The sequence below is a fragment of the Delftia sp. NA_296.1 genome (assembly GCF_052692095.1).
This window is the reverse complement of record NZ_JBQZGF010000014.1, coordinates 1-113,017: the sequence shown is the minus strand read 5'-3', so window position 1 is coordinate 113,017 and position 113,017 is coordinate 1. Positions and strand designations below refer to the sequence as shown.

The 113,017-nt window shown below is 66.2% G+C and carries 96 protein-coding genes (1 of these 96 cut by a window edge); 46 read left to right on the top strand and 50 right to left on the bottom strand.

Going from position 1 to position 113,017, the window contains the following annotated elements; all coding sequences use genetic code 11:
- The 3 genes from ACUTR7_RS27030 to ACUTR7_RS27020 all read right to left on the bottom strand — a co-directional run.
- Positions 1-1,139, bottom strand: partial view of a TrkH family potassium uptake protein gene (locus ACUTR7_RS27030; RefSeq protein WP_013804766.1) — the 5' portion only. 328 nt of this gene lie to the left of the window's left edge; the window shows 1,139 of its 1,467 coding nt (coding positions 1-1,139); it begins with the start codon at positions 1,137-1,139; its stop codon lies off the left edge, out of view.
- A gap of 10 nt (positions 1,140-1,149) precedes the next feature.
- Positions 1,150-2,607: a Trk system potassium transporter TrkA gene (trkA, locus tag ACUTR7_RS27025; RefSeq protein ID WP_012207796.1), complete on the bottom strand. Its 1,458-nt coding sequence runs from the start codon at positions 2,605-2,607 to the stop codon at positions 1,150-1,152.
- A gap of 89 nt (positions 2,608-2,696) precedes the next feature.
- Entirely contained in the window at positions 2,697-3,977 is a 1,281-nt protein-coding gene (locus ACUTR7_RS27020; protein WP_012207797.1) for a glutamate-5-semialdehyde dehydrogenase, read from the bottom strand.
- Positions 3,978-4,165: 188 nt separating this feature from the next.
- On the opposite strand from ACUTR7_RS27020, the gene ACUTR7_RS27015 reads away from it, so the two are divergent.
- Positions 4,166-4,468, top strand: coding sequence for a hypothetical protein (locus ACUTR7_RS27015; RefSeq protein WP_013804767.1), 303 nt, complete (start codon positions 4,166-4,168; stop codon positions 4,466-4,468).
- A 9-nt stretch (positions 4,469-4,477) separates the two neighbouring features.
- Here the strand turns inward: ACUTR7_RS27015 and holA are convergent, their stop codons facing one another.
- The 3 genes from holA to leuS form a co-directional block, all read right to left on the bottom strand.
- Positions 4,478-5,530: a DNA polymerase III subunit delta gene (holA, locus tag ACUTR7_RS27010; protein WP_445610234.1), complete on the bottom strand. Its 1,053-nt coding sequence runs from the start codon at positions 5,528-5,530 to the stop codon at positions 4,478-4,480.
- A gap of 5 nt (positions 5,531-5,535) precedes the next feature.
- Entirely contained in the window at positions 5,536-6,042 is a 507-nt protein-coding gene (locus ACUTR7_RS27005) for an LPS-assembly lipoprotein LptE (protein ID WP_198819880.1), read from the bottom strand.
- Positions 6,043-6,199: 157 nt separating this feature from the next.
- Positions 6,200-8,935, bottom strand: coding sequence for a leucine--tRNA ligase (gene leuS, locus ACUTR7_RS27000; RefSeq protein WP_445610233.1), 2,736 nt, complete (start codon positions 8,933-8,935; stop codon positions 6,200-6,202).
- 362 nt (positions 8,936-9,297) lie between these two features.
- On the opposite strand from leuS, the gene ACUTR7_RS26995 reads away from it, so the two are divergent.
- Positions 9,298-10,512 (top strand): mechanosensitive ion channel family protein, encoded by a 1,215-nt coding sequence (locus ACUTR7_RS26995; RefSeq protein ID WP_043783749.1) that lies wholly within the window; start codon positions 9,298-9,300, stop codon positions 10,510-10,512.
- 27 nt (positions 10,513-10,539) lie between these two features.
- Here the strand turns inward: ACUTR7_RS26995 and ACUTR7_RS26990 are convergent, their stop codons facing one another.
- From ACUTR7_RS26990 to ACUTR7_RS26975, 4 genes are all read right to left on the bottom strand, one after another.
- Positions 10,540-11,019, bottom strand: a complete 480-nt coding sequence (locus tag ACUTR7_RS26990) for an ExbD/TolR family protein (protein ID WP_071953996.1) — start codon at positions 11,017-11,019, stop codon at positions 10,540-10,542.
- A gap of 24 nt (positions 11,020-11,043) precedes the next feature.
- Complete coding sequence (locus ACUTR7_RS26985) at positions 11,044-11,778, bottom strand: MotA/TolQ/ExbB proton channel family protein (protein ID WP_445610232.1); 735 nt, start codon at positions 11,776-11,778, stop codon at positions 11,044-11,046.
- Positions 11,779-11,842: 64 nt separating this feature from the next.
- The gene (gene dapB, locus ACUTR7_RS26980) at positions 11,843-12,679 is read right to left on the bottom strand and encodes a 4-hydroxy-tetrahydrodipicolinate reductase (RefSeq protein WP_445610231.1); all 837 of its coding nucleotides are present in this window, start codon (positions 12,677-12,679) and stop codon (positions 11,843-11,845) included.
- 124 nt (positions 12,680-12,803) lie between these two features.
- Positions 12,804-13,352, bottom strand: coding sequence for an outer membrane protein assembly factor BamE (locus ACUTR7_RS26975; protein WP_216295415.1), 549 nt, complete (start codon positions 13,350-13,352; stop codon positions 12,804-12,806).
- Positions 13,353-13,508: 156 nt separating this feature from the next.
- Between ACUTR7_RS26975 and fur the strand changes: the two genes are divergently transcribed.
- The 3 genes from fur to ACUTR7_RS26960 all read left to right on the top strand — a co-directional run bounded on the left by fur (position 13,509) and on the right by ACUTR7_RS26960 (position 16,891).
- On the top strand, positions 13,509-13,934 hold the full coding sequence (fur, locus tag ACUTR7_RS26970) for a ferric iron uptake transcriptional regulator (RefSeq protein WP_034397437.1): 426 nt from the start codon (positions 13,509-13,511) through the stop codon (positions 13,932-13,934).
- A 143-nt stretch (positions 13,935-14,077) separates the two neighbouring features.
- Positions 14,078-15,658 (top strand): DUF1800 domain-containing protein, encoded by a 1,581-nt coding sequence (locus ACUTR7_RS26965; protein WP_445610230.1) that lies wholly within the window; start codon positions 14,078-14,080, stop codon positions 15,656-15,658.
- Positions 15,659-15,676: 18 nt separating this feature from the next.
- Positions 15,677-16,891 (top strand): DUF1501 domain-containing protein, encoded by a 1,215-nt coding sequence (locus tag ACUTR7_RS26960; protein WP_445610229.1) that lies wholly within the window; start codon positions 15,677-15,679, stop codon positions 16,889-16,891.
- An 8-nt stretch (positions 16,892-16,899) separates the two neighbouring features.
- Here ACUTR7_RS26960 and sigJ read toward each other — a convergent pair whose 3' ends face one another.
- From sigJ to ACUTR7_RS26935, 5 genes are all read right to left on the bottom strand, one after another.
- Positions 16,900-17,841: an RNA polymerase sigma factor SigJ gene (sigJ, locus tag ACUTR7_RS26955; RefSeq protein WP_445610228.1), complete on the bottom strand. Its 942-nt coding sequence runs from the start codon at positions 17,839-17,841 to the stop codon at positions 16,900-16,902.
- 70 nt (positions 17,842-17,911) lie between these two features.
- Positions 17,912-18,412: an NUDIX hydrolase gene (locus tag ACUTR7_RS26950; RefSeq protein WP_012207810.1), complete on the bottom strand. Its 501-nt coding sequence runs from the start codon at positions 18,410-18,412 to the stop codon at positions 17,912-17,914.
- 79 nt (positions 18,413-18,491) lie between these two features.
- Entirely contained in the window at positions 18,492-19,016 is a 525-nt protein-coding gene (locus ACUTR7_RS26945) for a GNAT family N-acetyltransferase (RefSeq protein ID WP_202757612.1), read from the bottom strand.
- Positions 19,017-19,110: 94 nt separating this feature from the next.
- Entirely contained in the window at positions 19,111-20,112 is a 1,002-nt protein-coding gene (locus ACUTR7_RS26940) for a response regulator (RefSeq protein ID WP_445610227.1), read from the bottom strand.
- Entirely contained in the window at positions 20,109-23,879 is a 3,771-nt protein-coding gene (locus tag ACUTR7_RS26935; protein ID WP_445610226.1) for a PAS domain S-box protein, read from the bottom strand. Before ACUTR7_RS26935 ends, ACUTR7_RS26940 begins: the two co-directional genes overlap by 4 nt.
- A gap of 150 nt (positions 23,880-24,029) precedes the next feature.
- Here ACUTR7_RS26935 and ACUTR7_RS26930 point away from each other — a divergent pair, with 150 nt between their 5' ends.
- Positions 24,030-24,290 (top strand): DUF2061 domain-containing protein, encoded by a 261-nt coding sequence (locus ACUTR7_RS26930; protein ID WP_445610225.1) that lies wholly within the window; start codon positions 24,030-24,032, stop codon positions 24,288-24,290.
- 433 nt (positions 24,291-24,723) lie between these two features.
- Here ACUTR7_RS26930 and ACUTR7_RS26925 read toward each other — a convergent pair whose 3' ends face one another.
- Entirely contained in the window at positions 24,724-25,692 is a 969-nt protein-coding gene (locus ACUTR7_RS26925; RefSeq protein ID WP_445610224.1) for a LysR family transcriptional regulator, read from the bottom strand.
- Between the two features lie 245 nt (positions 25,693-25,937).
- Between ACUTR7_RS26925 and ACUTR7_RS26920 the strand changes: the two genes are divergently transcribed.
- Positions 25,938-27,296 (top strand): aspartate aminotransferase family protein, encoded by a 1,359-nt coding sequence (locus ACUTR7_RS26920; protein ID WP_088166383.1) that lies wholly within the window; start codon positions 25,938-25,940, stop codon positions 27,294-27,296.
- A gap of 79 nt (positions 27,297-27,375) precedes the next feature.
- On the opposite strand, the gene ACUTR7_RS26915 is transcribed toward ACUTR7_RS26920, so the two are convergent.
- Together ACUTR7_RS26915 and ACUTR7_RS26910 are read right to left on the bottom strand one after the other, a co-directional pair.
- The gene (locus ACUTR7_RS26915) at positions 27,376-28,392 is read right to left on the bottom strand and encodes a Bug family tripartite tricarboxylate transporter substrate binding protein (RefSeq protein ID WP_013804784.1); all 1,017 of its coding nucleotides are present in this window, start codon (positions 28,390-28,392) and stop codon (positions 27,376-27,378) included.
- Between the two features lie 113 nt (positions 28,393-28,505).
- Entirely contained in the window at positions 28,506-29,522 is a 1,017-nt protein-coding gene (locus ACUTR7_RS26910) for a FadR/GntR family transcriptional regulator (protein ID WP_013804785.1), read from the bottom strand.
- Positions 29,523-29,766: 244 nt separating this feature from the next.
- On the opposite strand from ACUTR7_RS26910, the gene ACUTR7_RS26905 reads away from it, so the two are divergent.
- The 10 genes from ACUTR7_RS26905 (at position 29,767) to ACUTR7_RS26860 (ending at position 41,133) form a co-directional block, all read left to right on the top strand.
- Positions 29,767-30,972, top strand: a complete 1,206-nt coding sequence (locus tag ACUTR7_RS26905) for an ABC transporter substrate-binding protein (protein ID WP_445610223.1) — start codon at positions 29,767-29,769, stop codon at positions 30,970-30,972.
- A gap of 205 nt (positions 30,973-31,177) precedes the next feature.
- A complete protein-coding gene (locus ACUTR7_RS26900; protein ID WP_012207821.1) occupies positions 31,178-32,038 on the top strand; it encodes a branched-chain amino acid ABC transporter permease in 861 nt (286 codons plus the stop codon).
- Positions 32,039-32,043: 5 nt separating this feature from the next.
- On the top strand, positions 32,044-33,036 hold the full coding sequence (locus ACUTR7_RS26895) for a branched-chain amino acid ABC transporter permease (protein ID WP_013804787.1): 993 nt from the start codon (positions 32,044-32,046) through the stop codon (positions 33,034-33,036).
- Positions 33,033-33,812 (top strand): ABC transporter ATP-binding protein, encoded by a 780-nt coding sequence (locus tag ACUTR7_RS26890; RefSeq protein WP_012207823.1) that lies wholly within the window; start codon positions 33,033-33,035, stop codon positions 33,810-33,812. The genes ACUTR7_RS26895 and ACUTR7_RS26890 overlap by 4 nt, the downstream gene beginning before the upstream one ends.
- Positions 33,809-34,519, top strand: a complete 711-nt coding sequence (locus tag ACUTR7_RS26885; protein ID WP_013804788.1) for an ABC transporter ATP-binding protein — start codon at positions 33,809-33,811, stop codon at positions 34,517-34,519. The genes ACUTR7_RS26890 and ACUTR7_RS26885 overlap by 4 nt, the downstream gene beginning before the upstream one ends.
- Positions 34,520-34,551: 32 nt before the next feature.
- On the top strand, positions 34,552-35,847 hold the full coding sequence (locus ACUTR7_RS26880) for a Zn-dependent hydrolase (protein ID WP_445610222.1): 1,296 nt from the start codon (positions 34,552-34,554) through the stop codon (positions 35,845-35,847).
- Positions 35,844-37,310: a M81 family metallopeptidase gene (locus ACUTR7_RS26875; RefSeq protein ID WP_445610221.1), complete on the top strand. Its 1,467-nt coding sequence runs from the start codon at positions 35,844-35,846 to the stop codon at positions 37,308-37,310. Before ACUTR7_RS26880 ends, ACUTR7_RS26875 begins: the two co-directional genes overlap by 4 nt.
- A 208-nt stretch (positions 37,311-37,518) precedes the next feature.
- A complete protein-coding gene (locus tag ACUTR7_RS26870; RefSeq protein ID WP_096914532.1) occupies positions 37,519-39,828 on the top strand; it encodes an NADP-dependent malic enzyme in 2,310 nt (769 codons plus the stop codon).
- Between the two features lie 310 nt (positions 39,829-40,138).
- A complete protein-coding gene (locus ACUTR7_RS26865) occupies positions 40,139-40,558 on the top strand; it encodes a ribonuclease domain-containing protein (RefSeq protein WP_013804791.1) in 420 nt (139 codons plus the stop codon).
- 149 nt (positions 40,559-40,707) lie between these two features.
- Complete coding sequence (locus tag ACUTR7_RS26860; protein ID WP_013804792.1) at positions 40,708-41,133, top strand: barstar family protein; 426 nt, start codon at positions 40,708-40,710, stop codon at positions 41,131-41,133.
- Positions 41,134-41,213: 80 nt separating this feature from the next.
- On the opposite strand, the gene rsmA is transcribed toward ACUTR7_RS26860, so the two are convergent.
- From rsmA to ACUTR7_RS26845, 3 genes are all read right to left on the bottom strand, one after another.
- A complete protein-coding gene (rsmA, locus tag ACUTR7_RS26855; protein WP_445610220.1) occupies positions 41,214-41,981 on the bottom strand; it encodes a 16S rRNA (adenine(1518)-N(6)/adenine(1519)-N(6))-dimethyltransferase RsmA in 768 nt (255 codons plus the stop codon).
- Between the two features lie 76 nt (positions 41,982-42,057).
- Complete coding sequence (locus ACUTR7_RS26850; RefSeq protein WP_013804794.1) at positions 42,058-43,485, bottom strand: peptidylprolyl isomerase; 1,428 nt, start codon at positions 43,483-43,485, stop codon at positions 42,058-42,060.
- A 41-nt stretch (positions 43,486-43,526) separates the two neighbouring features.
- On the bottom strand, positions 43,527-45,962 hold the full coding sequence (locus ACUTR7_RS26845) for an LPS-assembly protein LptD (protein WP_445610219.1): 2,436 nt from the start codon (positions 45,960-45,962) through the stop codon (positions 43,527-43,529).
- Between the two features lie 93 nt (positions 45,963-46,055).
- Between ACUTR7_RS26845 and ACUTR7_RS26840 the strand changes: the two genes are divergently transcribed.
- Entirely contained in the window at positions 46,056-47,153 is a 1,098-nt protein-coding gene (locus ACUTR7_RS26840; protein ID WP_198819867.1) for an aminoglycoside phosphotransferase family protein, read from the top strand.
- A gap of 13 nt (positions 47,154-47,166) precedes the next feature.
- Positions 47,167-47,919: a 16S rRNA (uracil(1498)-N(3))-methyltransferase gene (locus ACUTR7_RS26835; RefSeq protein WP_198819866.1), complete on the top strand. Its 753-nt coding sequence runs from the start codon at positions 47,167-47,169 to the stop codon at positions 47,917-47,919.
- On the opposite strand, the gene ACUTR7_RS26830 is transcribed toward ACUTR7_RS26835, so the two are convergent.
- Both ACUTR7_RS26830 and ACUTR7_RS26825 read right to left on the bottom strand, forming a co-directional pair.
- A complete protein-coding gene (locus ACUTR7_RS26830; protein WP_445610218.1) occupies positions 47,906-48,790 on the bottom strand; it encodes an alpha/beta hydrolase in 885 nt (294 codons plus the stop codon). The genes ACUTR7_RS26835 and ACUTR7_RS26830 overlap by 14 nt on opposite strands.
- On the bottom strand, positions 48,790-50,298 hold the full coding sequence (locus ACUTR7_RS26825; protein ID WP_013804799.1) for a M20 family metallopeptidase: 1,509 nt from the start codon (positions 50,296-50,298) through the stop codon (positions 48,790-48,792). The genes ACUTR7_RS26830 and ACUTR7_RS26825 overlap by 1 nt, the downstream gene beginning before the upstream one ends.
- 11 nt (positions 50,299-50,309) lie before the next feature.
- Here ACUTR7_RS26825 and ACUTR7_RS26820 point away from each other — a divergent pair, with 11 nt between their 5' ends.
- The gene (locus tag ACUTR7_RS26820; protein ID WP_445610217.1) at positions 50,310-50,807 is read left to right on the top strand and encodes a MerR family transcriptional regulator; all 498 of its coding nucleotides are present in this window, start codon (positions 50,310-50,312) and stop codon (positions 50,805-50,807) included.
- 51 nt (positions 50,808-50,858) lie between these two features.
- Positions 50,859-51,509 (top strand): NAD(P)H-dependent oxidoreductase, encoded by a 651-nt coding sequence (locus tag ACUTR7_RS26815; RefSeq protein ID WP_063328580.1) that lies wholly within the window; start codon positions 50,859-50,861, stop codon positions 51,507-51,509.
- On the opposite strand, the gene ACUTR7_RS26810 is transcribed toward ACUTR7_RS26815, so the two are convergent.
- The 4 genes from ACUTR7_RS26810 to ACUTR7_RS26795 form a co-directional block, all read right to left on the bottom strand.
- Complete coding sequence (locus tag ACUTR7_RS26810) at positions 51,493-52,656, bottom strand: glycerophosphodiester phosphodiesterase (RefSeq protein WP_445610216.1); 1,164 nt, start codon at positions 52,654-52,656, stop codon at positions 51,493-51,495. The genes ACUTR7_RS26815 and ACUTR7_RS26810 overlap by 17 nt on opposite strands.
- 72 nt (positions 52,657-52,728) lie before the next feature.
- Positions 52,729-53,313 carry a methionine biosynthesis protein MetW gene (gene metW / locus ACUTR7_RS26805; protein ID WP_216295436.1) on the bottom strand — a complete coding sequence of 195 codons (585 nt, stop codon included), beginning with the start codon at positions 53,311-53,313 and terminating at the stop codon, positions 52,729-52,731.
- Positions 53,310-54,458 carry a homoserine O-succinyltransferase MetX gene (gene metX, locus ACUTR7_RS26800; RefSeq protein ID WP_445610215.1) on the bottom strand — a complete coding sequence of 383 codons (1,149 nt, stop codon included), beginning with the start codon at positions 54,456-54,458 and terminating at the stop codon, positions 53,310-53,312. Before metX ends, metW begins: the two co-directional genes overlap by 4 nt.
- A 106-nt stretch (positions 54,459-54,564) precedes the next feature.
- A complete protein-coding gene (locus ACUTR7_RS26795) occupies positions 54,565-55,143 on the bottom strand; it encodes a TMEM165/GDT1 family protein (RefSeq protein ID WP_034397481.1) in 579 nt (192 codons plus the stop codon).
- Positions 55,144-55,636: 493 nt separating this feature from the next.
- On the opposite strand from ACUTR7_RS26795, the gene ACUTR7_RS26790 reads away from it, so the two are divergent.
- Both ACUTR7_RS26790 and ACUTR7_RS26785 read left to right on the top strand, forming a co-directional pair.
- Entirely contained in the window at positions 55,637-56,011 is a 375-nt protein-coding gene (locus tag ACUTR7_RS26790; RefSeq protein WP_012207843.1) for an RNA recognition motif domain-containing protein, read from the top strand.
- Between the two features lie 255 nt (positions 56,012-56,266).
- Positions 56,267-56,800 carry an RNA recognition motif domain-containing protein gene (locus tag ACUTR7_RS26785; RefSeq protein WP_071953977.1) on the top strand — a complete coding sequence of 178 codons (534 nt, stop codon included), beginning with the start codon at positions 56,267-56,269 and terminating at the stop codon, positions 56,798-56,800.
- Positions 56,801-56,904: 104 nt separating this feature from the next.
- Here the strand turns inward: ACUTR7_RS26785 and ACUTR7_RS26780 are convergent, their stop codons facing one another.
- Genes ACUTR7_RS26780 through ACUTR7_RS26765 form a run of 4 tightly spaced genes read right to left on the bottom strand, consistent with a single transcriptional unit; the run spans position 56,905 to position 59,922 of the window.
- Positions 56,905-57,705, bottom strand: coding sequence for an SDR family oxidoreductase (locus ACUTR7_RS26780; RefSeq protein ID WP_099751012.1), 801 nt, complete (start codon positions 57,703-57,705; stop codon positions 56,905-56,907).
- Between the two features lie 41 nt (positions 57,706-57,746).
- Complete coding sequence (lptC, locus tag ACUTR7_RS26775) at positions 57,747-58,364, bottom strand: LPS export ABC transporter periplasmic protein LptC (protein ID WP_013804806.1); 618 nt, start codon at positions 58,362-58,364, stop codon at positions 57,747-57,749.
- On the bottom strand, positions 58,361-58,921 hold the full coding sequence (locus ACUTR7_RS26770) for a KdsC family phosphatase (RefSeq protein ID WP_012207847.1): 561 nt from the start codon (positions 58,919-58,921) through the stop codon (positions 58,361-58,363). The genes lptC and ACUTR7_RS26770 overlap by 4 nt, the downstream gene beginning before the upstream one ends.
- Entirely contained in the window at positions 58,921-59,922 is a 1,002-nt protein-coding gene (locus ACUTR7_RS26765; RefSeq protein WP_216295439.1) for a KpsF/GutQ family sugar-phosphate isomerase, read from the bottom strand. The genes ACUTR7_RS26770 and ACUTR7_RS26765 overlap by 1 nt, the downstream gene beginning before the upstream one ends.
- Before the next feature lie 97 nt (positions 59,923-60,019).
- On the opposite strand from ACUTR7_RS26765, the gene ACUTR7_RS26760 reads away from it, so the two are divergent.
- A complete protein-coding gene (locus tag ACUTR7_RS26760; protein ID WP_012207849.1) occupies positions 60,020-60,577 on the top strand; it encodes an adenine phosphoribosyltransferase in 558 nt (185 codons plus the stop codon).
- A 17-nt stretch (positions 60,578-60,594) separates the two neighbouring features.
- On the opposite strand, the gene ACUTR7_RS26755 is transcribed toward ACUTR7_RS26760, so the two are convergent.
- The 7 genes from ACUTR7_RS26755 to rpmH all read right to left on the bottom strand — a co-directional run bounded on the left by ACUTR7_RS26755 (position 60,595) and on the right by rpmH (position 66,441).
- Positions 60,595-61,347: a hypothetical protein gene (locus ACUTR7_RS26755; protein WP_065344995.1), complete on the bottom strand. Its 753-nt coding sequence runs from the start codon at positions 61,345-61,347 to the stop codon at positions 60,595-60,597.
- Between the two features lie 176 nt (positions 61,348-61,523).
- Complete coding sequence (locus tag ACUTR7_RS26750; protein ID WP_013804809.1) at positions 61,524-62,003, bottom strand: Crp/Fnr family transcriptional regulator; 480 nt, start codon at positions 62,001-62,003, stop codon at positions 61,524-61,526.
- A gap of 219 nt (positions 62,004-62,222) precedes the next feature.
- Positions 62,223-63,644, bottom strand: coding sequence for a tRNA uridine-5-carboxymethylaminomethyl(34) synthesis GTPase MnmE (mnmE, locus tag ACUTR7_RS26745; protein ID WP_445610214.1), 1,422 nt, complete (start codon positions 63,642-63,644; stop codon positions 62,223-62,225).
- Between the two features lie 98 nt (positions 63,645-63,742).
- Positions 63,743-65,455 carry a membrane protein insertase YidC gene (gene yidC / locus ACUTR7_RS26740; protein ID WP_013804811.1) on the bottom strand — a complete coding sequence of 571 codons (1,713 nt, stop codon included), beginning with the start codon at positions 65,453-65,455 and terminating at the stop codon, positions 63,743-63,745.
- On the bottom strand, positions 65,452-65,742 hold the full coding sequence (yidD, locus tag ACUTR7_RS26735; RefSeq protein ID WP_012207854.1) for a membrane protein insertion efficiency factor YidD: 291 nt from the start codon (positions 65,740-65,742) through the stop codon (positions 65,452-65,454). The genes yidC and yidD overlap by 4 nt, the downstream gene beginning before the upstream one ends.
- Positions 65,739-66,248: a ribonuclease P protein component gene (locus ACUTR7_RS26730; RefSeq protein WP_012207855.1), complete on the bottom strand. Its 510-nt coding sequence runs from the start codon at positions 66,246-66,248 to the stop codon at positions 65,739-65,741. The genes yidD and ACUTR7_RS26730 overlap by 4 nt, the downstream gene beginning before the upstream one ends.
- 58 nt (positions 66,249-66,306) lie before the next feature.
- The gene (gene rpmH / locus ACUTR7_RS26725) at positions 66,307-66,441 is read right to left on the bottom strand and encodes a 50S ribosomal protein L34 (RefSeq protein ID WP_012207856.1); all 135 of its coding nucleotides are present in this window, start codon (positions 66,439-66,441) and stop codon (positions 66,307-66,309) included.
- Between the two features lie 414 nt (positions 66,442-66,855).
- On the opposite strand from rpmH, the gene dnaA reads away from it, so the two are divergent.
- The 8 genes from dnaA (at position 66,856) to ACUTR7_RS26685 (ending at position 80,336) form a co-directional block, all read left to right on the top strand.
- Positions 66,856-68,262: a chromosomal replication initiator protein DnaA gene (gene dnaA, locus ACUTR7_RS26720; protein ID WP_012201941.1), complete on the top strand. Its 1,407-nt coding sequence runs from the start codon at positions 66,856-66,858 to the stop codon at positions 68,260-68,262.
- A 121-nt stretch (positions 68,263-68,383) separates the two neighbouring features.
- A complete protein-coding gene (gene dnaN, locus ACUTR7_RS26715; RefSeq protein WP_012201942.1) occupies positions 68,384-69,502 on the top strand; it encodes a DNA polymerase III subunit beta in 1,119 nt (372 codons plus the stop codon).
- Between the two features lie 202 nt (positions 69,503-69,704).
- Positions 69,705-72,284: a DNA topoisomerase (ATP-hydrolyzing) subunit B gene (gene gyrB / locus ACUTR7_RS26710; protein ID WP_445610213.1), complete on the top strand. Its 2,580-nt coding sequence runs from the start codon at positions 69,705-69,707 to the stop codon at positions 72,282-72,284.
- 153 nt (positions 72,285-72,437) lie between these two features.
- A complete protein-coding gene (locus tag ACUTR7_RS26705; protein ID WP_445610212.1) occupies positions 72,438-74,066 on the top strand; it encodes an N-6 DNA methylase in 1,629 nt (542 codons plus the stop codon).
- Positions 74,063-75,361 carry a restriction endonuclease subunit S gene (locus tag ACUTR7_RS26700; RefSeq protein WP_445610211.1) on the top strand — a complete coding sequence of 433 codons (1,299 nt, stop codon included), beginning with the start codon at positions 74,063-74,065 and terminating at the stop codon, positions 75,359-75,361. The genes ACUTR7_RS26705 and ACUTR7_RS26700 overlap by 4 nt, the downstream gene beginning before the upstream one ends.
- Before the next feature lie 5 nt (positions 75,362-75,366).
- Positions 75,367-76,275: an OST-HTH/LOTUS domain-containing protein gene (locus tag ACUTR7_RS26695; protein ID WP_445610210.1), complete on the top strand. Its 909-nt coding sequence runs from the start codon at positions 75,367-75,369 to the stop codon at positions 76,273-76,275.
- 45 nt (positions 76,276-76,320) lie between these two features.
- Positions 76,321-79,620: a type I restriction endonuclease subunit R gene (locus tag ACUTR7_RS26690; RefSeq protein ID WP_445610209.1), complete on the top strand. Its 3,300-nt coding sequence runs from the start codon at positions 76,321-76,323 to the stop codon at positions 79,618-79,620.
- Between the two features lie 5 nt (positions 79,621-79,625).
- Positions 79,626-80,336, top strand: coding sequence for a M48 family metallopeptidase (locus ACUTR7_RS26685; protein WP_047217515.1), 711 nt, complete (start codon positions 79,626-79,628; stop codon positions 80,334-80,336).
- Positions 80,337-80,370: 34 nt separating this feature from the next.
- Here ACUTR7_RS26685 and ACUTR7_RS26680 read toward each other — a convergent pair whose 3' ends face one another.
- The 3 genes from ACUTR7_RS26680 to ACUTR7_RS26670 form a co-directional block, all read right to left on the bottom strand.
- Complete coding sequence (locus ACUTR7_RS26680) at positions 80,371-81,303, bottom strand: DUF5655 domain-containing protein (protein ID WP_445610208.1); 933 nt, start codon at positions 81,301-81,303, stop codon at positions 80,371-80,373.
- Between the two features lie 155 nt (positions 81,304-81,458).
- Positions 81,459-81,773 (bottom strand): hypothetical protein, encoded by a 315-nt coding sequence (locus ACUTR7_RS26675; protein ID WP_445610207.1) that lies wholly within the window; start codon positions 81,771-81,773, stop codon positions 81,459-81,461.
- 9 nt (positions 81,774-81,782) lie between these two features.
- On the bottom strand, positions 81,783-82,712 hold the full coding sequence (locus ACUTR7_RS26670; protein WP_012201944.1) for a LysR family transcriptional regulator: 930 nt from the start codon (positions 82,710-82,712) through the stop codon (positions 81,783-81,785).
- A gap of 238 nt (positions 82,713-82,950) precedes the next feature.
- On the opposite strand from ACUTR7_RS26670, the gene ACUTR7_RS26665 reads away from it, so the two are divergent.
- The 5 genes from ACUTR7_RS26665 to ACUTR7_RS26645 are packed head-to-tail and all read left to right on the top strand — an operon-like array spanning position 82,951 to position 87,324.
- The gene (locus ACUTR7_RS26665; protein WP_445610206.1) at positions 82,951-83,739 is read left to right on the top strand and encodes a 5-oxoprolinase subunit PxpA; all 789 of its coding nucleotides are present in this window, start codon (positions 82,951-82,953) and stop codon (positions 83,737-83,739) included.
- 53 nt (positions 83,740-83,792) lie between these two features.
- Entirely contained in the window at positions 83,793-84,041 is a 249-nt protein-coding gene (locus ACUTR7_RS26660) for an acetyl-CoA carboxylase (protein WP_012201946.1), read from the top strand.
- A gap of 10 nt (positions 84,042-84,051) precedes the next feature.
- A complete protein-coding gene (locus tag ACUTR7_RS26655) occupies positions 84,052-85,449 on the top strand; it encodes an acetyl-CoA carboxylase biotin carboxylase subunit (protein WP_445610205.1) in 1,398 nt (465 codons plus the stop codon).
- A complete protein-coding gene (locus tag ACUTR7_RS26650; protein ID WP_445610204.1) occupies positions 85,446-86,357 on the top strand; it encodes a 5-oxoprolinase subunit B family protein in 912 nt (303 codons plus the stop codon). The genes ACUTR7_RS26655 and ACUTR7_RS26650 overlap by 4 nt, the downstream gene beginning before the upstream one ends.
- Complete coding sequence (locus ACUTR7_RS26645; protein WP_099751009.1) at positions 86,347-87,324, top strand: 5-oxoprolinase subunit C family protein; 978 nt, start codon at positions 86,347-86,349, stop codon at positions 87,322-87,324. The genes ACUTR7_RS26650 and ACUTR7_RS26645 overlap by 11 nt, the downstream gene beginning before the upstream one ends.
- Positions 87,325-87,443: 119 nt before the next feature.
- On the opposite strand, the gene ACUTR7_RS26640 is transcribed toward ACUTR7_RS26645, so the two are convergent.
- On the bottom strand, positions 87,444-88,607 hold the full coding sequence (locus tag ACUTR7_RS26640) for a CaiB/BaiF CoA transferase family protein (RefSeq protein WP_445610203.1): 1,164 nt from the start codon (positions 88,605-88,607) through the stop codon (positions 87,444-87,446).
- A 94-nt stretch (positions 88,608-88,701) separates the two neighbouring features.
- Positions 88,702-89,622 carry a LysR family transcriptional regulator gene (locus ACUTR7_RS26635; protein ID WP_445610236.1) on the bottom strand — a complete coding sequence of 307 codons (921 nt, stop codon included), beginning with the start codon at positions 89,620-89,622 and terminating at the stop codon, positions 88,702-88,704.
- A 126-nt stretch (positions 89,623-89,748) separates the two neighbouring features.
- Here ACUTR7_RS26635 and ACUTR7_RS26630 point away from each other — a divergent pair, with 126 nt between their 5' ends.
- From ACUTR7_RS26630 to ACUTR7_RS26600, 7 genes are all read left to right on the top strand, one after another.
- Positions 89,749-90,720, top strand: a complete 972-nt coding sequence (locus ACUTR7_RS26630) for a tripartite tricarboxylate transporter substrate binding protein (RefSeq protein WP_099751006.1) — start codon at positions 89,749-89,751, stop codon at positions 90,718-90,720.
- Positions 90,721-90,731: 11 nt separating this feature from the next.
- On the top strand, positions 90,732-91,238 hold the full coding sequence (locus ACUTR7_RS26625) for a MaoC family dehydratase (protein WP_063327877.1): 507 nt from the start codon (positions 90,732-90,734) through the stop codon (positions 91,236-91,238).
- Between the two features lie 136 nt (positions 91,239-91,374).
- A complete protein-coding gene (locus ACUTR7_RS26620; RefSeq protein ID WP_063327876.1) occupies positions 91,375-92,871 on the top strand; it encodes a DUF3375 family protein in 1,497 nt (498 codons plus the stop codon).
- Positions 92,871-93,605 carry a DUF4194 domain-containing protein gene (locus ACUTR7_RS26615; protein ID WP_082848253.1) on the top strand — a complete coding sequence of 245 codons (735 nt, stop codon included), beginning with the start codon at positions 92,871-92,873 and terminating at the stop codon, positions 93,603-93,605. The genes ACUTR7_RS26620 and ACUTR7_RS26615 overlap by 1 nt, the downstream gene beginning before the upstream one ends.
- 2 nt (positions 93,606-93,607) lie before the next feature.
- Positions 93,608-96,916: an ATP-binding protein gene (locus ACUTR7_RS26610; protein ID WP_445610202.1), complete on the top strand. Its 3,309-nt coding sequence runs from the start codon at positions 93,608-93,610 to the stop codon at positions 96,914-96,916.
- The gene (locus ACUTR7_RS26605; protein WP_445610201.1) at positions 96,913-98,115 is read left to right on the top strand and encodes a Wadjet anti-phage system protein JetD domain-containing protein; all 1,203 of its coding nucleotides are present in this window, start codon (positions 96,913-96,915) and stop codon (positions 98,113-98,115) included. Before ACUTR7_RS26610 ends, ACUTR7_RS26605 begins: the two co-directional genes overlap by 4 nt.
- A 48-nt stretch (positions 98,116-98,163) precedes the next feature.
- Positions 98,164-98,562 carry a YkgJ family cysteine cluster protein gene (locus tag ACUTR7_RS26600; protein WP_013799932.1) on the top strand — a complete coding sequence of 133 codons (399 nt, stop codon included), beginning with the start codon at positions 98,164-98,166 and terminating at the stop codon, positions 98,560-98,562.
- 7 nt (positions 98,563-98,569) lie between these two features.
- On the opposite strand, the gene ACUTR7_RS26595 is transcribed toward ACUTR7_RS26600, so the two are convergent.
- The 5 genes from ACUTR7_RS26595 to ACUTR7_RS26575 all read right to left on the bottom strand — a co-directional run bounded on the left by ACUTR7_RS26595 (position 98,570) and on the right by ACUTR7_RS26575 (position 106,614).
- On the bottom strand, positions 98,570-99,970 hold the full coding sequence (locus ACUTR7_RS26595; protein ID WP_013799933.1) for a sensor histidine kinase: 1,401 nt from the start codon (positions 99,968-99,970) through the stop codon (positions 98,570-98,572).
- A 4-nt stretch (positions 99,971-99,974) separates the two neighbouring features.
- Positions 99,975-100,679 carry a response regulator transcription factor gene (locus tag ACUTR7_RS26590; RefSeq protein ID WP_017407046.1) on the bottom strand — a complete coding sequence of 235 codons (705 nt, stop codon included), beginning with the start codon at positions 100,677-100,679 and terminating at the stop codon, positions 99,975-99,977.
- Between the two features lie 231 nt (positions 100,680-100,910).
- A complete protein-coding gene (locus tag ACUTR7_RS26585) occupies positions 100,911-102,047 on the bottom strand; it encodes a TolC family protein (RefSeq protein ID WP_231890602.1) in 1,137 nt (378 codons plus the stop codon).
- A gap of 292 nt (positions 102,048-102,339) precedes the next feature.
- Complete coding sequence (locus ACUTR7_RS26580) at positions 102,340-105,444, bottom strand: efflux RND transporter permease subunit (protein ID WP_034397505.1); 3,105 nt, start codon at positions 105,442-105,444, stop codon at positions 102,340-102,342.
- A gap of 21 nt (positions 105,445-105,465) precedes the next feature.
- A complete protein-coding gene (locus ACUTR7_RS26575) occupies positions 105,466-106,614 on the bottom strand; it encodes an efflux RND transporter periplasmic adaptor subunit (RefSeq protein ID WP_445610200.1) in 1,149 nt (382 codons plus the stop codon).
- Between the two features lie 794 nt (positions 106,615-107,408).
- Between ACUTR7_RS26575 and dinG the strand changes: the two genes are divergently transcribed.
- On the top strand, positions 107,409-109,583 hold the full coding sequence (gene dinG / locus ACUTR7_RS26570) for an ATP-dependent DNA helicase DinG (RefSeq protein WP_278537847.1): 2,175 nt from the start codon (positions 107,409-107,411) through the stop codon (positions 109,581-109,583).
- A gap of 1,546 nt (positions 109,584-111,129) precedes the next feature.
- On the opposite strand, the gene ACUTR7_RS26565 is transcribed toward dinG, so the two are convergent.
- Together ACUTR7_RS26565 and ACUTR7_RS26560 are read right to left on the bottom strand one after the other, a co-directional pair.
- Positions 111,130-111,762, bottom strand: coding sequence for an acyloxyacyl hydrolase (locus ACUTR7_RS26565; protein ID WP_445610199.1), 633 nt, complete (start codon positions 111,760-111,762; stop codon positions 111,130-111,132).
- Positions 111,763-111,938: 176 nt separating this feature from the next.
- Positions 111,939-112,484 (bottom strand): Spy/CpxP family protein refolding chaperone, encoded by a 546-nt coding sequence (locus ACUTR7_RS26560; RefSeq protein WP_445610198.1) that lies wholly within the window; start codon positions 112,482-112,484, stop codon positions 111,939-111,941.
- Between the two features lie 311 nt (positions 112,485-112,795).
- On the opposite strand from ACUTR7_RS26560, the gene rdgC reads away from it, so the two are divergent.
- The coding region (gene rdgC / locus ACUTR7_RS26555) for a recombination-associated protein RdgC (RefSeq protein ID WP_445610197.1) at positions 112,796-113,017 on the top strand (222 nt) is incomplete at its 3' end.

Sequence of the window (113,017 nt, the reverse complement as noted above, 5' to 3'; positions counted from 1 at the left end):
CGCGGGTGCACGAGCCGCGTGAGCTCGCGCCGCGCCTGCTTGAGCAGGATGAGCATGCGCACCATCTTGATGCCGCCACCCGTGGAGCCCGCGCTGGTGGCCACGCCCGACAGCAGCAGCATGAGCACGGGCGCGAAGACGGGCCAGCTCAGGTAGTCGACGGTGGTGAAGCCCGTGGTCGTGGCCACCGAGACCACGTGGAAGATGCCATAGCGCAGCGCCTCGACAGGCCCGTACACGCCCTTGGCCCACAGCAGCAGCGCGACGATGAGCCCGCCGCCCAGCAGCACGGCCAGGGTGGCGCGCATTTCGGGGTCGCGCCAGAAGCCGTCCCAGCGGCCCTTGCGCATGGCCACGAAGTACAGCGCGAAGTTGCAGCTGGCCAGCAGCATGAAGACCAGGGCGATCAGCTCGATCAGCGGCGAGTCGAAGTAGGCGAAGCTGGCGTCATGCGAGGACAGGCCGCCCAGGCTCACCGTGGCGAACATGTGCATCAGCGCATCCAGCGGCTCCATGCCCGCGGCCCAGAAGGCCAGTGCACAGGCCAGCGAGAACACGCCGTAGACGCCCCACAGGCCCTTGGCGGTCTCGGTCATGCGCGGCGTCAGCTTGGTGTCCTTGATGGGGCCGGCGGCCTCGGCGCGGAACAGCTGGGCACCGCCCACGCCCAGCAGCGGCAGGATGGCTACGGCCAGGATCAGGATGCCCATGCCGCCCAGCCATTGCAGGAAGGTGCGCCAGACGTTGATGGACACGGGCAATGCATCCAGCCCCGTGAGCACGGTGGCGCCCGTCGTCGTCAGGCCCGAGACGGCCTCGAAATAGGCATGGGTGAAGCTGATGCTCAGGCCCACATGGCCCAGGCCCAGCACCAGGGGCAGCATGGCGCACAGCGGCAGCACCACCCAGACCAGGGTAACGAGGATGACGCCGTGGCGCGGCTGCAGCTCGCGCCGGAAATGGTCCAGGCCTACCCACAGCGACAGCCCCGCCGCCGCCGTGATGCCGATGGCCCAGGGGTAGATGCGCCAGATGCCGTCGTCGGCAAACCAGGACACGGCAAAGGGCAGCAGCATGGACAGCGCGAACATGACCATGAGCATGCCAAGCACGCGCAGGACGGGGAACAGGTCGCGCATGGGTATGGGCTCAGAAGAAGGTGGCGCTGACGCGGAACAGGTTTTCCACGTCCCGCACCAGCCGCTTGTGGGGCAGGAAGAAGACCACGTGGTCGCCGCTCTCGATCACGGTGTTGCCGCGCGGGATGATGACCTCGGGCTCGGCACCGGCCGCGATCTCGTCGGCCGGCACGCCTTCGGGAATGCCGCGCACGATGAGGCCGATGTGCGCATCCTCGGGCACGCGCAGGTCCTCGACCTTGCGGCCGACCACGCGCGAGCTCTTGCGGTCGCCGCGCGCCACGATCTCCAGCGCCTCGGCCACGCCCCGGCGCAGGCTGTGCACGGCCTGCACGTCGCCGCGGCGCACATAGGCCAGCAGCTCGCCGAGCATGGCCTGGGCCGGCGACAGCGCAATGTCGATCTGCGTGCCGTGCATCAGGTCGGCATAGGCGCGCCGCGTGATCAGCGAGAGCACGCGCCGCGCGCCCATGCGCTTGCCCAGCAGGCTGGCCATGATGTTGTTCTCGTCGTCGTCGGTGAGGGCCAGGAACAGGTCCACGTCCTCCACGCTTTCATCGGCCAGCAGGTCCTCGTCGGTGGCATCGCCGTGCAGCACCAGCACCTCGGCCGGCAGCAGCGAGGCCAGGTCCTGGCAGCGCTGCTCGTCGGGCTCGATGATCTTGATGTGAAAGCGGCCCGGCACGCGCGACAGCTGCAGCGCCAGGCGCAGGCTGACCTGGTCGCCACCGGCGATCATGATGCGGTAGACAGGGCGCGATGGCCGGCCCGCGGGCTGGTGGATGGCGCGCAGCACCTCGGCCACATGCTCGCGCGCGGCCAGGATGAAGACTTCGTCGCCGGGCTCGATGCGGGTGTTGCCGTCGCAGCGCACGAAACGGTCGGGCTCCTCCAGGAAACGCCGGTAGATGGCCACGATGCGCATGGCCAGCTCGGGCATGCAGTCGCGCAGCTCGCCGATGTGCTTGCCGACGGCGGGGGCGCCGTCGCGCGCACGCACCGAGGCCAGCGCGGCGCGTCCGCCCGCGAAGGCGCGCACCTGCATGGCTTCGGGGAACTCGATGAGCTTGCTGATGTAGTTGGTCAGCGACTCCTCGGGGCAGATGATGCGGTCCACGCCGAAGCCTTCCTTGCCCAGCAGCGTCTCGTCATCGCCAAAGCCCGAGGAGCGCACGCGCGCGATGCGGGTGGGAATCTCGAACAGCACCTGGGCCAGCTTGCAGCACACCAGGTTGGTTTCGTCGAGCGCGGCGCAGGCGATCAGCAGGTCCGTGTCCTTGGCTCCGGCCTCGGCCAGCACCTGGGGATCGATACCGTTGCCCACGACGCCGCGCAGGTCGAACCGCGACTCCAGCTCGCGCAGGCGACGCGCATCGGTGTCGATCACCGTGATGTCGTTGCGTTCGGACACCAGGCTTTCGGCCACGCTGTAGCCCACACGGCCAGCGCCAAGAATGATGATTTTCATGGGTTCATTGCGGTGCTGCGGTGCCGGCGCGGGGCATCCCGGCGCGGGGCGTCCCGGCCGGGTGCCTGCCGGCGCGCAGCACGGTCCGGTCAGGTGCGGACTTCGCCTTCACCCAGCACCACGTATTTGAGCGAGGTGAGACCTTCGATGCCCACAGGACCACGCGCATGGAACTTGTCGGTGCTGATGCCGATTTCCGCGCCCAGGCCGTACTCGAAGCCATCGGCAAAGCGCGTGCTGGCATTGACCATGACGCTGGCCGAGTCCACCTCGCGCAGAAAGCGCTGGGCATGCATGTGGTCGCGAGTGAGGATGGCATCCGTGTGGTGGCTGGAGTAGCGGTTGATGTGGGCGATGGCTTCGTCCACACCCGCGACGATCTTGACGCTGATGATGGGCGCCAGGTATTCCTCGCTCCAGTCCTGCTCGGTGGCCTCGGCCAGCTGGGCACCGGCCACGGACTTCAGGATGGCCAGCGATTCGGGGCAGCCGCGCATCTCGACCCCCTTGGCGGCGTAGATGGCGCCGATCTGCGGCAGGAACTCGGCGGCCACGCCGCGCGCCACCAGCAGGCTCTCGCTGGCGTTGCAGGGGCTGTACTTGTTGGTCTTGGCGTTGTCGGCCACCTTGACGGCCATGGCGATGTCGCAGGGATCATCGACATAGGTGTGGCAATTGCCGTCCAGGTGCTTGATGACGGGCACCTTGGCCTCGCGGCTGATGCGCTCGATCAGGCCCTTGCCGCCGCGCGGGATGATGACGTCCACGTAGTCGGGCATTGCGATGAGCTGGCCCACGGCCTCGCGGTCCGTGGTCTGCACCAGCTGCACGCCGTGCTCGGGCAGGCCGGCCTCGGCCAGTGCCCTGGCCACGAGGGCGGCCAGTGCCTTGTTGGAGTCGATGGCTTCCGAGCCGCCGCGCAGAATGCAGGCGTTGCCGCTCTTGATGCTGAGGCTGGCCGCCTCGATGGTCACGTTGGGGCGGCTCTCGTAGATCATGCCGAACACGCCGATCGGCACGCGCATCTGGCCCACGCGGATGCCGCTGGGCATTTGCTTCATGCCGATGATCTCGCCGATCACGTCGGCCATGGATGCCAGCTGCTCGCAGCCCTGGGCACAGGTTTCAAGCACCTTGGGCGTCAGGCGCAGGCGGTCCACCATGGGAGCGGACAGGCCGTTGGCCACGGCGCGGTCGAGGTCACGGGCGTTGTCGGTCTGCAACGGCTCCACGTTCTCCCGCAGCAGGCGCGCCAGCGCCAGCAGGGCGCGGCTTTTGACGGCAGCCGAGGCTCGGGCCATCTGGGCGGAGGCCACTTTGGCCTGAACGCCCAGGTTGTGGGTGTATTCGACGATATTGAGCGCGTTCATTCCGAGATTCTCGCCGAGTTGCGCCCATTTGCGCACCGGGACCGGGCATGCCCCGCGCCGACATGCGGCTGCGATGCGGCGGGGATGCGTCTGCGCACGGCCGCCAGAGGGCAAACCCCGCGTTGCGGCGGCCGGCAGGATGTCGCGGCCACCCTACACTGCTGCCCAGTACGCAGAGGTTTCCCGCCATGTCCACCAGCCACGACACTCTTCTCGCCGCCCAGCAGCTCGCCCAGCTGCATGCCGGCTTCGCCCAACTGGCACAGCAGCAGCTGTCGGCCGCCGTGCTCGGACAGCAGGCCAGGGCCTCGTCGGAGTTGCTGCAGGCCCTGCCGCCGCGCTACGGCGAAGTGCTGCTCAATCTGCTGGACCGACTGGAGTCCAGCGCGCTGTTCAGCGAGGAAAGCTGCTCCTTCAGCCAGAAGGACCTGCTGGACAACCTTGAGACCTGGGCCACCAAGGCCCAGGCGCAGCTGGAAAAGACGCGCTAGAACGGTACGTCAGCCCTTGGCGCCGGCCTGGGCCAAGTCCACGGCCAGGCGGCGCAGGGCCTGCCAGCCGTCGCGCGGCCAGCCTTCGAAGGCCAGGCCCTTGACGATGCCGTCCACCGCGTGGGCCGATTGCAGCAGGCGCGCGGCCTGGGCGTCGGTGATGCGCGGCAGCAGGCGCTCGAACAAGCGTTCCTTGACGCCCCAGATGCGCTGGGCGCGCAGCGCCATCGGCAGGGGCTGGCCTGCGGCCATGGCGTCCCTCACGCGGCAGATGGCGCGGATGTCCTCGGCCAGGGTCCAGTGCACCAGCACCTCGGCCGTGCCTTCGGCCTGCAGGCCATCGAGCATGCGCGAGACGCGCGACAGCTGCCCGCCCAGCACGGCCTCCGACAGCTTGAAAACGTCGTAGCGCGCCACATTGAGCACGGCCTGCTCGATCTGGGCCTGGCTCAGTTCACCTTCGGGATGCAACAGCGCCAGCTTCTGGATTTCCTGGTGCGCGGCCAGCAGGTTGCCTTCGACGCGGTCGGCAAAGAACTGCAGCGTGCGCTGCCCTTCCTCGCCGGGTGCGACGCGCTGGCCCTGGGCCGCCAGCCGCTGGGCAATCCAGGCCGGCAACTGGGCGCGCTCAATGGGATCGATCTGCAGCGTCATGCCCTGGGCCTCCAGCGCGCTGAACCAGGCCCCCGTCTTGGTGGCCTTGTCCAGGCGCGGCAGCAGGACCAGGGTGAGCGTGCTGTCGTTGCCCCGCGCGGACTCGGCGATCTGCTGCAGCGCGGCGCCGCCGTCCTTGCCGGGCTTGCCCGAGGGAATGCGGATCTCGACGATCTGCCGGTCGGCGAACAGCGACAGCGAGCCACCGGCCGCCAGCACGGCGCTCCAGTCGAAATGCGCGCCGGCCACGGTATAGCTGCTGCGCTCGGTATAGCCGGCCGCGCGCGCCGCGGCGCGGATGGCGTCGGCCGCCTCCTGCTGCTGCAGCGGCTCGTCGCCGTGCAGCACATAGAGCGGGCGCAGGCCCTTGGCCAGATGGCCGCCAAGCTGGTTCAGGGCAAGCTGCATGGAACTCAGGTCAGGCTCTTGACGGCGGCCAGGCGGCGCAGCAACTGCTGCACGATGTCGGTGCGCATGTCCTTGTAGAGCATGGCCTCCTCGGCTTCCTTGGACAGCGCGTTGGTTTCGTTGTACGTCACATCGCGCTGCTGCAGGATTTCGGTCTCGGGAATCGGCTCGTCGCCATTGGGCGTGCGCAGCTTGAAGCGCACGCGCAGGCGCAGCTGCAACTCGCGCACCTGGCCCAGCGCGTTCATGCCGACGATGACCCGCTCCTGCCGCTCGCTGACGATCTGGAAGATCGCTTCGGCATCGTCGGGCGATGCCGGATCGCGCAGCACGGTCAGCTTGTCGCTGGCACTGGCCAGATTGCGCGACAGCTCCCGCGCTATCGGAGAGCCCCGGCCCGCCTGGATGTAGAGCGAGCGGAACACGAAGGTCGGCACCCCCCGCAGGCGAAAGCCGCAGGCCCCCAGCAGCGGAGCCAGGGCCAGGGCGGTGAGCAGGGTACGTTTTTGCATATCAGTTCTCCAAGGCGCTTGCGCCACTCACAGCCCTTGCAACGGTCGCGCCCAAAGCGAGGGACACCGAGCAAGGGCCGCCCCGCAGCGAGGGTGTCGTCCCCCCCGCGAAGCGAGAGGGGGAAGGCGCGCAGCGCCTCAGGGGGCATGCCATGGCCTAGACCACGACGTTGACTAGGCGGCCAGGCACCACGATCACCTTCTTGGGCACGGCACCGTTGGTGAACTTCTGGCATTCCTCGTTGGCCAGGGCAATGCGCTCGATCTCGGCCTTGTCGGCCGTCGAGGACACCAGGATGGCCCCGCGCAGCTTGCCGTTGACCTGCAGCACCAGAGAGATCTCGTCCTGCACCAGAGCCTGGGGATCGACCTGGGGCCAGGGCGCATCCAGCACGTCGCCCAGGTGGGCGGCGTAGCCCAGCTCGCTCCACAGCGCATGGGCCAGGTGGGGCGTGGCCGGGTAGAGCACGCGCAGCAGGATGCCGAAGCCTTCGATCAGCGCCACCTGGGCGCCCGCGTCGTCGAAGGACTTGAAGTCCTCCAGCGCGTTGATCATCTTCATGGCGCCCGAGACCACGGTGTTGTACTGCATGCGCTGGTAGTCGTATTCCACCTGCTTGAGCACGGTGTGGATCTCCAGGCGCAGGGACTTGGCGGCCTTGCCGAACTCCACGTCGTCCAGCGACTTGGCGCCGGCCACGCTTTGCACGGCACCGGCCATGTCCATCTGCGACAGCTTGGCGCCGAAGTTGTAGACGCGGCGCAGGAAGCGGTAGCTGCCTTCGACAGCGGCATCGTTCCACTCCAGCGTCAGCTCGGGCGGCGCGGTGAACATGGTGTACAGGCGCGCGGTGTCGGCGCCGTACTTCTCGATCAGCTCCTGCGGATCGATGCCGTTGTTCTTGGACTTGGACATGGTGCCCACGCCCTCGTAGTCGATGTCCGTGCCCACGGGCAGCAGGCCATCGGCGCTGTCCACCTCGGCCTTGAGCTTGGCGCCCACGATCTTGCCGGTCTCGTCGAACACATGCTCGACATCCTTGGGCCAGAAGTACTCCTTGGCACCCTTGGCCGTGCGGCGGCTGTAGATGTGGTTGAGCACCATGCCCTGGGTCAGCAGCTTGGTGAAGGGCTCATCGACCTTGACCAGGCCCAGGTCACGCATGACCTTGGTCCAGAAGCGCGCGTACAGCAGGTGCAGGATGGCGTGCTCGATGCCGCCGATGTACTGGTCCATGCCGCTGCCGCCGGTGGCGGCATTCTGGTCCCGCATCCAGTACTCGGCACCTTCCGCCACCATCTGCTCGCTGTTCCTGGCGTCGCAATAGCGCATGAAGTACCAGGACGAGTCCACGAAGGTGTCCATGGTGTCGGTCTCGCGACGCGCGCTCTTGCCGCAGCAAGGGCAGACCACGCCGGCGTGGAAGGCTTCGCTCTTGATCAGGGGGTTGCCCGAGCCATCGGGCACCAGGTCCTGGGGCAGGACCACGGGCAGGTCCTTGGCGGGCACGGGCTGGGCGCCGCAGTCCTCGCAGTGGATGATGGGAATCGGCGTGCCCCAGTAGCGCTGGCGGCTCACACCCCAGTCGCGCAGGCGCCAGGTGGTTTTCTTCTCGCCAAGGCCCTTGGCGGCCAGCAGTTCGGCCACCTTGTCCACGGCCGCCACATGGGGCAGGCCGTCGAGTTCGCCGGAATCGATGCAGACAGCGCGCTGCTTGTCGCCGTACGAGTCGGCCCATGTCTCGGTGCTGAAGGTCTCGCCTTCGACCGCGATGACCTGGCGGATGGCGATGCCGTACTTCTTCGCAAAGGCGAAGTCGCGCTCGTCATGCGCGGGCACGCCCATGACGGCGCCGTCGCCGTAGCTCATGAGCACGTAGTTGCCGACCCAGACCTCGACCTGGGCGCCCGTCAGCGGATGCGTGACGAACAGGCCCGTGGGCAGGCCTTCCTTTTCCTTGACCGCGAGTTCGGCCTCGGTGGTGCCGCCCTTCTTGCACTCTTCGATGAAGGCGGCCAGCTTGGGGCTCGTGGCGGCGGCGTGCAGGGCCAGCGGATGCTCGGGCGCCACGGCGCAGAACGTCACGCCCATGATGGTGTCGGCACGCGTGGTGAACACGTACAGGCGGCCGTCCTGGATGGGCTGGCCGTCGGCGCCACGGATGTCGTGGGTGAACGCAAAGCGTACGCCGGAGCTCTTGCCGATCCAGTTTTCCTGCATCAGGCGGACTTTTTCAGGCCAGCCGGTCAGCGTGGCCTTGTCGCCGCCCACCTGGACATGGTCCAGCAGTTCCTGGGCGTAGTCGGTGATCTTCAGGTAGTAGCCGGGGATTTCGCGCTTTTCGACCGGCGCGCCCGTGCGCCAGCCGCGGCCGTCGATGACCTGCTCGTTCGCCAGCACGGTCTGGTCCACCGGGTCCCAGTTCACGACCTGGGTCTTGCGGTAGGCAATGCCCTTTTCCAGCATCTTCAGGAACAGCCACTGGTTCCACTTGTAGTAGTCGGGGTCGCAGGTGGCGATCTCGCGGCTCCAGTCGATGGCCAGCCCCATCGCCTGCATCTGCTTTTTCATGTAGGCGATGTTGTCGTAGGTCCACTGCGCGGGCGGCACCTTGTTCTTGAGCGCAGCGTTCTCGGCCGGCAGGCCGAAGGCGTCCCAGCCCATGGGCATGAGGACGTTGTAGCCCTTCATGCGCAGCTGGCGCGTCAGCATGTCGTTGATGGTGTAGTTGCGCACATGGCCCATGTGCAGCTTGCCGCTGGGGTAGGGCAGCATGGAGCAGGCGTAGAACTTGGGCTTGGCCTGGTCTTCGGTCACGCGGTAAGCGTCGCGGGCGGACCAGTGGTCTTGCGCTGCGCGCTCAACGTCGATGTGGTTGTATTTCTCTTGCATGGTGCTGCGGCCCAGGGGCCTGACAAGGTGGATTGCCGGAATCAACCGGCGATTTTAGGCCCCCGGCCCGGCCGTGCCCGAAGCCGCCCACAAGCCCGCAGGCGGTACTGCGTCATCGGCGGCCGCTTGCCCGCCTGTGGCACGGGGAAAAGCCGCACTGCGTATGCTTGCCAGCTCTGCGGCGCCATGCCGCAGGCGTTCCTCCATCGCCAGCCCGGGCTTGCGCAGGAACCGATGCGCATCTCCCGGGCATGCCGCCACTGCGCGCGGCCTCATGGTGCCGGCCGCAGGCAGGCCGGCACTGCAACGCCCTGGAGTTTTTCTTGCTGAACTGGTCTTTGATTTCCGGCTGGGATCCCGTCATGCAGGCCCTGGCCGCGCTGTGTGCGCTGGTGCTGCTGGCCCGCTCGGCGGGGTTTGTCGTGCAATGGCTGCTGCTGCGCGTGCTTCCGCGCATGCGCAGCACGCTGGTGGAGATGGAATGGGCGCAGGTGCTGCTGCACGACAGCGTGCTGCAGCGGCTGGCCAAGGCCGTGCCTTCGCTGGTCATGCAGTCGGGCGTGCAGGCCATACCGCAGCTGCAGCCGCAGTGGGCCACGCTGATCCTGAACCTGGCCATCGCCTGCACCATCTACCACGTGGCCCGCGTGATCAGCGCCCTGCTCAACGCCATGAACGAGGCGCACGAGCTCAAGGAAGAGCGCAAGGCCACGCAGGCCCACTCGATCAAGAGCTATGTGCAGCTGGGCAAGCTGCTGGTGTTCCTGATCGCCATCGTGCTCATCGTCGCCACCCTGGTGGACCGCTCGCCGCTGTTGCTGCTGTCGGGCCTGGGCGCGGCCTCGGCCGTGCTGATGCTGATCTTCAAGGACACCATCATGTCCTTCGTGGCCGGCGTGCAGCTGGGCTCCAACGACATGCTGCGCGTGGGCGACTGGATAGAGATGCCCCAGGTCGGCGCCGATGGCTTCGTGATCGACATCGCGCTGCACACGGTGAAGGTGCAAAACTGGGACAAGACCATCACCACCATTCCCACCTGGCGGCTGATGAGCGACAGCTACAAGAACTGGCGCGGCATGTTCGAGTCGGGCGGGCGCCGCATCCGCCGCTCGCTGCACATAGACGCCCACACCATCCGCCTGCTGACGCCCGAGCAGCGGCAGAAACTGGCGCTGCTGGAGCCCCTGAAGGACCATTGGACCCGCAGCGGCGACCTGCGCATGGCCGACGCGCCTGCAGGCAGCGAGATGGCCGCGCAGCAACTCAGCAATCTGGCCGTTTTCAAGGCCTATGCATACGCCTACCTGCTGCGCCATCCGCACATCCACAAGACGCCGAACATGTTTTTGCTGGTGCGCACCATGGAGCCTTCGCCCATGGGGGTGCCGCTGGAGCTGTTTTGCTACACCAGCACCACGGTCTGGGTGGAGTACGAGGCCATACAGGGCGCGATCTTCGACCACCTGATCGGCATGCTGCCGCTGTTCGGGCTCAGCCTGTACCAGCGTTCCTCGGACCATGGCCAGCATCTGCGGCTGGCGGGCAGCGAGCGCTGGCCCGAAGGGCAGGAATAGGTTCGCGGGCGCAGGCCCGGAGGCGTTTCAGCGCCCGGCGCCGGAGGGGCCCAGGACGGCGGCGGACCGGCCCTGCTGGCTTCGCGCAGGCTCTGCCACGAAGCCCATGCGCGTCAGGCCCGCCGCGTGGGCCCAGCCCATGAGCTCGGCCACGCGGCCATAGGGCACGGCCTGGTCGGCACGCAATTGCAACTCGGCCTGGGGATTGCGGGCGCCAAGCCGGGCCAGGCGCTCGCGCAGCGCCTCGGGCGTGGTGGGCTGGCCCTGCACCCAGAGCGCGCCCTGCGCATCGACCTCCAGCAGCAGCGCATCGTCCTCGCCCGCCGCCGCCATGGGCTGGGTGCCCTGGGCCTGGGGCAATTGCACGCGCAGGGAGGCGGCCAGCATGGGCGCCGCAAGAATGAAGATGACCACCAGCACCAGCATCACGTCCACCAGCGGGGTGACGTTGATGGCGTGCATGGGCTGGGGGGCGCTCTCCTTGCCGCTCAGTCGTCCGAAGGCCATGTGCGCTCCTGCCTGGCCGCCCGGTCAGGGCGCTTCCATGGGGCCGGCCGGCAGGCCGGCGACGGGCATGCCGTCATCCTGCTGCGCCTGCCCCGGCTGCTCCAGGCCGAACATGGCCTGCAGGTCATGGGCAAAGCCTTCGAGCAGGGCTTCCATCTGGGCGGCGGCGCGGCCCAGCAGGTTATAGGCCAGCACGGCCGGCAGGGCCACGGCCAGGCCGGCTGCCGTCATCACCAGGGCCTCGCCCACAGGGCCGGCCAGTTGCTCGATGCCGATCTGTCCGCTGCCGGCCAGCGTGGCCAGCGCGTGGTGAATGCCCCAGACGGTGCCCAGCAGGCCGACGAAGGGCGCCGTGGCGCCCACGGTGGCCAGCAGGGTCTGGCCCCATTGAAGCTGGTGGCTGGCCGACTGCAGCGCCTGGCGCAGGCCGCGCGTGAGGCGCACGGAGCGCGCTGCGCGCCCCGAGAGCGCCATGCCGCTGCTGCCCGTGGGCGCGAGGGCCTGGGACACGGCCCCGGCCATGGACGCCACCAGTTGCTGGCGATCGCCCTCGGCCATGCGGGCCTGGCCCGTGGCCAGGTCCGGCGCACTCCAGAAGGCCGCAATGGCCTGTGGAACGCGGCGGCGGCTGGCGGCCATGAACCAGATCTTCCAGACGATGACCACCCAGCTGGCCACCGACAGCGCCAGCAGCAGCAGCGCCGTGCCGCGCGCCACGGTGTCGCCTTGCTGCCACCAGAGCCAGAGTGGGCCGGTCATGGTCTTTATCTCGCCCGTATGGCCAAAGAGAGGTACGCGGCGCTACGGCCCAGGGTCTGTGCCATCACAGACCCAGGACATCGTTCATGTCGTACTGGCCCGTTGCCTTGCCTGCCAGGAAGCGCGCCGCCCGCAGGCTGCCCTGGGCATAGCCGGCACGGCTGCTGGACTTGTGCGAGATCTCGATGCGCTCGCCCGTGCCCGCGAACAGCACCGTGTGGTCGCCGATGATGTCGCCGCCGCGCACGGTGACAAAGCCGATGGTGTTGTCCTCGCGCGCGCCGGTGTGGCCGAAGCGCTCGTAGACGGCGCGGTCGGCCAGCTTCGTGCCCTGGGCTTCGGCGATGACCTCGCCCATCTTGAGGGCCGTGCCCGAGGGGGCATCGACCTTGTGGCGGTGGTGGGCCTCGACGATTTCGATGTCATAGCCGCTGGACAGCGCCTTGGCCGCCATCTCCAGCAGCTTGAAGGTGACGTTCACGCCCACGCTCATGTTGGGCGACAGCACCACGGCCGTGCGCTGGGCGTACTCGGCGATGCGGGTCTTTTGCTCGTCGCTGAAGCCCGTGGTGCCGATGACCAGCTTGACGCCCAGCTCGGCGCAGATGGCCAGGTGGTCCATCGTGCCTTCGGGGCGCGTGAAGTCGATCAGGCAATCGGCCTTGGAAAGCGCGGCACGCACATCGCTTTCGATGGCGATGCCGCTGGGCTGGCCCAGGAAGGCCGAGGGGTCGGTGCCCAGCGAAGGGCTGTCGGCGCGGTCCAGCGCGGCGGCCAGCGCAAGGTCATCGCTTTGCGCGATGGCCTCGATCAGCATGCGGCCCATGCGGCCGGAGGCGCCGGCCACGGCCACACGCAGGCGCTGGTTGTTGCTGGAGGAAGTGGCGGTCGTGGCGTTCATGTCGGGAAAGGGATGCACAAGCTCAATGCATGGACAGCAGGCAAAAGCGGCGCCAGACAGGCGCTGCAGCGGCCGCCATCCACGGAAAAACGCCCGCATGCCTTGCGGCGCGCGGGCGGCGATATCAACGGGCGCCGGATTCCAGTGGCGGGTAGCTGGCCGCTGTGGGCGGCGGATCGGCGGCCACGGGCTCTTCCACAGGCTTGGCGGCCGGGAACTTGGACAGCTGCTCCTCGCTGGCTTCCAGCTGAGGAATCTTGCCCAGCTTCTTCTTGGAGCCCAGGCTGGCGACGAATTCGGCCTCGGTGGGCATCTCGTCGCCTTCGGAGCGGGCAAACAGGTCGCCGTTGAAGAAGACGGTCAGCTTGCGCACCTGAGAATCGACGCCGGGGCGCTTGATGGTGAACACATATTCCCAGCGGTCGGCGTGGAATACGCTGGTGACCAGCGGCGTGCCGAGAATGTCGCGCACCTGCTGGCGGCTCATTCCGGGCTGCAGGGCCTCGACCTGTTCACGGGAGACGAAGTTGCCTTGGACGACCTCGACCTTGTAGGGAGTGACGACATTGGCGACTCGGTGCGCGGCGCCATCGAGGCTGCTGCAGCCTGCCAGCGCCACCCCGATCGACAGCATCAGGGCCGCACTCGTGCGGCAACGGGCTTGAACATGCATTGGTATCAGCATAGGGATATGATCGTGGATCATTGTAGCGGCTGGTCCCTAGGGCTTGCGATCATGCGACGCCCCTGGCACCAGGGCCATTTTGTTCGCCGCCCCGCGCCTGCCATGGTGGCAGTCCAGCGGGCAGTCTCTGCCAAAGACCCAGACATGAAGAACATCGACGAACTCAAGAGTACCGGCCTGAAGGCCACGCTTCCCCGCCTGAAGATCCTGGAGATCTTCCAGACGGGTGCGCAACGCCACATGACGGCCGAAGACGTGTTCCGCGTGCTGCTGGACGAACGCTCGGACATCGGCCTGGCCACGGTCTACCGCGTGCTCACGCAGTTCGAGCAGGCCGGCATCCTCATCCGCAGCAATTTCGAGAGCGGCAAGGCCGTCTACGAACTCAATGAAGGCCAGCACCACGACCACTTCGTGTGCACCAGCTGCGGCAAGGTCGAGGAGTTCTACGATCCCGATATCGAAAAGCGCCAGAACCTGATCGCCAAGGCCAAGGGCTGGGTGATCCAGGACCACTCGATGGCCCTGTACGGACACTGCGCGGAGTGCGCAAGCCGGGCAAGCAAGTAAGGCCGGGTCCCTCAGAAAAAGCGGAGTGCTTCACACTCCGCTTTTTTTTGCCTTTTACTTTTTGCTACCGGCGCTTTACAGGGCGAAGCACATGGGTGGAGGATGCTGGCGTCCAATGGATGCCCCCTACCCACCGAGACACCATGCGCCGCACTTCGCCGTTCGCCATCGCTCTCACTTTCTCCGCCATCGTCCTAGCCACAGGCTGTGCGTCCTTGCAGGCCCCGCCGCCGTCCGCAGCGGCCGCGCTGCAGGGAGTGGCCGAGGCACCGCTCACCGCAGCGCAGCGCCAGCAATGGCTGGACCGCGTGACCTGGGGCGCCACCGACAGCGAGGATGGACAGCTGCAGCGCCTGGGCCTGAAGGCCTGGCTGGCCCGGCAGTTGCAGCCCGGCCCCCGGCCGCTGCCGCCGCAGGCGCAGCAGCGGATTGACCAGCTGGGCATCAGCCAGCGCCCCATGAACGAGGTGCTGCTGGAACTGGAGACCCAGCGCAAGGCCGTGCAGGAGGCGGCATCGGCCGATGAAAAGGCCACGCTGCAGCAGACCTACCAGCGCACGCTGAACCAGTTGGGCAACGATGCCCAGAAGCGCTTCGTGATCCGCGCGCTGTACTCGCCGGCGCAGTTGCAGGAGCAGATGACCTGGTTCTGGATGAACCATTTCAGCGTCAGCCTGCGCAAGGCCGATATCCGCGCCTGGGTGGGCGACTACGAGGAGCAGGCCATACGCCCGCATGCGCTGGGCAGCTTTCGCAGCCTGCTGGAAGCCTCGCTGCGCCACCCGGCCATGCTGCGCTACCTGGACAACGCCAGCAATGCGGCAGGCCGCATCAACGAGAACTACGCGCGCGAACTGCTGGAGCTGCACACCATGGGCGTGGGCAGCGGCTACACCCAGGCCGATGTGCAGGAGATGGCGCGCATCCTGACCGGCGTGGGCATCAGCCTGCAGCCGGCCGGCACGCCGCCGCCGCCGCGCATGCGCCCCGAGCGCCAGGGCGACTACCTGCGCTCGGGCTTTTTCGAGTTCAACCCCAACCGGCACGACTACGGCCCCAAGACCTTCCTGGGCCAGCCCATGCACGCACGCGGCATGGCCGAGGTCCAGGAGGCGCTGGACCGCATCGTCGCCTCGCCGACCACGGCGCAGTTCATCGCGCGCAAGCTGGCGGTGTTCTTCATTGCCGACGATCCGCCGCCCGCCCTGGTGCAGCGCACGGCCCAGGCCTTCACGCGCAGCCGGGGCGATATCGCGGCCACCGTGGCGGCGCTGCTGGCCGATCCCGAGGCTGCCCGCTTCGGCCGCAAGTTCCGCGATCCGCTGCACTACGTGCTGGCCGCCACGCGGCTGTCGGTGGACCAGCGCGTGGCGGCCGACGTGGCGCCGGTGCTGGGCTGGGTCAACCGGCTGGGGCAGAACCTCTATGCGCATGAGACGCCGGACGGCTATCCGCAGATGCAGTCCGACTGGGCCAGCTCGGGCCAGATGGCGGCGCGCTTCGAGGTGGCGCGCCAGATCGCCACGCGCAGCGCCGTGCTGTTCCGCACCGACCCCGCAGACGCGCTGGAGAAGCCGCCCTACCCCACGCTGTCGGAATTGGCCAGCGTGCGCCAGCGCCTGCCGCAGTGGAGCCAGGCCACTCAGGCGGCACTGGCCCAGGCCCGCAATCCGGCGGACTGGAATACCTACTTCCTGTCCGCCCCCGAAATGATGTTCCGCTGACCCCCGGGGAGACTGTCCATGCAGCGACGCCACTTTCTGTCCCTGGCCTCCACCCTGCCCTTTGCCGCCCACCTGGGCCGGCTGCAGGCCGCCACGCCCCAGCCAGCCACGCCGCGCCTGCTGCTGGTGTTTCTGCGCGGCGCCTATGACAGCAGCAATCTGCTCGTGCCCACGCACAGCGACTTCTACTACGAGGCCCGCCCCAGCATCGCCATTGCCCGGCCCGGCGAGGCCCGGGGCGCCCTGGCGCTGGACGACCGCTGGGGCCTGCACCCGGTGCTGCAGGACAGCATCCACCCGCTGTTCCAGGCAGGCCAGGCCTGCTTTGTGCCCTTTGCGGGCACGCACGACCTGTCGCGCAGCCATTTCGAGACGCAGGACTCCATCGAGCTGGGCCAGGGCCTGGACGGGCGCCGCAGCTACCAGTCGGGCTTTCTGAACCGGCTGGCCCAGGTGCTGGGACAGGATGGCCGCACGGCGGTATCGCCCATGGCCTTCACGCCCCAGCTTCCGCTGCTGCTGCGCGGCAGCCTGCCGGCCGCCAACATGGCGCTGGCATCCGTGGGCAAGGGCGGCCTGGACGATAGACGCAGCCAGGCCATTGCCGCCATGTATGCGGGCACTGCCCTGGGCCCGGCCGTGCAGGAGGGCTTTGCGGTGCGTGATGCCGTGCAGCGCAGCGTGCAGGAGGAAATGGACCAGGCCGGGCGCAATGCCATCAGCGCACGCGGCTTTGCCCTAGTGGCGCAGCGCATGGCGGCCCTGATGCGCGAGCGCTTCGACCTGGGCTTCGTCGATGTGGGCGGCTGGGACACGCACGTGGCCCAGGGCGGCGCCACGGGCGCGCTGGCCGGGCGGCTGGACGAGCTGGGCCGGGGCCTGGCCGGCTTTGCCCAGGAGATCGGCCCCGAGGCCTGGCGGCATACGGTGGTGGTGGTGATCAGCGAGTTCGGCCGCACCTTCCGCGAGAACGGCAACAAGGGCACGGACCACGGCCACGGCACGACCTACTGGCTGCTGGGCGGCGGGCTGTCCTCGCGCGCGGGCGGGCGCATCGTGGGCGAGCAGGTCGAGGTCAACCAGAAAAACCTGTTCCAGAACCGCGACCATCCCGTGCTCAACGAGTACCGCGCCGTGCTGGGCGGCCTGTTCCAGCGCATGTATGGATTGAGCCCGGCCCAGCTGCAGCGCGTGTTCGAGGGCGTCACGCCCCGCGATCTTCAGTTCATCTGACCCTCTGACTACGCTGCAGGGCCTGCCGGGAACGGCAGTGGCGCCGGCACGGCCACGCCGGCCAGCTTGTCGGGGTTGCGCAGCGTGTAGATGCAGCGGATCAGGCCGTCCTCGACCAGCAGCGTCTGCACGGACTCCAGTTCGCCGTCGATGCAGCGCAGCAGGCCCGGCAGGCCGTTGACGCGCGCCAGGTGCAGGGTCTGGCGCTGGCCGTTGCGCCGCATGCGGCGCGTGGTGGCGAAGTACAGCAGGGCCAGGCGCCGGCCCGTCTCCAGCACGCGGCCGAACGAGGGCACCTTGCCGCCGCCGTCGCTGATGAGCTCGGCATCGGGCGCGAACAGCGCCTGGATCTGCGCGAAGTTCCCGCCCTGCACGGCCTGCGCAAAGCGCTGCAGCAGCGCGGCATGGGCCTCGGGCGGCGCCGCAAAGCGCGGGCGGCCGGCCTGCACATGGCTGCGGGCGCGGTGCACGAGCTGGCGGCAGGCAGCCTCGCTGCGGCCCAGGGCCTGGGCCACCTCGGCATAGTCGGCATCGAAGATCTCGCGCAGCAGGAAGGCCGCACGTTCGTCGGGGGTGAGCTGCTCCAGCACGAACATCAGGGCCGTGGACACGTCGTGGGCACGCTCCAGCAGGTCTTCGGCCGAGGGCGCGGCCTCCTCGGCCCAGGGCTGGACCAGGGGCTCGGGCAGCCAGAAGCCCTGGTAGTGCTCGCGCTCGGCGCGCAGGCGGCGCAGCCGGTCTATGGCCAGGCGCGTGGTCACGGAGACCAGCCAGGCCTCGGGCTGCTCTATGCCGGCGCGCTCGGCGCCATGCCAGCGCAGCCAGGCTTCCTGGACCAGGTCTTCGGCATCGGCGCGCTGGCCCAGCATCCGGTAGGCCAGGCCGAACAGGCGCGGGCGGTGGCGCTCGAACAGCGCCAGGGGATCGTCAGGGGCGGAGGAGGTCTGCATGCCATCAAGACGCGGGAGCGTGGCGTTTTGTGACAGACAGGGCCGGCATGGTGCTCGGTGCCTTGGTGACTCAGTGGGGCTGCGGAGCCTGCATCACGCTGGGATCGGTATGGATCAGCTCCAGCGGATAGCGGCGGCCGGCCAGGTAGTCCTCGATGCTTTGCATCACCAGCGGGCTGCGGTGCTGGGCTGCGCAGGCCTTGAGTTCGTCCAGCGTCATCCAGACCGTGCGCAGAATGCCGTCGTCCAGCGGCTGGCCGGGCCGGAAGTCGCCCAGCTCGCCCGTGAATGCAAAGCGCAGATAAGTGATGTCCGAACCCGTGCGCGTGCGCACGAAGCGGTTCAGGTAAATGCCGACCAGGGCCGTGGGCACGAAGTCGTGCGCGGTTTCCTCATCGACCTCGCGCACGCAGGCGGCGATGGGCGACTCGGCCGGGTCGAGATGGCCTGCGGGCGTGTTGTAGCGCACGCCATCGGCCGTGTCTTCTTCCACCAGCAGAAAACGGCCATCGCGCTCAATGATGGCCGCCACAGTGACATTGGGTTTCCAGCGATCGGGCATGGCGCGCATTATGACCAGAGGCGGCCGCCACGTCCCCGGCCAAAACCCCCTCAACACGCCCTGCCGGCCACCCGCGCGACACCGCGCCCTACAGCGGCCGGACCATGTACAGCGCACCGTCGCCATAGCTGTCCAGGCGCTGCTGCTGCAGCGGGTTCGCCAGCGCCTGCACGGCATAGCCATGGCGCTCCCAGTAGCCGCGTGAGCCCTGCACCGAGACCAGGGCCGTGTGGCGCAGGCCTTCGGCGCGCGCCCGCTCCCACAGCGGCGCCAGCAGCGCACGGGCCAGGCCCTGGCCTGCAGCCTCGGGGTGCACGGCCATGTCGTGCAGGTAGAGGGTGTCGGCCTGCTCCACGGCTTCGAAGTCACCGTGCAGCGGCGTGATCTTGGCCATGAGGCTGCGGTAGGCCGCGAGATAGGCGCGCACCCGGCCGCCCTGCTCCAGCGCCAGCGAGCAGTTCGCCGCGCTGGCCAGGCGCCGCGCAAAGACCTCGCCGCTCTCGGCATAGTCCGCGCCATAGCAGGCCAGCTGGATGTGCAGCAGATCGGACAGGTCGGCAGCGGTCAGTGCACGGACATGGAAGCGGCCAGCGAGGGGCGGGGGAGAAGACATGGACAGGTCATTTGAGCGGCGATGGCAGGCCCGCCAGGGTAAGCGATGGCCCATGCCCCAGCATGCCCTGCCGGAATCGGTGCTGCCGGTGCAGTCAATCCTTCCAGCGCTCGCGTATGTCTTCCAGCTGCGGGCGCAGGCCGATGAACAGCGGCACCAGGCGCGGGTCGAAATGGGCGCCGGCCTGCTGCTCTATGTGCTCCATGGCGTCGTCCACGGTCCAGGCGTGCTTGTAGGGGCGCTCCGTGGTGAGCGCGTCGAACACGTCGGCCACGGCCACGATGCGCGAGGCCAGCGGAATGTACTCGCCCGCCAGGCCCTGCGGGTAGCCCGTGCCGTCCCATTTCTCGTGATGGGTCAGCGCAATGCTGTAGGCCATCTGCAGCACCTGGGAGTCGTGCTCGCCAATGATCTCGGCGCCGATCTGCGGATGACGGCGCATGACCGTCCATTCCTCGGCCGTCAGCGGGCCGTTCTTGAGCAGGATGGCGTCGGGGATGCCGATCTTGCCCACGTCGTGCATGGGCGCGGCGTTGAGCAGGTCGTCCGCCCACTCGTCCGTGCAGCCCGCCGCCAGCGCCAACGTCTTTGCGTAGTGGCTCATGCGGATCACGTGCATGCCGGTTTCGTTGTCGCGGTACTCGGCCGCGCGGCCCAGGCGCTGCACGATCTGCAGGCGGGTGCTGCGCAACTCGTCGAGCTTGACCAGCGACAGGTGGTTGCGCACCCGCGCGCGCACCACAGGCGCACGCACGGGCTTGACGATGTAGTCCACCGCGCCGGAGGCAAAGCCCAGCGCCTCGTCCTGCCCGTCCGACAGGGCCGTGATGAAGATCACCGGGATGCGGGCGGTGTCGGCATGTGCCTTGAGCTGGCGGCACACGGCGTAGCCATCGAGCTCGGGCATCATGATGTCCAGCAGGATCAGGTCCGGCTGGTGCTGTGCCAGCTGCAGTGCCTTGCGCCCGTCCGTGGCGAACGAGAGCCGGTAGTCCTCGCCCAGGATCTGGCGCAGCACATGCAGGTTGGTCGGGTCGTCATCGACCAGCAGCAGGCGCGGGCGCTTGTCCGTTGCCAGTAGATTGGGCGCATTCATGCTCTGTCTCCATCGATCGAGGGCAGTTGCTGCTGCAGCTGCTGGGCGCATTCCTGCGCACGCTCGAAGTCGAAATTATCCAGTGCCTGCTGCAGTGGTTGCAGCTGTTCGGCCGTCAGCATGCGCACCAGGGCCTGCATGGCCTGCCCGTCCAGCTCCCCGCTTTGCAATGCGGCAACGATGCGCTCCAGCCAGGGCCGGGCATCGGCCGGCAGGCAGGACGCGCCGCCCTGCGGCCCGGCATCGGCCACGGGCGGCGCCGGTGCCGTGCCGCCGGGCAGCGCCTGGCCCGCGACCTCGGCCACCGGCATGGCGGCCGGATGGCGCTGGCGCAGCTCCTGCGTCACGGCATCCAGCGCCTGCTGCAACTGGTCGATGAGGGCAAGCAGCTGGGGCTGCGGGGCGCCATCCTGCGCATGGCCTTCCAGGCGCGATGCCAGGCGGTACACGGCCTGCAGCCCCAGGTTGCCTGCCGCGCCGCGCACGCGGTGCGCCAGGCCCACCAGGGCTTCGGTCCCCGGGCGCTGCAGGGCACGGCGCAGGCGATCGGCCAGGTCAAGCTGCTCATTCAGAAAGCGCCGAATGGCGGCCACCAGCGGATCGACCCGGCCCCACAGCGCAATGCCCGAGGCCCAGTCCACCGTGACATCGGGCAGCCCCGCCTGGGCACTGGCGGGCGCAGGCGGCCTGGCCTCCTTGAGTGCCACCTGCAGCGACAGCAGCCGCGCGATCTCGGCCTGCAGCCGCGCCATGTCCAGCGGTTTGGAGGCAAAGCCGTCCATGCCGGCGGCGCTGGCGTCGCTACGGTCCTTCTCCAGCACGCTGGCCGACAGCGCGACGATGGGCACGGGCCGGCGCTGCAGTTGCCGCTCCCAGACGCGGATGGCGCGCGCCGCCGCCAGGCCGTCCATGCCCGGCATCTGCAGGTCCATCAGCACCACGTCGAAGGGCGGCTCCTGTGCCTGCACGCAGCGCAGCGCCTCGGCGCCGTCATGCGCCAGCGCCATCTGGTGGTTCTGGCTGGAGAAGTTGATCTGCAGCAGCTCCAGGTTCTCGGGCACATCGTCCACGGCCAGGATGTGCAGCGGCGGCAGGCCGCGGCTGGCCGCGCCGCGCTCGGACAGCGGGCTCTCGCCGACCGGCAGGGGCAGGCGCACCTCGAACACCGTGCCCACGCCCACCGTGCTGTGCAGCTGGATGCTGCCGCCCATGAGCTCGGCCAGCTGGCGCGAGATGGTCGTGCCCAGGCCCGTGCCGCCAAAGCGCCGCGTGGTCGAGGCATCGGCCTGGGCGAAGGGGTCGAAGATGCGGTGGATCTTCTCGGGCGCGATGCCGATGCCCGTGTCATGCACATCGAGCTGCAGCACGCCCTGCTCGTAGCGCACGCGCAGCAGCACATGGCCACGCTCGGTGAACTTCACGGCATTGCCCAGCAGGTTCACCAGGATCTGCTGCACGCGCATGCCGTCGCCGCGCAGGGCCGCCGGTGTGTGCGGGTCGTAGTCCAGGCGCAGGTCCAGGCCCTTGCGGTCGGCCGTGATGCGCAGCGACGCCAGGATCTGCTGGCACAGCTCGCGCACCGAGAAATCCTCGATCTCCAGCTCCACCGCGCCCTTGTCGAGCTTGGCCGTGTCCAGGATGTCATTGAGCAGGCGCAGCATGGAGCGCGCCGCGTAGTGCACCGTGTCCAGGTAGCGCGCCTGCGTGGGCTGCAGGGCGGTTTCGCGCAGCGCCTCGGTGAAGCCGATGATGGCGTTCATGGGCGTGCGGATTTCGTGGCTCATGTTGGCCAGGAAGGTGCTGCGCGCGGCGGCGGCCGCCTCGGCATGCTCCTTGGCCAGCACCAGCTCCTGGGCCAGCTTGCGCTGGGCACTGATGTCGGTGAGCAGCTTGACGATCTTGTAGGGCCGGCCGTCGGCGTCGCGTATGGGGTTGTAGGTGGCCTGCACCCAGATGCGCCGCCCCTCGCGCCCGCAGCGCAGGAATTCGCCGGCCTGGAATTCGCCCTCGGCCAGGCGGCGCCAGAACTGCACATGCTCGGGCGTGTGGGCATAGCCGGGCTCGCAGAACATGCCGTGGTGGCGGCCCGCGACCTCGTCGAGCCGGTAGCCGAACAGGTCCAGGAAATTGCGGTTGGCGCGCAGCACTTGGCCCAGCAGGTCGTACTCGATGGTGGCCAGCGACAGGTCGATGGCGCGCACCGTGCCCTCGAACTCGGCATTGCGCGCGCGCGCCGCCGTCTGGTCCATGATCACGCCGTCGATCCAGGTCAGCTCGTCGTGCTCGTTGAAGACGCCGCGCCCGGTCTCGGACACCCAGCGGGTGCTGCCGTCGCGGTGCAGCAGGCGGTAGTCGGCGTTGTAGGTCTGGCGCCGTGACAGCGAATGCGAGACCGCAGCCTCCAGCCGGTCGCGGTCCTCGGCATGGATGAGCCGGTCCCAGCCCGTGAGTCCGTCCGTGAAGTCCTGCTCCGTCCAGCCGGTCAGCTCCTTGATGGAGCGGCTGAGCAGCAGCGGCGTCCACTTGCCGTCGTACAGGCAGCGGAAGGTGGTGCCGGGCACGTTGTTGATCAGGGTGCGGTACTGCTCCTCGCTGCGGCGCAGCGACTGCAGCATCTGGCGGCGCTCGCGGATGTCGGTCACAAAGCCCACGAACAGCGGATCGCCCGCAATCGCCACCCGGCCCACGGCCAGGCGCACGGCGATCTGCGTGCCGTCCTTGTGCAGGGCATGGACATCGCGGCTGGAGCCGAGCAGGCCTGCAAAGCCCGCGGCCAGCTGCTTTTCCAGCGAGCCGCCCTCACCATCGCAGCCCGACGCAGGCATGAGCAGGCTGGCGCTGCGGCCCAGCACCTCCTGCGCCGTCCAGCCCAGCAGCCGCTCGGCCGCGCCGTTGAACGAGACGATGCTGCCGCGCCCGTCGATCATCACGATGCCGTCCACCGCCGTATCCACCACGGCGCGCAGGCGCGACTCGCTGCGCTGGACCTGCCGGTAGATCTGGCGGTAGCGCAGCGTCATGTTGACCGCGAGCACCAGGCCGAAGATCAGCACCACCACGCCCACGATGGAGAACACCAGCAGCGCATGCGTGGGCGCCTCCTGCTGCGCCAGCGCATCGATACCGGGCTTGAGGCGCAGTGCGTACAGGCCCGCATAGTGCATGCAGGAAATGGCCATGCCCATGACTATGCCGGCCACCAGCGTGGGCCACAGGCGGCCCGTGTTGCCCAGCCGAAAGCGCACCCACAGCGACAGCATGGCCATGGTGGCGGCCACGATCACCGACAGCAGCACGCCCCAGGGGTCGTAGAGCATCAGGCTCCAGGTCTGGGCCGCCGCCATGCCGATGTAGTGCATGGAGCCAATGCCCAGCCCCATGAGCACGCCGCCGCCGACCAGCGCCTGGGCGGACAGCCGGGGCCGCACCATCAGCGTCAGCGCCAGCCAGGACGCCAGCATGCTGGGCAGCATGGACAGCGCGGTGATCCAGGGGTCGTAGTCGCCGAAGGTGCAGGGCACAAAGGCGAGCATGCCGATGAAGTGCATGGCCCAGATGCCGGCGCCCAGGCAGAAGGCGCCGGTCAGCACGCCGGTGCGGCGTATCCGGGGCGAGGCGGCATTGCGCGCCAGCCCCGCGATCTGCATGGCCATCATCGACGTGGCCACGGCCACCCCCACCGACAGCGCCACCAGGCCCGGATGCAGCCACTGGAACCACTGCGGATGGGGTGCCCATCCGAGCACGAAGATCTCGTCCCAATTCATGGCGCCCCCCCTGAATGGCACAGGGCCACGGCACCTGCCTGCCCGCCATCGATAGTCTTCATGTCTTTGATAATCATTTTCGATTGGCCGCAGCTATTGACCACACCTAGCATGGAGTCTCATCACGAGAAAAGCCCCGAGGAAAGCCCCATGACCTGCATCCGCCAGACCTTGCACCACCACCGCCACACGCTGATGAAAACCGCCAGCTACTACGTCATCCACGTCACGGTGGCGGCGGCCGTGGCCTATGCCGTGACCCGCAACCTCTGGGCCGCGCTGACGCTCAGCCTGCTGGAGCCCACTGTCCAGGCCGTGGCCTTCTTCTTCCATGAAAAGCTCTGGGAACGGGGCCTGCGCCGCCGTGCCGATGCCGCCGCCGCGATGGCGCCGCCCACGGCTGCAGCCTGAGCCTGCCGGGAGCGCGGAGATGAACATGCCTATGCCCATGCCCATGCCGACACCCATGCAGCCCCTTGGCGCAGACTCATTCGGGAAATGGCTGGCCGAGACCCTGGCCAGGATGGTCGATGGCGGCACGGGCTGAAACCCGGCCCTGCCGTGGCGGCAAGAGAGGTGGACATGGCGGCGCATGGTGGCAAGAACCCGGGAAATGCGAAATCGTTGGTATCAAGGCGCTGCTCGTACGGCCCAGGGCCGACACGGAATCCATGCATGCATGTCGGCGCAATCGGGGCGGACTGAAGCCCTGGCCCCGGCCACAATGCCAAACATTGTCAAGCGCATACGCTGCAAAAACCTGAGCACAAGCTGTGTAAAAACCTGTGCACATCCTGATATCAAACCTGTGAATTTCCTCTTTCCAAGGCTGTGATGAACCCGTTCATCCATGGTGCACGGCCAGTAGCGCGTCAATGAAGACCCGGGCTGCACGCCCAGGGGCCACGGCATTGCGCCAGACCGCGAAGAAATCGCACAGATAGAAAAAGCGGTGCGGTGCCACGGCCTGCAGCAGGCCCTGGTCCTGCATGGCCTGTGCATAGTGATCGGGCAGAAAGCCCAGGTAGCGGCCCGATCGCACCAGCATGGCAATGGCCTCCTGGTCAAAACCCGTGGCCTGGCGCTGCAGGCCGGCCTGGTGGCTGAGCGCCATGTTGGGCGACTGGTAGCCCAGGCCTGCGAAGGCATGCGCACCCAGGCTGTCCCAGTCCAGAGCGCCATGGTCGGCGCCATGCAGCGGATGGCCGGGGGCGCAGTACAGCTGCATGCGCTCGCCAAACAGCCGGGCGCTGTCCAGCGCGCCCGAACTGGGTGCCGATGGCAGCACGCCCACCTGCCAGCGCCCCTCCATCAGCCCCCGCTCGATGGCCTGGATGGAGGCCACATGCAGACGCAGATGCAGCTGCGGCGCCTGGTCGTGCAAAACGCCGATCGCCTCGGGAATGCGCGACTGCGGATTGCCCACGGTCTTGTCGAACAGCGCCACGTCCAGCGTGCCAGCCAGCCGGCCATGGATGTCGTCCACCTGGCCCAGGAAGCCTTCCACGCCACCGAGCAGTTGCAAGGTGGCCTCATAGATGCGGTGGCCTTCGGGCGTGAGCGCGAAGCCCGCGCGCCCGCGCCGGCACAGCGTCAGGCCCAGGCGCTCCTCCAGGTCCTTCATATGGCGGCTCAGCGTGGAGCTGCCGATGTTCAGCTCCAGCTCGGCAGCCGACATGCCGCCGCACTCGACCACGGCCTTGAACACGCGCAGCAGGCGCAGGTCCATGTCGCCCAGCTGGCCCAGCGCGGCGCGCGCGCGCCCGTCCCGCGCCGGGCGGCCTGGGGTGCTGTCCATCGAAAAATCCGCCATCGCCCTTCGCCTCCCGGTGCCCGCCTGAACCGGCCACCACTACAGGGGAGCCACTATAGGCGAGCACCAGGGCGGAGACGGCCATGGATTCCCACAATGCGCGCTCTCCGGGCCCGGACCGGCAAGCCCCTGCTCACTTGCAGGAATCCGCAAGTGAACCTCGATATCACGCACTTCGAGAAATCAAAAGGCACGATCACAATGGGCCGGTTCCTTTTTTTCTTTCCCGGCCCGAGGAGATCACCATGACCCTGGTTCCCACCGAACAAGGCACTGCAGCCGCCACGCGCACCGATGCCGCCTGGCTTGACGCCCACTGGATGCCCTTCACCGGCAACCGCGAGTTCAAGGCGCGCCCGCGCATGATCACCAGCGCCCAGGGCGCCTACTACACCGATGCCGACGGCCGCAAGATCTTCGACGGCCTGTCGGGCCTGTGGTGCTCGGGCCTGGGCCATGGCCGCCGCGAGATCGCCGAAGCCATCGGCCGCGCGGCCCAGCAGCTGGACTATGCGCCGGCCTTCCAGTTCGGCCACCCGGCCTCGTTCGCGCTGGCCAACAAGATCAAGGAGCTGACGCCTGCAGGCCTGGACCATGTGTTCTTCACGGGCTCGGGCTCGGAGGCGGCCGACACGGCGCTGAAGATGGCGCGCGCCTACTGGCGCGCCAAGGGCCAGGGTGGCAAGACCCGGCTGATCGGGCGCGAGAAGGGCTACCACGGCGTGAACTTCGGCGGCATCTCCGTCGGCGGCATGGTGGGCAACCGCAAGACCTTCGGCCAGGGCGTGGAGGCCGACCACCTGCCGCACACGCAGCCAGCGCTGGGGTCCTTCCACAAAGGCATGCCCACCACCGATGGCCGCGCGCTGGCCGACAGGCTGCTGGACCTGATCGCCCTGCATGACGCCAGCAACATCGCGGCCGTCATCGTCGAGCCCTTCTCGGGCTCGGCCGGCGTGGTGATTCCGCCGGCCGGCTACCTGCAGCGCCTGCGCGAGATCTGCACGCAGAACAACATCCTGCTGATCTTCGACGAGGTCATCACGGGCTTTGGCCGCTGCGGCGCCATGACGGGGGCCGAGGCCTTCGGCGTCACGCCCGACATCATGAACATCGCCAAGCAGGTGACCAATGGCGCCCAGCCCCTGGGCGCCGTGGTGGCCAGCAAGGAGATCTACGACACCTTCATGGCGGCCGGCGGCCCCGAGTACATGCTGGAGTTCCCGCACGGCTATACCTACTCGGCCCACCCCATTGCCTGCGCAGCAGGCGTGGCCGCGCTGGACCTGCTGCAGCGCGAGGACGGCCCGGGCCGCGTGCGCGCGCTGGCCCCGTTCTTCGAGCAGGCCGTGCACAGCCTCAAGGGAGCAAAGCATGTGGCCGACATCCGCAACTTCGGCTTGGCTGCGGGCTTCACCATCGAGTCGCTGCCCGGCGAGCCGGCCCGCCGTCCCTACGAGATCGCCATGAAGTGCTGGGACAAGGGCTTTTACGTGCGCTACGGCGGCGACACCATCCAGATCGCGCCGCCCTTCATCAGCGAGAAGGCCGAGATCGAGCGGCTGGTCAGCGCCCTGGGCGATGCCCTGACGGAAACGAACTGAGCATCTCCGGCACATGAGAAAAGCCCCTGGGCCGTGAGGCCGCAGGGGCTTTTTACATGGCAATGGCAAGGCTGCGAAATCAGTCCAGCGTGATGCCCGCGTTCTTGATCACATCGCGCCACTTGTCCACTTCCACGCGCAGGAACTGGGCCGAGGCATCGGGCTTGAGGCCCGAGGGCAGCACGCCCATGGCGTCCAGCTTTTCCTTGACCTCGGGCGCGGGCAGGGCCTTGGCGATCTCGGCGTAGAGCCTGTCCACGATGGGCTTGGGCGTGCCTGCGGGCACGGCCGCGAGGAACCAGGCATCGGCCGTGAAGTCCTTGAGGCCGGCCTCGGACATGGTGGGCACGTCGGGCATGGACTGCAGACGCTCGTTGTGGGCCACGGCCAGGGCGCGCACCTTGCCGGCCTTGAGCTGCGCGGCAATCGTCACGGCCGTGAGAAAGCCGAAGTCGGTCTCGCCGGCGGCCAGCGAGACCACCGAAGGCGCACTGCCCTTGTAGGGCACGTGGCCGATCTTGACCTTGGCCTGCATGGCATACAGCTCGGCGCCCAGATGGTTGGGGCCGCCCGTGCCCGACGAGGGGTAGTTGAGCTTGCCGGGCTGGGCCTGGGCCGCCGCCGTCAGCTCCTTGAGCGAGTGGAACGGGCTTTGCGCGCCCACGGTGAGCACCAGCGGGCTGCGTGCCACCAGGCTGATGGGCGCGAAGTCGCGCAGCGGGTCATAGGGCAGCTTGGTGTACAGGCCCTTGGCCATGGCCATGCAGCCCACATCGCCCAGCACCACGGTGTAGCCGTCGGCCGGCGCCTTGGCCACCAGGTCGCAGCCGATGGTGCCGTTGGCGCCGGGCTTGTTGTCCACCACCACCGTGGTGTGCATGCTCTCGCCCATCTTTTGCGCCAGCAGGCGGCCCAGGATGTCGGTGGAGCCGCCAGGCGCAAAGGGCACGACCAGGCGAATGGTCTTGGACGGATAGCTGCCTGCGCCCTGGGCATGGGCGAGGGGCGCCGCCAGCGTGGCCGCCAGCGCCAGGCCGCCGGCCAGGGCGCGCCACAGGGCAGGGGTACGGGAAGATGCGAAAGGGGTTTGTCTCATGCTGTTGTCTCGTGAGGGGGTGGAATGCGTGAAGGCCGAGCGCGCGGCAGCATACCAGCAGCGGGCGGCGCGAAACGCGTGGCCTGGGCCGGCAATGACCGGCGCGGGACAGTTCAAGAGGCCGCGCGCTTGCGTGCGGCGGCGGGACGCGCCGACAGTGGCTTGGCGGGCGCCTTCGGAGCCGCCTTTGCGGTGGTCTTCGCGACGGCTTTTGCGGCGGTCTTTGCGGCCGGCCTTGCCGTTGTTGTTGGCGCTGCTTTTGCTGCCGGTTTCGGTGCCTTTTTTGGTGCAGTCCTCGGCACTGCCATCGCAGGCTTTTCCACCGGCTGCACGGCGCGTTGCGGACGCGGGCTGCGCAGGCTGTCGGCATCCAGGATGAGCCGCCCCTGGATGCGGCCCTTCATGCGCTTGACGCTGCTGGCTGCATCCCGCATGTGCTGCTGCATCAGCGCATGCACCTTCACGGCATCGCGTTCGCGTGCGGCCTGCACGATGTCGCGGTGGATCCGGGCATTGGCCTCGCCAAAGCGCCGGTGCTCGGACTGGGGCGTGCGGTTGGCGAAGACGATGAGCTGGCGAATCATCTCGTTGATGAGCTCGCAGGTGAAGCGCAGGAAGGGGTTGGGATTGGCCGCTGCAAGGATGTCGTGGAAGTTCACGTCCTCGCGCCGCTGGCTCACCAGGTCCTCGCTGCTTTGCGTGGGGTCGCAGCAGGCGATGCTGTGCTCCAGCGCGTCGAAATCCGCCTCGGTCAGATGGGGCACGGCGCCTGCCGCCAGCTCGGGCTCCAGCATCTGGCGCACCGTGTAGATGTCGTCGATGGTCACCTCCTGGAAGAACAGGTAGTTCTGCATGAACTGCAGCGTGCGGTCCAGCGGCACCTCGACGACCGTGCCACCGCCCGAAGGGCCGGTGGAGATGGTGATCAGCCCCTGCACTTCCAGCGATTTGAGGGCCTCGCGGATCGTGCCCTTGCTGACCTGGAACTGTGCCTGCAGCTCGCTTTCGCGCGGCAGGCGGTCGCCGGGGCTAAGGTTCTTTTCGGTGATCAGGCGCTTGATCTCCTGGGCCACGAGATCCGGGCGCTTGAGCTGCCGGATGGCCAGGGAGGGCGACTTGGGTGTATCCATTGTTGTGTTCTCCGGAAGGGCACCGGATCGTGTCCGCGCCCAGTCTGCATGCGGGTTTGGTGCAGTATGCACCGCCATGGCGCGTGGCCGTGCCCGCCTAGGGTTAGCACGCGCCCTATTTCTTCTATTTATCACTATAAATATGAATCAAGGAGCCTGCACGCACCCATTTCGACTGGCATGCAACTTGCTCTGAAAAGCGTACCCGGGCCGCAGCGCCTTCAGTCCCCATCACGGAGATCCCATGCAACGTCGTCACCTCCTGCAACTCTCGGCACTGGGCGCATTGCCCGCATCGCTGGGCCTGGGCCGCAGCGTCTGGGCGCAGTCCAAGGACAGCATCCAGTTCGCCTGCCCCGTGCCCATGTCGGGCGCCTTCGCGGCCAACGGAAAGTATGCGGACCTGGGCATGAAGCTGGCCATCGAGCAGTACGGCAAGGCGCTGGGCCGCCCGCTGGCCTACACCGTGCTGGACACCGAGGGCAAGCCCGCCACGGCCGTGCGCAAGCTGCAGGAGTCTTCGCAGCAGCAGGGCACGCGCTTCTTCGCAGGCGGCATCCTGTCGTCGGAGGCGCTGGCCATGGGCAAGGAGGCCGAGAAGACCGGCGGCATCTTCATCACCACCGCAGGCGCCGACGAGATCACGGGCAAGGACTGCAACAGCGCCACCTTCCGCTGGTCGGCACCCACCTTCGGCGCCATCGAGCAGACCGTGCGCCCGCTGGTCGAATCCCTGCCCAAGGCCAAGCGCTGGTACACCATCACGCCGCAGTACGTGTTCGGCGACGGCCTGCTGACGGCGGCCAAGAACATCTTCAAGGAAAAGGGCATCGAGCATGTGGGCAACAGCTACCACTCGCTGACCGAAAAGGAGTTCAGCGGCTACCTGACCAATGCCGTGGCCGCCAAGCCCGACGTGCTGCTGCTGCTGAACTTCGGCGCCCAGTCCTCGGACACGCTGCGCCAGGCCATCAGCTTCGGCATGAACAAGAACATGACCATCCTGATCGCCTGGGCCTCGGGGCTGGAGCAGTTCGAATCGCTGGGCGCCGACCTGTGCGACGGCGTGTACTTCGGCGCCCAGTACTGGCACACGGTGGACACGCCGCTCAACCGCGATCTGGTGCAGCGCTGCAACGACAAGTTCAAGGCCAATCCCAACTACAGCCTGGCCGGCCACTACATCTGCACCAAGCTGATGATCGACGCCATCATCAAGGCCGGCACGGCCGACCCCAAGGCCGTGGTCGCCGCGCTGGAAGGCATGAAGTACCAGGGCCTGACGGGCGAGGAAGAAGTGCGCAAGGCCGACCACCAGGTGCTCAAGAGCTACTACCTGCTCAAGGGCAAGGCCAAGTCCAAGATGAAGAACAAGGACGACTACGTGGATGTGGTCAGCTCCGGCAAGTCCTTCCTGCCCGTAGACCAGACCGGCTGCAAGCTGATTTGAGATGAAAGGCTCCCCCTGAGCGGCTGCGCCGCTTCCCCCTCTCTACCCGCTTCGCGGCGGAGGGGGACGACACCTTCGCTGCGGGGCGGCCCTTGCTTGGTGTCCCTGGGTTGGGCCATGCCAGTTCAAAGGCACAGCACCATGACCGGCGTGCTTCAGAGCCACCGGGCACTTCGCTTTCTTCGTCCATCGTTTCGGACCCTGTATGAGCATCTATCTGCTTCAGACCATCAACGGGATCGGCATAGGCATGCTGTATTTCCTGTTGGCCGTGGGCCTGTCCATCGTTTTCGGCCTGCTGCGTTTCGTGAATTTCGCGCACGGTGCCTTCTACCTGCTGGGCGCCTATTTCTGCTACCAGATGACGCGCTGGGGCATGAGTTTCTGGCTGTCCCTGGTCGTGGTGCCGCTGGCCGTGGGCGCGCTGGGCTGGCTGGTGGAAAAGCTCATGCTGCGCCATGTGTATGCCAAGGCGCATGAGTTCCACATCATCGTCACCGTGGGCCTGGCCCTGGTGGTGCAGGAGCTGGTGATCGTGCAATGGGGCCCGCTGGGCGACAGCGTGGCCGTGCCCGATCTGCTGCAGGGCGTGGTGATGTGGGGCAGCTTCGTCTATCCCAAGTACCGGCTGTTCGTGATCGGCTTCACCGCCGTGCTGGCCGTGCTGCTGTGGTGGCTGCTGGAGGGCACGCGGCTGGGCAGCGCGGTGCGCGCGGGCAGCGAATCGACCGAGATGGTGTCCCTGCTGGGCGTGAACGTGCTGCGCATCTTCAGCCTGGTGTTCGCGCTGGGCGCGGCCACGGCGGCGCTGGCCGGCGTGCTGGCCGCGCCCATACGCGGCGCCGAGCCCTTCATGGGCGTGGAGGCGCTGGGCGTGGCCTTCGTGATCGTGGTCGTGGGCGGGCTGGGCAGCTTCGGCGGCGCCCTGGTCGGCGGCCTGCTGATCGGCATCGTGCAAAGCGTGATGAGCACGCTGTGGCCCGAGGGCGCGCGCCTGATGATCTACGTGGCCATGGCCGCGGTGCTGCTGCTGCGACCCCATGGCCTGCTGGGCCGCAAAGGATGAAGACCATGACCAGGCATTCCCATCTCCTTCTCGCGCTGGCCATCGTGGTCGCCATGCCGCTGTGCATGCAGTCGGGCTCGCTGGCCAGCGAGGTGCTGATCTTCGGCCTCGCGGCCATGGGCTGCAATCTGCTGCTGGGCTACACGGGGCTGCTGTCCTTCGGCCAGGGCATCTTCTTCGGGCTGGGCAGCTACACCATCGCCCTGCTGCTGACGCGCTGGCCGCTGCCCATGCCGCTGGCCCTGCTGGCCGCCACGGCCATGGGCGCCGTGGGCGCGGCCATCGTCGGCTGGGTGGCCATACGCCAGCGCGGCACCTATTTCGTGATGCTGACCCTGGCGTTTGCGCAGATGTTCTATTTTCTGGCCTACTCGGCCACGGACATCACCGGCGGCGACAACGGCCTGCTCGATGTGCCCCGCCCCGCCCTCGCGGTGGCCGGCCAGACGCTGTGGCCGCTGGCCACGCCCTGGCAGTACTACGGCTTTGTGGCCGTGCTCTTTCTGGTGGTGTTCTGGCTGCTGCGCCGCGTCTGCGACTCCATGTTCGGCCGCACCCTGCTGGCCGTGCGCGACAACGAGGAGCGCGCCGCCGCCGTGGGCTACGACCTGAGGCTGCTGAAGCTGCAGGCCTTCGTGATCTCGGGCGCCGTGACGGGCCTGGCCGGCGCGCTGCACGCCATGATGACGGGCATCGCCCCGCTGTCCAACGCCGAGTACCACACCAGCGAAATGATCCTGGTGATGACCGTGATCGGCGGCACGGGCAACCTGCTGGCCTCGGTGCTGGGCGCGGCCTTCTATGTGCTGCTGGGCGACTGGCTGTCCACCCTGTGGCCGCGCTGGCTGCTGCTGCTGGGCGTGGTGCTGATGATCGTGAGCCTGGGCCTGCAGCGCGGCCTGTGGGGCCTGGGCGAGAGCCTGTGGGCCCTGGTGCGCCGCAAAGGGCCGGCAGATGCCGAGACGGCCGCTGCAGAAACCAAAGGAGGCCAGGCATGAGCGCCGCAGCATCTCCCATCCTGCTCGAAGCCGTGGGCGTCGAGAAACGCTATGACAAGTTCGTCGCCCTGGGCGGCGTGGACCTCAAGGTCCGCGCCCACACCGTGCACTCGGTGATCGGCCCCAACGGCGCGGGCAAGACCACGCTGTTCCACATGCTCACGGGCACCAAGAGCGTGAGCGGCGGGCGCATCGTCTTCGACGGCCACGACGTGACGCGCGAGCCCGACCACCGACGCGTGCGCCGTGGCATGGCACGGTCCTTTCAGGTCACCAGCCTGTTCCTGACCCTGCCCGTGCGCGAGAACCTGCGCCTGGCCGCACAGGGCGTGGCCCCCGCCAGGGCGTTGGACTGCTGGAACGCGCCCGTGGGTGCTCGCGCCCTGGCCGATACCGTGGCCAGCGTGCTGTCGCGCCTGGGCCTGGAGCGCCATGCGGACACGCCGGCCGGCAACCTCTCGCACGGCCAGCAGCGGCGGCTGGAGGTGGGCATGGCCCTGGCCGCACGGCCCAAGGCCATCTTCCTGGACGAGCCGACCTCGGGCATGGGCATCGACGACCTGGACGAGATGAAGCGCCTGATCCAGGGCCTCAGGGACGAGCACACCGTGGTCCTCATCGAGCACAACATGAACATCGTCATGGACATCTCCGACACCATCACCGTCATGCAGCAAGGCCGCGTGCTGGCCGAAGGACTGCCCCACGAGATCCGCGCCGACGAGCGCGTGCGCAGCGCCTATCTGGGCAACATGATCACGGGAGGAAAGGCATGAGCGGTCCCCTGCTTTCGGTCGAGGGCATACACGCCCACTACGGCAAGAGCCATGTGCTGCAGGGCGTGTCGCTGCAGGTGCAGGACGGCGAGCTGGTCACGCTGCTGGGCCGCAACGGCGCGGGCAAGACCACCACGCTCAAGTCCATCGCGGGGGTGATGCAGCCCTCGCAGGGGCAGATCCGCTTCGGCGGCGAGCCCGTGCACCGGCTGGCCACGCACCAGGTGGCCCAGCGCGGCATCTGCCTGGTGCCAGAGCACCGCGGCATCTTCAAGCTGCTCACGGTGGAGGAGAACCTGCTGCTGGGCCAGCGCAAACGCTCCCCCTGGCAGCTGGCCGACATCTACCGCATCTTCCCGCGCCTCAAGGAGCGGCGCGGCAACGGCGGCGGGCAGCTGTCGGGCGGCGAGCAGCAGATGCTGGCCATAGGCCGCGCCCTGATGAACGCGCCGCGCCTGCTCATGCTGGACGAGCCCGTCGAGGGCCTGGCGCCCGTGATCGTGGAGGAGATCGTGGCCCAGCTCAAGACCATCAAGGCCGCTGGCGTGGCGATCTTGCTGGTGGAGCAGAACCTGGAGGTCTGCACCCAGCTGGCCGACCGCCACTACATCATCGAACAGGGTGCGATTGCGCACGAGGCAGGCAATGCCGCTTTCCTGGCCGATGACGCCATCAAGGACCGGTATCTCGGTGTAGGGATCGCCTGATCCACCGCCTTTCGCATTCCCAGGAGTCATTCATGGATCTCAGTACCCCTCTTGCAGCCACCGCCGTTGCGGCCGGGCTGCGCACCGACGGCGCCCGCCTGTGGCAATCGCTGATGGACCTGGCGCGCATAGGCGCCACACCCAAGGGCGGCGTGTGCCGCCTGGCGCTGACGGACCTGGACCGCCAGGGGCGCGATCTCTTCGTGCAGTGGGCGCGCGAGGCCGGCTGCAGCATCCGCGTCGATGCCATCGGCAACATCTTCGCGCGGCGCGCGGGCCTGGACGATGCGCTGCCGCCCGTGATGACGGGCAGCCACATCGACACCCAGCCCACAGGCGGCAAGTTCGACGGCAACTACGGCGTGCTGGCCGGGCTGGAGGTGCTGCGCACGCTCAACGACGGCGGCGTGCGCACGCGCGCCCCGGTGGAGGTGGCCGTGTGGACCAATGAGGAAGGCTCGCGCTTCGTGCCCGTGATGATGGGCTCGGGCGTGTTCGTCAATGCCTTCACGCTGGAGCATGCGCTGGCCCAGCGCGATGCCCAGGGCGTGAGCGTGGACGAGGCGCTGCGCGCCATCGGCTATGCCGGGCCGGCCGGCCCGGCGCCTGCGGTGGGCGCGTATTTCGAAGCCCATATCGAGCAGGGCCCGGTGCTGGAAAACCATGAACGCGTGATCGGCGTGGTCAGCGCCGCGCTGGGCCAGCGCTGGTACGACGTCAGCGTGCAAGGCATGGAGGCCCATGCCGGCCCCACGCCCATGGAGCTGCGCCACGACGCGCTGCTGGCCGCCAGCTGCATCGTGGCCGAGGTCAACCGCATCGCCGTGGACCGCCTGCCGCATGCGCGCGGCACCGTGGGATCGCTGGAGGTGTTTCCCAACTCGCGCAACGTGATCCCGGGCGGGGTCAAGCTCAGCGTGGACCTGCGCGCGCCGGACGACGGCCAGTTGCTGGACATGGACGCCGCACTGCGCGCGGCCTGCGAGCGCATTGCCGCCGCGCGTGGCGTGACCATTGGCGTGGAGCAGGTCGTCTACTTCCCGCCCCAGCCCTTCACGCCGCACCTGGTGGAGGCCGTGCGCGCCAATGCCGCCGACCTGGGCTACAGCGCCATGGACGTGGTCAGCGGCGCGGGCCACGATGCCGTCTACCTGGCGCGCGTGGCGCCTGCCGCCATGATCTTCGTGCCCTGCGCCGACGGCATCAGCCACAACGAGATCGAGGACGCCGAGCCCGCCCACCTGGAGGCCGGCTGCAACGTGCTGCTGCGCGCCATGCTGGCGGCCGCGGGCGTGGTGCAGGCAGCGGACGGCGGGGTGCCGGCATGAAGATCCTGATCGCCCGGCTCAACCACGAGACCAATACCTTCTCGCCCGTGCCCACGCCCATCGAGGCGTTTGCGCCCACCTATGGCGAGGCCGCCTATTCGGCCAACAAGGGCATGCGCACGGCCATGGCCGCCTTCATCGACCTGGCCGAGGCGGCGGGCGCCACCCTGGTCACGCCGGTCTCTGCCACCTCCAATCCCAGCGGCCCCGTGCATGCGGCCGCCTACGACGAACTCACGCGCCGCATCGTGGCGGCCGCGCCGGGCTGCGATGCCATCTTGCTGGACCTGCACGGTGCCATGGTGGCCGAGAACAGCGCCGACGGCGAAGGCGACCTGCTCGAACGCGTGCGCGCCGCCGCACCCGGCGTGCCCGTTGGCGTGGCGCTGGACCTGCACGGCAACATCACCGAAAAAATGGTGGGCAATGCCGACGTGATGGTGGGCTTCAAGACCTATCCGCACATCGACATGTACGAGACCGGCGAGCACGCGGGCCGCCTGCTGCTGGACATGCTGGCAGGCCGCGCGCGCTATGCCGTGTGCTGGCACCGGCTGCCGCTGATGAGCCACACGCTGCGCAGCACCACGCTGGACGGCCCCATGCTGGACGCCGTGAACGCCGCGCGCACCCTGGAAGCGGAGGGCCTGCCGGCGGTCTCGGTGTTCGGCGGCTTCTCGCTGGCCGACATCGCCGCGCCCTGCGTGAGCGTGGTCGCCACCTGCAGGACCGACGAGCGCGCGGCCACCCAGGCGAGCGTGGACGCGCTGGCCGCCCGGATCTGGCAGCGCCGGGCCGATTTCATCTACCGCAGCGAGCCGCTGGCCGATTCGCTGCGCCGCGCCCAGGCCCTGGCCGAAGGCGCCGACCGCCCCGTGCTGCTGCTCGACCATGGCGACAACTGCATGTCCGGCGGCACCTGCGACACCATGGACGTGCTGCAGACCGCGCTGGAGCTGGGCCTGTCAGGCATTGCCGTAGGCCCGCTGTGCGACCCCGAAGCGGTTGCCTCGCTCACGGCGGCCGGCGAAGGCGCCGAGGTGGAGATCGCGCTGGGCAACAAGGTATCGCTGGAGCGCATCGGCCTGCACAAGCAGCCGCTGCGGCTGCGCGGCACGGTGCGTGCCGTCAGCGACGGCGCCTACACGGTCAGCGGCCCCATCTACACGGGCCAGCGCTGCCACATGGGCCGCACGGTCTGCCTGGACACGGGCGCAGCGCAGATCGTGATCACCGAGCAGACGCACGAGCCCTGGGACCTGGGCGTGTTCCACTGCGTGGGCATGGACCCGACGCGCTTTCGCTTCGTGCTGCTCAAGTCGCGCATGTACTGCCGGCCCGTCTTCGTGCCGCTGTCCGCCGGCCTGGTCGAGTGCGACAGCCCCGGCGTGACCACCTCGGACTATTCGCGCTTTCCGTTCGCCCGGGTCAGCCGCCCGGTGTTTCCGCTGGACGCCATCTGATGGATGCCAGGTGATTGCCCGGCTTTGCGGCGGCGCGCAAGCAAAGACCGCCGCCGCCGCAGGGCATTGGGCAACCAGGCATCACAACAGTTTCACAGCAGGGCCCGGCTATTGCCTGTCGGCCTACAATCGGTTCCCCCCTACCTCGGCCGACGGCACGCGGGCTGATCCGCGCGTGCGTTGGCCATGCCTTCGCTGGAGACGCTTGATGTCCGACAACACGGCCCCGACCCCTTCCGATAAACGTGCCCAGCTGCGCCGTGCCGCACTCGAATACCACGAGTTTCCCAAGCCCGGCAAGTTGACCATCGTGCCGACCAAGCCCATGGCCAACCAGCATGACCTGGCCCTGGCCTACTCGCCCGGCGTGGCAGCGCCCTGCGAAGAGATCGTCAAGGACCCGGCCGCCGCCTTCAAGTACACGGCGCGCGGCAACCTGGTGGCCGTGATCTCCAACGGCACCGCCGTGCTGGGCCTGGGCGACATCGGCGCGCTGGCCTCCAAGCCGGTGATGGAAGGCAAGGCCGTCCTGTTCAAGAAGTTCGCGGGCGTGGACGTCTTCGACATCGAGATCAACGAGAAGGACCCGCAAAAGCTGGTCGATGTGATCGCCGCGCTGGAGCCCACCTTCGGCGCCATCAACCTGGAAGACATCAAGGCGCCCGAGTGCTTCTTCGTGGAGCGCGAGCTGCGCCGCCGCCTGAAGATCCCCGTCTTCCACGATGACCAGCACGGCACGGCCATCACCGTGGCAGCGGCCATGGTCAACGCGCTCAAGGTGGCCGGCAAGAAGATCGAGGAGGTCCGTCTCGTGGCCTCGGGCGCGGGCGCCGCTGCCCTGGCCTGCCTGAACCTGCTGCTCAAGGTCGGCCTGCGCCGCGAGAACGTGTTCGTCACCGACCTGGCCGGCGTGGTCTACGAGGGCCGCACCGAGCTGATGGACGAGGACAAGGCCCAGTTCGCTCGCCCCACCGAGCTGCGCACGCTGGGCCAGGTCATCGAAGGCGCCGACGTCTTCCTGGGCCTGTCGGCCGGCGGCGTGCTCAAGCAGGACATGGTGGTCAAGATGGCCGCGCGTCCGGTGATCTTCGCGCTGGCCAACCCCAACCCCGAAATCATTCCCGAAGACGTGAAGGCCGTGCGCAGCGACGCCATCATCGCCACGGGCCGCTCGGACTATCCCAACCAGGTCAACAACGTCCTGTGCTTCCCGTACATCTTCCGCGGTGCCCTGGACTGCGGCGCGACCACCATCACCACCGAGATGGAAATCGCCACCGTCCACGCCATCGCCGAGCTGGCCCAGGCCGAGCAGAGCGAGGAAGTGGCGGCCGCCTACGTGGGCGAGCAACTGACTTTCGGCCCTGAGTACCTGATCCCCAAGCCCTTCGATCCGCGCCTGATGATGAAGATCGCATCGGCCGTGGCCCAGGCTGCCGCCGAGTGCGGCGTGGCCCAGCGCCCGATCCAGGACATGGATGCCTACCGCGCCCACCTGCAGACCTTCGTCTACGCCTCGGGCACCATGATGAAGCCGCTGTTCGCCGCGGCCAAGAAGGCCGCCAAGAAGCGCGTGGCCTACGCCGAGGGCGAGGAAGAGCGCATCCTGCGCGCCACGCAGATCGTGGTGGACGAGCGCATTGCGCGCCCCACGCTGATCGGCCGCCCGGCCATCATTGCCCAGCGCATCGAGAAATTCGGCCTGCGCCTGAAGGAAGGCACGGACTACGACGTGGTCAACGTCGAGCACGACGAGCGCTACCGCGACTTCTGGCAGACCTACCACCGCATGACCGAGCGCAAGGGCATCACCGTGCCCATCGCCCGGATCGAGATGCGCCGCCGCCTGACCCTGATCGGCTCCATGCTGCTGCACAAGGGCGAAGTCGATGGCCTGATCACCGGCACCTGGGGCCAGACATCGCACCACCTGCAGTATGTGGACCAGGTGATCGGCCGCCGCGCCGGCGTGCAGACCTATGCCTGCATGAACGGCCTGCTGCTGCCCGACCGCCAGGTCTTCCTGGTGGACACCCACGTCAACTACGACCCCACGGCCGAGCAGCTGGCCGAGATCACCATCATGGCCGCCGAGGAAATGATGCGTTTCGGCGTCAAGCCCAAGGCCGCCCTGCTGTCGCACTCCAACTACGGCTCCAGCAACCAGCCCAGCGCAGTCAAGATGCGCCAGACCCTGGAGCTGCTGCGCGAGCAGGCCCCGTGGCTGGAAGTGGACGGCGAGATGCACGGCGACGTGGCCCTGGACGGCAAGGCCCGCGCCCAGCTCATGCCCAACAGCACGCTGCTGGGCAACGCCAACCTGCTGGTCATGCCCAACATCGACGCGGCCAACATCAGCTACAACCTGCTCAAGCAGGCCGCTGGCGGCGGCATTGCCATCGGTCCCGTGCTGCTGGGCGCCGCCCGTCCCGTGCACATCCTCACGCCGAGCACGACGGTGCGCCGCATCGTCAACATGACGGCGCTGACGGTGGCGGACGCTAACGCTAATCGGTAAGCACCCCCTGAGCGGCTTCGCCGCTTCCCCCTCTCTCGCTTCGCGGGAGGGGGACGACACCCTCGCTGCGGGGCGGCCCTTGCTCGGTGTCCCTCGTTTTGGCCGCGCGCGCTTTTTTTGACAACGGGCGGCATTTGCATCGAATAGAAGGCAACTCAGGCGCAGAGTTGCCTTCTCACTGTTCAATCCCCAGACATTTCCTTGGTCAAGCTGCCTGTTTTTTGGGCAGAACTTGCATTTTGAGGGGTGTTCCGTCACACTAGCGGGTCGAGATTTCAGGGCTTCCCTGGATTTCTGAAAGGTGTAGTTGATGCTGAAGGCAGCCGCCGCCAAGGCGTACCAGTCCGGTCTAGCGCTCATCGTCGGGGCCGCCTTTGTGCTGTCGCCCTCGCTCGCTGATGCGCGCCGCTCGGCGCCCGAGAGCGTGGAGACGACAGCGGCCGTGGCCACCGTCGCCCTGTCCGAGTTGCCGCGCGAAGGCCGTTCCACGTATACGCTGATCCTGCGCGGCGGGCCTTTTGCCCACGACAAGGACGGCACGGTGTTCGGCAACCGCGAGCGCATCCTGCCGCGCCAGTCGCGCGGCTATTACCGTGAGTACACGGTGCGCACGCCCGGTTCGCGTGACCGTGGAGCCCGCCGCATCGTCTGCGGCGGAGAGCCCCAGCAGCCCGATGCCTGCTACTACACCAGCGACCACTACAGCAGCTTTCGCAAGATCATCGAATGACCTCGACCCAGTCTCTACAGCCAGTTCGACCCTCCGTGTCCGACGCAGTGCGCTGGCAGGGGTCTGCATTTCATCCACAGCCCAGGGATGCCGAAGGCCATGAGCCCGTCCCCGCAGGCCACATCCACGTTAGAGAAAGAGCCACGGAGATGGATGCACCACTTCGTAAGATCCCCGACACCCCTTTGCGGAACGTGCGCGCCAACATCGTGCAGTCCATCCGCGCCTACAGGGTGGAGGATCTGCAACAGGCGGCCGAGACGCTGGGGTGCCATTTTCTGTATGCCAACCTGGCCCATGCGCAGACCAAGGCCGATATCCTGGAACTGCTGGCCACGCAGTTCTTCTTCCCTGCGCATTTCGGCAAGAACTTCGACGCGCTCTACGACTGCCTGACCGACCCCATCCACAAGGCCGGCCCGCAGCCGGGCTTTGTGCTCGTGCTCGACCAGATCCCGACCACGCCCAAGTTCGACAAGGAAGTGCGCGAGCAGCTGCTGGACAGCTTCCGCGACGCGGCCGAGTACTGGGCCGAGCGCAAGATTCCGTTCCGCTGCTTCTACTCGTTCCTGTAAGCGCAGGACATTGAGGGCCCAGAGCCCCCAGCGCCCAATCGGGTGCTGTGGGCTCTGCAGTCGCTGGGCGCCGCCTGTGCCTAGGCGCGCGTGAACCGGGCGGCGAGTGCCTCGTATTCGGACACCGGCACTTCCTCGGCGCGGCGCTGCAGGTCGAATTCCCCGTCAAAGCCCTTGGCCTCCAGCCAGCGCCCCAGCGTGTTGCGCAGGATCTTGCGCCGCTGGCTGAAGGCCACCTGCACCATCTCCTCCAGCAGCTTCGCGTCCAGGGCCGCCGGCGCCTCGCGCGGGACCATGCGCACGACGGCGCTGTCCACCTTGGGCGGCGGATTGAAGCTCTCGGGCGGCACGTACAGCACGCTCTCCATCGCATAGCGCCACTGCAGCATGACCGTCAGCCGCCCATAGGCGGCCGTGGAGGGCGCCGCCACCATGCGGTCGATGACCTCCTTTTGCAGCATGAAATGCTGGTCCTCGACCACGTCCACCTGCTCGAGCAGGTGAAAGAGGATGGGGCTGGAGATGTTGTAGGGCAGGTTGCCCGCAATGCGCAGCTTGGGCACGCCCAGACGCGCGGCAATGGCACGGAAGTCCACCTTGAGCACGTCGGACTCGACCACGTCGAGCTGCTCGTGCAGGCGCAGGCGCACGGCCAGGTCGCGGTCCAGCTCGATCACGGTGAGCCGGCCCAGGCGTTCGACCAGGGGCTGGGTCAGGGCCATCAGGCCCGGCCCGATCTCGACCATGGACTGGCCCGGCCGGGGGTCGATGGCGCTCACGATGCCGTCGATGATGCCGTCATCGGTCAGGAAGTTCTGGCCGAAGCGTTTGCGAGGAATGTGTTTCATAGAAAAAGCAAGGCGGTGCGCCATGGCACCGCCTTCCATTGTGGACTGCTGCAGCCGCAGCTGCTCGGGGGGTGTCTTATTGCGGAGGCTCGCGGTACTCGACGTAGGCGCGGCCACGCAGTTCCTGGAGCCAGGTCTGGTAGTCGGTTTCGAGCTTGCGCTCGCGCACCACGTTGCGCACCATGTCGCGCTGCTCGCGGGGCGTCAGCGCAGCCTGGCGGCGCTCGATGAGCTGGATCAGGTGCACACCGAAGCGCGAGACCAGCGGGTCGCTGACTTGGCCGGGCTGCAGCGCATTGAGCACCTGCTCGAACTCGGGCACGAACTGGCCGGGCGAGGCCCAGCCCAGGTCGCCGCCGTTGCGCGCGCTGCCGTCCTGCGAGAACTCGCGGGCCAGCGATTCGAAGCTGGCCTGGCCGCTGTCCACGCGGCGCTTGTAGTCGGCCAGGCGCTTGGCGGCATCGGCCTCGGTCATCTGGTCGCCAATGCGCAGCAGGATGTGGCGCGCATGGTTTTGCGTGACCACGGACGGCATGCCGGCCTGCGACTTCTCAAGCACCTTGAGCACGTGAAAGCCCGCGCCCGAACGGAAGGGGCCGACGATGCCGCCCTGCGCCGTCTGGCCCACGGCCTTGGTGAACAGCTCGGGATAGCGGTCCAGCGGGCGCATGCCCATGGCGCCGCCGCCCTGGCCGTCGGGCACATCGGAGAACTCCTTGACCACGGCCAGGAAGTCGCCTTGCGTGCGGGCGGCCTCGGCGGCCTGCTTGGCGCGGGCCTCGCGCTCGGCCACTTCGGCGGGGCTGGCGTTCTCGGGCACGGAAATCAGGATGTGGCCCAGGTTCACGGCGGCCGGTGCCTTGTCGGCACCGCCGCTGCGCTGCTCAGCCAGGTAGCGATCGATGTCGGCATCGGTGACGCGCACGCGGCCGTCCACATCGCGCTCGCGCAGACGTTGCAGCGTGATCTGGCGGCGCAGCTCTTCGCGGAACTGCTTTTCGTTCACGCCTTCGGCCCGCAGGCGGGACTGCAGGCCAGCCTTGTCCAGGCCGTTTTGCCGCGCCACATTGGTCAGCGCCTGGTCCACGGCGTAGTCATCCACGCGCAGGCCCGTGTCCTTGGCTTCCTGCAGCTGGGCCTTTTCGACGATCAGGCGCTCGAGCACCTCGCGGGCCAGCAGCGCCTCGGGCGGCATCTGGCCGCCCTGCTCGGCAATGTTCTGCGCCACGCGCGCCATGCGGGCACGCACTTCGTTGTTGGTCACCGGCTCGGAGTTGACCACGGCGACGATGTAGTCGGCCGAGCGCACGCCTGCCTTGGCGCCGCGATCGCGCGACGAGGGCAGGTTGGTGGCGTCCAGCGCACGCGAGACGGAGGCATCGCCGGCCTGGGGCGCCCTGGACTGGCCCGGAACACGCAGGCCTTGCGCCTGGGCTGTGGTGGCCAGCAAGGCCAGCGCCACAGCGGCAGCTGCGCAGCAATGGGTCTGGGAAAGAAAACGCATGGGAGAGATGCCTTGCAAAAAGCGTGTTTGGAGCGTTGGCTCTAATCGTAGTTGGTGAAGCGGCTGGGAGGCGTCACGGACTCGCGCAGGTACTGGTAGCGCGGCACATTCTGCTTGAGGCTGCGCTGCGGGTCTGCACCCAGGCTCAGCCGCGAGAAGCCGACGAACTCGATCTGGAACAGCAGCCGGGTGTTGGACTGGGTGATGGAGCTTTGCAGACGCTCCAGCACCACGCGGCCAATCCAGCAGCAGCCGTCGTACTCCAGCCCGACCACGGTATCGACGAGCTTGCGGTCCTTCAGGCTGTAGTTCAGCCGGCCCACCGTGTACCAGCGCCCGCCGCCCTGGCCACGGCCGGCACCCAGGTCGCGCCCCTTGTCGCCCCACAGGTCGTTGATGGGCCATTGCCAGCCCACATCGATCAGCTTGCTGGCGTCGGTACGCGCCACGGTGTCGTACTGGGTACGGTAGGCCACGTTCACCGTGCGGTAGGAGCTGGGGCTGTAGCGCGCACCAAAGGTGGTACGCACCGAGCGGTTGAGGTCGCGGTTGTACTGGGTCGTGCCTTCGGTGGACCAGGCATCGGTCCAGTTGATGGCCGCGCCCAGCAGCACGTCGGACAGGCGGCTGGTGGCCGGCACCTCGCCGGGCAAGATGACCTTCTGGTCGGAGAAACGCACGCGCTGCGCAATGCCGAAGCGCGCCTTTTCCGCACCCGTGGCCCCGTCGATCAGGCGCGTGGTCGCGCCCAGGGTCAGCAGGTGGTTATCGGCAATGCGGTCCTGGCCGTTGTAGTCGTTCTCGGAGTAGATGCTCGCGAAGTTGAAGTCGTTGCGCGCCGTGTCATACAGCGGCAGAAAGCTCTGGTCGCGGTAGGGCGTGTAGGTGTAGAAGGCGCGCGGCTCGAAGGTCTGCAGCAGCTGGCGGCCGAACAGCGTGGTGTCGCGCTCGAACACCAGGCCGCTGTCCACGCTGACCGTGGGCAGCGTGCGCGAGGCATTGCGGCTGCCGTTGCTCATCAGGCTGTCCACCTGGTAGTTGCTGGTGTGCAACTGGATCCTGGGCGTGATGAAGGCGCCCGGCGACAGGAAGGGGCGGCTCACCTGGGCCAGCATGTAGCTGCGCTGGCCGTTGTTGTAGGTCATGCCGGCCAGGGGCTTGTCGATCTCGAAGCGCGTGGTGTCGGCCACAAAGCTGAAGTCCAGGCCGTGCGGCAGGTCCAGCGGCGTGTAGCGCCATTGCAGTTGCGGCTTCATGCCGTAGGGCGGGGCAATGGGCGCCGATGCATCCTGCATGGTCTGCCAGTACAGGGTGCGCAGGGTCAGCACATTGTCGCCACGTGCCCAGGACAGGTTCACATCGTTGGGCAGCAGGCGCTCGCGCAGCGTTTTGGCGGCCAGCGGGAAGTCGCGCCAGTAGTTGTCGTCGCTGACGCGGTTGAGGTTCATGTTCAACCCCAGGCCACCGATGGGCGAGTCGATGACGCCCCGGTGCTGCAGCGAGTAGGCCCAGCGGTCCCGGTCACGCTGGCGGTCGCCGGGCATGTAGGCCGCATAGGCCTCGCCCGAATAGGTCGGCTCCAGGTAGCGGAACTGGGCGCCCAGGTTGACGCCGCGCTTGCTCATGACCGAGGGATACAGGGTCATGTCGCGGTTGGGCGCAAGGTTCCAGTAGTAGGGCTGCGTGTATTCGATGCCGCTGAGCTTGTCCAGGCCCATGGTGGGAGGCAGCAGGCCCGACTTGCGCTTGTCCGACAGCGGGAAGCTCATGCGCGGCACGGGCAGCACGGTCACGCCCTTGAACTGCAGGGCAGCGCCCTCGGCCACGCCCACCTCCTCGGCCATATCGATGTGCAGGGTCCGGGCGCGCAGCATCCAGGCCGGCTCCCAGCTGGCCTCGTCGTCGCGCTGGCAGGTGGTGTAGGTGGCATCGTGGACCACGGCATGGTCGCGGTCGATGAAGTCCACGCGCGAGGATTTGCCGTAGGCACCATTGGCCAGGAAGCGATATCCGGCGTTGTCGAAAAAGCCCTTGAAGGCATCGACCTCCAGGTCCAGCTGCGTGCCCTCGTAGACATTGCCGGCCTGGTTGATGTGCACCGCGCCCGAGGCATTGACGCGGTCGTCGGGCACCTGGTACTCGAGCCGGTCGGCGCGGATCATGGTGTCGCCACGGCGCAGTTCGGCATTGCCCTCGACCACCGAGTTGATGTCCGGCTGGCCGCTGAGCGCGTCACCGCGCACATAGACGGGCTGCTGGGAGCGCACTGCCTCGGGATAGGTTTCCTGCATCAGCGTGCTGGGACGCAGCGGGCGGACTTGCTGCAGCCGGCCTTCGTCGGCTGCAGCGGGCTGGGCCTGGGCCATCGTGGAGCCACCGGCCCATGCGAGAGCCACAAGCCAGGCCAGCGGGCGTACAGCGGGGCGCGCGGGCGCGCGGGCAGCCAGCGGATCGGGGAGCGGCGGTCGGAGGTACACGGTGGTCAACAGCGGCGGGTGGACAAAGGCGCAAGCCTAGCATCACCGCCGGGCATTCGCCGGGGGTGGCGGTTTGTAGAATCGCGATTATCCATGAGCCATCCAAACACCCCCACGGCCGGCGTTGTCTGGGCCGACCCCGCCCGCCACGCCGCCTTCGACGCCTGGCTGGCCCCGCTGTCCGCCCGCCACGCGCTGCGCCCCGAAACCCTGCGCCCTGCCTCGGCCGATGCCAGCTTTCGCCGCTATCTGCGCCTGGACACCAGCGCGGACGCCAGCCTCATCGTCATGGATGCCCCGCCGGACAAGGAAGATTGCGCGCCCTTCGCCAAGGTGCAGGCGCTGATGGCCTCGGCCGGGCTGGCCGTGCCGCAGATCCTGGACTGGGATGCGGCGCACGGCTTCATGCTGCTGTCCGACCTGGGCGGCCACACCGTCATCGAGGCGCTGGACCCGGAAAAGCCCCAGGACGCGGAAGCCTGGTACCGCTCGGCGCTGGAGGTGCTGCTGGCCTGGCAGACCGCCTCGCGCCCCGACGTGCTTCCCGCGTATGACGACGCGCTGCTGCGCCGCGAGCTGCAGCTGTTCCCGGACTGGTACATCGCGCGCCACCGCGAGACCGTGCTCGACGACAGGCAGCAGGCCACGCTGGCCAAGGCCTTCGACCAGATCGTGGCCCACAACCTGGCGGCACCCAGCGTCTTCGTGCACCGCGACTTCATGACGCGCAATCTCATGCAGCCCGTGACCGCCAGCGGCCCGCTGGGCGTGCTGGACTTCCAGGATGCGGTCTATGGCCCGGTGACCTATGACATCGCCAGCCTGCTGCGCGATGCCTTCATCAGCTGGGAAGAGGACTTTGTCATCGACATTACCGTGCGTTACTGGGAGAAGGCGCGCAAGTCGGGATTGGTCGGCGCGCGCAGCCAAAGCGGCTGGGGCGACGATTTCGGTGAGTTCTACCGGGGCGTGGAGTGGATGGGCCTGCAGCGCCACCTCAAGGTGGCCGGCATCTTCGCGCGGCTGACGCTGCGCGACGGCAAGCCCCGCTACCTGGCCGACGCGCCGCGCTTCATCCACTACATCCGCTCCACCTGCAGCCGCTACCGCGAGCTGACGCCGCTGCTGCGCCTGGTGGACCAGATCGAAAACATCCAGCCCCAGGTCGGCTGGGCCTACGGGCGCGTCTGAGAACGGATACGCCATGCCACGCTTTCACTGCCCCATTGCGCTGCGCAGCGGCGCCGACATCGACCTGCCGCCCGGCGCGGCCCGCCATGTGCAGGTGCTGCGCCTGCAGCCCGGCGACGGCATCACCCTCTTCGAAGGCCGCGCCGGCGAAGGCTTCAGCGGCGGCGAGTTCGAGGCCACCGTGCTGCGCATGGGCCGCAGCGACGTGGCCGTGCGCATAGGCGCGCACCACGCCGTGGAACGCGAGCCCCTGCGCCCCGTTCACCTGCTGGCCGGCATCACGGCCAACGAACGCATGGACTGGCTGGTGGAGAAGGCGGCCGAGCTGGGCGCCGCCAGCATCACCCCGCTGGTGGCCGAGCGCAGCGTGCTCAAGCTCAAGGGCGAGCGCGCCGAGAAAAAACTCGCCCACTGGCAGGCCGTGGCCGTATCGGCCTGCGAGCAGTGCACGCGCAACCGCGTTCCCCCGCTGCACACCCCTGCAGACCTGGAGGACTGGCTGGAGGGCGGTGCGAAACAGCTGCCGCCCGGCACGCTGCGCCTGCTGCTGTCGCTGGGCGAGGGCACGCGGCCGCTGGGTGAGATCCTGGATGCCACGGCCGAGGATTCACCCGTGGTCTTTCTCTCCGGCCCCGAGGGCGGCCTGTCGCCTGCAGAGGAGGCCCTGGCCCGCGCCCAGGGCTTTGTGCCCGTCACGCTGGGGCCACGCGTGCTGCGCGCGGAAACCGCGCCCCTGGCCGCGCTGGCGGCGCTCACGCTGGCCTGAAGCGGCCCAGCCAGTCGCGCAGCCGCGCGAACACGGGCGCGGCGAAGTCATCGCGCTCGTTGAACAGCTCATGGTAGGCGCCGTCAAAGCGCTGCGCCTGTACCACGGCTGGCGGCGCGCGGTCGGAAAAGGCCTGGCTGCCGGCCGGCGCCACCAGCCTGTCGTCCCCCGCCCACAGCAATAGGCTGGGCACGCTCCACTGCCCCGCGCGGGCCAGCACCTGCGGGCCGCCCTGCGCCAGAAACCGCGCCAGCCGCGCGCAGATGCGGTCATGGCACAGCGGATCGGCGCGGTAGGCATCGCAGACCGCCGCGTCATGCGAGAGATAGGGAATCTGCAGGCCGTTGGACACGCGCAGGTCGGGCACCAGGCGCGGCAGCGTGCCCACGAGCAGTTTCTGGATGGGCGACAGGCCCACGTCGAAGGCTGGCGAAGACAGCACCAGCGCATCGACAGGCCGGATGGCACGCGCCACGAACAGCGCAGCCACCAGGCCGCCCAGGCTGTGGCCCAGCAGCACCAGAGGCTGGCCAGCGGGCTGCTGGGCACGCGTGGCATCGACCACGGCCGCAAGGTCATCCAGCAGCCGGCCATCGGCCGTCAAGCCGCCGCGCGGCCCTGCCGAGCGCCCATGGCCGTATTGGTCGTAGCCGCGCACCGCATAGCCCCAGGCATTGAGGCGCCGGGCCAGCGTCTCATAGCGGCCGATGTGCTCGCCCAGGCCGTGCACCAGCAGCACGGTGGCGCGCGCCTGGCCCCCGTCCACGGGCCAGTCGCGCAGTGACAGCTCGGCGCCGTCGCTGGACGCAAGGCGCGTGACCTGGCCTTGCGAGGCAGGTGCAGGAACGGGTGCGGGGGCCGGCACTGCCATCACGCCACGCCAGCAGCGCCCGCCTCGGCGGCTGCCTGCGCCCCTGCCATGGCGGCGATCACCTGGGCCACGGCGGCCGTGAGCTTCTTGGCATAGGGCACGTGCAGGAATTCATTGGGACCGTGGGCATTGCTCTTGGGACCGAGCACGCCGCAGACCATCATCTGGGCCTTGGGAAAGCCCTGGCTGAGCATGTTCATCAGCGGAATCGTGCCGCCCTGGCCGATGTAGCCGCAGGAGGCGCCGAAATGCGCCTGGCTTGCCGCGTTGAGCGCGTCCTCGAACCAGCCGTCCATGGCTGGCGCATTCCAGCCGCTGGCGCCCGACAGGCCCTGCCAGGTCACACGGGCCTGGTAGGGCGCGTTGTCCTCCAGCAGCGCCTTCATTTCCTGCACGCAGGCGGCGGCATCGACCAGGGGCGGCAGGCGCAGACTGAGCTTGAAGGCGGTATAGGGGCGCAGCACGTTGCCGGCGTCCTGCAGCGCGGGCAGGCCCTCGGCGCCGGTCACGCTCAACGTGGGCTCCCAGGTGCGCTTGACCAGGGCCTGGACCGGGTCGGTGGTGGTGGGCAGGGCGAACAGCGTGGAGCCGCCGCAGTCGTAGTGCGCCCAGGGGAAGCGGGCATAGGTCTCCTCGCCCAGGATGGCCGCCGTGTCGCGCATCTGCGCCATGCGCTCGGCCGGCACCTCGCAGTGGAAGCTGGCAGGCAGCAGGCGCCCGGTCTTGCTGTCCTCCAGCCGGTCCAGCACCTGGCGCAGGATGCGGAAGGACGACGGCACGACGCCCGAGGCATCGCCCGAATGCACGCCCTCGGTGAGGATTTCCACCTTCAGCGTGCCGCTGGCCATGCCGCGCAGGCTGGTGGTCAGCCACAGCTGGTCGTAGTTGCCGGCGCCACTGTCCAGGCAGATCACCAGGCCCACATCGCCCAGGCGCGGACGCAGGGCATCGACATAGGGCAACAGGTCACGCGAGCCGCTTTCCTCGCAGGTCTCGATCAGGCCCAGGATGCGCGGGTGCGGCACGCCCTGGCGCTTGAGCTCCTGCACGGCCGCGATGCTGGCGTAGACCGCATAGCCGTCGTCGGCGCCGCCACGGCCATAGAGCTTGCCGTTCTCGTACTTGGGCGTCCACGGGCCCAGGTCGCTGCGCCAGCCGTCGAACTCTGGCTGCTTGTCCAGGTGGCCGTACATCAGCACCGTGGGGCTGGAGGCCGCCTTGTCCTGCGTGCCTTCCACCTCGAAGAACAGCACCGGCGTGCGGCCGGGCTGGCGCACGATCTCCAGCGTCAGGCCGGCCACCTTCTGCGCCAGCACCCAGTCGGCCGCATTGCGCAGCACGGTCTCCAGGTGGCCCTGCTGCTCCCAGTCGGGCGCGAACATGGGCGATTTGGCGGGAATGGCGATGTACTCGGTCAGCGCCGGGACGATGCGCTCGTCCCAGGAGCGGCTGATCTGGTCAAGCGCGGCTGCGGGCTGCAGCAGCTGCGAAGGGGTGCGTGCGTTCATGGCGGGTCCTCGTGTCATGGGTCGGCGCACCGTTCGAGCGAAGCCAGCGCCGCGATCCGGTCATTGTGCGCCAAGGCGGCACGGACCCCGGACACCCCGCCGCCAACGACTACGATCGCGCCATGTATATCGGAGAACTCGCCCGACGCGCCGGCTGCTCGCCCAAGGCCGTCCGGCTGTATGAATCACGGGGCCTGCTCGGCGCCGTGGCACGGGCAGGCAGCTACCGCATCTATGGCGAGCAGGACCTGGTGCTTGTGCAGCGCATACGCCAGGCGCTGGGACTGGGCTTTCGGCTGGACGAGCTGCACGGCCTGCACCGCATCCATGAGGCCACAAGCTGGGAAGCCCTGGCCCGGCTGCTGCGCGAGCGCAGCAGCCAGGTTCAGGCAGAAATCCGGCGCCTCCAGGCACAGCAGTCCCAGTTGGCGGCGCTGGAGCGCGAACTGCTCGAATGCAGCCTGGAGACGGAAGGTACCCAGGGCGCCTGCGAATCCGCATTGGCCTGAGCCCGGGGCCTGAGCACGGGGCTTGACCCTGCCCCAAGGGGCAAGGCGAACATGGGCTCCATGTCTCCAAGCACCGCCCATCCCCCTGCCGATACGCATCCCCAGCGCATCCTGATCATCCTCGGCCACCCGTCGGCCAGCAGCCTGTGCGCAGGCCTGGCCGACGCCTACGCAAAGGGCGCACGCGACAGCGGCGCCGAGGTACGCCTGCTGCGCCTGGGCGAACTGGACTTCGACCCGCTGCTGCATGCCGGCTACCGCCAGGACCAGCCCCTGGAGCCTGACCTGCAGCGGGCCCAGGCCGACATCCTGTGGGCCAGCCACCTGGCCTGGGCCTATCCCACCTGGTGGGGCGGCCTGCCGGCCTTGCTCAAGGGCTTCATCGACCGCATCTTTCTGCCGGGCTTCGCGTTCAAGTACCGCAAGGGCTCGGTGCTGTGGGACCGGCTGCTGGCCGGCCGCACGGCCGACCTGCTGGTGAGCATGGATTCACCGCCCTGGTACTACCGCTGGGTGGCGCACATGCCGGGCCACCACCAGATGCGCCGCGCCATCCTGGAATTCAGCGGCATCCGGCCCGTGCGCATACACAGCTTCGGCCCCGTGCTCGGCGCCGAGGCCGCCCGTGTGCAGCAGTGGCTGGAGCAGGCGCAGGCAGCAGGCCGGCGCGCGGCGGCGCGCCGTCTCAAGGCTTCGGTTTGAGCAGGTCATCGATGGCCGCGCGCCCCACCGACGGATCGTCGGTGAAGATGCCATCGATGCCCGTGCGCAGAAAATCGTCCATGTCGGCGCGCGCATTGCCGCGCCGGGTGCCGTCCTGTGCGGGCGGCGATTTCAGGCTCAGGGGCAGGAAGGCGTTCTCGGGCCGCAGCGTCCAGGGATGGACCAGCAGCCCCGCACGGTGGGCATCGGCCACCAGTGCCGTGGGCGCGGCATTAGCACCCTGTACCACGGGGATCACCATGCTCTTGCTCGGCCCGATGCCGTTGGCATAGCGCGCAATCTCGGCCAGGCCTGCGGGCGTGACCATGTCGGCATAGCCGGGGCCCGTGCCGCGTGCCACGCTGTCATAGGGCTTGCCCTTGGGCGCCAGCAATTGCACCAGGCGCAGGCTGCTGCGCGCGCGGATCCAGCGCAGGTTCTCGACCTCGAAGGACTGCACGAAGACTGGCGCCTGCGCATGGTTCCAGCCGTTGTCCGCAAGCAGCTTCAGCAGCGCGGGCTCCAGCGGCAGGCCGATGGACTGGAAGTAGCTCGGGTGCTTGGTCTCGGGATAGATGCCTATGGTGCGGTTCGTGCGCGCGCTCTCCGCCTTTGCCAGGTCGATGACCTCCTGCAGCGTGGGCACCTCGAAACGGTCGTTGAACTGCACATTCGCCGGGCGGATTGCCGGGATGCGCTCACGCGCACGCAGCGTCTTCAGCTCGGCCAGCGTGAAATCCTCCACGAACCAGCCCGTGATCGCCTGCCCGTCGATGGTTTTGGTGGTCTTGCGCGCCGCGAACTCGGGACGGTCGGCCACATTGGTGGTGGCCTCCTTGAGGCTGCCGTCGGCCGCGAGGATGGCGATGGCGTTCTCATGCCGCGCCACCAGCACGCCATCGCGCGTGATGACCAGGTCGGGCTCGATGAAGTCGGCGCCCGCGCGTATGGCCTCCCGGTAGGCCTCCAGCGTGTGCTCTGGCCGCAGTGCCGATGCGCCGCGGTGCGCGATCAGCGCGGGCCGGGGAGGCCAGTCCGCGGCCTGCGATGGGGAATTGGCGGCCTGCGGCGTGGCGCAGCCTGCCAGCAGCAGGCCGGCGGCCGCGCCGGCCAGGGCCAGCGCGCAGCGGCGTGGGAAGCGGTTCATGTCTGCCTTTCGGGTTCGCAATCCGTCGATTGTGCGCGCCACCCATGACACGGGCATGGCCCGGACCGCCGCTCAGGCGTGCTCGAAATGGAAGACGGCCGTGCCCGCCCTGAGATTGGGCAGGGTGCGCACGCTGCGGCCATCCTGCAGGCCGAAGGAGTCCAGGATGCGCAGCCGGTTGCGGGTGGCAAGCACCTCGAAGTCCTTGTAGGTGCCCACGCGGATATTGGGCGTGTCATACCACTGGTAGGGCAGGCGCCGCGTCACCGGCATGCGCCCGCGCAGCACGGACAGGCGGTTGGGCCAGTGCGCGAAGTTGGGGAAGGCGACGATGCCCGCGCGCCCGATGCGCGCCGTCTCCTGCAGCATGGTCTCGGCATTGCGCAGATGCTGCAGCGTGTCGATCTGCAGCACCACGTCGAAGCTGTTGTCCTGGAAGATGGCCAGGCCGTCCTCCAGGTTCAGCTGCAGCACGTTCACGCCCCGGCGCACGCAGGCCAGCACATTGGCGTCGTCCAGCTCCACGCCGTAGCCGGTGCAGCCGCGCTCGCGCTGCAGGTGCGACAGCAGGGCGCCGTCGCCGCAGCCCAGGTCGAGCACGCGCGAGCCCTTGGGGATCAGGCGCGCAATCGCCTGCATGGTGTTCAGCTCGGTCATGCGGCCTCCTTGGCGGCTGTCGGGGTTTCCTGGGCGATGTTGTCAAAGTAGGAGCGCATCACCTTCATGTAGCGGGGGTCGTCGAGCAGGAAGGCGTCATGGCCGTGGGGCGCGTCGATCTCGGCGTAGCTGACGTCGCGGTTGTTCTCCAGCAGCGACTTGACCAGCTCGCGGCTGCGCGCGGGGGCAAAGCGCCAGTCGGTGGTGAAGCTCACCAGCAGGAAGCCGGCCTTGGCCACGGACAGCGCCCGGGTCAGGTCGCCGCCATGCGCGCGCGCCGGGTCGAAATAATCGAGCGCACGCGTGATCAGCAGGTAGGTGTTGGCGTCGAAGTAGCTGCTGAACTTCTCGCCCTGGTAGCGCAGGTAGCTCTCGATCTGGAACTCCACGTCCTGCGTGCTGTACTTCAGGTCCAGCCCCTCCCTCAGCTGGCGGCCGAACTTCTGGTTCATCACGTCGTCGCTGAGGTAGGTGATGTGGCCGATCATGCGGGCGATGCGCAGTCCCCGCGCCGGCACCACGCCGTGTTCGTAGAAATGCCCGCCGTGGAAATCCGGATCGGTGACGATGGCGCGGCGCGCCACCTCGTTGAAGGCGATGTTCTCGGCATTGAGGTTGGGCGCGCTGGCCACGACCACGGCGTGGCGCATGCGGTCAGGGTGGCGCAGCGACCACGACAGCGCCTGCATGCCGCCCAGGCTGCCGCCCAGCACGGCGGCCAGCTGGCCAATGCCCATCCGGTCCAGCAGCCGGGCCTGGGCGTCCACCCAGTCCTCCACCGTGACCACGGGGAAGTCGGCGCCATAGATCTTGCCGGTGTCGGGATGCGCGTGCATGGGGCCGGTCGAGCCAAAGCACGAGCCCAGGTTGTTCACGCCGATCACGAAGAACCGGTTCGTATCCACGGGCTTGCCCGGGCCGATCATGTTGTCCCACCAGCCCTCGCTCTTGGCCTGGCCCTCGTAGACGCCTGCCACATGGTGGGAGGCATTGAGCGCATGGCACACCAGCACCGCGTTGCTGCGATCGGCATTGAGCTGCCCGTAGGTCTCGTAGGCGAGGTCGTAGTCCCGGATCGAGCCGCCGCCCTGCAGCGGCAGGGGCTCGTCGAAGTGCATGGTTTGTGGTGTGGCGATGAAGGACATGAAAAAACCCGGCATCGCTAAAAACGAGGCCGGGTTCTCTGGTGTCGTCTTTAGCAGGATTTATAAAGCGCCCGCAAGCAGAAGCAAATCGGCGCATGAAGGCTCATTATGCCAAAACACCCGTCCCCGGAAGGAACAGAGCCAGCACGCCCAGCACCAGGAAGATCACGGCCGACACCACATGCACCAGGCGTATGGGCACGCGCTTGACCAGCTTGTCGCCCAGCCACACCACAGGCGCGTTGGCCAGCATCATGCCCAGCGTGGTGCCGGCCACCACCCACAGGTAGGCGTTGTACTTGGCCGCCAGCATCACGGTGGCAATCTGCGTCTTGTCGCCCATCTCGGCCAGGAAGAAAGCCACCAGCGTGGTGCCGAAGACGCCCCAGCGCGAATGCCCGGAGACCTCGTCCTCGTCGAGCTTGTCGGGGATCAGCATCCAGATCGCCATGGCGATGAAGGACAGGCCCAGGATCCAGCGCATGGCGTTCTCGCCCAGGTAGCTGGTGATCCAGGCGCCCACGGCACCGGCCAGCGCATGGTTGACCAGCGTGGCCACGAAAATGCCCGCAACGATGGGCCAGGGTTTGCGAAAACGCGCGGCGAGCACCAGCGACAGCAGCTGGGTCTTGTCCCCCATCTCGGCAAGTGCGACGACGGAGGTTGAAATCAGGAAGGCTTCCATGGTGTGGGGATTTATCCGGCCGGATAGAGCACGCATTGACCACGCTCCGACTCCGGCCTTTGGATCGGTGCGCGGTCAATGGTCTCGATCGGTCACACGCAGCATTGCACTGCGCGCCGCATACGCCATAGGCCAGCGAAGGCCCAAGTTTGTTGACGCATGCATCCGGCTACTGAGCCGAACGATCTACTCCCCAAAGACTGAGGCGGCGATCATAGCAGCACCCCGATCCGCATGCCGACCACCACTGCCGCCACGGCACTTGCTTATGCGCTGCCGCAATTTCAGGGTTACTCCCAGGGGCATTCTGTGGCGGGCACGACGAATTTTTGCGAAACAGTAATAACGTGCGAAAACTTCTGCCACATAATGGGCAGGCTTTCGTTCGGGCTTCGGCTCAATGAGGGCGAGTGCGTTTGCGTCTCTAACGTTGTCATCCCGTGTTGACTCCCTAGGGCTCCATCGCGTTTTCCAGTTTTTTCAGGAGTCCTCCATGGGCAACAAGCTTTACGTCGGCAACCTGCCGTACACCTTCCGTGACAGCGATCTGGAGCAAGCCTTCAGCGAATTCGGCGCCGTCAACAGCGCCAAAGTGATGATGGAGCGCGACACCGGCCGTTCCAAGGGTTTCGGCTTCGTCGAAATGGGCAGCGATGCCGAAGCACAAGCTGCTATCCAAGGCCTGCACGGCCAAAACCGCGGCGGCCGTGACCTGGTGGTCAACGAAGCCCGTCCGATGGAGCCCCGCGCTCCCCGTAGCGGCGGCTTCGGCGGCGGCTTTGGTGGTGGCGGCGGTGGCGGCGGCTTCGGCGGCGGCAACCGTGACGGCGGCTACGGCGGTGGCGGCGGCCGTCGCAACAGCTACTAAGCACTCGCTTAGAGCTTGCGTTAGCAAAAAAATGGGGCCTTCGGGCCCCTTTTTTGTTGCCAAACGTTATCAGCTTGTGTTTTCGAGCATTTATCTTTTTGATTTTTGTGCTTCATAATTTGGTTTCGGGCAGACCCGTTCGAACGCTATGTGTTTAGGAAGGTTGGACAGGCTCTTGTATACAAAGAACCTGATGTCTGTGCGTCCTGAAGCCGAGCGCAAACCAGTGAGCATTGAGGAGTTGAGGAGTTTTTGATGGGCAATAAGCTTTACGTCGGCAACCTTCCCTATGGTGTGCGTGACAACGACTTGGAGCAGGCATTCAGCCAGTTCGGCGCTGTCACCAGCGCCCGGGTCATGATGGAACGCGACACAGGCCGCTCCAAGGGATTCGGGTTTGTCGAAATGGGCAGCGATGCCGAGGCGCAGGCAGCCGTTCAAGGCATGAATGGCCAGCCATTGGGCGGACGCAGCCTCGTGGTGAACGAAGCGCGCCCCATGGAGCCTCGTCCCCCGCGCTCGGGCGGCTTTGGCGGCGGCGGTGGTGGTGGCGGCTATGGCCGTGGTGATGGCGGCGGCGGTGGCTACGGTGGCGGTGGCCGCGGTGATGGCGGAGGCTACGGACGCAGCGATGGCGGCGGCGGTGGTGGCTATGGCCGTGGTGACGGCGGTGGAGGCGGCGGCTACGGCGGCCGTGGCGATGGTGGTTTCCGCAGCCCCTATGGCTCCGGCCCACGCAATGGCGGCCGTGGCGGCGGCTGGGGAAACAACAATAACAACGGAGAATGAGACCCCGGTCTCCATGTTCTCCCAAACAAGAAAAGGCTCCTTCAGGGAGCCTTTTTTGCGGGTGCAAGTTTATGCATGAACATATTCCCTGAGCACGACGAGCTTCAGGGATTTTTCGAATGACGATGTTTGCGCTTTCGTCCTACAAGCAGCCGATCAAACAAGGGGTTTGGCAGAATTTTCATCAAACGGCCAACCCACGCCATTTGCCAGGGGATGATGGCCAAGCTGCGCCCGGCATCAATGGAACGCCAGGCCCTTGCAGCAAACTCATGGGGTTGCAATAGGAATGGCATGCCATAGCGGTTACCGCGTGTGAGGGGTGTATCTACATAACCAGGAAGCAATGTAGTGACTTTTACGCCACTACTGCGCAATTCACCGCGAAGGCTTTCGCAATAGGCAATGACTGCAGCCTTGCTGGCGCAATAAGCACCATGTCCCGGCAGGCCGCGCAGCCCGGCCACGCTGGCGATACCGACCAACTGCCCGCTGCCACGCCGCACCATGGGCGCGATAAAGGGATGGAAACTGGCCGCCACGCCCATGGTGTTGACGGCCAGCACCTGCTGCATGGTGTCGATATCCTCGCGCATCGAGGTGTCCACACCCCAGCTGACGCCGGCATTGGCAATCACGACATCGGGCAGGCCCTGCTGCTGCTCACAGCGCCGGGCGGCAGCGATGATGCTGTCGGGCACGGCCACATCGGCCTCGTAGATGGCGAAGCGCGGCGCCTCCAGGCCCTGCTGCGCAGCCCATTGCGCCATCACGTCGCCACGCCGGGCAACCAGTGCCAGCGACCAGCCTTGCTGGTAGGCATGCCAGGCCAAGGCCTGGCCTATGCCGCTGGATGCGCCGGTGATGAAGGCCAGCGGTGCCGGGCTGCGCGAGGATGTCGTCATGGCTTGTTCTCCATCGGCAGGCCTGCGCTTGCGCTGGCGCCTTACTTGGTCCTGGACGGCTGCAGGGTGCCGCGCACGCGGCCCTGCAGCTTCATCACCAGATCCAGGTTGCTGTACTGCATGCTGTCGGCCGTGAAACGGTCCTTGTCACGGGTCAGCACCACGGGCTGGTTGGAACTCACTCTTTCCTCGTTGGGCCAGGCGTGAAGGAATTCGCCCTGGAACTGCAACTGCGGCTGCGGTTGTTTACCTGCTGTCACAAATGGCTCGCGCGTGACGACGGCATTGCCAAACATCTGCACCTCGGAACCATCGGCATTGCTCAGCGCCCGCTTGGCGCTGCCGCGCGTGATGCGGCCTTCAGGCGAGACCGCGAACATGCGCACGTTGTCGATTTCGAGGGTGTCGGTATCCGGATAGTGGCGGCCCATGCTGCCCTCGATCTGGCTCTTGAGCCGCCCCGTGGCGTCGAAGCTCTTGATCGAGAAATCCTTCATGAAGTAGTCGGGCTCATGCGCCACGGCCTTTTCGGTGCCGCTGGCCACGGGTTGCGGTGCATTGCGCACCAGCCACCAGGTGCCCAGCGCCAGCAGGCCCATCAGCAGCACGGGCAGGTACAGGGAAAGCCGGTCACCGACGCGGCGCCAAGCCTGGATCATGATGCGTATTCCGCCAGCAGCCCGGCATAGGCGCCACGCGCGGCCAGCAGCAGGTCGCACAGCTGGCGCACCGCCCCTTCGCCACCGCTGCGCGGCGTGATCCAGTCGGCCACGGCCAGCACCTCGTCATGGGCGTTGGCCGGCGCGCAGGCAAAGGCGGAGCGCCGCATCACGGGCAGGTCGGGCCAGTCGTCGCCCATGGCTGCCGCCTGGTGCCACTGCAGGCCCAGCTCGCCCAGAATGGCCTCGGCGGCAGGCACCTTGTCTTCCGTGCCAAAGCGCGCATGCGTGACGCCCAGGTTGCTCAGCCGCAGGCGCAGGGCCGGCGAATCGCGGCCCGTCACCACGGCGGGCGTGATGCCGGCCTTTTGCAGCAGCTTCAGGCCATGGCCGTCCAGCGTGTTGAAGCGCTTGAGCACCTCGCCTTCGCCAGAGAACAGCAGGCCGCCATCGGTGAGCACGCCGTCGACATCGAAGAAGGCCACCCGCACATCCTGTGCCAGCAGCAGCAGTTGTGCGTCCCAGTTCTGCACGGGCGTCAAAGGAGCGCGTGCCATCAGATCACCTTGGCGCGCATCAGGTCGCGGATATGGACCACGCCGCGCAGCTGGCGCTGCGCATCCGCCACCAGCACCGCGGTGATGCCGTGCTCCTCCATCATGCTGGCGGCGTCCACGGCCAGCGCGTCTTCTGCGATGGTGCGGGGCCCCTTGTGCATGACATCGCCGGCCTGCAGCGCGCGCAGGTCGGTGCCGGCCTCCACGCGGCGGCGCAGGTCTCCGTCGGTGAAGATGCCCTGCAGCACGCCTGCCGCATCGACGATGGCCGAGCAGCCCAGGCCCTTGGCGCTCATCTCGCGCATCAGTTCGACAAAGCTGGCGTCGGCCCCGACCTTCGGCAGCTCATCGCCGCTGCGCATGACATCACGCACATGGGTCAGCAGCTTGCGGCCCAGCGCGCCGCCCGGATGGGAGCGCGCAAAGTCCTCGGCGCCAAAGCCCCGCGCATCGAGCAGGGCCACGGCCAGGGCGTCGCCCATGGCCATCTGCGCCGTGGTGCTGGCCGTGGGTGCAAGGTTCAGGGGGCAGGCCTCGCGCTCGACACGGGTGTCCAGCACCCAGTCGGCATGGCGGGCCAGCGTGGATTGCGCGCCGCCGGTCATGGCCACCAGGGGTATGCCCTGGCGCTTGATGGCCGGCAGCAGCGCAGCGAGCTCATCGGCCTCGCCGCTGTTGGACAGCGCCAGCACCAGGTCAATGCCGGTCACCATGCCCAGATCGCCATGGCTGGCCTCGGCCGGATGCACGAAGAACGCAGGCGTGCCCGTGGAAGCCAGGGTGGCGGCCACCTTGCGCCCGACATGGCCGCTCTTGCCCATGCCCATCACGACGACGCGGCCGGACAGCCGCAGGATGCGCTGCACCACTTCGCCGAACACGCCATCAAGGCGCTGCGACATGGCTTGAAGGGCATCGGCCTCGATGCCCAGGGTGTCGCGGGCCAGGCGCAGGGCACGGGGCGTGTCCAGCGCATCCAGGGTGGCAGCATCAGAATTCATCTGGATGATTTTAGGCGGTCTGGCCATCCGGCGGCGGCGGTCGCCATCGGGCGCCTGGGTACACTGGCCCGTCTTCTCCAGCCCCCGATCCAGCGCCATGCATACCACCCCCAGCGTCAACGACTACCTGCGCACGCACATACGCACCGTTCCCGACTGGCCGGCGCCCGGCGTGCAGTTCCGCGACATCACGCCGCTGCTGCAGGACCCGCAGGTCTTTCGCGTGATGACCGACGCCTTCGTGCACCGCTACATGCAGCGCGGCATGCGCCCCGATGTGGTGGCCGGGCTCGATGCGCGCGGCTTCATCCTGGGCGCCGTGGTGGCCCACGAATTGGGCGTGGGATTTGTACCCATCCGCAAAAAGGGCAAGCTGCCCTTCACCACGGTGGAGGAGACCTATGAACTCGAATACGGCAGTGCCACCGTGGAGCTGCACACCGACGCCGTCAAGGCGGGCGACCGCGTGCTGCTGATCGACGACCTGATCGCCACCGGCGGCACCATGATGGCCGGCAAGCGGCTGCTGGAAAAACTCGGCGCCACCGTGATCGAGGGCGCGGCCATCGTGGACCTGCCCGAGCTGGGCGGCTCCACCTTGCTGCGCGATAGCGGACTGCCGCTCTTCACGCTGGTGGATTTCGCCGGCCACTGAGCCAGGCCGCAGCCCGGTCAGCGCAGTTCGCCGTACTGGGTGACACCCAGGTCCAGGTGGTCCAGCGTGCTGTGGGGAAAGTCCGCACCGCGATCGCCTGCGCCCGGCCCGAGCAAGGGGCCCGAGCGGCGCACACCAGCGGGAGCCGCTGCAGCAGAGCCTGCAGAACCCGCTCCCCGCCCGGCTGCGGGCATGGCCGCCACGGCGAGCTTGAAGGCCGCCATTTCCTGATCGTCTATGGGTTCGAACGGCGCCATATCCTGCCTGCGGCGCTGGGGCGCTGCCGCCTCCATCGCGGCCGCCAACGGGACGGCCATGGGCGGGGCGGGACGCGGGGCGCGCGTCGCTGCGGAATGCACCTGGGCTTGGGCCTGGGCTGCAGCGTTCTGGTCGCTGACCCGCCAGTACACGGCCGTCACGACCGCGCCCATGCGGGCCTTGGCCGCCTGGGCCAGCATGGCCTCGATCTCGCTGAGCCGCGCGGTTTCGCTGGCATAGGCCCGCGCCAGGTCCATCATCACCACGAAGCGCTGACCCACGTTGTCCAGCGAGAGCACCTTGAACTTGTAGCTGGCCGACAACACACCGGCACGCACCATGACATCGCGCACCACACCGTAGAGCTGCTCACGGCGCTCGGAACGCTCGCTGCGGCGCCCGCCGGGCCCGGCATCACGACGCGCCACGGCACTGGCCTGGCCATCGTCTCCGGGCGAACCACGGCCCTGCTCCGGCACAGGCTTGCGGGAAAACCAGTTGAACACAGACATGGGGGCTCTCATTGTCACGAATAGTCACAAACTCGCGGCATTGTGCCTGCAACTTTGCGACATTTCGAGCACGGGCGCAGCAAAACCGCTGTATCAATTTGTCGCAGCGCAAAGGCCGGCCTGTCACCGCCCCGCGCCCGCAGAGCGCCCCGCCCCAGGTGCTGCCCGGGAGCCTTTCAGGTACTGGCCACCCGGCGGCGGCTGTCCACCGCACGGCGGGCAAGCACCTGGCCGGCCGCCATGACCAGGGCCAGCGCCACACCGGGCTGGCGATTGCTGAGTTCGGCGAAGCGCATGGCCGTCAGGCACCAAAGCCGTCCCGGCGCAGCCGCCTGCACGGTGGCATGGCGCGCACGGTGGGCGAAGAAGGCGCCCTCGCCCAGGATGGAACCCGGGCCGACGATGGCCAGGCGGATGCGCTCCTTCGCATCCTGGTAGTGCACGCTGAGGCTGCCGGACTCCACGAAGTACAGATTGCGGTCCAGCGAACCTTCGGCAAACAGCAGCTCGCCCGCCGCCAGCATGACCGGCACCAGGTAGGGCGCCAGCAGATCCCATTGCTCCAAGGTCAGCGCGTTCTGCACACCATCGACAGCCACGGCCGACGACATGGCCTGGGCCAGTGGCCGCAAATCATTGTGGGAGGAAGAAGACATGGCGGATCCGGTTCGAAGTGGGCCGCGCACCCGCGCCAGGGCTGCGCCCGGCGGCAGGCAGCGACGAGGGCCGCTGCGGCACGCCGCATGCTAAGCGACGGCAGCGGGCACGCCAATGCCGACAAGCGGGTTTTCGGTGGCAAATTTTGTAGCAAAAGATAAGTATTGCAGCAACTCTGCTGGCTGTGTGAATGGGGTCGGGGCCATCCGGCAGCCCGGTCACTTGCCGATGCAGAAGCTGGAAAAGATCACGCCCAGCAGATCGTCGGAGCTGAATTCCCCGGTGATGGAGTTCAGCGAGACCTGGGCCAGGCGCAGTTCCTCGGCCAGCAAGTCCAGGTGGGCGGCCTGGGCCGCCAGTTGCAGCTCGGCCTCCTGCAGGTGGGCGGCCACGGCCTGCAGCGCCTCCACATGACGCGCGCGTGCTAGGTACAGGCCTTCTGGGGCCGACTGCCAGCCGGCCACGTCCAGCAGGCGCCGGCGCAGGGCATCCAGGCCGTCGCCCGTGCGTGCCGACAGTGCCACGCTGCCTTCACGGCCGCCATGCTCCTGCATCCGGGCGGGTTCCGCGCGATCAGTCTTGTTCCAGACGTCGATGACGGGCACCTGGCGCGGCAGCTTCTGGGCCAGGGTTTCGGCAATGGCGGCATCAGCCGCCAGGTAGTCGTGCTCGCCCATGCGTGTGAGGTCGTGCAGGAAGAGCACGGCATCGGCCGCGGCGATCTCGTCCCAGGCGCGCGCGATGCCGATGCGCTCGACCTCGTCGCTGCTCTCGCGCAGGCCTGCCGTGTCGATCACATGCAGGGGCACGCCCTCGATCTGGATGGTCTGCTGCACCTTGTCGCGCGTGGTGCCGGCAATCGGGGTGACGATGGCCAGCTCCGCACCGGCCAGTGCGTTGAGCAGCGAGCTCTTGCCCGCGTTGGGCTGGCCCGCGATCACGACTTTGATGCCTTCGCGCAACAGCGCCCCCTGGTGGGCGCGCGACAGCACCTGGTCCAGCCTGCCGCGCAGCCGCGCGAGCTGGCCGCTGGCATCGGCCTTTTGCAGGAAGTCGATCTCTTCCTCGGGAAAGTCCAGCGTGGCCTCGACCAGCATGCGCAGGTGCACCAGCGCGTCGCGCAGGCCATGGATTTCCTCGGAAAAAGCGCCCGACAGCGAACGGCTCGCACTGCGCGCGGCGGCCTCGGTGCTGGCGTCGATCAGGTCGGCAATGGCCTCGGCCTGGGCCAGGTCGATCTTGTCGTTGAGAAAGGCACGCTCGGTGAATTCACCGGGCTGGGCCAGGCGCAGGCCCGGCAGCACGCTGCGATGGCCTTCTGCCGAGGCTTGCGCAGCCTCCAGGCAGCGCGCCAGCAGCAGTTGCAGAACGACGGGGCCGCCGTGGGCCTGCAACTCCAGCACATCCTCGCCGGTATAGCTGTGCGGCGCCGGGAAGAACAGGGCCAGGCCGTGGTCGATGGGGCCGCCCTGGGCATCGCGAAACGGCAGATAGGTGGCCTCGCGCGGTTTGAGGTCGCGCCCGCACAGCGCCCGCACCAGCGGCGCCACGCCCTTGCCGGACACACGCACGATGCCCACGGCACCCCGCCCCGGGGCGGTGGCGATGGCGGCGATGGGGTCGTTGTGGCGGGGCAGCATGGATGGAGCTTTCTTGGGAGGGATTTCAGGCCGCCGATGATAGGCCGCCCATGAAAAAGCCCGCCGAAGCGGGCTTTGGAGCCAGGGCCTTCGCAGGCTTACTTGGCCGGCGTGGACTTGCCGAATTTGGGCAGGTTGAACTGCGGCGGCACGCCCATGCGGGTGTTGATGATCCACTGCTGGGCGATGGACAGGATGTTGTTCGTCAGCCAGTACAGCACCAGGCCGGCCGGGAAGAAGAAGAACATCACGCTGAAGACCAGGGGCATGATCCACATCATCTTGGCCTGCATCGGATCCGGCGGAGCGGGGTTCAGCGCGGTCTGCAGCAGCGAGGACAGGGTCATCAGCACGGGCAGGATGAACAGAGGATCCTTGGCCGACAGGTCGGTGATCCAGCCGATCCAGGGCGCGTTGCGGATTTCCACGCTGGACAGCAGCACCCAGTACAGCGCGATGAATACCGGGATCTGGATGATGATGGGCAGGCAGCCGCCCATGGGGTTGACCTTTTCCTCGCGGTAGATGCGCATCATCTCCTGCTGCATCTGCTGGGGCTTGTCCTTGAGGCGCTCACGCATTTCCATGATGCGCGGGTTGATGGCCTTCATCTTGGCCATCGAGGAGTAGGCCTTGGCATTGAGCCAGTAGAAGGCGATCTTCAGCAGCAGCACCAGGGCCACGATGGACCAGCCCCAGTTGCCCAGGAAGCCGTGCAGCTTGTCCAGCAGCCAGTACAGCGGCTTGGCCAGGATGGTCAGCCAGCCATAGTCCTTGACCAGCTCCAGCCCGGGCGCCAGCGATTCCAGGCGCTTTTCGATCTGGGGACCGGCGAACAGGCGCGCTTCCACGCTCTTGCTCTGGCCAGGCTCGATGGTACCCACCGGCGTGATCATGCCGACGGCGTAGAGGTTGTTGTCCACCTTGCGCAGGAAGTTGTCGCGCTGGATGCCTTCGGCCAGCAGCCAGGCGCTGGCGAAGTAATGCTGGACCATGGCCACGTAGCCGCCCGTGGACGACTTCTCGACGCTGGCCTTGCCGCTCTCGATGTCCTTGAACTCGACCTTCTGGTACTTCTTCTCGTCGGTGTAGACGGCCGGGCCCGTGAAGGTGGAGTACATGGTGGACTGTTCGCCTTCGGGCTTGTTGCCGTCGCGCACCAGTTGCAGGTACAGCTGCGGGCTCACGGCCGCCGTGCCGGTGTTCACCACTTCATGGCGCACGCCGATGTCATAGGCGCCGCGCTTGAGCGTCCAGATCTTGACCAGCTTCACGCCACCCATGTCGGGCGACTCGAAGCGCAGTTCCATCTGGTCCTCGCCGTCCTTGAGCTCGCGCGCGCCGGGCAGCGCGGTCATGGTCGTCTTGTGCGTGGGGAAACCGCCGCCGATCAGGCCCGACTGGCCCAGGTACACGCGGTGCACGCTCTCGTCGAACAGCACCACGGGCTTGTCCTTGTGCACGGAATCCGCGTACTTGAGCAGTTCGGCATGGCGCAGCGTGCCGCCCTGACTGTCGAAAGTCAGGCGCAGCACGTCGGTGCTGATGGTGACGTTCTGGCGCGGGGCTGCCTCGGGCGCGGCGGCCGCGCCGCCAGGCACTTCGCCGGCACCGGCTGTTGCCGCAGCAGCCGCCGAGGGCACGCTGGCATCGCCGGGCGCCTTGCCCGTTTCAGGTGCCGGGGCCGTGGCGACGGCAGGCGCGGGGAAAAAAGTGGCCTTCTTGCCGCTGTGCACTTGCCATTTGTCCCATAGCAAGACCAGCGAAAAGCCAAATATCACCCACAGGATGGTGCGGCGAATATCGTTCATGAAGACTTCTTAGGTGAGGAAGGTTGGGTGTTTTCGGGCGCAGCCGTCAGGCTGGTGAACAGCCTGGGCTTTTGCTCTGGCACAGGGTCATGCCCCCCGTCACACCACGGATGACAGCGCGCCAGGCGGCGCAGCGTCAGGTAGGAGCCTACCGCAGCGCCGTGTTGCTCCAACGCTTCAAGGGAATAGGCCGAGCAGGTGGGCGTGAAGCGGCAGGCCGAGCCCAGCCAGGGACTGAGCATCAGCCGATAGCCGCGCACCAGCGCCATCAGCAGCCGCTGCATCATGGCGCAACCCCGATGCTCTCGCCAGCGGCTGCGGCGCGTTCCTGTGCGGGCTGCGGCAGCTCGGGCGCAGGCTGCGACAGGCGTTTCGCCGCATAGGCGAACAACTGCTGCAGCTCGGCGCGCACGGCCTGCCGGAGCACATCAGAAGTGGCGCTCACGAACTGGCGCCGGTCAAAGCCCGAGCGCAGCCGCACCACATGGGCGCCTTGGAGCATCAGGGTCTCATGCTCGCTGCCCACGGCATAGATCTGCCGCTTGATGGTGTGTCGCGTCACCGAGCGGCGCGCCCAGCGCTTGGGCACCATGGCGCCCAGCCAGGCATCCTGGCGCACGGCGCCAACGCCGAACAGGGCCTGCGGGTCTTGCGACCCGGGCCCTGTCGGTGGCGCCATGGCGCCGCCCTGCTCCGTCAGAACGAGACGGTGCAGGGCGAAATGCGCGGTACGCGATACCGTACCGGCAGCCATGGCGGCCTGAAACTGCGGACGTGTTTTCAGCCGTTGCATGCCAGCACCCCGTTCAGGGGTTCAGTGCAGCGAGCAAACCGCCCAGCAATGGCTGGCCTTAGACGGCCAGACGCTTGCGGCCCTTGGCGCGGCGAGCGTTGATCACGGCGCGGCCGCCCTTGGTCTTCATGCGGACCAGAAAGCCGTGGGTGCGGGCGCGACGGGTCTTGGAGGGTTGGTAAGTACGTTTCATGTTGGTTCCTAGAGAAGGTTCAGTTTTGCACCGGTCCCGTATCCGGCACGCTACACGCAGTGCAGCCAGCAGCCGCCACAAAGGCAAACCGCCAGGCCACCTGCCAAAAATCTGCACGATGCACTTGCCATGTGCAGCCCAAGGAGCAACCCCGAGAGGTTTCGCCCAAGGCCGCCAGCGGCAGCATGCAGACCCGATGCAGACGGGCGGGACATATCACCCTGAACACATTCAGGGAAACCCGCGATTATCACAGCGTTGTCCACTTGATGCAATGCCCTTCGAACCCGAAGGATGCCTGCCCATTTTGCGACAAGGCGGAGGACAAGCTCCTGATATTTTGTGGATAACTTCCGCAAAAGCTACAATGGCAGCCTCGCAACAGTTCCTCCTATCCACAACTAGACTTCGACAATGACAGAGGAACCTACGAACGATGCAGGCCAGGGCCTGTGGCAAGTCTGCGTTGAGCAACTGGGGCAGGAAATGCCCGAACAGCAGTTCAACACCTGGATCAAGCCCCTGACCGCGCACGTCGCCGAAGACTTCTCCAAAGTCACCGTCTACGTGGCCAACCGCTTCAAGCTCGACTGGATCCGCGCCCAATATGCAGGCCGCATCTCGGCCATGCTGGAGTCGCTCTATGGCCAGCCGGTGACGCTTGAGTTGGCACTCGCTCAGCGGGAAAGCGTTGTGCGGACTTACGTCCGCCCCTCCTCCAGCGAGCGCTCGGCCCCGCCGGAAACCATCGTCACCTCGGTGCCCACGGTCACCAGCGAAGACGCGGCAGCGCCCGTCTTTCGCACGCGCCTGAACGCCGCGCTGACCTTCGAGACCCTGGTGGAAGGTACGGCCAACCGCATGGCACGCTCGGCCGCCATGCATGTGGCGGGCTCGCCCGGACACCTGTACAACCCGCTGTTCATCTACGGCGGCGTGGGCCTGGGCAAGACCCACCTGGTGCATGCCGTGGGCAACAAGCTGCTGGCCGACAAGCCCGACGCCAAAGTTCTCTACATCCATGCCGAGCAGTTCGTCTCGGATGTGGTCAAGGCCTACCAGCGCCGCACCTTTGACGAATTCAAGGAGCGTTACCACTCGCTGGATCTGCTGCTGATCGACGACGTGCAGTTCTTCGCCAACAAGGATCGCACGCAGGAGGAGTTCTTCAACGCCTTCGAGGCGCTGCTGGCCAAGAAGAGCCACATCGTGATGACCTCGGACACCTATCCCAAGGGTCTGGCGAACATCCACGAGCGGCTGGTATCGCGCTTCGACTCCGGGCTGACGGTGGCCATCGAGCCGCCCGAGCTGGAGATGCGCGTGGCCATCCTGATCAACAAGGCCCGCGCCGAGAACGCCGAGATGCCCGAGGAAGTCGCCTTCTTCGTGGCCAAGAACGTGCGCTCCAACGTGCGCGAGCTCGAAGGCGCGCTGCGCAAGATCCTGGCCTATTCGCGCTTCAACCAGAAGGAAGTCTCCATCCAGCTGGCCCGCGAGGCCCTGCGTGATCTGCTGTCCATCCAGAACCGCCAGATCAGTGTGGAGAACATCCAGAAGACGGTGGCCGATTACTACAAGATCAAGGTGGCCGACATGTACAGCAAGAAGCGCCCGGCCAGCATCGCCCGGCCGCGCCAGATTGCCATGTACCTGGCCAAGGAATTGACCCAGAAGAGCCTGCCCGAGATCGGCGAGCTGTTCGGCGGGCGCGACCACACCACCGTGCTGCACGCGGTGCGCAAGATCGCTGGCGAACGCCAGCAACTGACCGAGCTGAACCAGCAGCTGCACGTGCTGGAGCAAACTCTCAAAGGTTGATGAAAACTCCCCCATTCTGGTCGTATGTACGCGGCAAAATGGGGGATTCGAGCGGCAAGAGGGGGCTCATTTGTGAGCCGCCGCTCCTACCGAGACCCGCATCCTTAAATCAGAGGTTGACATGATCGTCCTGAAAGCCACACAAGACAAAGTTCTCGCGGTCCTGCAATCGGTGTCCGGCATCGTCGAACGCCGCCACACGTTGCCCATCCTGGCCAACGTGCTGATCAAGAAGACCGGCAACGCATTGCAGCTGACCACCAGCGACCTGGAAATCCAGATCCGCACCACCGCCGAGCTCGGCGGCGATACCGGCGACTTCACCACCACCGTGGGCGCGCGCAAGCTGATCGACATCCTCAAGACCATGCCCGGCGACCAGACCGTGAGCCTGGAGACCCAGCAGGCCAAGATGGTGCTCAAGGGCGGCAAGAGCCGCTTCACGCTGCAGACCCTGCCGGCCGAGGACTTCCCGCTGGTGCAGGAGGCTGCGGCCTTCGGCCCTTCCTTCAGCGTGCCGCAGAAGGTGCTCAAGGACCTGCTGGGCCAGGTCTCCTTCGCCATGGCCGTGCAGGACATCCGCTACTACCTCAACGGCATCCTGTTCGTGGCCGAGGGCAAGCAGCTGTCCCTGGTGGCCACCGATGGCCACCGTCTGGCCTTTGCAAGCAGCCAGCTGGACGTGGAAGTGCCCAAGCAGGAAGTGATCCTGCCGCGCAAGACCGTGCTGGAGCTGCAGCGCCTGCTGTCGGATGCCGGTGGCGAGAACCAGCCCCACATCGAGATGCAGTTCGCCAACAACCAGGCCAAGTTCACCTTTGGCGGCATGGAGTTCGTGACCAAGCTGGTCGAGGGCAAGTTCCCCGACTACAACCGTGTCATCCCGCGCAACCACACCAACAGCGTGACCCTGGGCCGCGCCCCGCTGCTGGCCAGCCTGCAGCGCACGGCCATCATGACCAGCGACAAGTTCAAGGGCGTGCGCCTGACGGTGGAGCCCGGCACCTTGCGCGTGGCGTCCAACAACGCCGAGCAGGAAGAGGCCATGGACGAGCTGGACATCGACTACGGTGGCGACACCATCGAGATCGGCTTCAACGTCACCTACCTGATCGACGCCCTGTCCAACATGAGCCAGGACATGATCAGGATCGACCTGCAGGACGGCAACAGCTCGGCCCTGCTGACCATCCCCGAGAACGACAGCTTCAAGTACGTCGTGATGCCCATGCGCATCTGACCGCGCGCCACACGACACCGATGCCTGACACATTGCGCAACCCCTGCACCCGCCGCCCGGTGGCACAAGCCGGTGCACGGTGCGCAACCACCCTACCCGACTCGTAGCCCGCAGCGCGCGTCCCTACGCACCGCGCCAGCGGCCGAATCGAACATTTTCAAGCGAAGCGACAGCTTCCGACGGAACTACCCCAGGGCCTTCCATGACCGACGAGAACAAGCCAGAAAACCAGACCATTGCCCCCGAAGGCTCAGACTCCAGCGGCTATGGCGAAGGTGCGATCCAGATCCTCGAAGGCCTGGAGGCCGTGCGCAAGCGCCCCGGCATGTACATCGGCGATACCTCCGATGGCACGGGCCTGCACCACCTGGTCTTCGAAGTGGTGGACAACTCCATCGACGAAGCCCTGGCCGGCTACTGCGACGACATCCTGGTCACCATCCATGCCGATGGCTCCCTGTCCGTCATCGACAACGGCCGCGGCATCCCCACGCGCGTGAAGATGGACGACAAGCACGAGCCCAAGCGCTCGGCGGCCGAGATCGCCCTCACCGAACTGCACGCGGGCGGCAAGTTCAACCAGAACAGCTACAAGGTCTCGGGCGGCCTGCACGGCGTGGGCGTGTCCTGCGTGAACGCGCTGTCCATCTGGCTCAAGCTCAACGTGCGCCGCGACGGCGAGGTCTACGAAATCGACTTCTCGCGCGGCCACGTGCAGAACCGCCCGATCGAGATCGTGGACGGCGTCGAGGTCTCGCCCATGCGCGTGGTCGGCAAGAGCGACAAGCGCGGCACCAAGGTCCACTTCCTTCCCGACACGGAAATCTTCACGCAGAACCATGAGTTCCGCTACGAGATCCTGGCCAAGCGCCTGCGCGAACTGTCCTTCCTGAACAACGGCGTGCGCATCCGCCTCAAGGACGAGCGCGACGGCCGCGAAGACGACTTCTCCGGCGCCGGTGGCGTCATGGGCTTCGTGCAGTTCATCAACGCCAACAAGAAGGTGCTGCATCCCACGGCCTTCCACGCCAACGGCACGCGCCCGGCGGAAAGCTACGGCGGCATCCCCGGCACCGAGATCGGCGTCGAAGTCGCCATGCAGTGGAACGACAGCTATGCCGAGCAGGTGCTGTGCTTCACCAACAACATCCCGCAGCGCGACGGCGGCACCCACCTGACGGGCCTGCGCGCCGCCATGACGCGCGTGATCGGCAAGTACATCGAGCAGAACGAACTGGCAAAGAAGGCCAAGGTCGAGGTCAGCGGTGACGACATGCGCGAAGGCCTGTGCTGCGTGCTGTCCGTGAAGGTGCCCGAGCCCAAGTTCAGCAGCCAGACCAAGGACAAGCTGGTCTCCAGCGAAGTGCGCGCGCCCGTGGAAGACATCGTCGCCAAGGCGCTGACCGACTACCTGGAAGAAAAGCCCAACGACGCCAAGATCCTGTGCAGCAAGATCGTCGATGCCGCGCGTGCCCGCGAGGCCGCGCGCAAGGCCCGCGAGATGACGCGCCGCAAGGGCGTGCTCGACGGCATGGGCCTGCCCGGCAAGCTGGCCGACTGCCAGGAAAAGGATCCGGCGCTGTGCGAGATCTACATCGTCGAGGGTGACTCCGCCGGCGGCTCCGCCAAGCAAGGTCGCGACCGCAAGTTCCAGGCCATCCTGCCGCTGCGCGGCAAGATCCTGAACGTGGAAAAGGCCCGCTACGAAAAGCTGCTGACCAGCAACGAAATCGTCACCCTGATCACGGCCCTGGGCACCGGCATCGGCAAGGCCACGGCCGAATCGGGCAAGAGCGGCAGCGACGATTTCGACCCCAACAAGCTGCGCTACCACCGCATCATCATCATGACCGACGCGGACGTGGACGGCGCCCACATCCGCACCCTGCTGCTGACCTTCTTCTACCGCCAGATGCCGGACCTGGTCGAGCGCGGCCACATCTACATCGCCCAGCCGCCGCTGTACAAGGTCAAGAACGGCAAGGAAGAGCTGTACATCAAGGACGGCCCCGCGCTCAACCAGTACCTGCTGCGCATCGCGCTGATGAATGCCAGCGTCAGCACCGGCGGTGCCAACCCGCGCACGCTGGACGGCGAGGAACTTGCCAAGCTGGCCAACATGCACCTGGCCGCCGAGACCGTCATCGACCGCCTGTCCAACTTCATGGATGCCGAGGCCCTGCGCGCCATCGCCGACGGCGTGCAGATCACGCTGGACAGCATCGAGGCGGCCCAGGCCTGCGCCCCCATCCTGGAGGCCAAGCTGCGCGAGTTGACCACCACGGGCGTGCCCGCCGAGGTCACGGCCGAAATCGACCCGGTCTCCGAAAAGCCCGTGCTGCGCATCAGCCGCCACCACCACGGCAACATCAAGAGCTCCATCCTCACCCAGGAGTTCGTGCGCAGCCACGACTACGCCGCACTGGCCGACGAAGCCCAGAACTTCAACGGCCTGCTGGGCGAAGGCGCCAAGGTCACGCGTGGCGAGGGCGAAAAGGCCAAGAGCGACAAGGCCGGCGACTTCCGGCAGGCCATGCAATGGCTGCTGCACGAGGCCGAACGCACCACGGCCCGCCAGCGCTACAAGGGCCTGGGCGAAATGAACCCCGAGCAGCTGTGGGAAACCACCATGGACCCCACCGTCCGCAGCCTGCTGCAGGTGCAGATCGGCGACGCCATCGAGGCCGACCGCGTGTTCACCATGCTCATGGGCGACGAGGTGGAGCCGCGCCGGGACTTCATCGAGACGAATGCGTTGCGGGCGGGCAATATCGACGTGTAGGCCGCCTATAAGGCGACACATTACGTGAAAATTTGAGACCCATAAGTTGGGAAACTTATGGGTCTTTTGCCATTAATTGGCAATCTCCATTGCTTTCCATCCGAGGCGCTCCCAGACAGCTTCGCGCCTCTTGCACCGGTAATACACAGAGACATGGCCAACCAGCTAACCCTAGAAACCCTCGAATCCTGGCTCTGGGAGTCCGCCAACATCCTGCGCGGCTCCATCGACTCCTCGGACTTCAAGAACTACATCTTCGGCCTGCTGTTCCTCAAGCGCTTCAACGATGTATTTGAAGAGCGTGTGCGACATCTCCAGCAAGTGGAGCACCTGAGCGAGGTGGATGCCGTGCTTGAGGTCCAGGACAAGTGGGGATCGTTCCCCAAGAACGCGCGCTGGCCCAGCCTGATCGCCCGCACCGAGAACATTGGCGAGGCATTGGACAAGGCCTTCTCGGACATCGAGCAATACAACACCGAACTGCAATACGTGCTGACAGCCACGCAGTACGGCGACAAGCGCGTGCTGTCCGATGCCACGCTGCAGCGCCTGCTGCGCCATTTCAACCAGTACAAGCTGGGCAATGCCGACCTCTACAAGGCCGACATGCTGGGCGATGCCTACGAGTACCTCATCAAGCAGTTTGCCGACGATGCCGGCAAGAAGGGCGGCGAGTTCTACACGCCCAAGGCCGTGGTGCAGCTGGTGGTGGAGCTCATCGACCCGCAACCCGGCCACAGCGTGTACGACCCCACCTGCGGCAGCGGCGGCATGCTGGTGGAGAGCGCACACCACATCGCCAAGCTGCCCGGCGGCACGCTGATCGGCGACCGCCCCAACGCCCTGCTCTACGGCCAGGAAAAGAACCTGGGCACCTGGGCCATCGCCAAGCTCAACCTCTACCTGCACAACATGCGGGCCGAAATCGAGCGTGGCGACACTCTGGTGGAGCCCAAACACCTGGACAACGGCTACCTCAAGACCTTCGACCGCGTCATTGCCAATCCGCCGTTCTCGGCCAAGGCTTGGTGGACGCCGCTGGAGCTGGAGAGCGAAGCCAAAAAAGAGAGCGAAGACAAGGAGCCCAAGAAAAAGCCCAAGTCGCCCAACTACAAGGAGGTCAGCGACCCCTTCGGCCGCTTTTCCTACGGCGTGCCGCCACGCGGCTATGCCGACCTGGCCTTCGCCCAGCACATGCTGGCCAGCCTGAAGGCCGATGGCCGAATGGGCATCATCCTGCCGCACGGCGTGCTGTTCCGCAGCGGCGAAGAGGGCAAGATTCGCGAGGGCCTGCTGTTCGGCACCGATGCCGCCAGCGGTCGCCAACCGGGCGACCTGATCGAGGCCATCGTCGGCTTGCCGTCCGCACTGTTCTACAACACCGGCATCCCGGCCTGTGTGCTGGTCCTGAACAAGCGCAAGCCCGCCGCGCTCCAAGGCAAGGTCATCATCATCGACGCCAGTCGCGACTACCTGGAGGGCAAGGCTCAGAACAGCCTGCGCCCCGAGGACATCGAACGCATTGCAAAGACGCACAAGGCGGCCTTCGAGCAGCAGACCGAGGTGGAGAACTACTGCCGTGTGGTCACGCTCGACGAAATCCTCAGTAACGACGGGAACCTCAATATTGCCCGCTATATCGACAATGGGGAGATTGAAGAAATCGTCAATGTAGCGGCTACTTTGGCGCAACTGACAACGCTGGCAGAAGAAGAGTCGAAGATTGATGCGCGCTTGAACGGCTACTTGGCGGAACTGGGGTTGTTGGAGAGCGCGGCATGATTCCGACAGACGAAACAACCCCTAAGCCAATTGACCCCCCTAGCCAATGGTTGGCAACTACGCTCGGAAGCGAGGTCGAGTCAATCGTCGGCGGAGGAACGCCATCGAAGGATGTCGCGGACTACTGGGGAGGCGACATACCTTGGGCAAGTGTCAAAGACCTAACTAGCACCAGACTGCATCGGACTCAGGATTACATAACTTCAAAAGCCATTGAAAGCAGCGCGACAAATCTGATCCCGGCAGGTACGTTGATAACGCCAACGAGAATGGCTCTCGGTAGGGTCGCCATGTTCGACTGCGATGTTGCGATTAACCAAGACTTGAAGGCGATATTTCCTAAAGCCACGTTGGCAAAGGAGTACCTGCTTCATTGGTTTCAAGACAATGCCGAACGCATTGATGCGGCAGGAACGGGGTCAACCGTAAAAGGGATCAGGCTGGAAGCGTTGAAGAATTTTTCTCTATTGCTTCCACCACTTAATGAGCAGACCAAGATTGCCGCCATCCTGACAGCCGTAGACGACAAGCTGGACGTGCTTGCGCGCCAGATTGAAGCCACCCAGATCCTCAAGCAGTGCCTGATGCAGACGCTGTTCAGCCGGGGTGTTGGCGCCCAAGATGCCCACGGTCGCTGGGCGCCGCACACCGAATTCAAGGACAGCAACCAAGGGTGCATTCCCGTGAACTGGACAATGCAGACTCTAGAGCAAGTCGCAGTCGTTGAGAGAGGTAAGTTCTCTGCGCGCCCGCGCAACGATCCAAGATACTTCAATAGTGGCGACGTTCCATTCATTCAGACAGGCGATGTTGCCAACGGTGGTCGCATCCTCTCCACAGCTTCACAGTTTTTAAACAAAGCGGGCCTGGGCGTCAGCAAACTTTTTGAAGCTGGCACCATCTTTCTGACCATTGCTGCCAACATTGGAGATGTGGCAATTGCAGCTGTTCCCATGGCGTGTCCTGACAGTGTTGTGGGCATACGGGCAATTGACGATGCTTGCGATCCTGCATGGCTTTACTACCTATTGGCAGCGAACAAGGGGTACTTCGACAGCAGGGCAACTCAGAATGCCCAGAAGAACATCAACCTCCAAGTTCTGCGTCCCTTTGCCTTCGCATTGCCACCACTCGCCGAGCAGGTGCAGATCGGCAGGACCTTGACCGCTGTGGATAAGAAGCTGGAATGCATGGCAACGCGTCGCCTCCACTACCAAGCGCTCAAACGCGGCCTCATGCAAAAGCTCCTGACCGGTGAATGGCGCGTCAAGGTCGGCACCGCCATGGCCGCCTGACTCCCATGGACGCAGCAGCGACGCCAAACGCCAGCACTTGCCTAGCCGAGCTGCAGCGCGCCGCGCAGCACAAGCTGGGCGGCTGCCTGCTGCGCCTGCAGCAGTACGAGCGGCTGCTGAAGGCTATGGTGGTCAGCATGAATCTGGAAGGGGAGCCGGCCCAGTTCAAGGCCACGCGAGACGCCCAGGTGGCAAATGTCCAGAAGACGACCCTGGGCGGGCTGGTAAGTCTCTTCACCGGGACGTATCTGCATACAGAGGACAACGCGGCCGCATCGGAGCAGGAGACGGACACTTCCCCCGGCGACAGGCTCTGGGTCAGCTACCAGCAACGCATGGTGATGAGCGCCGAGTGCCATGAGGCGATCAAGGTCGAGCTCAAGGAGTTGGTGGACCTGCGCAACGAGCTGGTGCACCACCTGCTGGAGCGCTTCGACCTGGGCCAGCTCGACCGCTGCGAAGCCGCCGTGGCCTACCTGGATGCCAGCCGGGCGACCATCGACAGGCACTACCAGACGCTGCGCAACTGGGCCGAGCAGATGGACCATGCGCGGACCCTGATGGCGTCCTTCATGGGCAGTGGCGCCTTTAAAGACCTGCTATTCGACGCAATCACACCTGCCGGTCAAGTGCATTGGCCCGCAAGCGGCATCGTGGCCAGCCTGCGCGAGGCGGAACAGGCACTAGTCGCATCGGGCGGCAAGGAGAACTGGATCGTGCTGAACGCTGCCATCGCCTGGATCGCCCGGCAGCATCCGGACCAGATGCCCAAACGCTACGGTTGCAGTAGCTGGCGGCAGGTGCTGCATGAAAGCCGACAGTTCGAGGTGATGAAGAAGACACCGACGCCCGCCCAAGGCGCCGGCCCCACAACAGGCACAGTGGTTTGCTACCGTAGCCGCCGGGAGGAATAACCCAATGAACCACACGCTGCAAGCCCAGATCCTGGGAGTACATCCATGAGCCAGTCCCCCGAGAAAACCGGAGTGGAAACTCCGGCCCTGGAATGGCTCGTGCGACTGGGCTACACCCATCTGCCCGGTGCCGCTGTGAAGGTGGAGCACCGCCACCTGGCCCCGGTACTGGAAGACGTGCTGCGCGCGCGGCTGCTGGCCCTGAACCCCTGGCTGGTCGAAGCGCCCGGCGGGGTGGATGCGGCGCTGATCGAGCTGCGCAAGCGCACCCACGACGCGCTGCTGGCGGCCAACCAGGTCGTATGGCAGCAGGTGCTGCACCGCTCGGACATCCAGGTGAAAGACCTGGCGGGCCTGCCGCGCAGCGTGCGCTTTCTGGACGCAGCCGACGCCAGCCGCAACGACTTCCATGTGGTGGACCAGTACGTGGGCCGCAATGCCGACGGCGACCTGTTCCGCCCCGACCTGCTGCTGTTCGTCAACGGCCTGCCGCTGGCCATCATCGAATGCAAGGCCAGCCACCACCGCCTGGACGAAGCGCTTGGCCAGTTGGATGGTTATCAGCGCAGCTTTGCGCCGCAGTTCGTGTTCAACCAGGTCTGTGTGGCATTGAACCGGCGCCAGGGCCTGTATGGCGCAATCCTCACCAAACCGGCCTTCTACGCACGCTACCGCCTGCAGGAAGACGAACTGGGTACGGTGAGGGAACTGTTGGACAGTGAGCCGAGCGAACAGGAGCAACTGCTGTGGGCGCTATTCGAGCCTCGGCGCTTTCTGGAACTGGTCACCCACTTCGTGCTGTTCGAGACACGTGATGGCAAGACCGTCAAGAAATTGCCGCGCTACCAGCAGTGGCGTGCCGTCCGCAAGACGCTTGCGCGCCTGACGGCGGCAACACCCATGGGAGGCGTGATCTGGCACACCCAGGGCAGCGGCAAGTCGCTCACCATGGCCTTGCTGGCCCGCATGCTGCGCGCCGACAGCACAGGCCTGGCCAACCCCACGGTGCTGGTGCTGACGGACCGCAAAGACCTGGACAAGCAGATCTTCGATACCTTTCACGCCGTAGGCATCAAGGCCATTCAGGCCATCTCGGTGGCAGGCCTGGTGCGGATGCTGGGCAATGACTATGGCAGCGTCTTCACCAGCACCGTGCAAAAGTTCCAGGAGAACGATGAGCCGCATTCGCCGGAGCAGTTGGCCACCACCCATGGCGCAGACGACGAAGACGAGTTGAACAAAGCCACGCGGCACAGGCGCATACGCGAAGGCAAGGACTTCTTCATGGTGCAGGAGTTCAACGAGCAGTTCGGCCAGCACGATGAAGATGGCGTTGCACTTGCTGCCAAGTGGAAGGAAATCAGCCGCGAACCGGTGAACTTCCGGGTACTGAGCGCCAAATCCAACTGCTATGTGCTTGTGGACGAGGCCCATCGCAGCCAGTACGACTTTCTGGCCGCCTTCATGCGGGCCAGCCTGCCCCACGCAAAATTCATTGCCTTCACCGGCACACCGCTGCTGAACGATGACAAGCACACGCTGGCGGAGTTCGGGGGCGACGCCTACATCGATGAATACCGGCTGCACGAGGCTGTGGCCGACGGTGCCACGTTGCCCATCAAGTACCAGGACGCCTGGGTCAAGCTGGCTGCCGATGCGGGGCTTGACGCGGCCTTCGACGCACAGTTCGCCAAGGAGTCCGAGGCGCGTCAGCAGGCTCTGAAGCAAGCGCTGCTTGCCCAATGGCGCAAGGCGGGAAACCGCATGCAGCAAGTGGCGGCGCATCTGGTGGAGCACTTCGTGACCCATGTGCAAGCCAAGGGGCTGAAGGCCATGCTGGTCTGCGACGGCCGCGACATGGCCGTGCGCTACAAGGAATTGCTCGACAGCCTGATGGCACAACGTGCCGAGCAGGGTCTTCCCACCTTCCAGAGCAAGGTAGTGATTTCACTGGCCGGCATCACCGGCGCGCGCACAGGGGCGACCGTCGAAGAGGCTGCTGCGACGTACAAACTCGAAATAGCCAAGGTCCAGAGCATCGAAGAGCGGGTGCGAGACGAGCTCAAGAACGGCAAGGAACCGGTCGCCATGCCGTCGGAGCAGATCAGCACATTCGTCGGCAAGCTCTTTCCGCTGCCCTATGGTGACGAGCGCAAGGGGTACGACGGCCAGGCACATGCGAACAATGTGGGCCTCATCATCGTCTCCGACATGCTGCTGACAGGTTGGGACGCCCCCATCGTCAGCACCATGTATCTCGACAAGCCACTGAAGGAGCACACGCTGCTGCAGGCCATTGCACGCGTGAACCGCACGCTGACGGGCAAGAACGCCGGCTATATCGTGGACTACCACGGTGTGGTGGACCACCTGGATCATGCATTGAAGATCTACGGTGGCGAAGTACAGCCCTCACAGGTCTGGCAAGGCGTGGAAAGCGAGCTGCCCAAGCTGCAGAGCACACTGGAGCGCATCCTCAAGCTGCTGCCCAAAAAGCATGACCCCGTGACCCAGCGCGAGGGCTACAAGGACGATGCAGAGCGCTTTCTCGATCCGGCCTACCGGCTGGATGCCATCGAGGACTTCCTGGAACTGGTGAAGCAGTTCAATCGCAGCATCGACATCATCCTGCCCGATGTGCGTGGCGTGCCCTTCAAGCCCTACTTCACACTGTTCGGAGAGATCCGGCTGATGCTGCGCGACAAGTTGCCCGATGCCACTTACCGCGAACGCATTACCCAGCTGGAATCCGCCTTGCTGCAGCGCCTGCTGGACGAGTACATCGCCGCCAGCCCGGCCAGGAGCCTGCTGGGGCGCGAAGTCTCCATTCTGGATGCCAGCGACATGGCGCGGCTGAAGCATCTGGCCAGCCCTGGCAGCCAGGCGCTGGTGATGAAGAACCAGCTCAAGCACACCATTGCCACAGGACGTGACAAGGACCCGGCCTTCTTCGACAAGCTGGCAGAGGAACTGGAGAAGCTGCTGGAAGAGGAGAAGGCAGGACGCATCAGCCAGGCACAATTCCTGGAACAGTTGGAGCTGTTCGGGCAGCGGGTGATGGACAAGGACAAGACGACCGGTTTTGACAAGCCGGCAGAGGCGGCCACCTACCACTACTTGGCAGCGCTACTGGGCAATGAGACCGCCCGAGCTGCAACTGCCAAGCTGTTTGAAGACCAGGAACTGAGCCATACCCTGGCTGCCAGCAACTGGAAGCAGATGCTTGATCTGCATCCGGAGGTCCGAGACCTGCTGCGCAGATTGCTGACGCCCATCGCTGGCTGGGAACGCCCAGTGGCTCGCGAGCATGCCGGACGCATCTTGGACATTCTTTTGAAGAACTGAGCGCCATGCCTCAGCTGCAATACGGACAGACGACCATTGAATGGCGCTTCAAGGCAGACGCCACGCTCAAGCGTCACTACGTGACTGTCGAGCGTGGCCAGCCGGTGTTGCTGCGCGGTCCGAGGGTCTCCCGGCAAGAGCAAGAGGTCTTGGTACGTCAGCGTGCGCGCTGGATTCGCGAGAAGCAGGCGCAGGTCGAACAGCCATTGGCCGAAGAGCTGGTAGTCACCGGCAGCCGTCTGCGCTATTGCGGACGGACCTACTTCACCGAGGTGAAGCACACGCCCGGCCTGCTCTATCCCACGCTCCATTTCACCGCTTCGCGCTTCCTGATCGAAAACCCGATGGGCCGAGATATTGGCGCCGATGCGCTGGCGCCCTTGCTGACAGCGTTTTATCGAGAGCGGGCGCAAGAGAAACTGCTGGCGCGCGTCCGCCACTGGGAGCGCCAGTCCGGCTTGCAGGCCGCAGGCGCACGCATCAGACTGTTCCAAAGCCGGTGGGCCAGTTGCAGTGCGAAAAACGTATTGGAATTTCACCCACGCGTCATGGAGTTGCCGGCCAGTGTGCAGGACTATGTGGTCGTGCACGAGTTATGCCATACGATCGAGAAGAGCCACACCCGGGCTTTCTGGGCTCTTGTGGCACAACAGATGCCGGACTGGCGGCGGCAGCACACGCTGCTCGAACAGGCAGCGTTTGGCGACACGATCTAGGACCTAATGACGAGCAGTTGCAAGGGTCTATTCCTCACCCCTCCACATACGCCCGCTCCAGCAACGCCTTCGCCCGCTCAAGATCCCCCGCACTGCGCAGACACAGCTCCAGCTCCCCTGTCCCCCAGTGTCCGATCTGCCGCACATCGCGGCTGAAACCTTCCTCCAGCGTCACGGTGTCGGGGTCCAGTTTCAGCATCACCAGCATCTTGTTGGGGTACATCACCACGCTGGCAAAGTTCTTGAGCTTGCGGAAGGCAACATAGAGCTTGAGCTGCTTTTCCGTCACGTCGTCGCCCAGCGCAAACACGAAGGAGCGCACATCGGCATACAGGGCCTGGATGTCCGCAGTCGCGCCTTGCAGCTGTTCGGCAAAGCTTTTGTCCTTGCCTTGCTGCTTGGAGGTGATGGGGCTGGCATTCACCGAAGAAGACTTGGCAGTTTCCGTGGCCGGTTCGACCACCGTCTGCGTGTTCACCAGCTCCAGCAGCAACAGGTCTTCGCCAAAGCGCTTGTAGCGGATCAGCTCGATATTGCGAGGGATCTGCTGCACCGCGTGCTGGTCGTAGCGCGTGAAATCCGCAGCGATGCACAGCAGCCGGGTGCCCGACCATTCGACGCTGTCCGCCACGTCCTTGCCCAGCCTTTCCATCACCAACCAACGGAATTCGGCCTTGTGGTCCAGCAGCCAGTCCAGGTAGAACAGCCCCTGGTTGATGACGTTCTCGTTGCTGTGCCGCTTGTATTCGATGATGACGGGGCAGTTGTTCTCATCCAGCCCCAGCGAGTCGATACGGCCGCGGTGCGTCTTGCCGGTGGCGTATTCCGTGGCCAGGAAGCGCACGCCCAGGAAGGTTTCCATCTGGCCTTCGATCAGTGTCTGCAGATTGCGCTCCAGCGCCACCGCCGTGGCGGCCAATTCGGTGGCGGTGCCGCCTTGCAGACGGAAAAGCTGGATATCGCTCATGAGGGGACCTTTTGCACCATGCAGCAGAAGAGATAAGGCCATTCTTCAATGGCCGGCCAAGTCTACAAGAGGCGCATTGGGGCAAATCACCCCCAACCAGGACTGCCCCGGGCGCGACCGAAACCATGTGCGGGGCTAGCTCCCTCAGGAAGGGCTCAAGAACAGCGAACCGCGCACGCCCGAATTCTCAGATCCGCCGAGATCATCTGACCCAGCGACTGGCCGTCCAGCGTCAGCGCCACAAGGCGGCTGCCGCCTGCGGCGCAGCGGTGACGCAGGGGCGTAGATGAGACCATGGCCATGCCGTAGATCAAGCGTGAAAAACAGCGGCTGAAAGAGAATGTCGATCGATCCGAGAATCGCCGGCATTCTTCACCCATGCCATGAAGTGATGCCTCAATTGATGCATTCGCATGCGCGATAAATTCGTTGTAAGCCGTTTTTCTGAATGCAGAAATGGGCATGTCCAACCAACGACATCAACCGCCGGGCCTTCTTCTGCCTTGATGTACGACCGGCTCGAGAAACAACTGCCGAAAGTAGTCGCGAAACGCCGTCATCGCTGGGGAAAATTCGATGCCTTGCTTCCACCCAAGCCCGATGTTCATCGTAGGCACGGCGTCGCGCAGACTGATGGTTTCAATGCGCTTCCCCTCCAGCGACCAAGGTCGATAAACCATATCCGAGAGAACGGTCACGCCTAGGCCATTCGCCACGGTGCTGCGCACTGCTTCTACCGAGCTCGTGCGCAGCCTGATCTGAGGCTGGTACGGCGTCTTGCTCCAATATTTCATTGCAGTGCCCGCAGCCTCGTCCACGGTGAGCAGGATGTAGGGCTCGGCCGCCACATCGGCCAGCGTGACTTCCGCCTTTTCGAGCAGCGCATGCTTGGCCGGCACCCACAGTCGGCGTTGCGAGCCAAAGAATGTCTCGAGCGACAGCTCGCGCAGCACCACATTGGACGTGAGCAGTACTCCCATGTCGTATTGCTGCGTGATCAGTCCCTCCTCAATGGCTTCACGCACTACTTCGTGCACCTTGACCTTGATCTGCGGATGCAATTGCTCGAAACGCTGAAGGTGATGGGGCAAGAAGTAGCCGAGCACCGTGTAGGTGGCGGCAATGGTCAGCGTCCCCTCGACATTCACTCCCTCATGCGGCATGCGGATCGCCTCGTCGGCAGCCGAGAGCACGGCATAGGCATGGCTCAGAAACCGCCGTCCGGCCCGGGTCAGTTCCACGCCATGAGGCTGTCGCTCAAACAGCTGCTGCCCCAGCATTTCCTCCAGCTCCCGGACTGCCGTGGTCACCGCCGATTGCGAGATGTTGAGTTGCAGTGCCGCATGTGAGATGCGCCCCACTTCGGCCACCGCCGTGAAGTATTTGAGCTGGCGAAGGGTCAGAGACATGGTGCGGTCTTCCTGGGGTATTTACTTATCTCTCAAAAATTACATGCCAGCGCGCGCAAATCCGATACCGAGGATTCACTGATCTACAAGGTAGCGTTCATTGCAGGCTGTCGGAGTATCTGTTTTTCAGATATCGCATCGCCTGTAAATAATGCTTTTCAGCCGATTTTCAGCTGACTAATCTTCACCTTGTCCCGCATTGCTGCCATCGGGCCGTGCCAACAACACAAGGTGAAACGTGAAAAAGACGCTGATTGATCTGAACTCCGACATGGGCGAAAGCTTCGGTCCATGGGCCATCGGCGATGGCGTGGACCAGGAATTGATGCCGTTGATCAGCTCGGCCAACATCGCCACAGGCTTTCATGCGGGTGATCCGAACATCATGCGCAAGACGGTGTTGTTGGCCCGGGAAAACGGCGTGGGCATCGGCGCGCACCCGGGCTTTCGCGACCTCGTGGGTTTCGGGCGCCGCCATATCAATGCACCGGCCGACGAGCTGGTGAACGACATGGTCTATCAGCTCGGCGCGCTGCGCGAATTCGCGCGGCTGGCCGGCATGACGCTGCAGCACATCAAGCCGCACGGCGCGCTCTACATGCATGCGGCGCGCGACGAGGCGCTGTCGCGCGCACTCGTCACGGCCCTGCAGCAGATCGAACCGACGCTGCGCCTGTTCTGCATGGAATCGTCCGTCACCTTCCAGGTGGCGTGCGAATTGGGCCAGCCCGTGGCGCGCGAGTTCTATGCCGACCGCGACTACGACCTGAGCGGCTCCATCGTCTTCACCCGCCGCGTCGGCGCGCTCGACCCCGAGGCCGTGGCCGCCAAGGTGCTGCGCGCCTGCACCGAAGGCGTGGTGCGCACGGTCGAAGGCCAGGACCTGGCGATCGGCTTCGACTCGGTCTGCATCCACAGCGATACACCTGGCGCGCTGGCGCTCGTGCAGGCCACGCGCCGCGCACTGGCCGAGCACGGCATCGAAGTTGCAGGTTTTGCCGATGCGGCTGCGCCGGCGCGGCCTTGAGTTTTCCGTTCTTCCCGCTTTCGTTCCTGTTCCCGCTTTCCAGGAGTGCATCGATGCCCGCTACCCATGAAGTCCTGAGCCCGCTGCCGGGCACCTTCTACCGCCGTTCGGCGCCTGACGCGCCGCCATTCAAGGCCGAAGGCGACACCGTGGCCGTGGGCGATGTGATCGGCCTGGTCGAGGTGATGAAGCAGTTCAGCGAAGTCACGGCCGACGTGGCAGGACGGCTGCGGGGCTTTGCCGTGGAGAACGGCGAACCCGTCGATCCTGGCCAAGCGCTGGCCGTCATCGAAACGGCGTGAGGCCCGGACCATGACCGCCGCATTCGACAAACTGCTCATCGCCAACCGCGGCGAGATCGCGGTGCGCATCATCCGCGCCGCGAAGGAACTGGGCCTCAAGACCGTCGCCGTCTACAGCGACGCTGACACGCAAGGCCTCGCGGTGCGCATGGCCGACGAAGCCGTGCGCATTGGCCCGGCGCATGCCACCAGGAGCTATCTGAGCGTGGACGCCATTCTTGAAGCGGCAGCCGACAGCGGCGCCGGCGCCGTGCATCCGGGCTACGGTTTCCTGTCGGAGAACGCCGCGTTCGCCGAGCGCATCGAGGCCGCGGGCCTGGTGTTCGTCGGCCCGACGCCGCACGCGATCCGCACCATGGGCGACAAGGCCGCCGCGCGCGCCGCAGCCATGAAGGCCGGCGTGCCCACCGTGCCCGGCAGCGCGGGCGTGGTGACAGACGCCGACACCGCCGTCGCGCTGGCAAAGGGCATCGGCTACCCCATCATGATCAAGGCCTCGGCCGGCGGGGGCGGGCGCGGCATTCGCGTGGCGCACGACGAAGCCGAGCTGCGCCAGCAGTTCGCCACCGCCACGGCGGAAGCGCAGGCCGCTTTCGGCAACGGCGAGGTGTACCTCGAACGCTTCATCCGCCAGGCGCGCCACATCGAGGTGCAGATCCTGGGCGACGGCCAGCGCGTGGTTCACTGCTTCGAGCGCGAATGCTCGCTGCAGCGACGCCGCCAAAAAGTGTGGGAAGAAGCGCCCTCGGCCGCCATCAGCGAGGCCACGCGCGCTGCGCTGTGCGAATCGGCGCTGCGGCTGGCCCATGCCGTGGCCTACCGCGGCGCGGGCACGCTCGAATACCTGTACGACGACGACACGCGCGAGTTCTTCTTCATCGAGATGAACACACGCATCCAGGTCGAGCACCCCATCACCGAGATGATCACCGGCATCGACCTCGTGAAGGAGATGCTGCGCATCGCGCTGGGCCAGCCGCTGCGCCTGCAGCAGGAAGACATCCGGCTGACCGGCGCGGCCATCGAGGTGCGCATCAACGCCGAGAACGCCGCGAGGAACTTCATGCCAAGCCCGGGCCTTGTGTCGCAGCTCGTGGTGCCGGGCGGCCCCGGCGTGCGCTTCGACACCATGCTGTTCCCCGGCTGCACCGTGCCGGCGTACTACGACTCGCTGCTGGGCAAGCTGATCGTGCACGACACCGATCGCGCCGGTGCGCTGGCCCGCATGCGGCGCGCGCTCGACGAGCTGCAGGTCGAAGGCATCCACACCACGATCCCGCTGCACCGCGCACTGTGCGAGGACGCGGGCGTGGCGCAGGCCGCATTCCACACGGGCTTTCTCGAAACCTGGCTGGCGGTGAATCCGCTGGCCGACGCACCCGCTCCACTTGCGAAGGTGACCGCATGACCGCTGCCAGCACCCTCCCCACCCAGGCCCGCTACAGCTTCGGCGGCGACGAGCACCTGTTCGTCGAGATCAGCGAAGAGATGTCGCTGCCCGCGTTCTTCAAAGGCATGGCCATCTGCAACGAGCTGCGCCGCCGCGCACAGGCGGGCGAGATCACGGGCGTGACCGAGATCTGTCCCGCCAACGCCGCCTACCTCGTGCGCTTCGACCCCGATGCGATCGCGCCCGACGCACTGCTCGCCACGCTCAAAGACATCGAAGCGGGCCTGGGCGATGCCGACCTGCAGATGCAGACGCGCATCGTCGAGATTCCCGTGCTCTACAACGACCCGTGGACGCACGAGACGCTGATGCGCTTTCGCGAGCGGCACCAGGACCCGTCGGGCACCGACATCGAGTACGCGGCGCGCATCAACGGCCACGTCTCGGTCGAGGCCTTCATCGAGGCGCACTCGTCGGCGCCCTGGTTCGTGTCGATGGTCGGCTTTGTGGCCGGCCTGCCCTTTCTGTTCCAGATGGTCGAGCGCCAGCGCCAGATCCAGGTGCCCAAGTATCTGAGCCCGCGCACCGACACGCCCAGGCTCACGCTGGGCCACGGCGGTTGCTTCAGCTGCATCTACTCGGTGCGTGGTGCGGGCGGCTACCAGATGTTCGGTGTCACGCCCGCGCCCATCTTCGACCCGGCGCAACGGCTGTCCTACCTGAAGGAGCTGATGGTGTTCTTCCAGCCCGGTGACATCGTCAAGTACAAGCCCATTGACCGCGCCGAGTACGACCGCCAGATCGCGCAGGTCGAGGCCGGCACCTACGCGCTGCGCATCGTACCAGTGTCGTTCTCGCTCAACGATTTCCTGGCCGACCCGGGCGGCTACAACCAACAGCTCCTGAAAGTGCTCCATGGCGATTGAAGTGCTCAAGCCCGGCCTCGCGACCAGCGTGCAGGACGCCGGCCGCCCCGGCTACTACCACCTGGGCATTCCGCTGTCGGGTGCGCTCGACCAGCAAAGCCTGGTGCTCGCAAACCTGCTGGTCGGCAACGACGAAGGTGCGGCCGTCATCGAAAGCACGCTGCTCGGTCCCGAGCTGCAGTTCGACGCGCCCGCGCTGGTGGCCGTGACCGGCGCCGACGCGAAGATCAAGCTCAACGGCAATGAGGTGCCACGCAATACCGCATTCGCGGTGCAGGCCGGCGACAGGCTCGGCTTCGACTTCATGAAGCTCGGCGCGCGCATGTGCATCGCCGTGGCCGGCGGCATCGACGTGCCGGTGGTGCTGGGCAGCCGCTCGACCTATGGCCTGGGCGCATTCGGCGGCCTCAATGGCCGCAAGCTGCTGGCCGGCGACAGACTGCCCGTGGGAGTACCGTCCGCCACCGCCCGCGCGGGTCGCACGGTGCAGGCCGCATTGCTGCCGGTGCTCGACAAGGAAGTGGTCCTGCGTGTGCTGCCGGGCATCTACTTTCACCGACTGCAGGAAGTGTCGGTGCAAAGCTTCTTCGCCGACACCTGGACCGTCGGTTCCGAGGCCGACCGCATCGGCTACCGCTACAAGAACGGCACGCCGCTGAAGTTCCACGAGCGCACGCCGCCATTCGGCGCGGGCGACGACCCGTCGAACATCGTCGATGCGGGCTACCCATACGGTTCCATCCAGGTGCCGGGCGGACGCGAACCAATCATCCTGCACCGCGATGCGGTCTCGGGCGGCGGCTACGCGATGGTGGGCACCGTCATCAGCGCCGACATGGATCTCATCGCCCAGATGCAGCCAAACCACAAGGCACGCTTTGTCGAAGTCGATATGGCGCAGGCGCTCGAAGCACGCGCCGAGCGGCGGCGAAGCATCGAGCGCTTGCGCGCAGCGCTCTCGGCCTGAGCGCCACCCTCTTCGTCCCTCTCAAGAGAGCCGATGACAACCAAGGAAGCGGTCGAGTTCGCCACTCTGGAATGGGTGCCGGAGTTCAACCACCATCGCCCGCCTGGACCCATCGGGCATCACTCTTGCCGGCCTCGAGCCTGCCCGCCAAACTCCTCCCACAGCGCCTGCGTATGCTCGCCCAGCGCGGGCACGGCGCCCATGGCGGCTTCGGCATCCGATAGCGTGGCCGGGGGCAGCAGGGCCTGGATGCTGCCGGCGGGCGTGGCCACCTCGCGCCAGCGTTCGCGCGCCTGCAATTGGGGATGGTTCCAGACCGCGTGCATGTCGTTGAGCGGCGCGTTGGCGATGCCGCCTGCATCCAGGCGCTGCATGGCCTGTTCGCGGCTCAGGTGAGCCAGCACGGATGCGATCACCGCATCGAGTTCCGCGCGGTGCGCCACGCGCTGCAGGTTGGTGACAAAGCGCGTGTCCTGCGCCAGCGCGGGCTGCTGCAGCACATGGATGCAGAAGCTGTGCCATTCGCGGTCGTTCTGCAGGCCGAAGATCAAGCTCTGGCCGTCACCGGCCGTGTACTGGCCATAGGGCGCGATGGATGGATGGGTCAGCCCGCTGCGCGCGGGCGCCGTGCCGCCGTAGTGGGCGAAGTTCAGCGGGTAGGACATCCATTCGGCCAGCGCCTCCAGCATGGACACCTCCACGCGCAGGCCCTGGCCGGTGCGGGCGCGCTGCAGCAGGGCGGACAAAATGCCCGAGTAGGCATACATGCCGGCCGCGATGTCGGCGATGGAAATGCCCACGCGTGCGGGCTGATCAGGCGTGCCCGTGACCGAGATCAGGCCGGCTGCCGCCTGGATCAGCAGGTCATAGGCCTTCCTGTCGCTGAGCGGGCCGCCCTCGCCATAACCCGATATATCGCAGACGATGAGACGCGGATATTTCTCATGCAGGCTGTCGAAATCCATGCCCATTCTCTGCATGGCACCCGGGGCCAGGTTCTGGATCAGGATATCGGCGTTTTCCAGTATTTTCCCGACGATATGCTGCCCTTCGGCGGTCTTGATATCCGCAGCCAGGCTTTGCTTTCCCCGATTGGCCCAGACAAAAAAGGATGATTCACCATGGACCTTGTCGTCATAGCCCCGTGCAAAATCCCCATCGGGCAATCGCTCCAGCTTGATGACCCTGGCCCCAAGGTCCGCCAGCTGCCGGCTGGCAAAAGGCCCTGCCACGGCGTGTTCCATGGCCAATACCGTCAAACCATCCAATGGGCGTGTCTGCATTTTCTTGAACGAGGCGAATATTCGATTCGCCGCATTCTAGAAGTGCGACCATCACCCAGCCAGTCGGCATTTTCTAAGCGGAATTTCAAATCTTCTAAGGCAGGGATTCCTGCACGGCGCCTTCCTCGGGCAAAGGCTGGGTCGCCACATAGGCCACGAAATCGCGGGCATAGGCGGGCAGGGTTTCGGGTTCGCGCGTGACCACCTTCTGCTCGCGCTGCGCCCAGGCCTCGTCCAGGCCCACGGCAGCCAGCCGGCGCGCCTGCAGCGCCGGCCGGGCAATGGAGCGTGGCACCAGCGCAATGCCCACGCCTTCCTGCACGCACTGCAGCACGGCCTCGAATGTTGGTGCGTGCACACGTACCCTGGGATTCATGCCCAGTCTGGAGGCCATGCCTTGGAGGTAGAGGAAGTTGCTGGTCTTGCGGCCGATCGAGACCAGGTCGTAGGTCAGCGCGGTTTCCAGCGGCACCCTGCTGCTGGCGGCCAAGGGGTGGCCAGCGGGCACCACAAACACCAGTTCATCGTGGCCATAGGTGATGGCATGCAGGCCATGCAGATCGATCTGGCCGGCCACCAGGCCCACGTCGGCACTGCCGTCGAGCACGGCGCGCACCGTGTCTTCGCTCAGGCGCTCCTCCAGGTCCACATTGACGTTCGGATAATGGGCCAGATAGCGGCTGAGCACGGGCGCAATTCCCGTCAGCGTGCTGCTGTTGGCAAATACGCGGATATGGCCCGATATTCCGTTGATGTGTCTTTGCATTTCTCCGTGCAAGCGGTCCACGCTGCCGAAAATGGAATCGGCGTATTTCTTGACCGTCATTCCCGCCGGGGTCAGCACCATGCCTTTGGACGTTCTTTCAAACAGCGATGCACCCATGGCCTGCTCCAGATTCTTGAGCCGGTAGCTGGCCGATGGCGCCGTCAAATGCATTTCAGCCGCGCCTGCGCTGAGGCTTTTGGCCTGGGCAATGGCAAGGAAAACCCTGAGATCCGTCAATTCATATCGCATCCGTTGCATGCCCGCCGGGAGCATTTCCTTGGTGTTAGACGGTTTCTAACCGCCCTATCAATGATTCGACTGGCTGCATTGGCCGCGCATTTCTATAGTCGGCGCCAGGAGACAACGGAGAAAATTATGGACTTCAAGACGGCAAGACGCCAAACCCTTCTCACCGCCCTGCTTCTGGCCGCAGGCGCGGCCGCAGCGCAGGACTATCCGGCGCGCCCCATCAAGCTGGTGATTCCCTACGCGGCAGGCGGCCCCACCGACACCTTTGGCCGCGCCATGGCCGATGTCTGGAGCCAGAAGCTGGGCACGCCCGTGGTGATCGAGAACCGCACGGGTGCCGGCACCCTGGTGGGCACGGAGGCGGTTGCCAAGGCAGCCCCTGACGGCTACACCCTGCTGCTGACCACGGTGGCGCATGCCGTCAATCCCTACATCCACGACAAGCTGGGCTACCGCACGGAGGAAGACTTCGCGCCCGTGGGATTGCTCGCCAGGGCGCCGCTGGTGCTGGTGGTGGACAAGCGGCTGCCCGTGCAGAGCCTGCCGGATTTCCTGGCCTATCTGCGGGCGCGGCCCGGCCAGGTCAACTATGCCTCGGCGGGCGTGGGCAGCGCTCCGCATCTGGGTGCGGAGCTGCTGAACCTGATGGCGGGAACCCGGGCCCAGCATGTGCCCTACCGGGGCAGTGCGCCGGCCATACAGGACCTCATCGGCGGGCACCTGGCCTTCATGCTGGACAGCGCGCCCACGGGCCTGGCCCAGGTCAAGGCGGGCACGGTGCGCCTGCTGGCCACCACCATGGCCCAGCGCCTGCCGCAGACGCCTGACACGCCTGCCATTGCCGAGCAGGTGCCCGGCTATGAGGCCTATACCTGGAACGCCGTGTTCGCCCCCGCAGGCACGCCGCCAGCGCTGATTGCCCGCCTGCAGTCCAGCCTGCAGGCCACGGTGGACGATGCCGGGCTGCAGAAAAAGGCCTACGACATGGGCCTGGTGCTGGAAAAGCAGCCGCGCCCCCAGGCGCTGGCCGCCTTCCTCAAGCAGGAGCTGGACAAATGGGGCAAGGTCGCCCGCGCCGCCCACATGAGCGCGAACTGAGGAGAGTCGCCATGCCACGCCACCCATCCCTGTGCGCCCAGCGCTACTTTGAAGACTTCGCGCTGGGCGAGGTCTTCGCCCTGCCCTCGCGCACCATGACCGATGCCCTGTTCGCCGCCTTCCAGCTGGCCAGCGGCGACAACCATCCCGTGCACTACGACGTGGAGTACTGCCGCGCGCGCGGCATGCCCCACATGCTGGCCCACGGCTACCAGGTGGCCATACAGACGGCGGCAGGCGCCGGCCTGTTCCCGCACATGGTCGAGGAATCGCTCAAGGGCTTTCTGGAGCAGGGCAGCCGCTTCCTGGCCCCCGTCTATGTGGGCGACACGCTGTACTGCACGCTGACGGTGTCCGAGCTCAAGCCCGGCAACACCACGGGCGTGCTGACCCTGGCCACCGAGGTGCTGAACCAGCGCGACGAGCGGGTGTCCGACGGGTTTCAGAAATACCTGTTGAGGAAGCGGCCGCAGCTGCCGCAAGTACCAGCGGCAGTGCCTTTGCCATTCAACGATTGACCCTTGTCTGGTTTTTCAGCGATCCTGCGGAAATGCGCGTCCTATCATTTATGGTGTCAATCCGCATCGGTTGCCCCATTGGTGCAGGAAATCCTCACAAGGAAACGGGGCCGTACCGCATTCCATCGTTGAATACATGGCCAGCCTCAATCAGCAGCGCACACAGAAATACATCCATGCACGCCAGCAGCATCCAGCCTGGCTGTTGCTGGCTTCGCGGCGCGCGCCACTGATGCTCAGTTGCCTGGATGCTCTGTTCGAGCACCAGCGCGACGGCGTGCCTTTCGATCAAGCGGTGCAGGCGCTAGCAGACATGCTGGCAGCCCATGCCAATCAGCCAGATTTCGAGATCGACACCGCCGACATCGGCGCGCAGTCGCGGCGCGAACTGCGCGAATGGATCCGCCGCTCTCTGGTGGTGGAACGGGAAGGCCGGATCTTTGAAACCGATGCCCTCAAGGCCGCACTGCGATTCGTGGCGCAGCTCGATCGCCGCATGATGACTTCCACCGCTTCGCGCCTGGCGGTGGTGCAGCGGGAAATCGACAACCTTGCGTCGGCGCTGGACCCCAATCCACAAAGCCGCGCCGAGCACCTGCAGCGCCGCATTGATGATCTGCAACAGCAACTGCAGGATGTGCAAGCGGGCCGGGTCCACCGTTTGACCGATGAGCAGGCCATAGAAGGCATCCGCGAAATCTATGCGCTGGCTACCAGCCTGCAGGCAGATTTCCGCCGGGTCGAGGATTCCTGGCGCGAGGCCGATCGCACGCTGCGCCAGGCCATCATCAGCGCGCAATACCATCGCGGCGCCGTGATGGACCAATTGCTGGATGGCCATGCCAGTCTGCTGAATACGCAGGAAGGCCGGGTTTTCGACAGCTTTCACCAGCAACTGGCCAACCGCAGTGAACTGGCCGAGATGCGCACCCGCATTCTGCGGATCCTGGAGCACGGCGCCGCCCCGCAGGCGCTGGATGATTTGCAGCACAGTGCGCTGCGCCTTCTGGTGCAGCAATTGCTCAAGGAGGCCAAGGTCGTTCAGGCAGTGCGCGCACGCAGCGAGCGCGAGGTCAGCCAGTTCCTCAAAACCGGCCAGGCGGCAGAGAACCAGCGCGTGGGCCAGTTGCTCAACGATGTGCTGCAGCAGGCCTTGCAGATCGACTGGCGGCGCCAGGCCATGCGGCGTCTGCCCGCACCGCTGCCGCCACTGGGCCTGGCACTGGGTGGTCTTCCCCTGATCGAGCGGCTGCGCGTCAAATCACTGGAAGGCGACGAAAATTCCGAGCTGCTGTTGACCACGCAATACGCCGACTTGGATCAGATCGAAGACGAGTTCTGGCAGGCTTTCGAGGGACTGGACCGCCAGGCCCTTGTGCAGCGGACCCTGCAAGTGCTGGTGCATAGGGGAGAGCCGCTGACCCTGTCAGACCTGGCCCGGGCGCTGCCACCGGGCGAGCACGATCTGGAGACCCTCACACTTTGGCTGGCCATGGCGCGCGAGGCTGGTATTCAGCTGGACGATGCCACCGAATACATCACCACCGAAGACCAAGGCCAGCCGTGGCAGTTCAGCGCCCCGCGCGTAGCACTGGATGCCGACCTGCTCCAGCAAATTGATTGGGAGCTGTAATGCCTCACGACAACCTTGCCAACGACATCTTCGACCAATGGGCCAGCGCCCCAACGGCGGAAGCGTCAGCCCTGTCAACCGACGCCAATGCGCCAGCAGTCGAGCCGGAAAGCGATACGCACGCGACGCCACCTGCACTGCGCCGCGCCATGCAGGAATTGCTCAAGGCCGGGCTGCTGGAGCAAGGCAGCAAGCCTCACCTGTTTCGCCAGATCACCAGCGACATGACGCGCGTCAATGCACTTTTGGAGCCGCTGGATCTGCAGGTGCGAGTCGATGATGTGCGCGGCCTGGCCTTCGTGGTCATTCCGGCCGGCTACCAGCCCGACGACGCCGAGGAAGATGACTGGTCGCACCCGCTGGTGCGGCGCCAGAGGCTGACACTGGATCAATCGCTGCTGCTGGCCATACTTCGGCGGGAGTTCCTGCAGCGCGAGCAGGAAGGTGGCATCGGGGTGCGGGTGCAGATCGGTCTGGAGCAATTGTTGCCCCAGCTCGAAATCTACCTGGGCAACACCGGCAGTGACATGCAGGAACGCAAGCGCCTGGTCAACCTGCTGGAGAACCTGCGGGCGCATGGCGTGGTGTCGGAAATCGATGCGCAGGACAAGCTGACCATCCGGCCGATGATCGTGCACCTTGCCAATCCGCAGAACCTGCAAGCGCTCTTGCAGCGCTTGCGGGAACTGGCGAATGCAAGCGCTGCAAACGCTGAAACCGACCAGGAGGAATGAACATGACAACCCTGGCACCGGCTTCCAGCTACACCCTGCATGAGCTGGACCTGTACAACTGGGGCGCCTTTGGGGGTCGCCATCAGGCCGGCATAGACATCGCCAATACAGCCATCATCGGCCCCACAGGCAGCGGCAAGACCACGCTGATCGACGCATTGATGACCTTGCTGTGCGCGAACCCTCGCTACAACCTGGCTTCCACCGGAGGTCATGAAAGCGACCGGGATCTGGTTTCCTACGTGCGCGGCGCCAGTGGCCCAGGGCACTCCGGAGACGGCAACGATCACTTGGCACGCAGCGGACGCAGCGTGACCGGCATCGCCGCCCGGCTGGTACGGACAGATGGCGAATCGGTGTTTATCGGCGCCTTGTTCTGGTTCGACGGCAGCAGCTCGTCAGCCAGCGATATGACAAGGCGATGGTTCTTTGCGCAGGGCCCGCAGCACAGCCTGGATCTTTGGCTGGAAGAACACCACAGCGGTGGTGCACGCGCTCTCGGCAGGCTGGAGAAAGGCTGCGAAGGCCTGCAGATCTTCACCAGCAAATCCCCGTATCTGGCACGTCTGCAAAGTTTCTTCGAAGTGGGCCCCAATGCCTTCACGCTGCTCAACCGTGCTGCCGGCCTCAAGCAGCTCAACAGCATCGATGAAATTTTCCGGGAGCTGGTGCTCGACGACCAGTCGGCGTTCGACGAGGCAGTGGCCGTTGCCGACAGCTTTGATCAACTGGCTTCCATCCATGCGGATCTGGAGTTGGCCAACCGGCAATACCTTTCTTTGTTGCCGCTGCGCGAGCTGGCAAGGCAGGAGCAGGATCAGCAACTGCACATGCAGGAACTGCGCACACTCGAGGCGGCGCTGCCGCAATGGTTTGCCACGCAGGGCGTGCAACTTTGGGGCGATCGCGCCGCACAGCTACAGGAGCAGTTGGAACGGCAACAGCAGCAGGTAGACACCGATAGTTCGGCACTGGACAAAGCCAGCGCCCATGAGCAGAGCTTGCTGGAAATCTACCTGCGCTCCGGAGGCGGCGACATCAAGCTGCTGGAGCAAAGCATCGCCACGCAAGAAGCGGTGCTGGGGCAAAAGCAGGCCCATTTGGCCAGCTACCGCAAGCTGGCGCGCAATCTGGGTCTGGACGCCGGCACAGCCTCTCTCAACGCGTCCCTGCTGGCACAGCACCAGCAACAGGCGCAACCTGCACTGCAACAGCTGGAGGCTCGGCAGGCTGAACTTCTAGCGGCAGCCGAGGACGCAGTCACCAGTGAGCGCAATGCCCACGGCATGCTTCAGCAGCTGCAGACCGAACTCCATGCGGTACGGCTGCGCCCAGGCTCCAACCTGCCCACGGAATTCCAGCAGTTTCGCGCCGCACTGGCACAGCAGTTGCAACGTGCGCCCGAGGACCTGCCCTTCGTCGCCGAGCTGATCGAAGTCCAGAAGAACCAGCAGGCTTGGCGCGGTGCCATCGAACGCGCCATCGGCAGCCAGCGGTTGCGCATCATGGTGCCGCCGCAGGACATGCAGGCCGCTCTGGACTGGGTGAACCAGCGCCACAACCGCCTGCACGTGCGGCTGCTGGAGGTGCGCGACCCTCAGGAGCCCGTTCGATTCTGGGATGATGGCTTTTGCCGCCTGCTCAACCTCAAGCCGCACGCATACCAAAGTGCATTGCGCAGGTTGTTGGCGGATCTTGACCGGCACTGCGTGGAAAACAGCGAGGCGCTGCGGCGCACACCGCATGCGATGACACAGCAGGGACTGATGTCCGGCAAGGCACTGCATTTCGACAAGCAGGACCACAAGCGCATCGACCAGGACTGGATGACCGGCTTCGACAACCGCGACCGGCTGGCCCAGCTGGAACGGCAAGTGCACGAGCAGTCCGCGCAGTGGCAAGCCCTGGATCAACAAAAGCAGGCGGCAGTGGCAACTCATTCCGAATGCTCCAGCTTGCAGGGCCTGTGGCACAGGCTTCTAGAATTGCGTTTTGAAGATCTGGATGCGGCCGCAATCGAGACCAGGCTGCAAGGACTGCAGTCGCATCTGCAGGCCTTGCTGGATCCTCAGTCAGATACGGCCCAGGCCAAGAAGCGCTGGGCAGACGCACAAAAGCACCGACAGGATGCGGACAATGTGCTGCTGCAATCCAGGCTCAAGCACGCCGGACTCGAAGAGCGGCACACCAGCACCGAAAAGCGGCTGGCAGAGTACAAGGCGCGGCTGGACCCGGACGCTGGCGTGTACGAACTGGGCCACCGTCTGGAAAATTTGCTGCCCGGAGGCATGCCCGCGCTCGACTGTGACCGCCTTGCCAGCCAGGAGCGGCACACTCTGAACGAAGTTTATGGGCTGTCACAAACGCAACGCACCAAGTTGGCCGAACTGCACAAGGACATCATTCGCCAGATGAGCAAGGCCCAAAGGGAAGACAGCGGCGCACTGGCCGAGCAAACTCAGGACATCGAAGCTCTTTCCCACTACCTGGAACGGCTTGGCGTGCTGGAGGAGGAGGCCCTGCCCGAGAAGCGCCAGCGCTTCCAGGACTATCTCAACACCACGTCCGAGCAAGGTGTCAACGCATTGCTCAGCAACATAGAAACACAGGTCACCGAAATCACCGAACGCATAGGCGAGCTCAACCGCACGCTGGCGCGGGTCGATTTCCAGCCCGGCCGCTACCTGCAACTCAATCCCCAGCCCGTACTGCACCAAAGCCTGCAGGACCTGCACAAGGCGTTGGCCGAGCTGCGTTCGGAGCGGTTGCGCGATGACGAAGGCCGCAGCCACTACCAGGCGCTGCGCAACATGGTGGAGCTGCTGCGCGAACACGCAGCCAATCGCCGCACCAAGGCCGCGCAGGCCTTGCTGGATGCACGCTATCGGCTGCAATTCGCCGTACAGGTGCTGGACAGAGCGAACGGGCAGGTGCTGGAGCGGCGCACCGGCTCGCAAGGCGGCAGCGGAGGGGAAAAGGAAATCATCGCCAGCTATGTGCTCACCGCCTCACTGAGCTACGCGCTGTGTCCCTCGGGACGCAATCGCCCGGTATTCGGCACCATCGTGCTGGACGAGGCGTTCTCCAAAAGCTCGCAGGCGGTGGCAGCACGCATCATTCAGGCGCTGCGCGAATTCGGGCTGCATGCGCTGTTCGTCACGCCCAACAAGGAACTGCGTCTGCTGCGCAATCACACCCGCTCAGCGGTCGTGGTGCACCGCCGAGGCCAGCAAGCCACGCTGGCTTCGCTCAGTTGGCAAGAGCTGCATGACAGGGCCCACCTGCGCGCCGGTGCGCAGCATGCGCCATGAAATCCCCGCAGCAGCTGGCAAATCTGCTGGCAAACCAATGGCAGTCTGCCAATTGGCGTGAACAGCGCCTGCTAGGCGGCCCCTGCGCATGGCCTTTGCAACTGGCCATCGGTGCGCCAGATGCGCACAGCTTCCAGCACGACAGCGCGCAGTTGCGCGAACACCTGCAGCAATGGAGGCGCATCCACGAGCACGGACCGGGCCTGGTTGAATGGCGCAGTCGGCAGTACCGCAGTGGCGCATCGCCTATCGACATTCCCGCGCGTTGGATCCTGCAGCGCCCGTCCGACTGGATGACGTCCATCACCACCCTGCGAGCCTCGGGTCACACGGATATTCACGCAGACTACCGAGCGCTGGCCAGTGTGCTGACGGAAGTGGATCCCATGTTCCATCGACTGCTGGTGCGCCGCCTGGCTTTGTGGCGGCATCTTCCTGCCGAGCAGGTGGTGCAAGCCGTGCAAATGGCCACACAACTGGAGCCTGGGTGCGCGCAGGGAATGCCGCTGCGCGCTTTGGCTATTGCAGGAAACGACAGCAAGTTCTTCGAACATCACGAAAGCCTGCTCAAAGCATTGCTCGACGTACGCTTTGAGGGCGAAGCCAGTCGCCAAGGCCTGGCCTCCTTCCTCGGAGCCAGCCAGGAAGGAGAGCACTGGCTGCTGGTCGCACCTTTGGCAGAAGGATTGCTGCCATTCAAGCGAATGCGCATCACAGCCAGTGAGTTGCATGACACGGCCTTGCCAGCAAAACGCATTTTGCTGATTGAAAACGACCGATGTCTGCACCAACTGCCCAAGCCGATACCGGACACCATCGCCATCCTGGGCGCGGGCCTGAACCTCGGGTGGCTTGACGCCCCATGGCTGCTGGGCTGCAACGTCGCCTACTGGGGTGACATGGACACCTGGGGCCTGGCCATGCTGGCCAGCGCGCGCCGGCACCTGCCCCATCTGCACGCGCTGTTGATGGATCTGGCCAGTTTCCACACCCACTCAAGGCTTGCAGTCGCTGAGCCCGTGCATGCCGAAACCCCGCCACCCGACGCACTGAGGTCCGACGAAGCCGCGCTGGACCAGCACCTGCGCACGCTGGAGAAAGGCCGCCTGGAACAGGAATTCCTGCCGCGTGCGGCGGTGTTGCAGGCCGTTGAAAACTGGCTGGGCTTCCCGATGCCCCAGGATTTACCGGCAACCTAAGGCCCTGCACAACTTCCAGATGCCGCAACGGTGCACAATGCGCACCCCATGAGATCCCCCATCAGCATCGTCGACGTCGACCGCCTCGACTCCTGGAGCAAATACAAGCCCGGCATGTGCGACAGCTGTGCGGCCAACTGCTGCACCATGCCGTTGGAGGTGCAGTTGCCCGATCTGGTGCGGCTGGAGCTGGTGGATCCGTTCGAGGTGGACAACGTGGAGCCCAAGCTCATCGCCAAGCGGCTGATGAAGATGCGCTTGATCGACCACTACAACCCCAAGCACAACATCTTCACCATGGCGCGGCGCGCCAGCGGGGACTGCAATTTCCTGGATGCCAAGTCGCGGCGCTGCACGGTATACGACAAGCGGCCCGAAACCTGTCGCCTGCACCCCAAGAAGGGGCCCAAGCCCGGCTTTTGCGCCTACGGTCACAAGGACCGCTGAAACGGCTTCAGGCCGTGGGCAACCCGGGCAGCCAGATCCTTGCCTGCAGCCCCGGATGCATGTTCTCGAAGCCCAGCTTGCCGCCGTGCAGCTGCACGATGGCCAGCACGCTGGCCAGTCCCAGGCCATAGCCTTCGCGGTCCGATTCGGCGCGGTAAAAGCGGGTGCTCATCTTCTCGCGCGTCTGCGCGTCCACGCCGGGGCCTCGGTCCTGGACGATGATTTCCACGCCCCAGGCGCCGCCGTCCATGCCGTGCTCGTGGGCCACGCCCGCGCGCAGCAGCATGTCGGCGCCGTGGTCGCTGTCGGGCAGTGATCCGTACTTGATGGCGTTGTCCACGAGGTTGGCCACAGCGCTGGCCAGCAGGTCGCCGTCACCCAGCGCCATGGGCGTGCCCTCGACCTCCAGGCGCAGCACGCCGCCTGCGTCCTCGACCAGCGGTTCGTAGAACTCCACCACGTCGACCAGCAGGGCACGCAGGTCCACGGGCGCGAAGTTCTTGCGGCTGGCGCCGCTTTCCACTTCGGCGATCTGCAGCAGCTTGTCGAAGACCACGCCCAGCTCGGCCACTTCCTGGGCCACCAGCGCCAGCGTCTCGTTCTTTTCCTCGGGCGTGGCCTGCTGGGCATTGCGCAGGCGCAGCAGGATGCGCGTCAGCGGCGTGCGCAGGTTGTGGGCGATGGTGTTGGAGACATGGCGTATGCCGTCCATCAGCAGTTCGAGCCGGTCCAGCATGGTGTTGATGTCGCGGTTGAGCAGCGTGAACTCATCGTCGCGGCGCGTGACCGGAATGCGCTGGCGCAGGTCGCCCGTGGCCACGCGCGCCATGGTGCTGCGGATGTCGGCGGCACGCTCTTCCACCACCCGCCGGAAGGCCCCGGCGCCCAGCACGGCCATGCCCAGGGCCACCAGGCCGGCCAGCAGGCTTGCGCGGCCGAACAGTTCCTCCACATCGCTTTGCACCTGCATGTCGCTGCCCACGGCCAGCAGCTTGCCGTCGGACAGCTGGGCCACGGCCACGCGGCCCGCGATGATGCGGCCGTTGCGCCGCACCTTGAGATCGCGCACGCCCATCTCCGTCAGGCGGCGTGCGGGCACCACGTCGGCGTTGCCGATGATGGGATTGCCGTCGCCATCCATGAGGATGAGGATTTCGGTATCGGTGTTGACGCCGTCCAGCAGGGTCTGCTGGATCTCAGCCTCCAGCGCGGGCTCGCCGTACTTGTCGCGGTGCTCGACCAGGCGGCGCATGTGGTTCTCGGCCTGCCGATCCATGCGCATGCGCAGCACGCCCACGGTCTGCACGTAGAACACCGACAGCACGATGGACATGGTCAGCACCAGCAGCACGCCGTAGGTCAGCGCCAGCCGGAAGGCCGTGGAGCTCCAGGGCTTGGCCAGCGACATGGGATCAGGCCACCTGCGGCAGGTCCTGCGGCCGGTCCGACAGGCTGTAGCCCACGCCGCGCACGGTGTGGATCAGCGCAGGCTCGAAGCCCTTGTCCACCTTGCCGCGCAGGCGGCTGATGTGCACGTCGATGACATTGGTCTGCGGGTCGAACCGGTAGTCCCACACCGACTCCAGCAGCATGGTGCGCGTGACGATCTGGTGCGCATGCTGCATCAGAAAGGCCAGCAGGCGGAACTCGCGCGGCTGCAGCGCCAGCGGCTGGCCTGCGCGCTCGGCGCTGCGCGTGAGCAGGTTCAGCCGCAGGTCGGCCAGGCGCATCTCGCGCGCAGGGGCCGGGATCTGGGCGCGGCGCACCAGGGCCTCCAGGCGCGCCGAGAGTTCGGAGAAGGCAAAGGGCTTGGTCAGGTAGTCGTCGCAGCCGGCCTTGAGGCCGCGCACACGCTCGTCCGTGGCCGACAGGGCGCTGAGCACCAGCACCGGCGTCTGCTTGCCCATGGAGCGCAGCGTCTGCAGGATCTGCAGGCCGTCGAAGCCGTTGGGCAGCATGCGGTCGAGGATGATCACATCCCAGCTCTCGCCCACGGCCATGGCGATGCCCTGCACACCATCGCTGCACACCGCCACCTGCGCGCCCTGCTGGCGCAGGCCTTCGGCGATGTAGCGCGCGTTCAGCGCGTCGTCTTCGATGATGAGATAGCGGTACATGCGGGCGGCAGGGCCTGACTCGAAACTGAGGCAGACACTATACGGCGCGCCAGACTCCGCCGAGATCGGTGGGGGTGCCGGCATGTTTACCACCTCTTTTCAGCCTTGGGCTGCGCTGCGCGGCATCGCACCGCATGAAACTGGCGTGATCCGGACCAGGCACACCGTGGGGTGCCACCCAGGGTCCGACCGCCCCTCCCGCACAGCAGGAGGGGAAGGGCGTCAAGCGCCTCAGGGCGCTGCCCACATCGGCAGATCGCCGCTGGCCACGCGCACCTGCCACTCGGCCAGCATCATTTCCTTGACCAGGTCCAGGTGCTCCAGGCGGTGCTCGTTGATCGATCCCAGCGAATCGATCAGCTCCAGGATGGAGCCCTGGCCCAGCTTGTAGGCGTCCTGGGCCATCTGGTTGAGCGGCGCGATCTGCGCCAGGCCCTGCTTTTCGTAGGCGCGCACGGCATCGCGGCGCAGCTTCAGTTGCTTGATGGCGCGCTGCAGCTCGGTACGCGCCTCGATCAGCGCGGCGTCGTAGCGCAGCTGGGCCTGTTCGGCCTCCACCTGGGCACGCGCGATGGGGCCTTCGCGGCGATCGAACAGCGGCAGCTCCACCGACACGCCGATCTGGTTGTAGTTGCCGTCAAGCCGGTTGCGCACGCGCGCCACGCTCACGCTGGGCGTGGGCAGGGCTTCGCGGCGTTCCAGCTCGACCTTGTGGCGCAGCTGGTCCAGCTCGGCCTGGGCAGCGACCAGGGCCGGCAGGCGCTGGCGCGCGGCCTCCCAAAGCTCCTGCTCGTGCAGCAGCTGGCCCACGGGCACGGCCTGCAGGCTGCCCGTGGCGCGCGGCGCCCATTGGGGCAGGGCGGCCAGGGCGGCGGCATGCGAGGCGGCGTCCTGCCAGTCCGACTGGGCCTGGCTGACCTGCATGGCCATCTGGGCCTGCTGCAGGCTCAGGCGCGCGCCGTCATAGCGGCTGCGCGCGCCGGCCTCGATCTGGCCGCGCACGATATTGCCTGCGCCGTTCAGCGACTCCTGCGCCTCTTCCCAGACCTTCAGGCGCTGCTGCGTCATCAGCAGGTCGATGAAGGCCGTGGCTGCATCGTTGAGCGTGGTGGCCACGGCCACCTCGACATTGGCACGCGCCGCCGTCTCGCCCTTGCGCGCGTTCTCCATGCGCAAACGCCGCTGGCCGAAGATGGGCAGCGGCTGCTCTATGCCCCACTGCTTCTCGCCCGGCTTGCTGCTGTACGACGCCGTGGGATTGGGAAACGCCGCCGCCGTGCGGCTGTCTGCCTGCGCAATCCCGATCTGCAGCCGCTGCGCCGCCAGCTGCGGCTGGTTGCGCACCACCATCTGCAGATACTCCTGCATCCCCACCGGCTGCTGCGGCGCAGCCGCCGGAGCCACCTCGGAGGCAGGCGCCGCAGTGATGGCCGGCACAGCCGACCCGCCCGGTACAGCGGGCACAGCCTGCTGCGCAAGCGCAGAACCCGCCCCCCAGCACAGCGCCACAGCCACAAACAGGGCCCGATAAGGTGAACGACCCGCAAAACCGACGCGGCCCAAATCAGAGACGCCAAGCAAGAGCCGCCTCGCGGCGATGGCGTCGTCCCCCTCCCGCGAAGCGAGAGAGGGGGAAGCGGCGAAGCCGCTCAGGGGGCTATCACTCTTTTTCATCGAGTTCTTCCTGCGTCAACATGTTCTTGGGGCCCAGCAGCGCATAGAGCACGGGCAGCAGCACCAGGGCCACCAGGGGCAGCACCACCATGCCGCCCACGATCACGGAGGCGAAGGGCTTTTGCGTCTCGCTGCCCACGCCCGTGGACAGCGCCATGGGCAGCAGGCCCAGCAGCGCCAGCAGCGCCACGAGCACGATGGAGCGCATGCGCTCGGCAGCGCCCTCGACCAGGGCCTGCATCATGGGCATGCCCTGCCGTCGCAATTCCTCCACGGCCGAGATCACCAGCAGGCCGGCCAGCGCCACCTGTCCCAGCAGCGCGATGAAGCCGATGGCCGCGCTGATGGACAGCTCGATGCCCGCAAAGTGCAGGGCCGCGATGCCGCCCACCATGGTGAAGGGCGCGCACAGCAAGATGATGCCGGCGCTGCGCGCCTGGCCCAGCGCGCCGAACAGCAGGGCGTAGACGATGATCAGCGACAGCGGCACCACGATCTTCAGGCGTGCGGCCGCGCGCTGCTGGTTCTCCCACTCGCCGCCCCAGACGGCCTGGTAGCCCTCGGGGATCTTCACGTTCTTCTTGAACGTGGCCAGCGTGTCCTTGACCACGGAGCCGATGTCGCGGCCTTCCACGTTGAACTTGAGCGCCATGTAGCGCGCATTGCCTTCGCGGAAGATGGAGGAGTTGCCGATCTTGATGGCGACCTGGCCCACCGAATGCAGCGGCACCGAGCCGCCGTTGGGCAGGGGGATGGCGATGTTGCGGATGCGCTCCTCATCCATGCGGTCCACATAGGGCAGGCGCACGCGCACGGGCACGGGGTACTCGCCCTCCCACAGCGTGGTGGAGATGTTGCCGGCCAGCGCCGCCTCCAGCGTCTTTTGCGCGGTCTCCATGGCAATGCCCTGGCGCGCCAGCGATTGGCGGTCGAACTCCACGTGGACCTGGGGTGCAGGCGCATCGCGGTACAGGCCCAGATCGACCACGCCGTCGATGTCCTTCACCAGGTCCACGGTCTGCTGCAGGATGGCGCGCAGTTGCGGAATGTCGGGGCCGAAGACCTTGAGCACCACCTGGCCGCGCGCGCCGGACGTCGATTCCTCGACGCTGTCGCGGATGGGCTGGGCGAAGTTGAACGACACGCCCGGAATCTCGCCCAGCGTGGCGCGCATCTGCTCGATGAGCTGGGGCTTGGTCAGGCCCTTGCGCCATTCGCCGTGGCCCTTCAGGCGCACCAGCACCTTGGCCAGGTTCAGCGTCTCGTTGTCGGTGCCGGACTCGGGCCGGCCCTGCTCGGTGGTGACGGTGATCACCTCGGGGAAGGTCTTCAGGCGCAGGCGCACGTCGCGCAGCACTTCCTGGCCCTTTTCCAGCGAGATAGATGCCGGCATCTGCACCAGCACATAGGCGTCACCCTCATCGAGCTCGGGCAGGAATTCCGTGCCCAGCCAGGCCGCCGACAGGCCGGCTGCCACCAGGATGGCGAGCGAGCCGACGATGACGATGACGCGGCGGCGCCCGGCACCCAGCAGGGTGCCGATCCAGTGCTGGTAGCCGTGGTGCGCGCGGTCGAAGATCTTGGGCTCTTCCACCATCACGTGCTGGGGCTTGAGGAACAGCGCGCACAGCGCCGGCACCAGGCCCATGGCGAAGACCAGGGCACCCAGCAGCGCGAAGCTGTAGGTCATGGCCAGCGGACGGAAGATGCGGCCCTCGATGCTTTCCAGCGAGAACACGGGGATCAGCGCCGCGATCACGATGGCCATGGCGAACAGCGTGGGCTTGGCCACGGCAACGGCCGAGTCGATGATGATGTGGCGCATGTCCGCCTGCGTCTGCGGCTTGCGCAGGCGGGCGTTGCGGATGATGTTCTCGGCCAGCACCACGGCGCCGTCCACCATGATGCCGAAGTCGATGGCGCCCATGGAGATCAGGTTGGCCGGCATGCCCAGCAGGTGCAGGCCGATGAAGGCCACCAGCAGCGACAGCGGGATCACCGTGGCCACGATCAGCGAGCCGCGCAGGCTGCGCAGGAACAGCCACAGCACGCCCACGATCAGCGTGGCGCCGAACAGCAGGTTGTGCTGCACCGTGCCCAGCGTGTGGCCGACCAGATCGGAGCGGTCGTAGTTGGTCTCCATGTGCATGCCCTCGGGCAGGCCGCCGTCATTGAGCGCGGCCACCTTGGCATGGATCTGGTCCAGCACCACCGAGGGGTTCTCGCCGCGCTTGAGCAGCACGATGCCCTGGACCACGTCGTCGGCATCGTCCATGCCCACCGAGCCCTGGCGCGGCGTGTGCGACTGCACCACGCGCGCCACGTCGCCAATGGTCACGGGCGCGCTGCCGCGCATGGCCACGACCACGCCCTGGATCTCCTGCGGCGTGCGCAGCAGGCCGATGCCGCGGATGATCAGCGACTGCTCGCCCCGGCGCATCAGGCCGCCGCCCACGTTGCGGTTGGACTTGGACAGGGCATCGCTCACGTCTTCCAGCGACAGTCCCAGCGCATACAGCTTCTCGGGATCCACCTCGACGTGGTACTCCTTGACGAAGCCGCCGATGCTGACCACGTCGGCCACGCCCTGCACCTGCTTGAGGGTGCGCACCACGCGCCATTCCTGCTCGGTGCGCAGCTGTGCCAGCGTGTGGCGGTCGCTCTTCAGGCGGTAGTAGAAGATCTTGCCCAGCGGCGTGTAGTCGGGCGCCATCTCGGGCGTGACGCCGTCGGGCAGATTGGCCTGGGGCAGGCGCTGCGACACCTCGGCGCGCGCATGGAAACTGTCGGCATCGTCATTGAAGACGAGGTTGATCATGGCCAGGCCGAAGTAGCTCTCCGAGCGCAGCGACACCAGGCCCGGCGTGCCGTTGAGCTCGCGCTCCAGCGGCTGGGTGATCTGGCGCTCCACCTCCTCGGGAGCCAGGCCGGGCGCCTGGGCAATCACGCCGACCTGCACATTGGTCACATCGGGATAGGCCTCGATAGCCGTGTGCAGGTATGAGTACACGCCATAGATGGCGATGATCAGGGTGGCACACAGGGCGACGAGCCGCCGGTGCACCACAAACGCTATCAGGGAACGCAGCATTGATGAGTCTCCTGGCCGCGATCAGAGCAGCTGGCTGGCTGCGCCGTCGAGCAGCAGGCCACCGCGCACGACGATCTTTTCACCCGACTTCAGGCCCGACACCACGGGCACCATGCCGCGCGAGGGCCGGCCCAGCACCACGGTGCGGGCCTCGAACTGCTGCTCGCCGGTCTGCACGAAGACGATGCTGCGGCTTTCATCCTTGATGAGCACGGCCGTCACGGGGATCAGCATCTCGTGCTCGTTGGAGACCTGCAGGCCCACGCGCGCCTGCATGCCGGAACGCAGCACGGGGTTTTGCGCATCGAGCTGCACGATGACGGAGGCGCGGCGCGACTCCTTGTCCAGCGTGGCGCCCAGGTGGCGCACCGTGCCGGTCAGGGGCTTGGGCAGCTGCGGCACATCGACCTGCACGGCACTGCCCAGGCGGATGCCGGGCAGATCGCTTTCAAAGACATCGGCCACCACGTTCATGGCGGCGGGATCGCCGATCAGGAAGAGCTCGCCGCTGGGCTCGACCGAGGCGCCGACCACGGCCTTGCGCTCGGCCACCACGCCGGCGCGTGGCGCCCGCAGCACCAGCCGGTCGCCGCCACCTTGCCCCAGCAGCGCCGACGTGCCCTGGGCACGCGCCAGCTCCTGGGCCGACTCGCGCAGCTTGGCCTGGGCCGCGCGCAGATCCACTTCCACGCCCACGCCCTTGTCCACCATGGTCTGCTGGCGCCGCACTTCCACGGTTGCCACGTCATGCGCGCTGCGGGCCGCTTCCACCTCGTAGCGCACGCGCAGCGCCTCGGGGCTGACCAGGGTGGCCAGCTCGTCGCCGGCCTTGACGATGTCACCCACGTGGGCACGAACCGACACCACGCGCGCGGCCAGCGGCACCGAGACGGTGGCCACGCGGTCCTCGGCAAAGGTCACGCGCGCGGGCGCCCAGGCCATTTGCGTGCCCTGCGGATCGGCCACCACGGCGATGTCCAGCATCTTCAGCGACTCGGGCTTGACCCGCACCACGCCGGCCGGCGCGGGCGCCTGCACGGCAGGTTCGTTCTGTGCCGATGCCTTGGATGCATCGCAGCCCGCCACAAGGCAGGCCACGGCGATGACAGCGCATGCCGATGCCGCCGGAAACCGGGCTGCCTTGGGCAGGCCCGCAAATGTCTTGATCATTCTTGCCCCTTCAATCCATGCCTGGAGCGCAGGGACTGCAGCGAGCCGACCCTTGTCTCCTGAGATGAAACAGATGCTAGAAAACGCACCTTCCTGCGTGCGTGAAGCCTTCATTACCGTTTGGTAAGACATTCGCGTACCTGGGCCGGCGCCCGGGGCCGATCCCTGGCAGGGATCGCCTGCGCTTTTTCGAGAACCAGCGCGATCCGCTGCGCCGCCGCGGACCTGCCGCCTGGCGGTGGACCAAGGCCCCAGCCGCAGCGGCCGCAGACCTGTGGATATCCCGGGGAAAAACACGCTCTGCAAAGCCAAAGATCTGCACAGGCCCTGTTTTCCACAGTGGTGACAACTTCCACCATCTTCTGGAAATCGCGTGGAACCTGAACTCATGAAAAATCCGTTGCAAATCAACGGTGAATTGCGACAATCACCCAATCAATCCACAAGCATGCCAACAACATGCACACAGGATTGATCACAGGCCGAACGCCCTGGCCGCTGTGGGCAAGACTGTGGATGCGGCCACGCGCATGGCCATCAACGGCCATGGGAACAATCCAGGAACAGCCGGTGGACAGATGTCCATCCCGGTGACCGATACCCACCTGTGCACACATGCGATTGGCGGGTTCAGTGATCCATATGACGGGCAGCTTGTAGGCTGTACGGCATACGAAAAACGCGCTTTGTGCGCGGTATTTCATAAGATTTCGCATCTTATTTAATACATATCACTGTACGAATCTTTATAAACAGATGGACCAAGATGATCCATTTGGTCAAAACACGCCGAAATGCATGAAAAAAAATGGGCTGATCAGGCCCTGAAATCCTTTGATGACGTGGTCGGGGCCATCCCAGGGTTCCGAAATCGTGAGGGGCAGCGAAAAATGGCGGCCCAGATCGCGCAGACCTTCAGCCAGGCCCAGCTGGGAAAAATCGATGAGGGCGCACCGGAGCCCACCCGGTCCATTGCCGTGGTGCAGGCCGGAACGGGGGTGGGCAAATCGCTGGCGTACAGCATTCCCGCCATTTCGATGGCGCTGGCGCGCGGCACCCGGGTGCTGATTTCCACGGCCACCGTCGCCCTGCAGGAACAGCTGGTGAACAAGGATCTGCCCGCGCTGGCCCAGCAGCTGGAGCAGCCCTTCAAATTCGCGCTGGCCAAGGGGCGGGGCCGCTTTGTCTGCAAGCTCAAGCTGGAGCGGCTGGCCAGCACCGGCGAGGCCCAGGACGAGGATCTGGACGATCTGTTCGCCGAAGAAAAGGCGCAGGCCCAAAGCCGCGTGGCACGCCCGGCCCAGGAGCTGGAGGCGCGCATGCAGTTCTACAAAAGCATGGCCAACGCGCTGGCGTCCCAGGCCTGGGACGGCGACCGCGACTCTCTGGAAACCCCGCCCGAGACCGAGGCCTGGAGCCCCGTGGCGGCCGAATCCTCGTCCTGCACCGGCAAGCACTGTCCGGCCTTCAGCAACTGCGTCTATTACGAGCGCCGCAAGGACCTGGTGGCCGCCCAGGTCATCGTGGCCAACCACGATCTGCTGCTGTCCTCCCTGGGTGCGCGGCTGCTGCCCGAGCTGGACAACTGCCTGCTGGTGCTGGACGAAGCCCACCATCTGCCCGCCACGGCGCTGGGCCAATTCGCCGGCGAGATGGACCTGAGCCGCCTGGGCTGGATAGACAAGCTGACCAGCCGCGCCCTGCGCGTGAATACCTTGGTCGAAGTGGAGGAACTGGCCGACCTGCCCAGCCATGCCAGCCAGCTGCGCCAGCAGCTGCAGGAACTGGCGCGCCTGGTGATGGAGCTGTACGGCGACACGCTCAAGTCGCAAAAGGACAGCTGGGGGCCGGCGCGGGTGCGCGCACCGCGCGGCATGCTGCCCGAGCCCCTGCTGGAGCCTCTGGGCAAGGCCGCCCACCATGCCAACAGCTTTCTGGATGCGCTGCGCGCCATCTCCAAGGCACTGCGCGCCGCCATCAAGGACAATCCAGAGGAAGCACGCAGGCTGTCTACAGCTTATGCACAGGTTGGCGCACTGGCTCCCCGCCTGGAATCCGTCTATGACACGGCCCAGCTGCTGATGCAGCAGCCAGCGCAGGATGACGACAGTAGCCGCGTTCCCAATGCCAAATGGTTCACGTTGGAGACAGATGGCGAGTACATCGTGGTCAAGGCCCATGCCAGCCCCATCCTGCCCGGAGCCACGCTGCGCCACCATCTGTGGTCCCAGGTGCGCGGTGCCGTGCTCACGTCGGCTACCTTGACCAGCTGTGGACAATTCGACTTCTTTTTGCGCGAGGCAGGCCTGCACGACGATGCGGCCGTGACCACGCTGGAAGTGCCCAGCCCCTTCGACTACGCGCGCCAGGGCACCCTGGTGGCGCGCGAAACCGTGGCCGACCCCAAGGAGGCCGCCCGCTTCACCCAGGAGATGGTGGACGCGCTGCTGGGCGACCTGTCCCACGTGCAGGCCGGCGCCCTGGTGCTGTTCACCTCGCGCGAACAGATGCGCCTGGCGGTCGATGCGCTGTCCACGGCCATGCGCTCGCAGGTGCTGGTGCAGACGGCCATGCCCCGCGCCCTGCTGCTGGCCCGCCACCGCGATGCCGTGGAGATGGGCGAGCCCTCCATCATCTTCGGCATGCAGTCCTTCGGCGAGGGCCTGGACCTGCCCGGCGCGCTGTGCGAGTCCCTGTTCATCACCAAGCTGCCCTTTGCCCCGCCCGATGACCCCGTGGGCGAGGCCCGGGCCGAATGGCTGCGCAGCAGCGGCCGCAACCCCTTCAATGAGCTGGTGGTGCCGGCCACGGCGATCCGCCTGGCCCAGTGGGTGGGCCGCGCCATACGCACCGAGGAAGACCAGGCCCATGTGTATTGCTATGACCGGCGCCTGGTGAACACCAGCTATGGCCAGCAGCTGCTCAAGGGCCTGCCGCCCTTTGCCTTGCAGCGCCGCCCGGCACGCTGAACCGGACCCTGTGGAAAGCATGCGAAAAACAGGCAGTACCCTGTCGCCACTGCATTCCTTTGCATACGCAAGTCATTGATTACGGCTGATTTTTTCAATCAGCGAGCTTGCCGATTGCCCACAGGCCACTTGCACACAGCCTGTGGGCAACCGTATTTCCCGGCTCCCGCATCTCCCTGCATGCCCTCTGCAGCACGGTCCCGGATCCCGCTGGCTACCGCTGGATCTCGCAGACCGTGCCAGCTCCCCGACCCGGCCGTACCCGCCAACAGGCCTGCAGAACGCCCAGGACGCGCTTGCGCGGGCAACCCAGGGCCTGACAGCTGCCAAGCCCCCACGGTCCTCTGCAGGCCGCTGAACCGCTCGGGCTGATTCACGTCCTCTTGCGCTGGTGCGCCAGCAGCCATCACTTTTCGTGATTGCCCTTGCCTGGACTGGATCTGCTGCTCCTGATCTGGATGCGCAGTCCTCTTGCAGGCTGGCAACAAGGGGTTGAATTTTTTTGAATGGACGAACACTGCCTCTGGCGCATCCGCTTGCGTCCGCCTGGCAGGCCGCGTTTTCCTGAAGTCTTCCACGTCCAGTGCACAGCCCGTTGTGGAAAAGCGGCCGTTCCACAGCGTTCCTGCGAGGCCGCGAGGAAGTCTTGTCTTTGTGCGTCTTCGTGCATACGGCCATGGCGCGTGAATCGATCCGGAATTTTTTTGAACACAGGCGCGCCAATTTCGCTGGAGCAGTCCCTCGTCTGGACATGCCCAGGCTCCAGACAACCTGGCACGTCTGTTTTTTTGAAAAACCGTTCGGCCTTCGCTTCCCGCGTGACTTCGCCTTCGGTTGTTCTTTGATCTTCTTATAAAGAATAGTCGTAGTAGTAGAGGCATGACATCTCTGTGGATAACTCACTATTCCTCAAAAAAAACAATGCCTTGCCCGATTGAAAAACATGTGATCAAAGCCCTGTTCCCGGTGTCTCCCGAACGGGGATAGTTTGCCTGTTTCGATTTTTTCTGTGGATAACTGTTGAGTTGGTCTTCATCTATCCACAGTTTCGTGCGATGTGCATTTTTTCCTTCATTGCAATTCAAGTTGTTGATCTATAAGGATTTTTTGGTTTACCCAGATGAAAAGAAGGCTTGCCAGACATGGATGAGCACATGGTCTGCCAGCGCTGTGACCTGTTGACAGGCTTTTTTTCTGATGGATCGGCTGCCTTTTTTTATCCAGAACGGTCTTGCCGCTGTGAAAAACCGCCCTTGGCTGTTATTCCTATCTCTCTTATTTTTTAATTAGTAGTAGTAGTAAGTGAAGTGCTTAATTGTGGATAACTGAATTTGTCTTATAAAAATCAACAACTTAAGACACTTCAAACCCTGTGGTGGATGCAGCTTCGCTGCTGCACTCGTTTTGGGCACAACTTTCCATGGCGCATCTTCCTTGTGGATAAACATGGATTTACGAGATTTTTATGCCCAGGTTTTTCCACAGGGCGGCTGAGGACAAAAAAAGACCACCTCGAAGGTGGTCTTGCCGGGATCCGCAACCGTGGTCAGAAATGGTGGGCGTAGCGCAGCTGCAGGAAGTTTTCGCCGGGGTTGGGTTTCTTGATGCCTGCGTTGGAATGGTGCTCCAGCCGCAGCACCAGCTCATGCTGGCCCTGGCTGCCAAACAGGTAGCCCACGCCGATATGGGTGGCGAAGTTGTAGCGCGTGGGGAATTCCTTCTCGTCCGTGACGTAGCGCCGGTTCAGTGCCCAGCTCAGACCCACGCCGGTTTCTGCAAACCATGGCGACTGTCCGTTGCTGCCACGCCAGCGCAGCGTGGGATTGATGCCCACCACCCAGGTGCTGCGGTGGCTGCCTTCCAGGGGGGCGGACCATCGCGCGCCCCAGATATCCCAGTAGCCGCTGAGCTGGCCGCCCCACAGCGCATGGCGCCAGTTGCGCCAGGGCACGGTAACGCCCAGGGTCCAGCTGTCGGCGCTGCGCTCGGCTGCGCCATATTGCAGGTACATGGAGGGGGAGGATTCCGGCGCCAAGGATTGCGCCTGGGTCGCCATCGGCAGGACAGCGCCTGCGCAGGCCAGCATCACGGTCGCTGCCAGGCGTGCTGGCGGATGGATGCGTGTCTTGGCAAGGCTCTGGTAGCTGGATGGCGTCGTTTGAATGATTTTGAGGGCCATGATCTTCTCCGGGGGCGGCACACGTTGCTGTGCCTGTAACACTCTAGGGAGGCTGGTGAAGATCGGGGCGTCAGCAAAAAAGCCCTTGCACTGTCGGTCGCCTGACAAAGCGTCCGTGCAAGGGCTGGCGCAAGCAATCCGGCTGCCCGCTGGTGGCGGGCAGGCCAGGTGGCTGCTTACTGGGCGGGTGCCGGGGCAGGGCGGGCCTGGCCGCTCTTGTGGTCATGGCGCGGGCCGTGGTCCATGCCGTGGTGGCCGGGGTGGCCCTTGTGCAGCGTGGCGGCATCGAAGGTCTTTTGCTGGCTGGCATCCAGCTGGGCGTAGAAGGCCTTGGTGGCTTCGCCGCGGCGATCGGCATCGGCCGCGCGCTGGGCGCGCATTTCACGCATCTTGTCGATGCGCTGGGGCGTGGTCAGCTTGGCGAAGTCCTCGCGCTCCATGCGCTGGGGACGCTCGCCGGGCTTGAAGGTGGCCGCATAGGTGTTCCATGCGGTCTCCTGGGCCGGCGTGAGCTTGAGCTCGGCCTTGAGCTTGGCGATGCGCTGCTGCATGTGCTCTCGGCGTTCGCCAGGCTTGTGCATGGGACGTTCGGGCTTGGGCGTGGTGGCTGCAGCCGGTGCTGCCGGCGCGGCGGTCTGGGCGTACGAGGGCAGGGCGAACGATGCCAGCAAGGCGGTGGCAGCGGCGGCGCTGGCGAGGGTGCGGCGGAAGGTGGTGGTCATTCCAAAATCCTTTCTGGAGAGGGTGACTGAAGGCCGCCGTCAAGGCACTTGGCGAGCCCTGTGCAGCGGATGATTGAAGTGTGGTCGTCCGATGTATCGGGGCAGTGAGGTTTTGCGCACGGCTTGTAAAGAATTGACAAGCTTGTGCAGCGCCGTCCGGTGCCAGGCATGCACAATGACCGGGCGGGGCGCCAAGGCATGGCGCCCCTGCTGTTTTTTCTGTTTTCTCCCTCTGGATGGAGGCGGCGCAGCCCGGTGTTGCACACCGCTTGCTGCGGCGCAGCCGCAGTCCGTCCGAGCAAAGGTTCGCTATGTTCAAAAACATGATCGTCTATCGCATTGCCGAGAGCTGGCAGGGCGATTTGCAGCAGCTTGAAGAAGCCCTGGGCAAGAGCCCGTTTGCCGAGTGCGGCGCCACGCAGGAGCGCAGCGCCGGCTGGGTGCCGCCGCGCGGCGAGCCCCATGGCCCGCTGGCCGAGTCCGTGGCCAATCAGTGGGTGATGCGCTTCATGACCGAGGCCAAGATGCTGCCG

What these genes read in the sequence shown, in the direction of transcription:
- ACUTR7_RS26965 (WP_445610230.1), top strand. Translation starts at nt 14,078, where the DNA reads ATGCGCCGCACTTCGCCGTTCGCCATCGCTCTCACTTTCTCCGCCATC.
- ACUTR7_RS26650 (WP_445610204.1), top strand. Translation starts at nt 85,446, where the DNA reads ATGACCGCTGCCAGCACCCTCCCCACCCAGGCCCGCTACAGCTTCGGC.
- ACUTR7_RS26790 (WP_012207843.1), top strand. Translation starts at nt 55,637, where the DNA reads ATGGGCAACAAGCTTTACGTCGGCAACCTGCCGTACACCTTCCGTGAC.
- ACUTR7_RS26915 (WP_013804784.1), bottom strand. Translation starts at nt 28,392, where the DNA reads ATGAGACAAACCCCTTTCGCATCTTCCCGTACCCCTGCCCTGTGGCGC.
- ACUTR7_RS27015 (WP_013804767.1), top strand. Translation starts at nt 4,166, where the DNA reads ATGTCCACCAGCCACGACACTCTTCTCGCCGCCCAGCAGCTCGCCCAG.
- ACUTR7_RS26935 (WP_445610226.1), bottom strand. Translation starts at nt 23,879, where the DNA reads ATGAATTGGGACGAGATCTTCGTGCTCGGATGGGCACCCCATCCGCAG.
- ACUTR7_RS26895 (WP_013804787.1), top strand. Translation starts at nt 32,044, where the DNA reads ATGACCAGGCATTCCCATCTCCTTCTCGCGCTGGCCATCGTGGTCGCC.
- ACUTR7_RS26645 (WP_099751009.1), top strand. Translation starts at nt 86,347, where the DNA reads ATGGCGATTGAAGTGCTCAAGCCCGGCCTCGCGACCAGCGTGCAGGAC.
- ACUTR7_RS26975 (WP_216295415.1), bottom strand. Translation starts at nt 13,352, where the DNA reads ATGCATGTTCAAGCCCGTTGCCGCACGAGTGCGGCCCTGATGCTGTCG.
- ACUTR7_RS26610 (WP_445610202.1), top strand. Translation starts at nt 93,608, where the DNA reads ATGACAACCCTGGCACCGGCTTCCAGCTACACCCTGCATGAGCTGGAC.
- ACUTR7_RS26625 (WP_063327877.1), top strand. Translation starts at nt 90,732, where the DNA reads ATGCCACGCCACCCATCCCTGTGCGCCCAGCGCTACTTTGAAGACTTC.
- ACUTR7_RS26785 (WP_071953977.1), top strand. Translation starts at nt 56,267, where the DNA reads ATGGGCAATAAGCTTTACGTCGGCAACCTTCCCTATGGTGTGCGTGAC.
- dapB (WP_445610231.1), bottom strand. Translation starts at nt 12,679, where the DNA reads ATGAACGCCACGACCGCCACTTCCTCCAGCAACAACCAGCGCCTGCGT.
- rpmH (WP_012207856.1), bottom strand. Translation starts at nt 66,441, where the DNA reads ATGAAACGTACTTACCAACCCTCCAAGACCCGTCGCGCCCGCACCCAC.
- yidC (WP_013804811.1), bottom strand. Translation starts at nt 65,455, where the DNA reads ATGAACGATATTCGCCGCACCATCCTGTGGGTGATATTTGGCTTTTCG.
- ACUTR7_RS26900 (WP_012207821.1), top strand. Translation starts at nt 31,178, where the DNA reads ATGAGCATCTATCTGCTTCAGACCATCAACGGGATCGGCATAGGCATG.
- gyrB (WP_445610213.1), top strand. Translation starts at nt 69,705, where the DNA reads ATGACCGACGAGAACAAGCCAGAAAACCAGACCATTGCCCCCGAAGGC.
- ACUTR7_RS26655 (WP_445610205.1), top strand. Translation starts at nt 84,052, where the DNA reads ATGACCGCCGCATTCGACAAACTGCTCATCGCCAACCGCGGCGAGATC.
- ACUTR7_RS26635 (WP_445610236.1), bottom strand. Translation starts at nt 89,622, where the DNA reads ATGCGATATGAATTGACGGATCTCAGGGTTTTCCTTGCCATTGCCCAG.
- ACUTR7_RS27020 (WP_012207797.1), bottom strand. Translation starts at nt 3,977, where the DNA reads ATGAACGCGCTCAATATCGTCGAATACACCCACAACCTGGGCGTTCAG.
- ACUTR7_RS26780 (WP_099751012.1), bottom strand. Translation starts at nt 57,705, where the DNA reads ATGACGACATCCTCGCGCAGCCCGGCACCGCTGGCCTTCATCACCGGC.
- ACUTR7_RS26810 (WP_445610216.1), bottom strand. Translation starts at nt 52,656, where the DNA reads ATGAACCGCTTCCCACGCCGCTGCGCGCTGGCCCTGGCCGGCGCGGCC.
- ACUTR7_RS26615 (WP_082848253.1), top strand. Translation starts at nt 92,871, where the DNA reads ATGCCTCACGACAACCTTGCCAACGACATCTTCGACCAATGGGCCAGC.
- ACUTR7_RS26990 (WP_071953996.1), bottom strand. Translation starts at nt 11,019, where the DNA reads ATGGCCTTCGGACGACTGAGCGGCAAGGAGAGCGCCCCCCAGCCCATG.
- ACUTR7_RS26755 (WP_065344995.1), bottom strand. Translation starts at nt 61,347, where the DNA reads ATGTCTGTGTTCAACTGGTTTTCCCGCAAGCCTGTGCCGGAGCAGGGC.
- ACUTR7_RS26925 (WP_445610224.1), bottom strand. Translation starts at nt 25,692, where the DNA reads ATGGCGGATTTTTCGATGGACAGCACCCCAGGCCGCCCGGCGCGGGAC.
- ACUTR7_RS26685 (WP_047217515.1), top strand. Translation starts at nt 79,626, where the DNA reads ATGCCTCAGCTGCAATACGGACAGACGACCATTGAATGGCGCTTCAAG.
- metX (WP_445610215.1), bottom strand. Translation starts at nt 54,458, where the DNA reads ATGTCCTTCATCGCCACACCACAAACCATGCACTTCGACGAGCCCCTG.
- ACUTR7_RS26825 (WP_013804799.1), bottom strand. Translation starts at nt 50,298, where the DNA reads ATGAACGCACGCACCCCTTCGCAGCTGCTGCAGCCCGCAGCCGCGCTT.
- ACUTR7_RS27005 (WP_198819880.1), bottom strand. Translation starts at nt 6,042, where the DNA reads ATGCAAAAACGTACCCTGCTCACCGCCCTGGCCCTGGCTCCGCTGCTG.
- ACUTR7_RS26945 (WP_202757612.1), bottom strand. Translation starts at nt 19,016, where the DNA reads ATGTCTTCTCCCCCGCCCCTCGCTGGCCGCTTCCATGTCCGTGCACTG.
- leuS (WP_445610233.1), bottom strand. Translation starts at nt 8,935, where the DNA reads ATGCAAGAGAAATACAACCACATCGACGTTGAGCGCGCAGCGCAAGAC.
- ACUTR7_RS26870 (WP_096914532.1), top strand. Translation starts at nt 37,519, where the DNA reads ATGTCCGACAACACGGCCCCGACCCCTTCCGATAAACGTGCCCAGCTG.
- holA (WP_445610234.1), bottom strand. Translation starts at nt 5,530, where the DNA reads ATGCAGCTTGCCCTGAACCAGCTTGGCGGCCATCTGGCCAAGGGCCTG.
- ACUTR7_RS26585 (WP_231890602.1), bottom strand. Translation starts at nt 102,047, where the DNA reads ATGCAGGAGTATCTGCAGATGGTGGTGCGCAACCAGCCGCAGCTGGCG.
- ACUTR7_RS26865 (WP_013804791.1), top strand. Translation starts at nt 40,139, where the DNA reads ATGCTGAAGGCAGCCGCCGCCAAGGCGTACCAGTCCGGTCTAGCGCTC.
- rsmA (WP_445610220.1), bottom strand. Translation starts at nt 41,981, where the DNA reads ATGAAACACATTCCTCGCAAACGCTTCGGCCAGAACTTCCTGACCGAT.
- ACUTR7_RS26860 (WP_013804792.1), top strand. Translation starts at nt 40,708, where the DNA reads ATGGATGCACCACTTCGTAAGATCCCCGACACCCCTTTGCGGAACGTG.
- ACUTR7_RS26575 (WP_445610200.1), bottom strand. Translation starts at nt 106,614, where the DNA reads ATGATCAAGACATTTGCGGGCCTGCCCAAGGCAGCCCGGTTTCCGGCG.
- ACUTR7_RS26695 (WP_445610210.1), top strand. Translation starts at nt 75,367, where the DNA reads ATGGACGCAGCAGCGACGCCAAACGCCAGCACTTGCCTAGCCGAGCTG.
- ACUTR7_RS26890 (WP_012207823.1), top strand. Translation starts at nt 33,033, where the DNA reads ATGAGCGCCGCAGCATCTCCCATCCTGCTCGAAGCCGTGGGCGTCGAG.
- ACUTR7_RS26905 (WP_445610223.1), top strand. Translation starts at nt 29,767, where the DNA reads ATGCAACGTCGTCACCTCCTGCAACTCTCGGCACTGGGCGCATTGCCC.
- ACUTR7_RS26815 (WP_063328580.1), top strand. Translation starts at nt 50,859, where the DNA reads ATGGGCTCCATGTCTCCAAGCACCGCCCATCCCCCTGCCGATACGCAT.
- ACUTR7_RS26920 (WP_088166383.1), top strand. Translation starts at nt 25,938, where the DNA reads ATGACCCTGGTTCCCACCGAACAAGGCACTGCAGCCGCCACGCGCACC.
- ACUTR7_RS26660 (WP_012201946.1), top strand. Translation starts at nt 83,793, where the DNA reads ATGCCCGCTACCCATGAAGTCCTGAGCCCGCTGCCGGGCACCTTCTAC.
- ACUTR7_RS26950 (WP_012207810.1), bottom strand. Translation starts at nt 18,412, where the DNA reads ATGCGCGCCATGCCCGATCGCTGGAAACCCAATGTCACTGTGGCGGCC.
- ACUTR7_RS26595 (WP_013799933.1), bottom strand. Translation starts at nt 99,970, where the DNA reads ATGTCGCTGGCCAAGCCCTGGAGCTCCACGGCCTTCCGGCTGGCGCTG.
- ACUTR7_RS26850 (WP_013804794.1), bottom strand. Translation starts at nt 43,485, where the DNA reads ATGCGTTTTCTTTCCCAGACCCATTGCTGCGCAGCTGCCGCTGTGGCG.
- lptC (WP_013804806.1), bottom strand. Translation starts at nt 58,364, where the DNA reads ATGATCCAGGCTTGGCGCCGCGTCGGTGACCGGCTTTCCCTGTACCTG.
- ACUTR7_RS26620 (WP_063327876.1), top strand. Translation starts at nt 91,375, where the DNA reads ATGGCCAGCCTCAATCAGCAGCGCACACAGAAATACATCCATGCACGC.
- ACUTR7_RS26830 (WP_445610218.1), bottom strand. Translation starts at nt 48,790, where the DNA reads ATGGCAGTGCCGGCCCCCGCACCCGTTCCTGCACCTGCCTCGCAAGGC.
- ACUTR7_RS26600 (WP_013799932.1), top strand. Translation starts at nt 98,164, where the DNA reads ATGAGATCCCCCATCAGCATCGTCGACGTCGACCGCCTCGACTCCTGG.
- ACUTR7_RS26835 (WP_198819866.1), top strand. Translation starts at nt 47,167, where the DNA reads ATGCCACGCTTTCACTGCCCCATTGCGCTGCGCAGCGGCGCCGACATC.
- ACUTR7_RS26565 (WP_445610199.1), bottom strand. Translation starts at nt 111,762, where the DNA reads ATGGCCCTCAAAATCATTCAAACGACGCCATCCAGCTACCAGAGCCTT.
- ACUTR7_RS26730 (WP_012207855.1), bottom strand. Translation starts at nt 66,248, where the DNA reads ATGCAACGGCTGAAAACACGTCCGCAGTTTCAGGCCGCCATGGCTGCC.
- ACUTR7_RS26590 (WP_017407046.1), bottom strand. Translation starts at nt 100,679, where the DNA reads ATGTACCGCTATCTCATCATCGAAGACGACGCGCTGAACGCGCGCTAC.
- ACUTR7_RS26840 (WP_198819867.1), top strand. Translation starts at nt 46,056, where the DNA reads ATGAGCCATCCAAACACCCCCACGGCCGGCGTTGTCTGGGCCGACCCC.
- ACUTR7_RS26930 (WP_445610225.1), top strand. Translation starts at nt 24,030, where the DNA reads ATGACCTGCATCCGCCAGACCTTGCACCACCACCGCCACACGCTGATG.
- ACUTR7_RS26700 (WP_445610211.1), top strand. Translation starts at nt 74,063, where the DNA reads ATGATTCCGACAGACGAAACAACCCCTAAGCCAATTGACCCCCCTAGC.
- yidD (WP_012207854.1), bottom strand. Translation starts at nt 65,742, where the DNA reads ATGATGCAGCGGCTGCTGATGGCGCTGGTGCGCGGCTATCGGCTGATG.
- ACUTR7_RS26875 (WP_445610221.1), top strand. Translation starts at nt 35,844, where the DNA reads ATGAAGATCCTGATCGCCCGGCTCAACCACGAGACCAATACCTTCTCG.
- ACUTR7_RS26630 (WP_099751006.1), top strand. Translation starts at nt 89,749, where the DNA reads ATGGACTTCAAGACGGCAAGACGCCAAACCCTTCTCACCGCCCTGCTT.
- ACUTR7_RS26960 (WP_445610229.1), top strand. Translation starts at nt 15,677, where the DNA reads ATGCAGCGACGCCACTTTCTGTCCCTGGCCTCCACCCTGCCCTTTGCC.
- ACUTR7_RS26605 (WP_445610201.1), top strand. Translation starts at nt 96,913, where the DNA reads ATGAAATCCCCGCAGCAGCTGGCAAATCTGCTGGCAAACCAATGGCAG.
- mnmE (WP_445610214.1), bottom strand. Translation starts at nt 63,644, where the DNA reads ATGCTGCCCCGCCACAACGACCCCATCGCCGCCATCGCCACCGCCCCG.
- dnaN (WP_012201942.1), top strand. Translation starts at nt 68,384, where the DNA reads ATGATCGTCCTGAAAGCCACACAAGACAAAGTTCTCGCGGTCCTGCAA.
- ACUTR7_RS26560 (WP_445610198.1), bottom strand. Translation starts at nt 112,484, where the DNA reads ATGACCACCACCTTCCGCCGCACCCTCGCCAGCGCCGCCGCTGCCACC.
- metW (WP_216295436.1), bottom strand. Translation starts at nt 53,313, where the DNA reads ATGACCGAGCTGAACACCATGCAGGCGATTGCGCGCCTGATCCCCAAG.
- ACUTR7_RS26680 (WP_445610208.1), bottom strand. Translation starts at nt 81,303, where the DNA reads ATGAGCGATATCCAGCTTTTCCGTCTGCAAGGCGGCACCGCCACCGAA.
- ACUTR7_RS26760 (WP_012207849.1), top strand. Translation starts at nt 60,020, where the DNA reads ATGCATACCACCCCCAGCGTCAACGACTACCTGCGCACGCACATACGC.
- ACUTR7_RS26910 (WP_013804785.1), bottom strand. Translation starts at nt 29,522, where the DNA reads ATGGATACACCCAAGTCGCCCTCCCTGGCCATCCGGCAGCTCAAGCGC.
- ACUTR7_RS26640 (WP_445610203.1), bottom strand. Translation starts at nt 88,607, where the DNA reads ATGCAGACACGCCCATTGGATGGTTTGACGGTATTGGCCATGGAACAC.
- dnaA (WP_012201941.1), top strand. Translation starts at nt 66,856, where the DNA reads ATGACAGAGGAACCTACGAACGATGCAGGCCAGGGCCTGTGGCAAGTC.
- ACUTR7_RS26750 (WP_013804809.1), bottom strand. Translation starts at nt 62,003, where the DNA reads ATGTCTTCTTCCTCCCACAATGATTTGCGGCCACTGGCCCAGGCCATG.
- fur (WP_034397437.1), top strand. Translation starts at nt 13,509, where the DNA reads ATGAAGAACATCGACGAACTCAAGAGTACCGGCCTGAAGGCCACGCTT.
- ACUTR7_RS26940 (WP_445610227.1), bottom strand. Translation starts at nt 20,112, where the DNA reads ATGAATGCGCCCAATCTACTGGCAACGGACAAGCGCCCGCGCCTGCTG.
- ACUTR7_RS26995 (WP_043783749.1), top strand. Translation starts at nt 9,298, where the DNA reads ATGCAGGCCCTGGCCGCGCTGTGTGCGCTGGTGCTGCTGGCCCGCTCG.
- ACUTR7_RS26880 (WP_445610222.1), top strand. Translation starts at nt 34,552, where the DNA reads ATGGATCTCAGTACCCCTCTTGCAGCCACCGCCGTTGCGGCCGGGCTG.
- ACUTR7_RS26885 (WP_013804788.1), top strand. Translation starts at nt 33,809, where the DNA reads ATGAGCGGTCCCCTGCTTTCGGTCGAGGGCATACACGCCCACTACGGC.
- dinG (WP_278537847.1), top strand. Translation starts at nt 107,409, where the DNA reads ATGCATGAAAAAAAATGGGCTGATCAGGCCCTGAAATCCTTTGATGAC.
- ACUTR7_RS26670 (WP_012201944.1), bottom strand. Translation starts at nt 82,712, where the DNA reads ATGTCTCTGACCCTTCGCCAGCTCAAATACTTCACGGCGGTGGCCGAA.
- ACUTR7_RS26705 (WP_445610212.1), top strand. Translation starts at nt 72,438, where the DNA reads ATGGCCAACCAGCTAACCCTAGAAACCCTCGAATCCTGGCTCTGGGAG.
- ACUTR7_RS26580 (WP_034397505.1), bottom strand. Translation starts at nt 105,444, where the DNA reads ATGCTGCGTTCCCTGATAGCGTTTGTGGTGCACCGGCGGCTCGTCGCC.
- ACUTR7_RS26765 (WP_216295439.1), bottom strand. Translation starts at nt 59,922, where the DNA reads ATGAATTCTGATGCTGCCACCCTGGATGCGCTGGACACGCCCCGTGCC.
- ACUTR7_RS26985 (WP_445610232.1), bottom strand. Translation starts at nt 11,778, where the DNA reads ATGACCGGCCCACTCTGGCTCTGGTGGCAGCAAGGCGACACCGTGGCG.
- ACUTR7_RS26795 (WP_034397481.1), bottom strand. Translation starts at nt 55,143, where the DNA reads ATGGAAGCCTTCCTGATTTCAACCTCCGTCGTCGCACTTGCCGAGATG.
- sigJ (WP_445610228.1), bottom strand. Translation starts at nt 17,841, where the DNA reads ATGCAGACCTCCTCCGCCCCTGACGATCCCCTGGCGCTGTTCGAGCGC.
- trkA (WP_012207796.1), bottom strand. Translation starts at nt 2,607, where the DNA reads ATGAAAATCATCATTCTTGGCGCTGGCCGTGTGGGCTACAGCGTGGCC.
- ACUTR7_RS26770 (WP_012207847.1), bottom strand. Translation starts at nt 58,921, where the DNA reads ATGGCACGCGCTCCTTTGACGCCCGTGCAGAACTGGGACGCACAACTG.
- ACUTR7_RS26690 (WP_445610209.1), top strand. Translation starts at nt 76,321, where the DNA reads ATGAGCCAGTCCCCCGAGAAAACCGGAGTGGAAACTCCGGCCCTGGAA.